This is a genomic window from Streptomyces diastatochromogenes, assembly GCF_002242805.1.
GTDB lineage: Bacteria > Actinomycetota > Actinomycetes > Streptomycetales > Streptomycetaceae > Streptomyces > Streptomyces diastatochromogenes.
In genome coordinates, this window is sequence record NZ_MCGQ01000005.1 from 1 (window position 1) to 111,711 (window position 111,711).

A 111,711-nucleotide genomic window follows, 5' to 3' on the forward strand; every position below is an offset into this window, starting at 1 on the left:
CACCCGTTCGCCACTAATCCACCCCGAAGGGCTTCATCGTTCGACTTGCATGTGTTAAGCACGCCGCCAGCGTTCGTCCTGAGCCAGGATCAAACTCTCCGTGAATGTTTACCGGTAATCCGGTGCACACATCACGAGAGCGGTCCAAGAGGAGGAATGATCCTCTCGGACACAGCGTCCTCGCTGTGTTTTTTCAAAGGAACCTCGTCCCAGCCGTGATGGCCGGAGACGGGGTATCAACATATCTGGCGTTGATTTTTGGCACGCTGTTGAGTTCTCAAGGAACGGTCGCTTCCTTTGTACTCACCCTCTCGGGCTTTCCTCCGGGCGCTTCCCTTCGGTCTTGCGTTTCCGACTCTATCAGATCTTTTCTCGATCCGATTTCCTCGGTGCTTTCCAGGTTTCCGCTCTCGCGTTTCCCTTTCCGGCGGTTCCGACTCTATCAGATCCTTTCGGCGTCCGATTCCCGGTCGGCGGGATTGTCTCGGGCCTTTTGGGCTTTCGCCCGTCGGCCTTTCGACATTCACTACGCTAGCCGATTCCCTCGGCAACTCATAATCGAGTCTCTCGGGTTCGAATTCGGGCACGCGGGCGCGCCAGAATCGACCCCGTCGAGGGGTTGTAACTAGGTAGTGGGTTGGCCGCTCCGGCTGCAGGCGATTGCCGTACCCGGTTCAGCGGCTCGGGCTACATTACGCACCTCGCAAGGGCGCGTCAACTTGAGCGACGCCTTGGCGCATGGGCCCGATAGGGGCTCACCGTCGGGTCGTTGGCCACCCAGAACCGCCAGGGATGGACGTCGCCGTTGCCGCCTTCGCCGGCGACTCCGGTGCGCGGACCGCTGCGCACCTGGTCAGGGGCCACAGGAGTGCCGGTCAGCATCCTCAGCGGTGTCTCACCGGATGCGCACGCGTCCGTGCCGTCCAAGGCGCGGTCGACCTCCAGGGCTGTGGCCAAGCGAGCCGGACCCTTGGCCAGTTCCTTGTCATTTCGGGCCGAAAGTCGACGTTTGCGAGCCAGCTCGGTGCCCTCGATGACCTCACCGGCCCGGAGCAGGACGGCGCTCGCCGTGTCCTCGGGTCCGCAGACCAGGTTCATGCAGTGCCACATGCCGTAGGTGAAGTAGACGTACACATGTCCGGGCGGACCGAACATCACTTCATTGCGGGCGGTGCGGCCACGGTAGGCGTGTGAGCCGGGGTCGTTCGGGCCGTCGTACGCCTCCACCTCCGTGAGGCGCACGGCGATCGGGCCGTCGGGGGTCGTACGGACCAGAATGCGGCCGAGGAGGTCGGGGGCGATATCCAGGACGGGGCGGTCGAAGAACTCTCGGGGCAGTGGCGTACGGTCCGGGGGCGCGATCATGCCGTCCGAGCGTAGTCCAGAGGGTTCCGGGCCAAGGGGTGGTCAAGGATCGCTCCCCTTGCCAGGGTGTGGCTTCGGAACCGGTCGTGACCGGATCGCGTTTGTACGGGTCGAGGGTCCATTCGTAAAGGGAGAGTCATGGCGTTCAAGAAGCTGCTCGCGAGCCTCGGGGCCGGCGGCGCCTCGGTCGAGACGGTGCTGACCGAGGTCAATGCCGTACCGGGAGGCGTGGTCCAGGGCGAGGTGCGGATCCAGGGCGGGTCCGTGAACCAGGACATCGAGGGTCTGTCCGTCGGCCTGCAGGCGCGCGTCGAGGTCGAGAGCGGCGACCAGGAGTACAAGCAGGACATCGAGTTCACCAAGGTGCGGCTCGGTGGTGCCTTCGAGCTGCAGGCGGGGGCCGTGCACGCGGTGCCGTTCGGTCTCGAGATCCCCTGGGAGACGCCGGTCACGATGATCGACGGGCAGTCGCTGCGCGGGATGCACATCGGGGTGACCACCGAGCTGGCGATCGCCCGTGCCGTGGACTCCTCCGACCTGGACCCGATCAACGTGCACCCGCTGCCGGCGCAGAAGGCGATCCTGGACGCCTTCATCCAGCTGGGCTTCCGCTTCAAGAACGCGGACATGGAGCGCGGCCACATCCGGGGTACGCGGCAGCGGCTGCCGTTCTACCAGGAGATCGAGTTCTACCCGCCGTCGCAGTACCGGGGCCTGAACCAGGTCGAGCTGAGCTTCGTGGCCGACGAGCACGCCATGGACGTCATCCTGGAGATGGACAAGAAGCCGGGTCTGTTCAGCGAGGGCTCCGACACCTTCCGCTCCTTCCAGGTGGGTCTGAACGACTTCCACGGGACCGACTGGGCGGCTTACCTCAACCAGTGGCTGTCCGAGGTCGGCAGCAAGCGCAACTGGTTCTAGGCTCTGACCTACTGAACGAGAACGATCAGGAGGTACCGAGGTGACCGAGCTCAAGCGGCGGCCGCTCCCCCACGACTTCCATCCGCCCGTGCCGTCGTTCACGGTGACGAGTGAGGACATCGAGGAGGGCGCGACGCTGGGCAGCGCCCAGGTCTACGCCGAGGGGAACGTCTCTCCGCAGCTGCGGTGGGAGGGCTTCCCGGCGGAGACCAAGAGCTTCGCCGTGTCCTGCTACGACCCCGACGCGCCGACCGGCAGCGGGTTCTGGCACTGGGTCCTGTTCGACATCCCCGCCTCCGTCACGGAGCTGCCGGCGGGTGCGGGCAGCGGCAAGTTCGAGGGCCTGCCCGAGGGTGCGGTGCACGTGCGCAACGACTACGGGTCGAAGGACTTCGGCGGTGCCGCTCCGCCGCCCGGGGACGGCCCGCACCGGTACGTCTTCACGGTGTACGCGGTGGACCAGGAGAAGCTCGGCCCGAACGCGGACGTCTCTCCTGCCGTCGTCGGCTTCAATCTGCGGTTCCACGCGCTCGCGCGTGCCCAGCTCATCGGTGAGTACGAGAACCCCGCTGCAGGCGGCGCACCGCATTGATTCAGCCAAGCGTTCATAGAACGTTTGCCCGCCTCCGGTCTTGGAAGTGATCGGAGGCGGGCATTTTTTATTGCGTTGTCCATCTCGGCGCGCCCGTCCAGAGTTGATCCAAGCCCGCCGGGGAGGCGGGCAGGTGCGCACGGGAGGTGGGCTGGATGCGTGACACGTTGGTCCTGAACGCGAGCTTCGAGCCGCTGTCGACGGTGACTCTGAACCGAGCGGTCGTCCTTGTGCTGCAGGACAAGGCCGTCGTCGAGCAGTCCCATCCCGAACTGCGCATGCGCGGTGCCGATGTGGACATACCCGCGCCCCGGGTGATCAGGCTGTGCAGGTACGTACGGGTGCCGTTCCGAAGACAAGCGCCCTGGTCGCGGCGGGGGGTGCTGGTCCGGGACCGGCACCGGTGCGCGTACTGCGGGCGCAGGGCGACGACCGTGGACCATGTGCTGCCGCGGTCGCAGGGTGGGCAGGACACGTGGCTGAATACGGTCGCCGCGTGTGCGGAGGACAATCACCACAAGGCGAACCGGACTCCGGAGGAGGCGGGGATGGCGCTGTTGCGGCAGCCGTTCGAGCCGACACCGGCGGACGCGATGCTGCTGGCGCTGGGGCGGGACGACCTCGACGCGTTGCCGGAGTGGCTGGCGCAGCCCGCGGCGTAGCCGGTAGGTGAAGTGGGGGCCCGNNCGGGCCCCCACTTCACCTACGGAGGTCAGTCGATGGACGGCTTCTCCCGGCGTTCGCTGCCGTTGTTCTGGGGCGGGACGGAGTTGCCGCCGCCCTGACCGCCGCCCAGCGAGCCGAAGTTGCCCATCGCTCCGGAGAGGCCCTTGAGGGCGTCGCCGATCTCGCTGGGGACGATCCAGAGCTTGTTGGCGTCGCCTTCGGCGATCTTCGGGAGCATCTGGAGGTACTGGTAGCTCAGGAGCTTCTGGTCCGGGTCGCCGGCGTGGATCGCCTCGAAGACCGTACGGACGGCCTGGGCCTCGCCCTCGGCGCGCAGGGCGGCGGCCTTGGCCTCACCTTCGGCACGCAGGATCTGGGACTGCTTCTCACCCTCGGCGGTGAGGATGGCCGCCTGCCGCGTACCTTCCGCGGTGAGGATCGCCGCGCGCTTGTCACGGTCGGCGCGCATCTGCTTCTCCATCGAGTCCTGGATGGAGGTGGGCGGCTCGATGGCCTTCAGCTCGACGCGGTTGACGCGGATGCCCCACTTGCCGGTGGCTTCGTCGAGGACGCCGCGCAGGGCCGCGTTGATCTCCTCGCGGGAGGTCAGGGTGCGTTCGAGGTCCATGCCGCCGATGATGTTGCGGAGCGTGGTGACGGTCAGCTGCTCGATGGCCTGGATGTAGCTGGCGACCTCGTAGGTGGCCGCCCGGGCGTCCGTCACCTGGTAGTAGATGACCGTGTCGATGTTCACGACCAGGTTGTCCTGGGTGATCACCGGCTGGGGCGGGAACGGTACGACCTGTTCGCGCAGGTCGATGCGGTTGCGGATGGTGTCGATGAACGGGACCACGATGTTGAGGCCCGCGTTGAGTGTCCGCGTGTAGCGGCCGAAGCGCTCCACGATGGCGGCGCTGGCCTGTGGGATGACCTGGATGGTCTTGATCAGGGCGATGAAGACCAACACCACCAGAATGATCAGGACGATGATGACCGGTTCCATCGTGTTCCCCGCACCCCTCTCCGCCCCGGCACCTCGGCACCTCGGCAGATCTTATGGTTGTTGAAGATCTTGCTGGTCGAGTCTGACAGACCGTCGCCCAACTCGTGGGCCGGATGGCTCAGATGACGATCGCGGTGGCCCCTTCGATGTCCACGACATCCACCTCCTGGCCCACTTCGTAGGCGCGGCCGGTGTCGAGGGCGCGGGCCGACCAGATCTCTCCGGCGAGCTTGATCCGGCCGCCGGAGCCGTCGACGCGTTCCAGGACGACTGCCTGCTTGCCCTTCAAGGCGTCGACACCGGTGGCGAGTTGGGGCCGTTGTCTGCCGTGCCGGGTCGCGATGGGACGGACGACGGCGATGAGGGCGACCGAGACGACGACGAAGGCGAGTACCTGGATCACGGCGTCGAAGCCCAGTCCGGCGACGACCGCGGCGGCGACGGCTCCCACCGCGAGCATGCCGAACTCCGGCATCGCGGTGACCACGAGCGGGATTCCGAGCGCCGCCGCGCCGACGAGCCACCACACCCATGCGGAGATGTCGTTCACAGGGTCATGGTAGGACCGCGGTCGGGCGGCGGACAGGGCGCGAACGGGGAGTGGCGCGGCGTCAGGACAGGGGCAGGCCCTGGGCGGTCCAGCGGTCGCCGACCTGCTCGACGACGAGCGGCAGGCCGAAGCAGAGAGAGAGGTTGCGGGAGGAGAGTTCCAGTTCGATCGGGCCTGCGGCGAGGACCTTGCCCTGGCGGATCATGAGGACGTGGGTGAAGCCGGGGGCGATCTCCTCGACATGGTGGGTGACCATGATCATGGAGGGGGCGATGGGGTCGCGGGCGAGCCGGCCGAGGCGGCGGACCAGGTCCTCGCGGCCGCCGAGGTCGAGGCCGGCGGCGGGCTCGTCGAGCAGGAGCAGCTCGGGGTCGGTCATCAGGGCGCGGGCGATCAGGGTGCGCTTGCGCTCGCCCTCGGAGAGGGTGCCGAAGCGGCGCTCGACGTAGTCGCTCATGCCGAGGCGGTCGAGGAAGGCGCGGGCGCGCTGCTCGTCGACCTCGTCGTACTCCTCCTGCCAGTGGGCCGTCATGCCGTACGCGGCCGTCAGCACAGTCTCGAGGACGGTCTGGCGCTTGGGGAGCTTGTCGGCCATGGCGATGCCGGCCACGCCGATGCGCGGGCGCAGGTCGAAGACGTCGACCTTGCCGAGGGTGTCGCCGAGGATGGTGGCGGTGCCCTTGCTGGGGAAGAGGTAGCTCGAGGCGACGTTCAGGAGGGTGGTCTTGCCGGCGCCGTTGGGGCCGAGGATGACCCAGCGCTCGCCCTCCTTGACCGACCAGGAGACCTGGTCCACCAGAGCCCGGCCCTCGCGGACCACGGATACGTCCTGAAGCTCCAGAACATCGCTCATGAGCGCGTTGTCTCCCCTTGCAGTGTGCCGGTCTCGGCTGTCGCGTACGCCTGTGGGCTCGGTCCGCCGCGCCGGTGGGCGCAGCCCCTCATGAAATCTACGCCACGAGTGCGCCGCTCCATTCCATCGGTCCGGTCCTTAGGGTGGGGGCATGCTCTCGGAACCGCGTTCAGGACGCCTTGCCGCTTGGGGAAATGCCCTTTTGGCCGGACTTGTCTCTCCGGATGACGCCGTACTCGCCATCGTGGGCGAGGACGCGGTGCACCGGGTGGAGGGGCTGCCGGGTGAGTCCGCGCCGGTCGGGCTCACGCTCGCGCTCGGGCGGCTGCGGGCACTGGGGGTGACCGGCCTGAGACTCGCGCTGCCCGCGCCCGGTCATCCGCTGGGGCTGAGCGGGCCGCCTGAGTTCAATGCGCGGGCGCTGGAGGCCGAGGAGGCGGTGGTCTGCTTCGGTGCCGCGTTCGGGCTGGTTCCGGAGGTGTACGCGGCCGGGCCCGAGGGTGATGTGCATGTCGAGGTGGTTTGGCATGTGCTGCCGGTGCGGGAGGCGCCGCCCGCCGATGTGCCGTCGCTGGGCGAGGCGGAGCGGGAGCTGGCGGAGGCCCTGCGGGACGCGACCGAGGTGCTGTCGAAGCTGGATGTCGCCGGGTCGGGTCCGGTGGCCGAGGCGGCGATCGACGCGTACCGGGCACGGGCCGAGCGGGGGCGGGAGGTGCTGGCGCCGGGGTATCCGCCGCGTGCGGTGCGGGTGTTGGAGCTGGCACAGCGGGTGGGGCTGCTGGTGTCCCTGGCCTACGACAACGGGCACGGGGGTGCGGTCAGCTCCGCCGAGATGGGGGCGCGGTCCGCGGCGCTGCGGCCGGTCGAGCGGACGGCCCGGCGGGCGCAGGTGGCGGCGTACAACTCCATCGTGGAGGAGCGGGAGCGGGGGGTTCGCTGAGTCGGCAGGGGCTCCCCGAGTCGGTCGCCCGAGGAGCCCTCTCGGCCGCCTGGCGCCTCAGTCGTTGACCGACGCGTTGCCGAAGGCCGGGTTCAGCAAGCCGATCACGTTGACGCTCAGGCCGGTGGCGTTGACCGGGACGTGGACCGGGACCTGGACGACGTTGCCCGAGCCGACGCCCGGGTTCTTCGCGGCCGCGCCGTTCGCGCTCGTGTCGGCGACGGCGGCTCCGGCGGAGGCGCCTGCGGCGATACCGGCGACGGTGACGGCGAGGGCGGCCTTCTTGGCGATGTTCATGGGACGGGTTCCTCCTGCGTGTGCGTGTCCGACCCGGCCGTGGGTCGTGCGCTGATCAACGCCGGAGTCTTCGCCGGGGTGCGGGAGCCGCTCGTCGAGCCCCCGTTCAGGCCACTCGGATGACAACCTGACAGGCCTCCCGGTGGGCCCGGGAGGCCTGAGATCGTGGTCGGCCCTGGCTCAGCCGTTCAGGCCGAGGTTGCCGAAGGCCGGGTTCAGCACGCCGATGACGTTCACGCTATTGCCGGACACGTTGACCGGGACGTGCACCGGGGCCTGGACTACGTTGCCCGAGCCGACACCCGGAGAGCCGTGGGCCGCGCCGCCGGCCCAGGCGCCGTCCGTGGCGGAGGCCATCCCCGCACCGGCGGCCAGCAGGCCACCGGCCACCATCGTCACGGCCGCTGCCTTCTTCAGGTTCTTCACTGTCTAAGCCCTCCTTGGCGTTCGCCGCGGCGGTTGACCGCAGCACGCACTGGAGAACGGCGGAGATCGCCGGAGGATGCGCCATCCGGGTGACATTCCCACGACGGTATGAATCTCAGTCCGGAACGGAACCTTCCGAGTTGCCGTCCGTGAGGTGTTGGGGAGGGCGTTTCAGCCGGTCACGCCATGGCGTACGGCCCACAGGGCGGCCTGGGTGCGGTCGGCGAGGTCCAGTTTCATGAGGATGTTGGAGACGTGCGTCTTGACGGTCTTCTCGGACAGCACGAGGGCACGGGCGATCTCCCGGTTGGAGCGGCCGTCGGCGATCAGGCCGAGCACCTCGCGCTCCCGTTCGGTGAGCGAACCCCCTCTTCCCTGACCCGAGTTGGCTTCCTCCTGGGAGAGCAGGGCGCCGGCCACCTCGGGCTGGAGCAGGATGTGCCCGGCGTGCACCGAGCGGATGGCGCCGGCCAGCGCGTCGGGGTCCACGTCCTTGTAGACGTACCCGGCGGCGCCCGCGCGCAGGGCCGGGACGACCGTGCGCTGCTCGGTGAAGCTGGTGACGATCAGCACGCGCGCGGGGTTGTCCAGTTCACGGAGCCTGCGCAGGGCGTCGATGCCGTCCATACCCGGCATCTTGACGTCCATGAGGACGACGTCGGGCCGCAGCTCCTCGGCACGGGCGACCCCCTCGGCACCATCGGCGGCCTCCCCGACGACCTCGATGTCGTCCTGCACCTCCAGGAAGGTGCGCAGGCCCCGGCGGACGACCTGGTGGTCGTCGACGAGCAGCACCTTGATTGCGTCAGCCACCGGGGACCTCCATCTCGATCGTGGTGCCCTTGCCGGGCGCCGATTCCACGGCCAGCGTGCCGCCGACACCGCTCGCCCGGTCCCGTATCGAGACCAGGCCCAGGTGGCGTCCGGCGCGGCGGACCGACTGCGGGTCGAAGCCGCTGCCGTCGTCGCTGACGCGCAGGACGGCTCCGCTGCCGCGCCGGTCCACGGTCACGTCGACGTGCTCGGCGCCGGAGTGGCGCAGGGCGTTGTGCAGGGCCTCCTGGGCGACCCTGAGCAGGGCCTCCTCCTGGGCGGCGGGCAGGGCGCGGAAGCCGTTGCTGGCGAAGGTGACGCGCGCGGTGTGGGCGCGGTCGAGGACCTGTATCTGGGTGCGCAGGGGGGCGATCAGGCCGTCCTCGTCCAGGGCGGCGGGGCGCAACTCCACCACGGCGGCGCGCAGTTCGTCGGCCGCCTCGGCGGCGAGCGCGGCGACCTGGTGCAGCTCGCCCTTGGCGCGGGCGGGGTCGCGGTCGATCAGCGCGGCCGCGGCCTGGGCGGTCAGGCGCAGGGAGAAGAGCTTCTGGCTGACCGCGTCGTGCAGTTCGTGGGCGAGGCGGGAGCGCTCCTCGGCGATGGTCAGCTCGCGGCTGCGCTCGTAGAGGCGGGCGTTGGTGAGAGCGATGGCGGCGTGCTGGGCGAGGATCGAGAGCAGTTCCTCGTCCTCCTCGGTGAAGCCGCAGCTGCCTTCGGGTTTGGGACAGTTCTTGTTGGCCAGGAACAGGGCGCCGATGACCTCGTCGCCGTCGCGGATCGGCAGGCCCAGGAAGTCGGACATGTCGGGGTGGGCGGACGGCCAGCCCTCGAAGCGCGGGTCCTTGCGCACGTCGGCGAGGCGCTCGGGCCGGGCCTCCCGCAGCATCGCGGCGAGGATGCCGTGCTGGCGGGGCAGCGGGCCGATGGCCTTCCACTGGGCGTCGCTGACGCCGTCGACGACGAACTGGGCGAAGCCGCCGTGGTCGTCGGGGACGCCGAGGGCGGCGTACTGCGCGTCGAGCAGCTCGCGGGCGGAGGCGACGATCGTCTTGAGGACGTCGCGCACCTCGAGATGCCTGCTCATGGCCAGCAGCGCGGAGCTGACCGCCGCGAGGCCGGACCGGGGGCCTTGACTCATGTCCTCACGGTACCGGCGGGGTGTGACAGTGCGGATCGGACCTGTGACCGCCGGGTCCGGTCCGCTGGACCTAGGGCCGTCGAGGTAGGTCTCCGGCCCCGGGACGTGCGGCGTACGTCGAAGGACCCCGCCGTATTGCGGCCCGCGTCCGAGGCGCCGCGGGGGGTGCCGTTCCTAGGTTGTGGTCACCGCTCCGACGGGGCGGCAAGCGACGAGGGGACGGTTGTCATGCCGGTAGCGATCATCACGGGGGCCTCCAAGGGGCTGGGGCGGGCGCTCGCCGAGGCGCTGGCCGCGCGGGGCTGGGACCTGGTGCTCGACGCCCGTGGCGCGGGCCCCCTGGAGGAGGCCGCGCAGGCTCTCGCCGGGCACGGTACGCGGGTGGAGGCGCTGCCCGGGGACGTCACGGACGCCGGGCACCGGGCCGAGCTGGTGGCCGCCGCGCGGAAGCTGGGCGGTGTCGACCTGGTGGTGAACAACGCGGGGATCCTGGGCGCCGAGCCCCTGGTCCCGCTGGGCAGCCAACCGCTGGACGGCTTCCGGGCAGCGCTGGAGACCAATGTGGTGGCTCCGCTGGCGCTGCTCCAGGAGGCGCTGCCGCTGCTGCGCGAGGGCCCTGCGGGAGCGGTGATCAACGTGAGTTCCGACGCGGCGGTGGAGGCCTACCGGACCTGGGGCGCGTACGGGGCGACGAAGGCGGCTGTGGACCAGTTGTCCGCCGTGCTCGCGGTGGAGGAACCGGGGCTGCGGGTCTGGTGGGTCGATCCGGGCGGCATGCGGACGGACATGCTGGCCGCCGCCGAGCCCGACGAGGACCTGTCGGGCACGCCGACGCCCGAGGAGATCGCTCCTGCCTTCCTGCGGCTGCTGGACAGGCGCCCGGCGAGCAGCCGGTACACCGCGGCCGCGCTGCGGGAGGCGCTGTGAGCGTCAGGGTGCGGGTTCCGGAGGGGCTGTCCGCGCGCGTGCCGGCCGAGCAGCGGGGTCCCGGTCTCGACCGGGACGACGTACGGCTGCTGGTGTCGCGCGGCACCGAGGTGACGCACCACGTGTTCGCCGAGCTGCCGCGGCTGCTGCGGGCGGGGGACCTGCTGGTGGTGAACACCTCGCCCACGCTGGCGGCCGCGGTGGACGGGCGGATCGGGCACGCGCGCGTGGTGGTGCACTTCTCGACGCGCGGGGACGACGGGCGGTGGGCGGTCGAGCTGCGGGAACCGGACGGGAGGGGTACTACACGCGCGCGTGCAGGCACGCCTGCGGGGACAGAGGTGGGGCTGCCCGGCGGGGCTCGGCTGGTCCTGGAGGAGCCGCTGAGCGGGCGTGGTGAGCGGCTGTGGTGGGCGCGGGTGTCCGGGGCGGAGGTCCTTCGGGTGCTGGGGGAGCACGGGCGGCCCATCCGCTACTCCTACACGGAGCGGGACCAGCCGCTGTCCGTCTATCAGACGGTGTTCGCGCTGCCGTCGCCGGACGGGGCGGGCAGCGCGGAGATGCCGAGTGCGGCGCGGCCCTTCACCGCGCGGCTGGTGGCGGAGCTGGTGAGCCGTGGGGTGCAGTTCGCGCCGATCACTCTGCACACGGGGGTGGCGTCGGCGGAGGCGCACGAGCCGCCGTATCCGGAGCGGTTCGCGGTGCCGGTGGCGTCGGCGCGGCTGATCAACGCCGTGAAGGCGGGTGACGGGCGGGTCATCGCCGTGGGGACGACGGCCGTGCGGGCCGTGGAGTCGGCTACCGGGCCGGACGGGGTGGTGCGGGCGGCCGAGGGGTGGACCGACCTGGTGGTCACACCCGAGCGCGGGGTGCGCGCGGTCGACGGGCTGCTGACCGGGCTGCACGAGCCGGAGGCCTCGCATCTGCTGATGCTGGAGGCGGTCGCGGGGCGGGCCGCGGTCGACCGCGCGTACGAGGAGGCGCTGCGCGGGCTCTATCTGTGGCACGAGTTCGGGGACGTCCACCTCATCCTCCCGGAGGAGGCGCCTCACTCAGAGCGTTGCGACGGCAACTCCTGGTGAGAATTCCACGCCGCCGATGTGAGCCCGCACATAGGGCCCACATCACGTACGAACGGACATAGGAGATATTGCCTCCCGGCACGAACGGGGCAGACGTTCCAGTCTGTCCCGTTTTGCCCTTGCCCGGTCCACTATCGGGGATCGTACGTCACACCTTTGCCACAGGATTTTGCGGCCGCTAAGAATTGCTCTCGTCGCTCAGCGCTGCGGGGTTCCCCCCGCGGCGTTCGTGCAGGAGGAGCTGATTCCTCCGGCGGACGCAGAGCGACCTCCGCGCTATTCGAAGAGGTCCATCAGCCATGCCCAAGAACATCCTCACTCGTGGTCATAGTCGTGCGCTGACCCGGCAGCACAAGGTCGCGATCGCCGGTGTCGGCGTGCTCGGCGCTGCCGCCCTCGCCTTCTCGGCCGTCCCCAGCAGCGCCGAGTCCATCACCACGGGTGCCCCGGCCGTGGCCGCGCAGGTCGCCGCCCAGCCGGCCAAGGACGTCAAGGGCACGCTCACCGGCCAGCTCGCCGCCGAGTCGGTCAAGCTCGACACCTTCGCCGCCAAGCAGAAGGCCGCGGTCGACGCCGCCGCCAAGCAGCAGGCCGAGGCCGCGGCGAAGCAGAAGGCCGCCGCCGAGGCCGCTGCCAAGAAGGCCGCCCAGGAGCGCGCCGCCAAGGAGGCCGCGAGCCGTTCCGCGCAGCGCCCCCAGATGCAGCTGGTCGCCGCGAAGACCTACACGAACAACCTCGACGGCTGGATCCGCCAGGCCCTGGACATCATGAAGTCCAAGGGCATCCCGGGCAGCTACAACGGCCTGCACAAGAACATCATGCGGGAGTCCTCCGGCAACCCCATGGCCATCAACAACTGGGACATCAACGCCATCAACGGCATCCCGTCGAAGGGCCTGCTGCAGGTCATCCCGCCGACCTTCAACGCGTACCACGTCACCGGCACCTCGTGGAACATCTACGACCCGGTCGCCAACATCACCGCCGCCGCCAACTACGCGGCCGACAAGTACGGCTCGATCGACAACGTCAACAGCGCGTACTGAGGCCGGCGCGGGCCTCTGACGACGCGACGCCGAAGGGCGGCACCCCTCCAGGGGGTGCCGCCCTTCGCGTCGTACGGCCGCGGTTACTTCCGCATGACCTCCGGCTCGTGCCGGCGCAGGAAGCGGGCGACGAAGAAGCCGCAGACCACTCCGAGGACGATCAGCGCGAACATGTCCAGGCCCCAGGCCGAGGCCTCGTGGTTCCACAGCGGGTCCGTGCTGCTCGGGTCGTCGGTGTTCGGCGCGATGTTGTTGAAGTCCAGCGTGGCGCCCGCGGCGGCCACCGCCCAGCGCGACGGCATCAGGTACGAGAACTCGTTGACGCCGAGGGTGCCGTGCAGGGTGAAGAGGCAGCCGGTGAAGACGACCTGGATGATCGCGAACATCACCAGCAGCGGCATGGTCTTCTCGGCGGTCTTCACCAGCGAGGAGATCACCAGGCCGAACATCATCGAGCTGAAGCCGAGCGCCATGATCGGCAGGCACAGCTCGAACAGCGTCGAGCTGCCGAGGACGAGCCCCTGGTCGGGGATCTCGCGGCTGGAGAAGCCGATCACGCCGACCATCAGGCCCTGGAGCACGGTGACGGCGCCGAGCACGACCACCTTCGACATCAGGTAGGCCGACCGGGACAGGCCGGTCGCGCGCTCCCGCTCGTAGATGACCCGTTCCTTGATCAGCTCACGCACGGAGTTCGCCGCACCGGCGAAGCACGCGCCGACCGCGAGGATCAGCAGCACCGTGGTGGCCGTGCCGTTCGGGACGTGCGCGCCGGTGCGCGGGTTGACCGCCTCGTTGACCAGCAGGCCCCGGTTGTGGTCGATCAGCAGGCTGACCGCGCCGAGCACCGCCGGCAGGATCACCGTCAGCGCCAGGAATCCCTTGTCGGAGGCGATGACCGCCACGTACCGCCGGATCAGGGTCATCAGCTGCGAGCCCCAGCCCTGCGGCTTGGGCGGCTTCATCGCCTGTGGCGGAGGCATGTGTACGGATTGCGGGGCGACCGCGTCGATGTCCGCGGCGTACATCTGGTAGTGCTGCGAGCCCTTCCAGCGGCCCGCCCAGTCGTAGTCGCGGTAGTTCTCGAAGGCGGAGAAGACGTCGGCCCAGGTGTCGTAGCCGAAGAAGTTCAGCGCCTCCTCCGGCGGGCCGAAGTAGGCAACCGAACCGCCGGGCGCCATCACCAGGAGCTTGTCGCAGATCGCCAGCTCGGCCACGGAGTGGGTGACCACGAGGACCGTGCGGCCGTCGTCGGCCAGGCCCCGCAGCAGCTGCATGACGTCACGGTCCATACCCGGGTCGAGGCCCGAGGTCGGCTCGTCCAGGAAGATCAGCGACGGCTTGGTGAGCAGTTCGAGGGCCACCGAGACACGCTTGCGCTGGCCACCGGAGAGAGAGGTGACCTTCTTGTCCTTGTGGATGTCGAGCTTCAGCTCGCGCAGCACCTCGTCGATGCGGGCGTCGCGCTCGGCGGCCGTGGTGTCGGCGGGGAAGCGCAGCTTGGCCGCGTACTTGAGGGCCTTCTTGACGGTCAGCTCCTTGTGCAGGATGTCGTCCTGCGGGACCAGACCGATGCGCTGGCGCAGCTCGGCAAACTGCTTGTAGAGGTTGCGGTTGTCGTACAACACCTCGCCCTGGTTGGCGGGCCGGTAGCCGGTGAGCGCCTTGAGCAGGGTCGACTTGCCGGAACCGGACGGGCCGATGACCGCGATCAGCGACTTCTCCGGGACGCCGAAGGAGACGTCCTTCAGGATCTGCTTGCCGCCGTCGACCGTGACGGTCAGGTGGCGCGCGGAGAAGGAGACCTCACCGGTGTCGACGAACTCCTCGAGGCGGTCGCCGACGATGCGGAAGGTGGAGTGGCCGACGCCGACGATGTCGTTCGGGCCGAGCTGTATCGAGCCGCCCTTGGGGATCGGCTGGCCGTTGACGTAGGTGCCGTTGTGCGAGCCCAGGTCGCGGATCTCGAAGCGGCCGCCGGGCACCGAGTGGAACTCGGCGTGGTGCCGGGAGACCTGCAGGTCGGAGACGACCAGCTCGTTCTCCAGGGCACGGCCGATGCGCATCACGTTGCCGATGGCGAACTGGTGGAACGTCGTGGGGCTGCGGTCGCCGTAGACCGGCGGCGCCCCCGCGCCGCCACCGGGCACCTTCTGCGCGTACTGCTCGGCCGGAGCGCCCTGCTGCTGCGGAATCGGCGCGGCCTGCTGCGGCTGCTGCCAACCGGCCTGCGGGGCCTGCTGCTGCGGAGCCTGCTGCGCCCAGCCGGCCCCCGCACCCTGGGCGGCGTACGGCGCGGCCTGCTGCTGAGGCTGAGCGGTGGCGGCGGCACCGGAGAGGTTCAGGCGCGGTCCGTCGGTCGCGTTGCCGAGGTGCACCGCCGAGCCGGGGCCGATCTCCGTCTGGCCGATCCGCTGGCCCTGCACGAAGGTGCCGTTGGTGCTGCCGTGGTCCTCGATGACCCAACTGCGGCCGTTGAAGCTGACCGTGGCGTGGCGCCAGGAGACCCTGGCGTCGTCGAAGACGATGTCACCCTGCGGATCGCGTCCGAGGGTATAGGGCCTGGACGGGTCGAGCGTCCAGGTCCTTCCGTTTGTTTCCAGTACGAGTTCCGGCACTCCATGCCCCACTGAGTAGTCCCCCGAGTTACCCCCATCACAGGGAGTCTAGGGATGTCGAACATCGTCGGGAACTATTTCAGGCGGGGCCCCATGACCGAAAGTCGGGCCTTGTGAAGGGCGCCCGTACGCGCTTCAACTCGCCCCGTTGACGGGGTTGAAACCGGGCCGGAGAGTGGTAATCCCCCGCGAGGGGGACAAGCGCGGCTGTGGTGCCGCGCCGCGGATCGGGGGGTCTGCCATGAGCGCTGCCAAGGGCGTCGAGACCGCACGGCACGGCACCTCGCTGCCGTGGACGGACATCCTGCTGTCCGCGATCGCCGCCGTCAGCTGGGCGTTGATAGGGATGGCGGGCACGGCCGCGCTCGGTCTGCATCTGCTGCAGGCGGACGCGGCGGGCTCACTGGGCCCGATGACGGCGGCTGTTGTGGCGCTCGGGGCGGGTGGTTCGGTCTCGCCGTCGGGCGATGTGTCCGCTTTCGGGCTGAAGGGCGCCGAGGCCCACACGGCCGTCGAGATCACGCCACTGGGGGTGAGCCTGGTCGGCGCCCTGCTGCTGTCGTGGTTCTTCCTACGGTCCCTGCGCACGGCCGGAGTTGTGATCGCCCCGTCCGAACTCCTGGCGCGCGCGGGCGCGGTGGTCGTCCTCTTCGTGGCGACGCTGGGCGGGCTGGCGTGGGCCGGGCACGACGTCATCACGATCGACGGCGGCTCGCTGGGTCTGGACAAGCTGCCCGGCGGGGGCGGCAAGGGGGGCGGTCTGAACATCCCCGGTCTGGGGGACGTCGGCGGGCTGCTGCCGGACCGGATCGGCGATCTGATCCACGCGAAGGCCGCGGTCGGTTTCACCGTGGACACCGCGCCCACCCTGCTCGGTGGCCTGTGCTGGTCCGCCGGAATCCTGCTGATCGCCCTGTTCGCCTCCCGGCGCACTCCCCTGCCGCCCGGCTGGGACGCCGTGCACCGGGTGGTGCGGCCGGCGGTCTCGGCGCTCGTCACCGTGCTGCTGGTGGCCGTGGCCGCCGGGCTCGCGGCGGCGGCGTACGCGGCGATCGGCGACGACCACCCGCGCCGGATCGCGGGCGCGGCCCTGCTGGGCGCCCCGAACGGGGTGTGGCTCGGTATCCCGATCGGCCTGTTCGTCCCCTGGGACGGCAAGGCCACCGGCGCCCTGGGCACCGTGCTGCCCCACCCTCTCGACCAGCTGCTGAGCGCGCACTCCGACCAGCCCGTCACGGTGGGCCGGCTGGCCGAGCTGGACGGGCGGGTGTGGCTGCTCGCGGTGGCGGCGGCGCTGATGATGCTGCTGGCCGGGGTGCTGACGGCGGTACGGACACCGCTGCCCGGCGCGGGTGGTGCGGCGGGGTTCGCCGGTCGCTGCGCCCTGCGCCTCGGGGTCGCGACCGCGCTCGCCCTGCCCTTCCTCGCCTGGTTGGCGGACGTCTCGGTGGACGCCTCGCTGTCCGTACTGGGCTTCGACGCCTTCGGCGCGGGCATCGAGCTGCACGGCCACCTGGGCATGGCGCTGCTCCTGGGCGCCCTGTGGGGTGCGGGTGCCGGGGCGGCGGGGGCCGGGCTCGCGTGGGTGGCGGGGGCGGCTGGGGCTCGGGTGGTGGGGCCGGGGCGGGGCGGCGCGGTCGTCGGGGACAGCCGTGGCAGGGGCGTGGACCACGGGTACGGCAGCGTGGGCTCCGGGCGATCCGGGTCCGGCGACGGGGCCGGACCGTACGCGCCGAGCAGGCCGTACCGGCCGCCGAACCCGGGCACGAACCCCTACCTCCAGGTGCCGGAGCAGTTGCGGGCGCAGCCGGAGGACGTGCGGCCGTCCTCGACCGGGGACGACGTGTACGGCGCCCCGACCGTGGCCCGGCCCTTCGGCCCGCCTCCCCCCGCACCCCGGAACCGTCCTGGAGCACGCCCGCGTGATCGCGCACCGGACGCACCGGACGAGGGGCCACCGCCGCCTCCGCCACCACCACCGGCTCCGCCCCGCAGACCCAGGAGGTGAGCGTGGCAGTGGCCCGCGTGGCACAGTCGGGGTAGACGCGGAGCCGTACCGGTGGGATCGGACCGTACCGGCAGGAACCGGACCGTACCGGCGGGATCGGGCCGGGGCCGGGTCGTCGTCGTGAGGCAAGATCCTCTACATTGGCCCGACACCCATTGTTCCGTGTCCGTCAGGCGGACCTCACGGGCGGAAGGCACTGGGTGCCGGATACGGTGGTGACACCATGAGCGCTTCGCAGACCTCCGAGGTCCCCACTCTCCTCGTCAAGATCTTCGGCAAGGACAGGCCGGGCATCACGGCCGGCCTCTTCGACACCCTCGCCGCCTACCTCGTCGACGTGGTCGACATCGAGCAGGTCGTCACCCGGGGCCGCCTGGTGCTGTGCGTGCTGGTCACCCAGCCGCCGGCGAGCCTGGAGGGCGACCTGAGGGCCACCGTGCACAGCTGGGCCGAGTCGATGAAGATGCAGGCGGAGATCATCTCGGGGCACGGCGACAACCGTCCCCGTGGTCTCGGGCGCTCCCTGGTGACCGTCCTCGGTCACCCCCTCACCGCCGAGTCGACGGCCGCCATCGCCGCCCGGATCGCCAAGGCCGGCGGCAACATCGACCGTATCTTCCGCCTCGCCAAGTACCCGGTGACCGCGGTGGAGTTCGCCGTCTCCGGTGTGGAGACCGAGCCGCTGCGCACGGCCCTGGCCTCCGACGCGGCGGCACTGGGTGTCGACATCGCCGTCGTCTCGGCGGGCCTGCACCGGCGTGCCCAGCGGCTGGTGGTCATGGACGTGGACTCCACCCTCATCCAGGACGAGGTCATCGAGCTGTTCGCCGCGCACGCCGGCTGCGAGGACCAGGTCGCCGAGGTGACGGCCGCGGCGATGCGCGGGGAGCTGGACTTCGAGCAGTCGCTGCACGCGCGCGTCGCCCTGCTGAAGGGGCTGGACGCCTCGGTGGTGGAGAAGGTGCGCAACGAGGTACGGCTGACGCCGGGCGCGCGCACGCTCATCCGCACCCTGAAGCGCCTCGGCTACCAAGTCGGTGTGGTCTCCGGTGGGTTCACCCAGGTCACGGACGATCTGAAGGAGCGGCTGGGGCTGGACTTCGCGCAGGCCAACACGCTGGAGATCGTCGACGGGAAGCTGACCGGGCGGGTCACCGGCGAGATCGTGGACCGCGCGGGCAAGGCGCGGCTGCTGCGCCGGTTCGCCGCGGAGGCCGGGGTGCCGCTGTCGCAGACGGTGGCGATCGGTGACGGCGCCAACGACCTGGACATGCTGAACGCGGCCGGTCTCGGTGTCGCCTTCAACGCCAAGCCGGTGGTCCGCGAGGCCGCGCACACGGCGGTGAACTTCCCCTTCCTGGACACCGTCCTGTATCTGCTGGGCGTCACCCGCGAAGAGGTCGAGGCGGCTGACACCCACGACGAGGGCTGAGCCGCCCCGGACGGGGCGTGCACCGGAGCTGAGGAGGGCCCGGCACCGCTGTGGTGCCGGGCCCTCCTGCCATGGGTGTCGTCACTCGGCGGGTGCCCAGTAGTCCGTCAGTGTGGCCACGGCCGGCTCCAGGCTCTTCCAGGCGCCGTCGTAGGACAGCAGTGCGAAGCCCGCGGCGGGGAAGCCTCGGCGGTTCATCCGCTCGCGGGCGTCGCCCTCGGACTCGCCCGCGAGGATGTCGGCCAGGCCGTGCACGCCCGGGTTGTGGCCGATCAGGATCACGTTCTGCACGTCGTCCGGGATCTCGTTGAGCACGGCGATCAGCTCGCCGGGCGAGGCCTCGTAGACCCGCTCCTCATAGGTGGTTTTCGGCCGGTGCGCGAGCTCGTGGACGGCGAGCTTCCAGGTCTCGCGGGTCCGGACCGCGGTGGAGCACAGGGCCAGGTCGAAGGTGATGCCGGTGTCGGCCAGCCTGCGCCCGGCGACTGCGGCGTCCTTGCGGCCCCGCTCAGCGAGCGGGCGGTCATGGTCGGACACCTGGGGCCAGTCGGCTTTCGCATGCCGGAAGAGGGCGATCCTGCGGGGTTCTGCGACGCTCATGGGACCCAGCTTCGCATGAAACAGGCCATGCGGCGCAGGGAGTTGACATGCGGATTCACCGCGTGCGGGGGCCCTGCTCAGCGCGCGAGAAGCTGCTGCACGCGCTCGAAGAGCTGCGTGATCGCCGGGTCGCCGCTCGCCGCGTGGGCGTCCGACGGGTTCAGTATCAGCGCGAGCAGCGCGATGAAGGCGAGCGCGGGCAGGGCGAGCGCCCACCAGGGCAGCCGGATGTCGACGCCGCCCGTGGTCGCCGGGTGGGGCCGGGTGTGCGTGCGGGCCGGCATGGTCGCCTCCGTGGGTCCTCGAGTGGTCCTGGCCGCCTGCTGCGGTCACCTCTCGAAGCTACGGAATCCGGGGCCCTCAACCCATCCGGAGATCCACCCACTTGACCCTGACCCTGACCCCCTAGGGGATGGGGGGCCAGCCCCACCATCAGGGCGTGTCGCGGGTCGGGCCGGGTGGCCGGATCAGGGCGAGGCGATCGTCGCGATGATGGCGATGATCACGAAGATGGCGAAGAACGAGCCGAAGACGACCAGCATCTTCTTCTGGCCGTTCTGGGGGTTCGGGTCGAGCACTGGCATGCCGCCAGTCTCGCACCCGCCGCGCGCGCCCCTGGCGCCGGGGTCGTCGGCCCTGCGCCGGAGTCGTCAGCGCGCCGTCGCCTCGTCCTCCACGATGCGGTCGCGGCCCGCCAGGAAGCCCACCGCCATCTGGGGGAGCATCAGGCCCGCCATGAGGGCGATCGGCAGCCCCCAGCCGCCGCTCTGCTGGTAGAGCACACCGACCAGCAGCGGGCCGGGGATGGAGATCAGATAGCCGGTGCTCTGGGCGAACGCGGACAGCTGGGCCACGCCCGGGCCGGTCCTGGCCCGCATGCCGACCATGGTCAACGCCAGCGGGAAGGCGCAGTTGGAGACGCCGAGCAGCACCGCCCAGGCCCAGGCGCCGCCGGCCGGCGCGAAGTACAGGCCGGCGTATCCGGCGAGTCCGCACACACCCAGGACGAGCACGATCGGCCCCTGGTGGGGCAGCCGGGTGGCGACCCGCGGGATGACGAAGGCCAGCGGCACGCCCATCACCATGGTGACGGCGAGGAGCAGGCCCGCCGTGCCCGCGGGAACACCGGAGTCGCGGAAGATCTGGGCCATCCAGCCCATCGTGATGTACGCGGCGGTGGCCTGGAGTCCGAAGAAGACGGCGAGCGCCCAGGCGGTACGGCTGCGGGTGATGCGCAGCGGGGCCTTCCGCGGCTGCTCCCCCGCCGCGGCCATCGGCACCCGGGCGGCGGCGCCCCGCTCCCGTACCAGCGGCAGCCAGGGCAGTACGGCGGCGGCGGCGAGCACCGCCCACACGGCGAGTCCGGACTGCCACCTGCCGCCCAGGGCGGCGGTCATGGGCACGGTGACCGCGGCGGCGAGGGAGGTGCCGAGGGCGAGGGCCATGGAGTACAGGCCGGTCATGGAGCCGACGCGGTCGGGGAACCAGCGCTTGACGATGACCGGCATCAGCACGTTGCTGACGGCGATGCCCATGAGGGTGAGCGCGCTGGCGGCCAGGAAGCCGGCCGTGCCGCCGGCGTAGGGCCGTATCAGCAGGCCCGCGGTGATGGCGGCCATGCCCGCGCACACCACCGCGGACGCTCCGAAGCGGCGGGCCAGCCGGGGTGCGGTGACGCCGAAGACGGCGAAGCAGAGCGGAGGAACGGAGGTGAGCAGCCCGGCCACGCTGCCGCTCATGCCGAGGCCGTCGCGGACCTCCTCCAGGAGCGCGCCGAGGCTCGTGATGGCCGGCCGGAGGTTCAGCGCGGACAGCACGATGCCGACGACGACCAGCCGTGTCGCCCACGCGCGCGTGGGGGCCGTTTCCCGCGCGTTCGCCGCAGTGCTCGTAGCGCGTTCGGTGTTCGACTGCTCCGTACGGGTTTCCGTGGTCCGGGTTTCCTCACTAGCCATGTCACCCATCATAGAATCATGGGATGATTGGTTGTCCATCCCCGGGACGTATCCGCCCCGGCCTCGCGTGCGAAGGTGGGCCATGCCCCTGAGCCACCCGCGCCGTTCGGCGCTGTCCGAGCAGGTCATCGCCGAGCTGCGCAATCAGATCGCCTCCGGCGAGTGGCCGGTCGGCTCCCGCATCCCGACCGAGCCGGAGCTGGTCGAGCAGCTCGGGGTCGCCCGCAACACCGTCCGCGAGGCGGTCCGCGCGCTGGCGCACAACGGTCTGCTGGACATCCGCCAGGGCTCGGGCACGTACGTCGCGGCGACGAGCGAGCTGGCCGGCGTGATGCACCGCCGGTTCGCGGACGCCGACCCCCGGCACATCGCCGAGCTGCGCTCCACGCTGGAGTCGGCGGCGGCCAAGCTGGCCGCCGAGCGGCGCACCGAGAAGGACCTCAAACAGCTGGACGGGCTGCTGACGCGGCGCGAGGAGGCCTGGGAGACCGGCGAGGCCGAGGCGTTCGTGACCGCGGACGCCACCTTCCACCTGGCCGTGGTGGCCGCCTCCCACAACGACGTCATGACGGCCATGTACGCCGACCTGGGAGAGGTGCTGCGGGACTGGCTGCGCGCGGACGTCGGCGCCGAGCTGACGCCCGAGACGTACATGGATCACACCCGGCTGGTGGACGCGATCCGCGCGGGGGACGCGGAGGCCGCCGCCACGGAGGCCGCGAGCTATCCGTTCCTGTGCCGTCCGGGCAGGTTCAGCGCGCCTTCTGGTGGCTGATCCACACCGAGCGGACTTCCTTCCAGCACCGGCCGGTCAGCCGTACGGTCATGGCGGGCGCGGTGTCCACCGGGGCGCTGTCGGTGTCGATGTCCCACCAGCGGGCGCATTCGATGTGCAGCCGTACCCGGTCGGTGTCGACGTAGGGGTTGTGGCAGTACGCCACCACGTGGGAGCCGGTGACGGTCGTACGGCACTCGGCGCCGAACAGGTCCGGCGCGGGCTTGCCGTGGCCCACGCGCGCATGGGACAGCGCGTCGTACGGCAGGGAGAGCACGAGGGCTACGGCCACGGTCACCGGGGCCAGGCTGCGGGACAGGCGCACAAGGGGACCTCCTCGGCCGGGCTGCGGAGGGATGCGCGGGGTGAACCCGTGATCCAGAGTGCGCCGTTGCCCCCGGTCGCGCCCGGCCGGGTAGGCCGAACGAGTGACGCCCCGTTCCCCGCGGACCGCGGGGAACGGGGAACGGGGCGTCGACGTCAGGCGAGGGTCACGCGCCGATGGCGTGCAGACCGCCGTCCACGTGGATGATCTCGCCGGTGGTCTTCGGGAACCAGTCGCTCAGCAGCGCGACGACACCCTTGCCGGCCGGCTCCGGGTCCTTGAGGTCCCACTCCAGCGGGGAGCGGGTGTCCCACACGGAGGCCAGATCGCTGAAGCCCGGGATGGACTTGGCGGCCATCGAGCCGAGCGGGCCGGCGGAGATGAGGTTGCAGCGGATGTTCTGCTTGCCCAGGTCGCGGGCGATGTAGCGGCTGGTGGCCTCCAGGGCGGCCTTGGCCGGGCCCATCCAGTCGTACTGCGGCCAGGCGAAGGACGCGTCGAAGGTGAGGCCGACGACCGAGCCGCCGTTCTGCATCAGCGGCAGGCAGGCCATGGTCAGCGACTTCAGGGAGAACGCCGAGACGTGCATGGCGGTGGCGACCGACTCGAACGGCGTGTTGAGGAAGTTGCCGCCGAGCGCGTCCTGCGGGGCGAAGCCGATGGAGTGGACGATGCCGTCGAGGCCGCCCAGCTCCTCGCCGACCACGTCGGCCAGGCGGGCGAGGTGCTCGTCGTTGGTGACGTCCAGCTCGATGACCTTGGTCGGCTTCGGCAGCTTCTTGGCGATGCGCTCGGTCAGCGTGGGCCGCGGGAAGGCGGTCAGGATGATCTCGGCGCCCTGCTCCTGGGCGAGCTTGGCGACGTGGAAGGCGATGGACGACTCCATCAGCACACCCGTGATCAGGATGCGCTTGCCCTCGAGGATTCCGCTCATGGTGATCAGTGACCCATTCCCAGTCCGCCGTCAACGGGGATGACGGCTCCAGTGATGTACGAGGCGTCGTCCGAGGCGAGGAACCGCACCGTCGCGGCGATCTCCTCCGGCTGCGCGTAACGGCCGAGCGGCACCTGCGACACGATGCTCTCGCGCTGCTGCTCGGTGAGCGCCTTGGTCATGTCGGTGTCGACGAAGCCGGGCGCGACGACGTTGAAGGTGATGTTGCGCGACCCCAGCTCACGGGCGAGGGAACGCGCGAAGCCGACCATGGCGGCCTTGGAGGCGGCGTAGTTCGCCTGCCCCGCCTGACCGAGCAGGCCGACCACGGAGGAGATCAGGACGACGCGGCCCTTCTTGGCCCGCAGCATGCCGCGGTTGGCACGCTTGACCACGCGGAAGGTGCCCGTGAGGTTGGTGTCGATGACCGAGGTGAAGTCCTCCTCGGACATGCGCATCAGGAGCTGGTCCTTGGTGACACCGGCGTTGGCGACGAGGACCTCGACCGGACCGTGCTGGTCCTCGATCTCCTTGTAGGCCTGCTCCACCTGCTCGGCGTCGGTGATGTCGCACTTGACGGCGAGGAAGCCGGCCGGCGGCTCACCCGAGCGGTACGTGATCGCGACCTTGTCGCCGGCGTCGGCGAAAGCGCGGGCGATGGCGAGGCCGATGCCCCGGTTGCCTCCGGTGACGAGAACCGAGCGGCTCAACGGATCACCCTTTCGTTAGCGGTCTGATGCGGTCGGGCAGCCCGCCCGAACAGCTGGATGGCAGGCGGCTTCATCGAAAACCTATCGGTAGCGCCGCTTCCGCGGGCAAGCGGGCACCGACAGTGGCGCGAGTGCGACGCTGTGGGGTCCCTACAGAATGGACCGGTATCGGACCGAAACATGTGGTCCGCCGGGCCACTCCCACGACATGATCGGAACCGACAGGCCACGACAGCAGGGAGACCTCCGTGCCTCATTCCATCGACGAAGCCTTCACGGCGCTTCCGCTAAGGGCTCTGGCCGACGCCGCGCTCGCACGCGCGCGTGCGCTGGGGGCCGAGCATGCGGACTTCCGGTTCGAGCGGGTGCGCAGCGCCTCCTGGCGGCTCAGGGACGCCAAGCCCGCGGGAACGTCGGACACCACCGACCTCGGGTACGCGGTCCGGGTCGTGCACGGCGGTACGTGGGGCTTCGCGTCCGGGGTGGACCTGACCCTGGACGCGGCCGCCAAGGTCGCCTCGCAGGCGGTGGCGATGGCGAAGCTCTCGGCGCAGGTGATCAAGGCCGCCGGGTCGGACGAGCGGGTGGAGCTGGCCGGCGAGCCGGTGCACGCCGAGCGGACGTGGGTGTCGTCGTACGAGATCGACCCGTTCTCGGTGCCCGACGAGGAGAAGGCCGCGCTGCTCGCGGAGTGGAGCAACCGGCTGCTGGCCGCGAGCGGCGTGAACCACGTGGACGCCTCGCTGCTCACCGTGCACGAGAACAAGTTCTACGCCGACACCGCGGGCACCGTGACCACCCAGCAGCGGGTCCGGCTGCATCCGCAGCTGACGGCCGTGTCGGTCGACGAGTCGAGCGGTGAGTTCGACTCGATGCGCACCCTCGCGCCGCCCGTCGGGCGTGGCTGGGAGTACCTGACCGGGACCGGCTGGGACTGGGACACCGAACTGGAGCAGATCCCCGAGCTGCTGGCCGAGAAGATGCGGGCGCCGAGCGTGGAGGCGGGCCTGTACGACCTGGTGGTCGACCCGTCCAACCTGTGGCTGACCATCCACGAGTCCATCGGACACGCCACCGAGCTGGACCGCGCGCTCGGCTACGAGGCCGCCTACGCCGGCACCTCCTTCGCCACCTTCGACCAGCTCGGCAAGCTGAGGTACGGCTCCGAGCTGATGAACGTCACCGGTGACCGCACCGCCGAGCACGGCCTCGCGACCGTCGGCTACGACGACGAGGGCGTCGAGGCGCAGTCCTGGGACCTGGTGAAGGACGGCACGCTCGTCGGCTACCAGCTGGACCGCAGGATCGCGAGGCTGACCGGGTTCGACCGGTCCAACGGGTGCGCGTTCGCCGACTCCCCCGGGCACGTGCCGGTGCAGCGCATGGCCAACGTGTCCCTGCAGCCGGATCCCGCCGGGCTGTCCACCGAGGACCTGATCGGGGGCGTCGACCGGGGCATCTACGTCGTCGGCGACCGGTCCTGGTCGATCGACATGCAGCGGTACAACTTCCAGTTCACCGGGCAGCGCTTCTTCAAGATCGAGAACGGGCGGATCACCGGGCAGCTGAAGGACGTCGCCTACCAGGCCACGACCACCGACTTCTGGGGGTCGATGGCGGCCGTGGGCGGCCCGCAGACCTACGTCCTGGGCGGCGCCTTCAACTGCGGCAAGGCCCAGCCGGGCCAGGTCGCAGCCGTGTCCCACGGGTGCCCCTCCGCCCTCTTCAAGGGCGTCAACATTCTGAACACCACGCAGGAGGCCGGTCGATGAGCGCCCGTACCACCAAGCCGCACGAGGTCGTCGAGCAGGCCCTCGCGCTGTCCCGGGCCGACGGCTGCGTCGTCATCGCCGACGAGGAGTCGACCGCCAACCTGCGCTGGGCCGGCAACGCGCTCACCACCAACGGGGTGACCCGCGGTCGTACCCTCACGGTGATCGCGACCGTGGACGGCAAGGAGGGCACCGCCTCCGGTGTCGTCTCGCGGTCCGCGGTGACCGCCGATGAGCTGGAACCGCTGGTGCGGGCCGCCGAGGCGGCCGCGCGGGGGGCCGGGCCGGCCGAGGACGCCCAGCCGCTGGTCACCGGTGTCCCGCAGTCCCCGGACTTCACGGACGCGCCCGCCGAGACCTCCTCGGCCGTCTTCGCGGACTTCGCCCCCGCGCTCGGCGAGGCCTTCGCACGCGCGCGTACCGGCGGCCGCGAGCTGTACGGCTTCGCCAACCACGAGATGGTGTCCACGTACATGGGCACGTCCACGGGGCTGCGCCTCAGGCACGACCAGCCGACCGGCACGCTGGAGCTGAACGCCAAGTCCCCGGACCGCGCCCGCTCGGCGTGGGCGGGCCGCTCCACCCGGGACTTCAAGGACGTCGACCCGGGCGCCCTGGACGCCGAACTGGCGGTACGTCTCGGCTGGGCCGAGCGGCGCGTGGAGCTGCCCGCGGGCCGGTACGAGACGCTGCTGCCGCCGACCGCGGTCGCGGACCTGCTGATCTACCAGCTCTGGTCGGCCTCGGGCCGGGACGCGGCCGAGGGCCGGACGGTGTTCTCCAAGCCGGGCGGCGGCACCCGCGTCGACGAAAAGCTGAGCGAGCTGCCGCTGACCCTGCGCAGCGACCCGAACGAGCCGGGCCTGGAGTGCTCGCCCTTCGTGGTCGCCCACTCCTCGGGCGGCGACCAGTCCGTGTTCGACAACGGACTGCCGGCGCATCCCACCGAGTGGATCGGCGAGGGCGTGCTCAAGCACCTGATCACCACCCGGCACAGCGCGGGCCTGACCGGGCTGCCGGTCGCCCCGGCGATCGGGAACCTGATCCTGGACGGCGGGCAGGACCGCTCCCTCGAGGAGATGGTCGCGCACACCGAGCGCGGGCTGCTGCTGACCTGCCTGTGGTACATCCGCGAGGTCGACCCGGCGACGCTGCTGCTCACCGGCCTGACCCGGGACGGCGTCTACCTCGTGGAGAACGGCGAGGTGACCGGGCAGGTGAACAACTTCCGGTTCAACGAGTCGCCGGTGGACCTGCTCGGCCGGGCCGCGGAGGCGGGGCGCACGGAGAAGACGCTGCCGCGGGAGTGGAGCGACTACTTCACCCGGGCCGCGATGCCCGCGCTGCGGATCCCCGATTTCAACATGAGCTCTGTCAGTCAGGGCGTATAACCTCGTAGTCGGCTGTCACCCGACTGCCCACCGGATCACCGAGGAGACACGAGAACCGTGACGGACATCGTCGACGAGCTGAAGTGGCGTGGGCTGTTCGCCCTGTCCACCGACGAGGACGCTTTGCGCAAGGCTCTCGCGGACGGTCCCGTCACGTTCTATTGCGGTTTCGACCCGACCGCGCCGTCGCTGCACGTGGGGCATCTGGTGCAGGTGCTCACCGTGCGCCGGCTCCAGCAGGCCGGGCACCGGCCGCTGGCGCTGGTCGGCGGCGCGACGGGCCTGATCGGTGACCCGCGCCCCACCGCGGAGCGCACGCTGAACGACCCGGAGACGGTGGCCGGCTGGGTGGGCAGGCTGCGCGCCCAGATCGAGCCGTTCCTGTCCTTCGAGGGCGAGAACGCGGCGGTCATGGTGAACAACCTCGACTGGACCGCGAACCTCTCCGCGATCGAGTTCCTGCGGGACATCGGCAAGCACTTCCGCGTCAACAAGATGCTGACGAAGGACTCCGTGGCCCGCCGCCTGGAGTCCGACCAGGGCATCAGCTACACCGAGTTCAGCTACCAGCTGCTGCAGGGCATGGACTTCCTGCAGCTGTACCGGCGGTACGGCTGCACGCTCCAGCAGGGCGGCAGCGACCAGTGGGGCAACCTCACGGCCGGTCTCGACCTGATCCACCGGCTGGAGCCGGCCGCCGAGGCGCACGCCCTGGCCACCCCGCTGATGACCAAGGCGGACGGCACCAAGTTCGGCAAGACCGAGGGCGGCGCCGTCTGGCTCGACCCGGAGATGACGACGCCGTACGCGTTCTACCAGTTCTGGCTGAACGTGGACGACCGTGACATCTCGAAGTACATGCGCATCCTGTCCTTCAAGTCCCGCGAGGAACTGGAGGAGCTGGAGCAGCAGACCCAGGAGCGACCGCAAGCCCGTGCCGCACAGCGCGCGCTCGCCGAGGAGCTGACGACGCTGGTGCACGGCGCCGACCAGACGGCCGCCGTGATCGCCGCGTCCAAGGCCCTGTTCGGCCAGGGCGACCTGGCGGAGCTGGACGAGCGGACGCTGGCGGCGGCGCTGTCCGAGGTGCCGCACATCCAGGTCGCCGAGCTGGGTCAGGTGGTCGACCTGTTCGCCGAGGTCGGCCTGGTGGCCAGCAAGTCCGCCGCGCGGCGGACCGTGAAGGAGGGCGGGGCCTACGTGAACAACGCGAAGGTCACCGCCGAGGACGCGGTGCCGTCCAAGGAGGAACTGCTGCACGGGCGGTGGCTGGTGCTGCGGCGGGGCAAGAAGAACCTGGCCGCGGTAGAGGTCACCGGCGCTTAGGACAGACCGAAGGGCGGCCCCCGAAGCGGGGCCGCCCTTCGCCGTGTCCGCCGTCAGGCCTGCTGCTTCTTCTTGCCCAGCGTCGCCATGTAGAGCATGTCCACGGCGAAGACGATGATGATCGCGGCGATGAGCTGGAAGGCGTGCCGGCTCCAGTCGATGCCGCGGGTCTCCGCGACGCCGAGCGCGGCGGCGATCGCGTTGCCGGCGATGGCGCCCAGGATGCCGCAGATGGTGGTCAGCCACAGGGGGCTGTGCTGCTTGCCCGGGATGATCGCCTTCGCGATGAGGCCCAGCACGAATCCCACGATGATCGCCCACAACCAGCCCATGGCTGCCTCCTCGTACGGCTCGACGTGAGCATTACGGTCAGTCTGGGTCCGTCCGCTGTACGGCGCATGTCGGGTACCCCCGTAGGCGGCACGCCCCAGGACGTTCACGCAGGCAGGAGACGACCCGGTCTCGTCGGCCGTACGACCGCGGCGTAACGTGGAGATGTCCTGGTCCGGTTCCCCGCCGGGCGTGGACGACGGTGCGGGCCGGGGAGAGTCCGATGCGGGCGGATGGTGGAGTGTGATGCGCAAGCAGCACGGTGGCAGCGCCCAGGTGTTCCGGATCACCGGTGCCCGGACCGGGCTGGCCGAGGACGTACGGGGCCGGCAGCGGCGGTACGTCATCTCGATGACGATCCGCACCGCCTCCGTGATCCTCGCGGCCACGCTGTGGAACGTCGAACGGTACGTCGCCGTCGTGGCGCTGGTGTTCGGTGCGCTCCTCCCCTATGTCGCCGTGGTGATCGCGAACGCCGGCCGGGAGCGGCCGCCCTCTCTTCCGTCGACCTTCATCGCCGCGCCGACACGGCCGATGATCACGCCGCCGCGCGCGGAGGAGGAGGCCGTTCCGGAGGACAAGCCGGGCGGAAACTGACAGCGCTCCAACGTCAAGCTCAAGAAAAGCTCAGATCAATCGTGCACTTCCAGTGCCGGGCGACGGGTGACCCGTGACATACTGCGTACGCGCTCCGCATCCCCCGTCGGAGCGACAGACCGACGCCGGGCAGCTCCCCCCGTGGCTGCTCGGCGTCGCCTTGTTTGCGGGGGCTCTGTGAGACGGAACCAGTGACGAACCCGTGAGTGACGAGACCCCCATCTGCTCCGCCAAGGGCTGCCGTGCCGATGCCGTTTGGGTGCTGGCGTGGAACAACCCGAAGATCCACACGCCGGAGCGGCGCAAGACATGGCTCGCCTGCGAGGAGCACCGCGAGCATCTTTCGCAGTTCCTCGGGATCCGGGGGTTCCTGAAGGACGTGGTGAGGTTCGAGGACTGGGAAGGGTCCGAGGAGTCCTAGCCGCCGATCGCCGACATCGGTCGGTCCGGCTGCACGAACGACGGGTCGTCCAGGCCCGCTCCCGCCTTCTTCCCCCACATCGCCAGGCGCCAGATCCGGGCGATCTCCTCGTCGGGGGCGTCGGAGCGCAGGGCCGCGCGGAGGTCGGTCTCCTCGGTGGCGAACAGACAGGTGCGTATCTGGCCGTCGGCGGTGAGGCGGGTGCGGTCGCAGGCCGCGCAGAACGGGCGGGTGACCGAGGCGATCACGCCGACCCGCTGTGGGCCGCCGTTGACCAGCCAGCGCTCCGCCGGTGCCGAGCCGCGCTCGTCCGCGCCCTCGGGGGTGAGGTCGAAGCGGGTGCGCAGGGACGCCAGGATGTCCCCGGCGGTGACCATGCCCTCGCGCTTCCAGCCGTGCTGGGCGTCGAGCGGCATCTGCTCGATGAAACGCAGCTCGTACTCGTGCTCCAGCGCCCAGGCCAGCAGGTCCGGGGCCTCGTCCTCGTTCAGGCCCGGCATCAGGACCGTGTTCACCTTGACCGGGGTGAGGCCCGCCTCGCGGGCGGCTTCGAGGCCCGCGATGACGTCCTTGTGGCGGTCGCGGCGGGTGAGGGCCTTGAAGACGTCGGGGCGCAGGGTGTCCAGGGAGACGTTGACCCGGTCCAGGCCCACGGCCTTCAGGGCTGAAGCGGTGCGCCTCAGGCCGATGCCATTCGTCGTGAGGGACATCTGGGGGCGGGGGTCGAGGGCCGCCACGCGCTCGACGATGCCGACCAGGCCGGGGCGGAGCAGGGGCTCGCCCCCGGTGAAGCGGACCTCCTCGATGCCGAGCAGGCGAACCGCGATGTCGATGAGGCGGACGATCTCGTCGTCCGTGAGCAGATCGGGCTTGGCGAGCCACTGCAGGCCTTCCTCGGGCATGCAGTAGGTACAGCGCAGATTGCACCGGTCTGTGAGCGAGACCCTCAGGTCGGTGGCCACTCGGCCGTAGGTGTCGATGAGCACGTGGGCCCCCTCCCTCGATCCGACGCAATCATTTTCCGTCACCTGTGAGCCTACGTGAGACCACCGACATCGACAGCGGCCCGATCTTACGAGGTGAGACGCGGCCGCGTCGTAGGACCGTACAGTCCTGAACGACGCGGCCGTCCGTACGATGCTCAGTGCGCTCCGGTCCCGGTCAGGGACCGCACCTCCAGCTCCGCGTACTTGCCGGCGTCCGGGACCTCCTTCGACAGCAGGGTGCCCAGGGCCCCCAGCAGGAAGCCGACGGGGATCGAGATGATGCCGGGGTTCTCCAGCGGGAACCAGTGGAAGTCCACGTCGGGGAACATCGACGTCGGCTTGCCGGACACCACCGGCGAGAACAGCACCAGACCGACCGCGGTGACCAGGCCGCCGTAGATCGACCACAGGGCGCCCGAGGTGGTGAACCGCTTCCAGAACAGGCTGTAGAGGATGGTCGGCAGGTTGGCGGAGGCGGCGACCGCGAAGGCGAGGGCGACCAGGCCGGCGACGTTCAGGTCGCGGGAGAGGGCGCCCAGGACGATCGAGACGGCGCCGATGCCGACGGTCGCGTAGCGGGCCGCGTTGATCTCCTGCTTCTCGGTGGCCTGCCCCTTCTTGATGACGTTGGCGTAGATGTCGTGGGCGAAGGAGGAGGACGAGGCCAGGGTCAGGCCGGCGACGACCGCGAGGATCGTGGCGAAGGCGACCGCGGAGATGGTGGCCAGCAGGATCGCACCCCAGTTGGAGTCCACTCCGCCGAGGTGGAGGGCGAGCAGGGGTGCCGCGGTGTTGCCGGCCTTGTTGGAGGCGATGATCTCGTCCGGTTTGATCAGCGCGGCCGCGCCGAAGCCGAGGGCGAGGGTCATCAGATAGAAGGCGCCGATCAGGCCGATCGCCCAGATCACGGACTTACGGGCGGCCTTGGCCGTCGGGACCGTGTAGAAGCGGATCAGGATGTGCGGCAGGCCCGCGGTGCCGAGGACCAGGGCGATGCCGAGCGAGATGAAGTCCAGCTTGGTGGTGCCGGTGGCGCCGTACTTCAGGCCGGGTTCGAGGAACGCGGAGCCCTTGGCGCTGTTGTCGGCGGCCTTGCCGAGCAGGTCCGAGATGTTGAAGTGAAACTTCAGCAGGACCAGGAAGGTCAGCAGCAGGGCGCCCGCGATGAGCAGCACCGCCTTGACCATCTGGACCCAGGTGGTGCCCTTCATGCCGCCGATGGTGACGTACACGATCATCAGGACGCCGACCAGGGCGACGATGCCGATCTTGCCGCCGTCGCTGGTGATGCCCAGGAGCAGCGAGACCAGGACGCCCGCGCCGGCCATCTGGGCGAGCAGGTAGAAGATCGAGACGACGATCGTGGAGGTGCCGGCGGCGGTGCGGACGGGCCGCTGGCGCATCCGGTAGGCCAGCACGTCGCCCATCGTGTAGCGGCCGGAGTTGCGCAGCGGTTCGGCGACCAGGAGCAGGGCGACGAGCCAGGCGACGAGGAAGCCGATGGAGTAGAGGAAGCCGTCGTAGCCGAAGAGGGCGATGGCGCCGGCGATGCCGAGGAAGGACGCGGCGGACATGTAGTCGCCGGAGACGGCGAGGCCGTTCTGGAATCCGGTGAACTGGCGGCCGCCGGCGTAGAAGTCGGCGGCGTCCTTGGTCTGCCGGCCCGCCCAGACGGTGATGACGAGGGTCGCGGCGACGAACACCGCGAACAGGGTGATGATCAGCGTGCGGTGCTCGCTCGCCTCGCCGGCGGCCAGCAGGGTGTGTGCGGGGCTCATGCTCCGCCCTCCATCCGGGACTTGATGGCCTCGGCCTTGGGGTCGAGCTCGGCCGCGGCGTGCCGCGCGTACCACCAGGCGATGAGGAACGTGGTGAGGAACTGGGCGAGGCCCAGGACCAGGGCCACGTTGACGTTGCCGGCCACCTTGGTGCCCATGAAGCCGTCCGCGTAGTTGGAGAGCAGGACGTACAGCAGGTACCAGGTGATGAAGGCGATGGTCAGGGGGAAGGCGAAGGAGCGGTGGGAGCGGCGCAGTTCACCGAACTCCGCGCTCTGCTGCACCTCGGCGAACTCCTCGGTGGAGGGAAGGTGGACTTGGGGTTTCGCAGGGGGCGGTGTCTCGGTAGCCACGGAGTCTCCTCGCGTCACGGACATGCGCTATCCGGCCTTACAGGGACGGGGATCACACTACAGGGAGTCACCGACAGACAACCTGGAGTGATACCGGCGGGGCCACGATCCTGCTGGGCCCTCCGTCCACGGTCACGGCGCCACGCGCGGAGCGGTTCAAGTCCGCCTGGCTCTTTCGTAGATCAGTCCCGGGAGATAGCTTCGCCCTGCACCACCCGTCATGTACCTGCCCGAGCACCACCTGTGTCTCGGGCGGTTTTGTATCCGGATGATGTGGAGATCCCATGGCTCATCTGCGCTCCAGACGCCGGCTCGCGCTCGCCGTGCCGGTCGTGCTGTCGCTGACCGTCTCGCTCGGATTCCTGCCGACGGCGGCCTCGGCGGCGGCCCCGGCTCCCACGGCGGCGCGGGCGGCGGACGGCCCCGGCCTCGCGTACGTGGTCAACACCCGCACGGACCGCCACACGATCGAGTCGGTGCAGCAGGCCATCACCCGCAACGGCGGCACCATCGTGGAGAGTTACGACCGGATCGGTGTGATCGTCGCCCACTCCGCGAACCCCGACTTCGGCGCGCAGATGCGTGCCGTGCGGGGAGTGCAGTCGGCGGGCGCCACGCGCACCGCTCCGCTGACCGCGGCGGGGACGACGGACGAGGGCGCGGTGCAGGTCCTGTCGAAGGCGGAGGCCGCGAAGCTCGCCGACGGCGCGGCGGCCGGCCAGGAGCCTCTCGAGGCCGACCAGTGGGATCTGCGGGCGATCGGTGCCGACAAGGCCGCGACGATCAACCCGGGCAGCAGGAACGTGACCGTCGGCGTGATTGACACCGGCGTCGACGACACCCACCCGGACATCGCCCCGAACTTCTCCGCGTCCCAGTCGGCGAACTGTGTGAGCGGCAAGGCGGACACGACGTACGGCGCCTGGCGGCCGGTGGACGCTGACCACTACCACGGCACGCATGTGGCGGGCGAGATAGCCGCGGCCCGCAACGGCATAGGCGTGGCGGGTGTGGCGCCCGGGGTGAAGGTCGCGAGCATCACCGTGGCCCAGCCGGACGCGACCTCGCTGTTCTACCCCGAAAGCGTGGTCTGCGCCTTCGTGTTCGCCGCGGACCACGGCATCGAGATCACCAACAACAGCTACTACGTTGATCCGTGGCTGTACAACTGCATGGACGACCCCGATCAACGTGCCATCGTTGACGCGGTCAACAGGGCCCAGCTGTACGCACAACACAAGGGCACGCTCAATGTGGCCTCGGCCGGCAACTCCAACCACGACCTCGACGCGGACGCGATCGTGGACAGTTCCAGCCCCGACGACTCCACGGCCACGACGCGGACGATCGACCCGCACGAGTGCTTCGACGTGCCGACCCAGCTGCCCGGTGTGGTCACCGTGAGCGCGGTGGGCGTCAAGGGCACCAAGTCGTACTACTCCAGCTACGGCCAGGGCGTCGTCGACGTGGCGGGGCCGGGCGGCGACAAGTACCAGATCCCGGACACGCCGTCGAAGAACGGCCGCATCCTGTCCACGCTGCCGAACAACCAGTACGGCTTCCTCCAGGGCACGTCGATGGCGTCCCCGCACGTGGCCGCCGTGGCCGCGCTGCTGAAGTCGGCCCACCCGCACGCCACCCCGGCCCAGCTGCAGGCCCTTCTGAAGGCCCAGGCGGACAACCCGGGCTGCCCGAGCGACCCGTACGACGGGAACGGCGACGGCGTCGTGGACGCGACCTGCGTCGGCGGCAAGCGCGTCAACGGCTTCTACGGCTTCGGAGTCGTCAACGCACTGCGCGCGGTCGAGTAGCACACCTAGTTCTGACGGACAGGTCCTGCCGGAGCCTCTTCGGCAGGACCTGCCCGCATCCGCATCCCCTCGGGCAATCATTGATTCAATCAATGATGCATAGTGAAGTAATGATTGCTTTCAATACTGCCTGGCATGCAGTGGGCGGCGATCCCGCTCTCGCATCGCGCGCGTCGAGCATCATCCGTCGGGGAGCGCTCGAAGCGAGGCTGCCCGTACGGGAGTTGGCGCGTGCCTGTGTGGGGGCGTGTGCGCTGGCCGCCGCCGAGCTGGGGGCGCGGCGGGCGGGGCTCGCCGAGGTGCCGGCGGTCGGGGTGGACGACGGGTCGGTCGCCGCCGCCTTCCACAGTGAGCGGCTGCTGCAGGTCGACGGGCGGACGCCGGTCGCCTTCGCGCCGCTGTCGCGGTTCTGGCGGACGGCCGACGGCTGGGTGCGCACCCACGCCAACTACCCGCACCACCGGGCCCGGTTGCTCGGCGCGCTGGGCCTGCCGGCGGACGCCTCGGCGGACGAGGTGGCCCGCCGGCTCGCCGAACGCTCCGCCCTGGAGGTGGAGGAGGCGGTGTACCGCGCCGACGGTCTCGCCGTGGCGCTGCGCACCCCGAAGGAGTGGGCGGCGCACGAGCAGGCCGCCGAGGTGACCGCCCGGCCCCTGGTCGAGCGGGAGCGGCTGGACTCGGCGCACGCGCGCGTGCTCCCCCCGCTCGATCCGGCCGCCGCTCCCCTGCTGCCCGCGGCCGGGCTCCGCGTCCTCGACCTGACCCGGGTGCTGGCCGGGCCGGTCGCCACCCGGACGCTGGCCCTGCTCGGCGCCGACGTACTGCGCGTGGACGCCCCGCAGCTGCCCGAACTCGCCGACCAGCACGCCGACACGGGCTTCGGGAAACGGTCGGCGACCCTCGACCTCACCACCGACCGGGACACCTTCGAGGAGCTGCTGGCCTCCGCTGACGTCGTCGTCACCGGCTACCGGCCGGGCGCCCTGGACCGGTTCGGGCTCTCCCCCGAGGCGCTGGCCGGGCGGCGCCCGGGGCTGGTCGTCGCGCAGGTGTCGGCGTGGGGCGCGTACGGGCCCTGGGGCGGGCGGCGCGGCTTCGACAGCCTGGTGCAGGTCGCGTCCGGCATCGCGGTGACCGAGGGCTCGGCGGACCAGCCCGGCGCACTGCCCGCGCAGGCCCTGGACCACGGCACCGGCTATCTGCTGGCGGCGGCCGTGCTGCGGGCGGTGACCGAGCAGTCGTACGACGCGGGCAGCCGGCTCGTCCGGCTGGCGCTCGCCCGGACCGCGCGCTGGCTGACGGACGAGATCCCGACCGACCCGGCCACGGGTGGCGCCGCCTACGAGGGACCGGACGCCTGGCTGGCCGAGACGGACAGCCCGCTCGGCCGGCTGCGGCACCCGCTGCCGCCGGTGTCCTTCGCGGGCGGCCCCGCCGACTGGGCGCGGCCTCCGGTGCCGTGGGGTTCGGACCCGGCCCGCTGGGCGTGAGCGGGCGGGCGGCCGGAAACGTACGTATGAGGGGAATGCCGTAGCCCCAGTTGTTTTCCGGGACTTGCCCGGTTCTGTGACGGCTGGCGAAGATCACGGGGTGACCTTGATACGACCGAGTGCCGACGCCGCCGACGCGAACGGACCGGCGCGCCGGTCCGGCACCGGCCGGTCCGTCGCCGTCCTGGTCCTGGTGGCCCTGGCCGCCTTGATCCCGCTGTTGGGGCCGTCGGCCGCGCTGCACGGCACCGGGGAGGCCGCCGCTCCCGGCGTCGGTGGCATCGCGCTGCTGCGGGGGGTGTTGTTCGCCGCCCTGTGCGTCCCGCTGGGCGAGCTGCTCGTGGGCCGGCTCGCCCGGCGCCTGCCCGATGCCCCGCCCGAACGGCCGCGCAGCTGGGCCCCGTCGGCGACCGGCGCGGGCTTCCTGGCCGCGCTGGCCCTCGCCTCGGTGGTCTCCACCGGCAACCTGGTCCCGCACAGCCTCGGCCAGATCGACGTCGGCGGCCTGTACGACTCCCGCGACGGCAAGCTGGCGTTGCTGGAGGTCAACGCCTTCCTGCTGGCGGCGCTGTGCGCGCGCTCGCGCCGCCCGGCGGCCCAGGCGTGGCCGCTGGCCGCGGTGGTCGTCGCGGAGGCGCTGCGCGCGCACCCCACGACCGAGCACAGCCCGCTGGTCGGCTCGGGTCTGACGCTGGTGCACCTGACCTGCGCGGCGCTGTGGGCGGGCGGCCTGCTGCACGCGCTGCGGACGCTCAGGCGGTGGCACGGCCACGCGGCCGGGGCCGCGCTGCTGGGGATCTACGCGCGCGTGGCCGCCGTTCTGCTCGCGGCCCTCACCGCGACGGGCGTGTGCAGTGCGCTGCGGCGCATGCCGGCGGCCACGGTCCTGGACCAGCTGACGACGACGGCGTACGGACGCACCCTGCTGGCCAAGGTGATCCTGGTCGCCGTCGTCGCCGCGCTCGCCCTGTGGGCGCGGATCCGGCTGCGCCGGGCGGCCGACCCGCTGACCGCGTACACCCCCGCGCGGGCCGAGGTGGTCGCCCTGGGCGCGGTGGTCGCGGTCTCGGGCCTGCTCACGGCGCTGCCATGGCCGATCCGCTGGTCCTAGCGGGTGCCTAACCGTTGGTGACGAGCACCTTGAGGGCGGTGCGCTCGTCCATCGCCTTGTAACCGTCCGGCACGCCCTCGATGCCGACGGTCATGTCGAAGACCGGCGAGGGGTCGATCGTGCCGTCGAGGACGTCGGGCAGCAGGTCGGGGATGTAAGCGCGGACCGGCGCGACACCGCCGCGCAGCGCGATGTTCCGGTCGAACATGACGCCGAGGTCCAGACCGGTGCCGCTGCCGTGCGGCACGCCGACGAAGCCGATCGCGCCGCCGTCGCGGGTGATGTTGACGGCCGTACGCATGGACTGTTCCGTGCCGACGGCCTCGACGACGGCGTGTGCGCCCTGGCCGCGGGTCAGCTCGCGGACGGCCTCGACGGCCGCGTCCCCGCGCTCGGCGACCACATCGGTGGCGCCGAAGCGGCGCGCGATGTCGGTACGGACCTCATGGCGGCCGAGCGCGATGATCCGCTCGGCGCCCAGCCGCTTGGCGGCCAGCACCGCGCACAGGCCCACCGCGCCGTCGCCGACCACGGCGACGGTGGCGCCCGGGCGGGAGCCCGCGCCGAGGGCGGCGTGGTGGCCGGTGCCGAGGACGTCGGAGAGGGTCAGCAGGGCGGACAGCAGGTGGTCGTCGGAAGCCGCCTCCTTGGGCAGCTGGACGAGGGTGCCGTCGGCGAAGGGCACGCGCACGGCCTCGCCCTGGCCGCCGTCGTAGCCGACGGAGCCCCAGAAGCCGCCGTGCTCGCAGGACGTCGTCAGGCCCTCGCGGCAGTAGTCGCAGACGCCGTCGGACCACATGAAGGGGGCGACCACGAGGTCCCCGCGCCTCACCGTGCCCACCTCGGAGCCGGTCTCCTCGACGACACCGAGAAACTCGTGCCCGATGCGCTGTCCCGGCTGCCGGGCCGCCTCGCCCCGGTAGGCCCACAGGTCGCTGCCGCAGATGCAGGCGCGCAGCACCCGTACGACGGCGTCGGTGGGCAGCTGCACCATGGGTTCGGGGACGTTCTCCACGCGCATGTCGTACGGGGCGTGGATGGTGGTGGCGCGCATGGCGAGGGTCCTTCTCGTGCGGGGTGTGGTGCGATGCGCTCGGGGGGTGGTCGAGCGCACTTCACGGTACGTCGTCCCCGTCGCCGGCCGCGCGGCCAGGGTGCGGTCCGCTACACCCCCGCCGCGCCCAGCAGCGTCCCCGCCGCGTACGTCACCCCCATGGCGAGCGCCCCGCCCACCACGTTCCGCAGCACCGCGGGCCTCGGGTCGGCCGCTCCCAGCCGGGCGCTGCTCCAGCCGGTGAGGACGAGCGCGGCCAGCACGCAGACCACGGTCACCGGGAGCCGCCGGTCGGCCGGCGGGAGGACGATCGCCAGGAGCGGCAGCAGCGCGCCCACCGTGAAGGACAGGAAGCTCGCCCAGGCCGCGTGCCAGGGGTTGGTCAGCTCGTCCGGGTCGATGCCCAGCTCCACGCGCGCGTGTGCTTTCAGCGCGTCCCGCGCGGTGAGCTGCTCGGCGGCCTCCCGGGCCACCTCCCGGGACAGGCCGCGCTGCCGGAGCAGTTCGGTCAGCTCCTCCAGTTCGGCCTCGGGCTGCTCCTTCAGCTCGCGTTTCTCCACGGCCAGCGCGGCCATCTCGGAGTCGCGCTGGGTGGAGACGGAGACGTACTCCCCCGCCGCCATGGACATCGATCCGGCGAGCAGCCCGGCCAGGCCGGCGGTGAGCAGGGCGGCCCGGTCCTGGGTCGCGCCGGCCACGCCCACGACGAGTCCCGCGGTGGAGACGATGCCGTCGTTCGCGCCCAGCACGGCCGCGCGCAGCCAGTTCAGCCGGGAGCCGAGCGCGCCTCCGTGGGGCTCGTCGTGGGTCGGTTCCGTCACATGACGGAGGATCGCACCCCGGGCGGCAGGGGACACGGACCGACGCTCGCCCTCGGGGCACCGGACACACACCCACGCCCGCCCCGGAGCCACCAGGCACGCCCCCCGCGCCTCACCAGACCCGCACCCTCGCCCCCCGCGCGAACACCGGGCTCGTCGCGTCCGCCGGCGGCTCCTCCAGTGGCTCCGCCAGTTCGGCCACCGTCGGGCCCACCTTCGCCGCGATCGGGTCCAGGAGGTCCAGGTCGAAGCCGTAGACGCGGGCCGCGTTGCCGCCGAGCATGGCTGCCAGCTCCGCGCGCGGGACGCCCGCGTAGGCGAACCGCAGGCCCTCGCGGGTGTACGGGTAGGTGCCCTCGTCGTGGGGGTAGTCGCTGCCCCACATGATCTTGTCGACGCCGATGCGGTCGCGGAGCGGGACCTCGTGCGGGCGCATGAAGCTGGCGCCGACGAAGCAGTGGTCGCGCCACACCCGGGACGGCGCCTCGCCCATGGACTCGGCCAGACCGGCGCCGAACTTGGCCTCGGCGGTGTCGGCCTTCGAGGCGGCCGCGACCAGGCGGCCGTGGTAGTAGTCCAGCATGTCGAGGACCCCCGGGATCCAGCCGGAGCCCTGTTCGGTCAGGACCAGTTTCAGCCCGGGGTGGCGGCGGAAGGCGCCGCCGAAGACCAGGTGCCAGAGCGCGCGGTGGGAGAACCAGGTCGTCTCGACCATGAAGACCGCGCGGGCGGCCGGTTCGTCGCCGAGCGGCGGGGAGGCGGAGCCCGCGTGGTGGTTGACGGGGACGCCGAGTTCCGCGCAGACGGCCCAGATCGGGTCGTACGCGCGCGAGTACAGCTCGGGCAGACCCGAGCCAGGCGGCGTTCCGGGCAGCATCAGGCCGCCCTTGAGGCCTGCCGAGGCGGCCCAGCGGATCTCCTTGACCGCCTCCTCGACGTCGGCCAGGAGGATCTGGAAGACACCGGCCCGGCGGCCCGGCGCGGCCGCGCAGAAGTCCGCCAGCCAGCGGTTGTGGGCGCGCAGACCGGCCCAGCGCCGCTCGAAGTCCTCGGCGGTCGGGGGCGGGGCCATCAGGGAGCCGGACGGGAAGAACGGCGGGATGGTGTTCGGGAAGATCACCTCCGCGACGATCCCGTCCGCCTCCAGCTCCGTGAGGCGCCGCTCGGAGTTCCAGTTCCGGTCGGCCGAGTCGGCGAGCAGGTCCTCGTAGGGGTTGACGTAGGTGGCCGCCCAGACGTCGAAGTCGTCGTGGTAGCGCTTGTCCAGGTACGGCTTGTAGTCCAGCAGGTCGGCTCCCGCGTGGCAGTCGGCGGAGATCACCGTGTACCGGTCGTTCACTGCGTCACCCCCAGGGTCGGGAAGTCGTGGTCGGTCAGCCAGTGCCGGCCCACCTCGCGCGAGCGCGCCCAGGAGGCCTCCACGGCCGCCTGGTCGGCCTGCTGGCCGAGGTCGGCGGGGGTGGGGCCGATGCGCTCGGCCAGGGGCGTCAGGCGGCGTACGTCGAAGCCGAAGACCTCCGCCGCCGCCAGGCCCAGCATCCGGCGCGTCTCGCTCACCGGGATGTCGTGGAAGGTGCGTCGCAGCCACGCGCGCGTGTCGGGCCAGGTGCCCTCGGGATGCGGGAAGTCGCTGCCCCAGAGGATGTTGTCGACGCCGATCTCGTAGCGCTGGGCGAGTTCGCGGCGCTTGGTGTTCGTCGCACAGACGAAGAGCTGGCGGTCGAGGTACTCGTGCGGGGGGCGTTTCAGCTCCTCGAACGGGGAGAGCTTCTTGCCGCCGTGCGCGCCGAGGTAGAGGCGGTCCATGAACCACAGCAGGTTCGGCAGCCACCAGCAGCCCGACTCCGCGACCCCGAACCGCAGTCCGGGGTGGCGTTCGAAGACACCGGACCAGAGCAGGAACCACAGCGGCCGGGCCGGCCACCAGGTCACCTCGCTGACGAAGATCCCCAGGTGGTCGCCGTACTCGTGGCGCGGCGCCGATCCGGAGTGCGTCAGCACCGGCATCCCGCACTCGGCCGCCGCCGCCCACACGGGGTCGTACCGGCGGTCGTGGTACGGCTCCTTGTCGCCCCACAGGGCGGGGATCATCAGCGCGCCGAGCCCGGACTCCCTGGCCCGGCGGATCTCGGCGACCACCGTCCGCGCGTCGGCCGTGACCGGCAACAGGGCCACGCCACAGTGCCGTTCGGGGTTCTCGGACACGAACTCCGCGAGCCAGCGGTTGTGCGCCCGTGCGCCCGCCATGCCCAGCTCCGGGTCGTGGTCGCCGGACAGCCCGAGGCCCACCCCGAAGGGCGCGGCGGTCTGGCTGTCCACGGCGTCGGCGTCCGGGAAGACGACTTCCGCGGCCACGCCGTCGCCGTCCAGTTCCTTGAGGCGCTGCGCGGTGTCCCAGCCGCCGCGCAGGCCCTCCTCGTTGTCCTGGAACCACTTGGTCGCGAACGCCTCGTTGCGGATGCCGAGCCGGGTCATCTCCTCGCGGCGCCTCTCGCGGCCCGCGAGGAACTCGTCGAAGTCCCGGTGGAAACGGGACTCCAGGTAGGGCCGGTACCGCTCGGTGGGCAGCCCGGCGTGGCAGTCGGAGGAGATGATCAGATACGGGTCCTGGCTGGTCACAGCAGCCTCCCGGTCAATCGAGTACGAAGCTTTCGAGGTACGTCGGGTTCGCGCGCTCCAGCATCGAGTGCGCCCGCGCCCGGATCTGGGCGTCGCTGTGCTCGCTCTCCGGCAGCAGCCAGAAGCGGTCGGCACGGATGCCGGCCACGACGAGGTCGGCGACCTCCTCGACGGGCGTGAAGGCGACCTCGTTGCCCGCCGCGCGCATCGCGGCCTCCCACTGGTCGAGGCTGCGGTACGGCGTCCTGCGCGGCCGCTGCTTGGCGTATCGCTCGGGCCGGTTGCGGTGCGACTCCCACAGTCCCGTGCGCAGCATGTGCGGCCCCGGGAAGAGCACCGAGGCGCCCACGCGCGCGTGCTCCGCCTTCAGATGGGCGTACAGGGACTCGGTGAGCGTGACCACGGCGGCCTTGGTGACGGCGTACACGGAGGCCGTCGGCAGGGGTGCGATGCCGCCGTCACCGGAGGATGTATTGACCACATGACCGGGTTGACCCGACTTGATCATCCTGGGCAGGAAAGCCTGTACACCGTGGAAGACACCCCACACATTGACCGCGAAGGCCCACTGCCAGTCGTTCGGCTCGTGTTCCCACATGCGCCCCTCGGCGCCCGAGCCGACCCCCGCGTTGTTGCACAGGACGTGCACGGCGCCGTAGGCCTCGTACGCCGACTCGGCCAGCTCCAGGACCTGTTCGCGTACGCCGACGTCGACCACGCGCGCGTGCACGTCGGCACCCCCCGCGCGCAGGTCGGCGGCGGCCTTGTCCAGCGCCGCCGCCTCGACGTCGGCGAGGACGACCTTCAGGCCCTCGGCCGCGAACCGCCGCGCCATCGCCAGCCCGATCCCGCTCGCCGCTCCGGTGACGACGGCGACCTGTCCCGCTCGCAGGTCCATCACCGACTCCCCTCGGGCGGCCCGTCATGGATCTGCAGCGGGTCGTCGTAGCGCTGGTGGACGTACGGCAACAGGGCCTGCGCGTCGACGCGTTCCACCACCCGGCCGCTCTGGTCACTGGTCTTCTCGCCGATGGTGATCTCCCGCAGGCGCAGCACCGGGAGGTCGGCGACGGGGTCGTACGGGGACTCGCGGAGCACGACGTCCCCGGTGATCCGCTCCAGCCGGCGGACCTTCTCGTGCCGTACGCAGTGCACCAGCACGGGGTCCGCGTCGAAGCCCGAACCGTCCACGGCGGGGAGGAACTTGAAGTAGAAGTCGGTCTTCCGTGAGGGCTCCGGGAGGGGCAGTTCGGCGCTCACCGCGCCGCGCACCTCGACGAAGACGATGCCGTGCCGGGCCAGCGAGGCCCGGACGGCGAGGTCCTCGCGCCCGACGGTCACCTCGCCGAGCTTCTTGGGCTCCCCGAAGACCTCGCGGCCGCCGGTGAGGGCGCGCTCGTGGGTCATCGGCATCACCAGCGGGTACCAGCCCTCGACCTCGCCGTGCGCGGCGGCGACCGCGAAGGAGCCCGCGCCGAGCGGGTATCCGGGCAGGTCGACCTTGCTGATGTTCACCCGGACGAGCGGGCTGCCCGTGGGTTTCAGGGGTGGTGGCAGGACCGCCGCGACCGCGTCCGGGTCGGTCTCCCAGACGGCCACCACACCGGTGGACCAGATGTCGGGGAGCCGCGCGCTCGCGGTGCGCGTGGCGGCGATCTCCCGCTCGGTCCGTGCTCCGTACCGTACGCGTGCCATACGCCGTACCGCCCTTCTTCTGACGGGCCGTCATCTGTAACACAGTTACAGCAGACCGGACGCGGGGTAAATACACGTGCACGGGCCGGAGTTGGGAGGATCATGGCGAGAGGGGCGCTCAGCCGGGAGGAGGTCCTGGAGGCGGCCGCGGAGCTGGTGCGGCAACACGGCCCGGACGCCCTGACCATGCGCAAGCTCGCGGCCGAGCTGGGCACCGCCGTCACCTCGATCTACTGGCACGTCGGGGGCCGCGAGGCCCTGCTGGACGCCCTGGTGGAGCGGACCGTGGCCGGTCTCGGTGAGATCCGTCCCGCAGGGCGTACGCCCGAACAGCGGGTCGTCTCCGTGGCGCGCGCCCTGCGCCGGCAGTTGCGCGACCATCCGCACCTGGTGGCCCTGGTGCACGAGCGCGGGCTGACCGAGCGGATGTTCCTGCCCGCCCAGCAGGCCCTGGTGCGCGAGGCGCACGCGGCGGGGCTGCGCGGCGCCCGGGCCGCCGAGTTCGTGCGGGCGGTGCAGTTCCAGGTCGTCGGTCATGTGCTGGTCGAGCGCAACCGCGAGCGTGCCCCGGTGCAGCGGCCCGGTGAGGAGGAGCTGTGGCGCGCCGAGGCCGCCGGTGACGACCCCGCCCTGGCCCGCGCCCTGGCCCGCCCCGTGGACGCGGAGCGGCTGTTCGTCACCGCCGTACGGGCGTTGGTGGGGGCGCTGCTCGCACCGCACGGAAAATGACCGACGGCCGGACTCCGGCTCCCCCTGCTGTTCCTGATCGCGGGGACGGCTCCGCAGGCGTGCTTCCTTCTCTGACGGCCGGGGATCTGGTGGCGGCGCTGGGGTGACGGCCGCTCGGCTGCGCCACGCCGGGATGACGGCCGGCCGCCCACGCCGTGCTGGGGTGACGGCCGCTCGGCCACGCAGCACTGGGGCGACGGCCGGCTACCCACGCCGCACCGGGGTAACGGCCTACCGCGCGCGCAGCGCTGGGGTGACGGCCGACCGCCCACGCCACACCGAGGTAACGGCCTACCGCGCGCGCAGCGCTGGGGCAACGCCCGGCCACCCACGCCACACCGGGGTAACGGCCTACCGCGCGCGCAGCGCTGGGGAGACGGTCACTCGGCCACGCAACGCTGGATGACGGCCGACCGCACGCTCAGCGCTGGGGCAACGCCCGACCGCCCACGCAGCGCTGAGGCAACGCCCGACCGCGCGCCGAACCGAGGCAACGGCCGACTGCCCGCGCCACGCTGACGCCCGGCCACCCACGCCACACCGGGGCAACGGCCGACGGCGCGCCGCACTGCGTGACCGCCGGCCGCCCGGCTCAAACTGTCCCGCGGGTCCGCCGCATTGCGGCCGCCGCACGCACGTGCGTGCGGCGGCCGAGTGGGAGGGCGAGCGTGGCGGCCGGGTTCGGCCCCTGCGGGGCAGCGCTGTCGGTCGTGGCCCGTATCCTCAATGACCATGCTCGAAGACCGTGCGACCGCAGTGTCCTCCCCCACCCAGTGGCCGGCCGCGTATCCGAAGGGATACGCGGTCGTTGACGTGGAGACCACCGGCCTGGCCCGGGACGACCGGATCATCTCCGCCGCCGTCTACCGGCTGGACGAGCGCGGCGAGGTCGAGGACCACTGGTACACGCTGGTCAACCCGGAGCGCGATCCGGGCCCTGTGTGGATACACGGTCTGACGAGCGAGGTGCTCGAAGGGGCGCCACTGTTCGCGGACGTCGCCGAGGAGTTCGCGGCCCGCCTCGACGGCCGGGTGCTGGTCGCGCACAACGCGGTCTTCGACTGGCAGATGATCGCGCGCGAGTACGCGCGCGCGGAGCGCGAGGCGCCGGTGCGGCAGCGGCTGTGCACCATCGCGCTGTCCAAGGAGCTGGGGCTGCCGCTGCCCAACTTCAAGCTGGAGTCGCTGGCGGCGCACTTCGGGGTCGTACAGCAGCGGGCGCACCACGCGCTGGACGACGCGCGCGTGCTCGCCGAGGCGTTCCGACCCAGTCTGCGGGCGGCCGCGGCGGGCGATGTACGGCTGCCGCTGCTGGAGTGCCGGCCGCTGACGGAGTGGTCGGACGCGCCCCGGATCGGTCGGCAGGCGAGCGGGGGGTACGGCAACTACCGGCCGTCCAGTTGGCGCCCGTCCCGGAAGCGGCCCGCCTGTCCTTACCCCAACCCGGGCCGCTACGAAGACGGCAAACATCTCAAACAGGGCATGCGGGTGGCGTTCTCCGGGGACACCTCCACCGAACGGGAGCTGCTGGAGGACCGGGCGACCGAGGCCGGGCTGCACGTGGCGACGAGCCTGTCCCGGCTCACCAGTCTGCTGGTCACGAACGACCCCGACTCGGGCACCTCGAAGGTGGTCAAGGCGCGGCAGTTCGGCACGCCGGTCGTCGACGAGGCCGCGTTCGGGCAGCTGCTGAGGGATGTCGAGCCCGCCGACGAGTGAGCGAACAAAGGACTCGCAGTGACCGGACACGGCACCCGTACGGATGGGTGATTCGCCGCGACTCGCCCACCGCCCGGCACCCCGCGACGAGGGCGACGGCTCACCCTGTGGCGCATGGCGAATTGCGAAGTTTGCGGCAATGACTACGGGATGACCTTCGAGGTCCACGCACAGGGTGCTGTGCACGTGTTCGACTGCTTCTCCTGTGCGATCCACCGCATGGCCCCGATCTGCGAGCACTGCAAGGTCTCGATCATCGGCCAGGGCGTGGAGGCCGACGGCAACTGGTTCTGCGGCGCCCACTGCGCCCGCGCCGAGGGGAAGGAGGGGATCGTCGACCGCGTGTGACCCGGCACCCGCCCGATCGCACCCCACGACCGAGTTGTACCGTCGTGGGGTGCGCCGCTACCGCTTCCTGCTGACCTCCCAGTGGGTGATCCTCACCCTCGTCTCGATCGCGCTGATCCCGACGATGATCAGGCTCGGCTTCTGGCAGCAGCACCGGTACGAGGAGCGCACCGCCCGGAACAACCTGGTCTCCCAGGCGCTGCACGCCAAGCCGGTCCCGGTGGAGCGGCTCACCTCCCCCGGGCACACCGTGACCCGCACCCAGAAGTACCGCATGGTCACCGCGACCGGCGCCTTCGACCCCTCCCGGGAGGTCGTGGTCCGGCGCCGTACCAACTCCGACGACGAGGTCGGCTTCCACGTCCTGACCCCGTTCGTCCTGACGGACGGCAAGGTGCTGCTGGTCAACCGGGGCTGGATCCCCGCGAACGGCGTACAGACCGCCTTCCCCGAGATCCCCGCCCCGCCCGCCGGCCGGACCACCATCACCGGCCGGCTGAAGGCCGACGAGACCACCGCGGCGAGCGGTATCAAGAACGTCAAGGGCCTGCCGGACCGGCAGATCATGCTGATCAACAGCGCGGAGGAGGCGCGGCGGCTCGGTGCGCAGGTGCTCGGCGGCTACGTCGAGCAGACGGCGCCCGAGCCCAAGGACGGCTCCCCGGAGCAGATCTCCGACCCGGGCAGCGAGGACGCCCCGCTGAACTACGCGTACATGATCCAGTGGTGGCTGTTCGCCGCGGGTGTCCCGGTGGGCTGGTGGTTCCTGGTCCGGCGCGAGATCCGCGACCGCGAGGAGGCCGCGGCCGAGGAACAGCCCGAGGCGACGGAACCCGCCACCGTGTGATCCCCGGCGCCCCGGGGGGGGGACCGAGGAGCCCCCGGGGACCCGTCACTCCCCCGGCGCACCGCCGGATTGGCCCCCAGGCCCTTCGGGAACCCGCATCCCGTGAACGCGCGCATCGAGGACTACGCCCTCATCGGCGACGAGCAGACCGCGGCGCTGGTCGGCAGGGACGGCTCGATCGACTGGCTGTGCCTGCCGCGCTTCGACTCCGCCGCCTGTTTCGCCCGGCTCCTGGGCAACGAGGACAACGGCCACTGGCGGATCGCGCCGAAGGGCGCGGACACCTGCACCCGCCGCGCCTACCGGACCGACACCCTCGTCCTCGACACCGAGTGGGACACCCCCGAGGGGACGGTGCGCGTCACCGACCTGATGCCGCAGCGGGACCGCGCCCCCGACGTCGTACGCATCGTGGAGGGCGTCAGCGGGCGCGTCACCGTGCACAGCACGCTCCGCCTGCGCTTCGACTACGGGTCCATCGTCCCGTGGATGCGCCGCTCCGACGGCCATCGGGTGGCCGTCGCCGGACCGGACTCGGTGTGGCTGCGCACCGAGCCCCATGTGCACATCTGGGGCGAGGACTTCGGCACCCACGCGGAGTTCACCCTCGCCGCGGGCGAACGGGTCGCGTTCGTGCTCACCTGGCACCCCTCGCACGAGCCGCGCCCCCCGCTCGTCGACCCCTGTCAGGCACTGAGCGCCAGCGTCCGGGACTGGCGGCGCTGGACGTCCCGCTGCCGCTACGAGGGGCCGTACCGGGACGCCGTCGTACGGTCCCTGATCACGCTCAAGGCCCTCACCTACATCCCGACGGGCGGGATCGTCGCCGCGGCCACCACCTCGCTGCCCGAGGAGATGGGCGGGGTGCGCAACTGGGACTACCGCTTCTGCTGGCTGCGCGACTCCACCCTCACCCTCGGCGCCCTGCTGTCGGCGGGCTACCACAAGGAGGCCGAGGCCTGGCGCGACTGGCTGGTCCGCGCGGTCGCGGGCGACCCGGCCGACCTGCAGATCATGTACGGCGTGGCGGGCGAACGACGGCTGCCGGAGTTCGAGCTGCCCTGGCTGTCCGGCTTCGCCGACTCCGCGCCCGTACGCGTCGGCAACGGCGCGGTCGACCAGCTCCAGCTGGACGTGTACGGCGAGGTCATGGACTCGCTGGCGCTGGCCCGCAGCGCGGGCCTGCCCAGCAAGCCGCACATGTGGTCGATCCAGTGCGCGCTGATGACGTTCCTGCAGTCGGCGTGGCGGCAGCCCGACGAGGGCCTGTGGGAGGTGCGCGGCGGCCGACGGCAGTTCGTGCACTCGAAGGTGATGGTGTGGGTGGCCGCCGACCGTGCCGTACGGATGCTGGAGCAGAACCCTGAACTGAAGGGCGACCTCGCGGGCTGGCGGGCGATGCGCGACGAGGTGCACCGGGAGGTGTGCGAGCAGGGCTTCGACGCCCGGCGCAACACCTTCACCCAGTACTACGGCTCGCGCGAGCTGGACGCCGCGGCGCTGCTGATCCCCCGCGTCGGCTTCCTGCCGCCCGACGACCCGCGTGTGATCGGCACGGTCGAGGCGATCCGCGACGACCTCGGCCGCGGCGGCTTCGTACGGCGTTACGACACCGACGCCATCGGCGTCGACGGGATGCCCGGCGGTGAGGGCGCCTTCCTCGCCTGCTCGTTCTGGCTGGCGGACGCCCTGCATCTGATCGGCCGCACCGACGAGGCCCGGGAGCTGTTCGAGCAGCTGGTGGGCCTCACCAACGACGTGGGGCTGCTGTCCGAGGAGTACGACCCGGGACTCGGCTGCCAGGCCGGCAACTTCCCGCAGGCGTTCAGTCACATCGCCCTGGTGAACACCGCGCTCACGCTGTTCGGGGACAAGGGGGCAGGATAGGGGCCATGGATCTTGGACTGAAGGACCGGGTGTACATCGTCACCGGCGCCACGCGCGGGCTGGGCAACGCCGCCGCGCGGGAGCTGATCGCCGACGGGGCGAAGGTGGTCATCACCGGCCGCGACGAGAAGCGGGTGGCCGACGCGGCCGCCGAACTGGGCGAGAACGCGGTCGGCGTGGCCGTCGACAACTCCGACGCGGGGGCGCCCGAGCGGCTGATCGCGGCCGCCCGCGAGCACTTCGGCGGCTTCCACGGTGTCCTCGTGAGCGTCGGCGGGCCGCCGCCCGGGTTCGTCGCCGACAACACGGACGAGCAGTGGCGGGACGCGTTCGAGTCGGTGTTCCTCGGCGCGGTCCGGCTGGCCCGCGCGGCGGCGGCCGGGCTGGAGCCGGGCGGGGTCATCGGGTTCGTGCTGTCCGGGTCGGTGTACGAACCGATTCCGGCGCTGACGATCTCCAACGGGCTGCGGCCCGGGCTCGCGGGGTTCGCCAAGTCGATCGCCGACGAGCTGGGGCCGCGCGGGATCCGGGTCGTGGGGCTGCTGCCGGGGCGCATCGCGACGGATCGCATGAAGCAGCTGGACGGGTTGTCCGCGGATCCCGAGGCTACTCGGGCGGCCAATGAGTCGCGGATTCCGATGCGCCGGTACGGGACGCCTGATGAGTTCGGGCGGGTTGCGGCGTTCTTGCTGTCTCCGGCCGCGTCCTATGTGACGGGGGTCATGGTGCCTGTGGACGGGGGGACGCGGCACGGGTTCTGAGGGGTCGGACCTTCGGCGTCAAGTCACCCTTTCCGCACGGTGTTTGACTGCTCCCAGTCGTACCTCCGCCGGAAGTGACGCCAAGCCCGCCGACTCTCGTGCGTGCGTCAGAGACTGGTCGGTGAAGTCCCTCAAGGCTGTCCCGGGATCCACATCCGGCTCCAGTCGCAGCCACGCGCGCACCGCAGGCGTCGTACGGCGGCCCGTCAGCAGGGTCTCGGTGTGGGAGACGCCCTGCTGGAGGGCCGTGTCCCCGGCCAGGGCGGTCTCCAGGGCCTTGCCGCGCAGCAGGGCGCCCTCGCCGTCGCCGGTGTCGACCAGGACCTCGGTCAGGCGGCGTCGGCGCAGGATCGCGGTGAGCCACCACAGGGCGAGCAGCACGAGAAGGGCCAGGGCGGCGATGACCGTCGGCCACCACCAGCCGGCGTCCCGCCAGCGGGTGCGCTCGGCGGTGCTGAGCAGGACGTCGTGCGGGCCGGTGTGCAACCACCAGCGCGGCGGCGGTGCACCCAGGCCCACGGCCAGCACCGCGCCGCCCACGGCGAGCAGCAGCAGGCCCACGAGTCCGAGCAGGACGCGGTTGACGGTACCCCTGCGCATCCGCCTCACCCCTTCCGTCCGGGGCGTCGGACGTGCACCGACAGCGCGGGCGGCCGGGACAGCCCGAGTCCCCGGACCGCCTCGGTGAGCACGGCGTCCAGGTCGGCCTGTACGTCGTCCAGGCCGCGGAAGTGCGAGACCGCGCGGACGTCGGCCCTCCTCCGCCGCATCCGCACCCGTACCGCGCGCACGCCCGAGACCTCCATGGCCCGGTCGCGCAGCACCTGAGCGGCCGCCTCGCGCCGGAGTCCGGCGCGGACGTCGGGGTGCGGGCGCCGCATGGGCAGCAGGTCCCGCAGGCCGGGCGTGACGGCGAGCACGATCAGCCACAGGCCGAGGGCGGCGGCGACACCCGCCCCGGCCAGCACCCAGGTGTCGTCCAGGGGCCGCTCGGCGAGCTGTCGGGCGAGGGAGCGACGCCAGTGCATCACCGGACGGTGGGCGCGTACGGCGGCGATGTCGTACAGGAAGAGGGCCGCGCCGGCCAGCAGGCACAGGGCGACGACGCCCGCCGGGACGCGGCGCGCCGACCAGAAGCGGCCGCTGCCTTCGGGGAGCAGGGCGGGTGGGGCTTCGGAGGTCTTGTCGAGGACGGGCAGTCGCTGGGTGGGGCTCTCGGGTGTCCGGGGCTCGCTCATGGCGTCCTCCCGTGGGGTGCGCCGGGTGCCGGTGTCCGGTGCAGCCGCTCGACCTGGACGGCGACCTCCGACACCTCCATGCTCACCAACGCGCCTACCCGCTCCACGACTTGCCGACGCACGGCGGCGCAGCGGGCGCCGATGTCGCAGGGGTAGCCGAGTTCGAGCACGACGCGGACGCGGGCCGTGTCGATGGGGGTCCCCCCGCTCGAGCGAAGCCGAGAGTGGGGGTGTACGACGACGGTGGCGTGCGGGGGCGCGGCGCCCGCGGGCAGCGGGGCGAGCGCCTCGCGTGCGGCCTGGGCGGCGATCTTCGCGACGACCCGGTCGGCGATCCGGGTGGCGCCCCGCTCGCCGGGCGGCACGAGGTCCAGCGGCCCGCGTGCCGCGCCGGTCTCCGCGCTCACGGCGGTCACCGGCCGCGGTCGCGCCGGTCGCCGCGGGTGCGGAAGAAGTCACCGGGCTCCAGGTCACCCTCCAGGAACCGGCCGGCGATGAACCCGACGGCGCCCAGCGCCGCCACCAGCAGGAAGGCCCCGAACCCGCCGAAGTACCCGGCGAACCCCAGCGCCATTCCGGCGATCATGCCGACCACGGCCATGCTCATGCAGCACTCCTCAGCTCGTCAGGTGTGCGGGGGCCCGGCGCGTCACTGGATCCGGGGCGCCTCGGGCTCCTCTTCCTCTTCTTCGGGCAGCTTGACGTCGCTCACCGCGATGTTGACCTCGACGACCTCGAGTCCGGTCATGCGTTCCACGCCGGCGATCACGTTCTCCCGCACCGCGCGGGCGACCTCGGTGATGGACACGCCGTAGTCCACGACGATCTCCAGGTCGAGCGCCGTCTGCACCTCGCCGACCTCGGCTTTCACGCCCCGGGTCACCGACTTGGCGCCGCCCGGCACCCGGTCGCGCACCGCTCCGAAGGTGCGGGCCAGGCCGCTGCCCATGGCATGGACGCCGACCACGTCCCGGGCGGCCAGTCCGGCGATCTTCTCCACGACGCCGTCGGCGATGGTGGTGCGCCCCCGGGTCGCCGGGTCCCCGCCGCCGCGTCTGGTCGCCTTACGGGTCGACACCTGCGGTTCGTTGTCACCCTCTGGGGTCGTCGTCATCTCGGTCATCGCCGTACGTCCCTTTCGGTCGACGTCCCTTTCGGTTGTCGTACTGCGACCACCGTAAGCAAGGATGCTCGGTTGTGCGCCAGGGATGCGGCAGGCTGGAGGAATGACGGCGGACCCATGGACTCAGGCAGTCAGGCATCAGCTGGGGCTGGGCAGGCTGCTGCCGCTCGGCGGCCCGCGTGACGGGGCGTGGGTCGCGGAGGGGGCGGCCGCTGCGGTGCTGGCGCGCGCGGCAGCGACCGAGGTACCGCAGGTGCGCCTCGGCACGCTGCGGATCACGCTCGCCGATCCGGAGGACGTCCACGAACCCGTCGTACCGCCTCCGCCGAGCGCTCTGCCCCCGGGCGCACTCCGGGTGACGGCGGACTTCGCGGCCATGGCCACGGATCCCCTGCCGACGACGGCGTCCCGCCTGCGGCTGACCCTGGCGACGGCCGCGACGGACCGCCTGGGCCTCACGGTGGCGGAGGTCGACCTCCGGGTGACGGACCTGCTGGAGGCAGCGGCAGCGGACGGCCAGCCCACGGCGGTACGGGCACCGCAGCCACCGCCCGCCCGCGCGACCACCGACCCCGACGAGTCCCTCGCGGCCACAGCCGCGCTCTCCGTCCCCGGCGTGACCCGTCTGACGGGCTCGCTGGGCGGCTTGGGCCGCGCGGTGCACATCGGGCAACGCACGACCGACACCTCACTGCCCCACCGTCACGTCCGGGTGGAGGCGGCGGTGGGGAGGGACTACCGGGCCGTGGACGTGGCCAGGCAGGTACGCGCGGCGGTACGGACCGCGCTGGAGGACCACCCGACGGTGGCGGTCCTGGTCACAGCGGTCGACTGACTCCGCTGCCCCGCTGCGCCCGGCGCAGGGTTCATTCGCCGACGCCGGCCAGGTCCCGCAGCCGCCGACCCTGCGCAGCCCGCTCAGCCGCACGCTGCTCGTCGTACGTACGATCCACCGCACCCCGCAGCAACGCCTTGGTCTCCACCACGGCGTCCCGCGGCGCAGCCACCATCGCCGCGGCCAAGTCCCCGACGGCACCGTCCAGTTCACCGACGGGCACCGCAAGGTTGGCCAGCCCCGACTGCACCGCTTCCGCCGCCCCGACGAACCGCCCGGTCACGCAGATCTCGAGCGCGCGGGCGTACCCGACCAGCCCGACCAGCGGATGCGTGCCGGTCAGGTCGGGAACGATGCCGAGGGCGGTCTCGCGCATGGCGAACTGCACGTCGTCCGCGACGACCCGCAGATCGCACGCGAGCGCGAGCTGGAACCCGGCACCAATGGCATGCCCCTGGACGGCGGCGATGGACACGATGTCGTTCCGCCGCCACCAGGTGAACGCCTCCTGGAACTCGGCGATGGTCGCGTCGAGCCCGGCGTCGTCACGGCGCGCGATATCGGTGAAGGTCGGCTCGCCCGGGATCCCCTCCGGGGTGAACATCTGTCGGTCCAGCCCGGCGGAGAAGGACTTGCCCTCGCCTCGCAGCACGACGACGCGGACGGAGCCCGGCAGCAGCCGACCGGCCTCGGTGAGCGCCCGCCACAGGGCGGGGCTCTGCGCGTTGCGCTTGGCCGGGTTGTTCAGCGTCACCGTGGCGAGCGTGTCGTCGACGGTGAGCCGTACGCCGTCCTTGTCGAGTACAGGAGCGAGGTCCTGGTCGGGCGAAGCCATGGGGCGCCTCCGATGAGTGCGGTCATCACGCATTGCCGTACGGCATGCTAAGTGACTGCACAGTAACCACCCGGCCGATCACTCAACCGACCGGGTGGCCACCATCGAAGGCCGATGGGCCGCCCGGAGTCAGGACGATGCGGCCTTCTTGCCCCGCGTCGCTCCGCCACGCCCACGGAGCGTGACGCCCGACTCACTGAGCATCCGGTGTACGAAGCCATACGAGCGGCCGGTCTCCTCGGCCAGCGCTCGGATGCTCGCACCGGAGTCGTACTTCTTCTTCAGGTCTGCCGCGAGCTTGTCGCGCGCGGCGCCGGTCACCCGGCTGCCCTTCTTCAGAGTCTCGGCCACCCGTGCCTCCTCATGGGAAGTGCGCTCTGGTCTCCTCATGATCACCCCTCCAGGGCGTGATGGCCACCCATTCGGCAAGGTCCGTGAGACATCGTTGTGACGACAGGAGCACATCCCCACATGCGGAATCTCCGATTCCAGGGTGGAGCGTCCACGGGGCCGAACGGGTGGATTCGCGAAGTACCAGGTCAGGGACGCGAAGCGGCCGATCCCTTGGTGGCCAAGGGATCGGCCGCGAAATCGATGTACGACACACCTCGATACGAGGAGATCTCACACAGATGATGGATCACGGATCGGCCGAATGATCCATACACAGTGGATCAGTCTTTCGATCAAGCCAGGGCGACGAGATCCGCGTAGTCGGAGCCCCACAGGTCCTCGACGCCGTCCGGCAGCAGGATGATCCGCTCCGGCTGGAGCGCCTCGACGGCGCCCTCGTCGTGGGTGACGAGGACGACCGCGCCCTTGTAGGTGCGCAGGGCGCCGAGGATCTCCTCGCGGCTCGCGGGGTCGAGGTTGTTGGTCGGCTCGTCCAGGAGCAGGACGTTCGCGGAGGAGACGACCAGGGTGGCGAGGGCGAGACGGGTCTTCTCGCCGCCGGAGAGGACGCCGGCGGGCTTGTCGACGTCGTCGCCGGAGAACAGGAACGAGCCCAGCACCTTGCGGACCTCCACGAGGTCCATGTCGGGGGCGGCCGAGCGCATGTTCTCCAGGACCGTGCGGTCGGGGTCCAGGGTCTCGTGCTCCTGGGCGTAGTAGCCGAGCTTGAGTCCGTGGCCGGGGCGGACCTCGCCGGTGTCGGGCTGCTCCACCCCGCCGAGCAGGCGCAGCAGGGTGGTCTTGCCGGCGCCGTTGAGGCCGAGGATGACGACGCGGGAACCCTTGTCGATGGCCAGGTCGACGTCGGTGAAGATCTCCAGGGAGCCGTACGACTTCGACAGGCCCTCGGCCATCAGCGGGGTCTTGCCGCAGGACGCGGGCTCCGGGAAGCGGAGCTTGGCGACCTTGTCGGACATCCGGACGTCTTCGAGGCCGGAGAGCAGCTTCTCGGCGCGGCGGGCCATGTTCTGCGCGGCGACCGTCTTGGTGGCCTTGGCGCGCATCTTGTCGGCCTGGGCGTTGAGCGCGGCGGCCTTCTTCTCGGCGTTCTGCCGCTCGCGCCTGCGGCGCTTCTCGTCGGCCTCGCGCTGCTGCTGGTAGAGCTTCCAGCCCATGTTGTAGACGTCGATCGTCGAACGGTTCGCGTCCAGGTAGAAGACCTTGTTGACGACCGTCTCGACCAGGTCGACGTCGTGGGAGATCACGATGAAGCCGCCGCGGTAGGTCTTGAGGTAGTCGCGCAGCCAGATGATCGAGTCGGCGTCGAGGTGGTTGGTGGGCTCGTCGAGCAGCAGCGTGTCGGCGTCGGAGAAGAGGATCCGGGCCAGCTCGACACGGCGGCGCTGACCGCCGGAGAGCGTGTGCAGGGGCTGGCCGAGCACGCGGTCGGGCAGGTTGAGCGCGGCGGCGATGGTGGCGGCCTCGGCCTCGGCGGAGTACCCGCCCTTGGTGAGGAACTCGGTCTCCTGGCGCTCGTACTGCTTGAGGGCCTTCTCGCGGGTGCCGCCCTTGCCGTTGGCGATGCGCTCCTCGTTCTCGCGCATCTTGCGGATCAGCACGTCGAGGCCGCGGGCGGACAGGACACGGTCGCGGGCGAGGACGTCGAGGTCGCCGGTGCGGGGGTCCTGCGGGAGGTAGCCGACCTCGCCGGAACGGGCGACGTTGCCGGCGGCCGGGATGCCCTCGCCGGCGAGGACCTTGGTGAGCGTGGTCTTGCCTGCGCCGTTGCGGCCGACGAGGCCGATGCGGTCGCCCTTGGCAACACGGAAGGTGGCGTTCTCGATGAGGATGCGCGCACCGGCGCGCAGCTCGATACCGGAGGCGGAGATCACGGACAGACTCCAGGGCGTACAGGAATTGACGGGTGGGCGGCTGAGGACGTTCCCGCCGTCTAATGCGCGAGGAGAATGGCCATGGGCCAAGTCTAACGGGGCCGTGCAAGCGGTTTTTCTACGTCTGTACGTTCGGGCCACTGTCCGAAGGGGCGTTGAGCAGGGGAACACCGTCCGCTGTGATACGCCCCACGTCGTCCACTGAGGCGTTGTCAGTGGTGGCTGCAAGACTCGATGCGAGGACCCGACCGACGCACGAAGGAGTGATCGGTATGGCAGGCACAGGCGGACGGCCGAGCATCTTTCCGACGATGCTGTACGCGGACGCGAAGGCGGCGATCAGGCAGCTCACGGAGGCCTTCGGCTTCACCGAGCTGTCGGTGTACGAGACGGCGGACGGCTCGGTGATGCACGCCGAGCTGGTGCAGGGCAACGGCGCGGTGATGGTCGGCTCCAAGGGCCGCGGCGGCCTCTTCGACACGGCGATGAAGGACGCCGGGCCCGCGGGGGTGTACGTGGTCGTGGACGATGTCGACGCCCACCACGAGCGGGCCGTGGAGCACGGCGTGGAGATCCTGATGCCCCCGACGGACCAGGACTACGGCTCGCGGGACTACATGGCCCGGGACGCCGAGGGCAACATCTGGAGCTTCGGGACGTACTCCCCAGAGATAGGCGGCTGAGCGAGCCGGTCCCGCTCTCCGCTCGGCTATCCGCCGGTGTGCACCTGGAAGGCGGCTCGGCGCACGGCCTTGGCCAGGGCGGGGTCGGGGTGGGCGGCGGCGAGCGCGACCAGGACCTGCACGGTGCGCGGGTGGCCGACGGCGCGGACCTCGTCGAGCAGCGCGGGGACGGTGGGCTGCAGGGCGGCCTCCAGATGCCGTACCAGCATCTCCGTCTCGCCGTGGTCGGCGACGGCGGCGGCGGTGTCGACCCACAGCCAGGTGGCCTCCTCACGGGTGAGGACCTCGTGGGCGTCCTCCGGGTCGATGCCGTCGTGCTCGGCGAGCCACAGCAGGGCGTACGGCCTGAGGGCGGGGTCGTCCAGCACGGCGCGTACGTCGGGCTCGGCGGGGGCGCCGACGACACGCAGCGCCTCGAAGGCGAGGCCGCGCAGCAGGGCGTCCTCGCCCCGGGCGGCGCCGAGCAGTTCGGTGACGGCGCTGCCGACGGGGCGGGCGGCGAGCCAGGCGCGGTACTCGGCGCGGGCCGCGTTGGGGCGGAGCTGGGCGCAGCCCCGGAGCATGGCCTCGGCGGCCTGCTCGATGTTGCCGGCGGGGCTCTGCGCGGCCACGCAGATCTGCTCCAGCTTGACCCAGACCGCCCAGCTGCCCAGCGGGGTGAGCGTGGCCTGGGCGTCGCCGTAGGTCAGGGCGCCGACGGAGGCGAGGGCCTGGAGGGCCCAGTCGAGGAGGGGGGCGAGCGGGGTGTCCTCGACCGGTGCGGGTTCCGCCGGGCCGGGGGTGCCGGCGGGCTCCGCGGAGCCGGGCCCGTAGGGGATCTCGCAGCGCTCGGTGCGCAGTTCGGTGACCCGCTGCTGAAGCAGGTCGAGAAGCTGCTCGACCGGGACGGGACCGGCGGACAGCTGGAGGAAGGAGAGCACCTGGGGCATGGCCGAGACGACCTCGGCGACGGCGGCCGGCTCGTGGTCCGCGGGTTCCGGACTGGCGAGCGACCAGGCGTCGAAGAGGGCGACCCAGCCGCGCAGCACGGCGCTGTCGTCGCGGTCCCAGGCGCGCAGACGCCAGCCGGGGCGCGCGCTGTCCCCGTGCACCTCGACCAGTCCTGAGAGGCGGGCGGTGTCCCAGTCCGCGCGGATCTGAGCGACGCTCAGGACGAGGTCGTCGGCGGCGCGTTCGGCAGTCACTTCGGAGAGGGTGGCCTTGCCGTCGGCGGTGGCGCCGTCGCGGCCGGGTCCGAGGGCGGCGTCGGCCCAGCGGGCGACGCGGACCGCGCCGGCCAGTCCGGTGCGCGCCATTCTGGCCAGTTCAGCGGGGGCGGGGGTGCCCTCCGGCGGCCGGGGTGCGGGGCGGCGTGGGCGCCGCTGGTTCACAGCTCTGGGGGCGGCGGCCAGGGGTCGCGGTCGGACGAGTCGAAGCCTGGAGTCGCGCGGGATACGGGACGTCACGGGTGCAGTCTTCCGGTTGACGGTCCGAAAACCCAAACGGAATGTCACGGGGGGCGACGGGGCTGGCCAACGCACTGGGGCCGGTGGCGGGTGAGGAGACGTGATCAGGCCAGTCGTTCGGCCTTAAACGGAACGGCTGGAACCGGGGCTTCCGACTCGTACCGGAGGAATCGGCGGGCCTCACATCAGCGGGGTCAGGAACCGGCGCAGGCGTTCCTCGTACTCCGGCGGGTCGGCGTTCCACATCGCCGCGTGCGGAGCCTGCGGCACGGTGTGCAGGGCGACACGGTCGGGGCGGCGTGCGGCCAGGCGCCGGGAGTACTCCCACGGGGCGACCGTGTCGTCCGGGCCGTGGATGATCAGGGTGGGCACGTCGAGCAGCTCGGGGTCGGTGCTCTCCGCGGCCCGGTCGGCTTCGAGACCGGCCCGGCCCTGCGCGGCCCGCACGGCGAGCGGCAGCAGGGGTTCGGGGGTGTGGCGGGCCTGGGCGAGGGCGCGCAGGGTGGCCTGCCAGCTGAGGACGGGCGAGTCGAGGACCAGCCCGGCGATGCGCTCGCGCACGACGGAGTGCTCGGCGGCGCGCAGAGCCATGGTGGCGCCGGTGGACCAGCCGAGGAGGATGACCCGGCGGGCGCCGTAGCGGACGGCGTAGCGGATCGCGGCGTCCACATCGCGCCACTCGGACTCGCCGAGGTGGTTCAGGCCGTCCGGCGGGCGCGGGGCGCCGAGGTCGCCGCGGTAGGCGAGCGCGAGGACCGGCAGGCGGCGGCCGTGCAGGAACTCCATGACGTTCAGGGCGTGCTCGCGGGTGGTGCCGAGGCCGTGCACGGCGATCACCCAGGTGTCCCGGTAGCCGGGCACGAACCAGGCGGGCAGGGACCCGAGTTCGCCGGGCACGTCGATGTCGGCGTGGTCGAGGCCGAGGGCGGCGTCCGGGTTGCCGACGTGCACGTTCGGGGTGAGCCACACAGAGTCGCCCGGGGCGAGGGTGCCGTGCGTGACGCGCACCAGGCGGCGGACGACGGTGTCCGGGGTGTGCCCGGCCGTCGCCAGGACGGGGCCGACGACCGCGTGGGAGCCGTCGCCGGCCAGACCGTAGGTGCCGGGGCGCAGTGAGGCCAGGTCGCGGGTGAGGGTGATCCGGCCCGCGGCCGTGCCGTGCACGGTGAGCCGGGGTTCGGTGGGCAGCGGGCGGCCGGGGGGTGCCTTCAGCGCGGCGTCACTGGCGAGACGGCCGGCGGCCACGGATGCCGCGCCGGCGGCCAGGACCGCGGTGAGTGCGGCGGCGGTCGCTCTGACGGTGCCCACGGGTCCAGTGTCGTGGCGGTCCGCGCCGAGGGCCAGTGGAGGGGGGACCGAGGAGCAGGGGTCAGCCGCGTTGTCCGTAGCCCTTCAGACGTGCGCCGGCCTCCTCCAGCTGCGCCTCCGTCAACAGGGAGGGCGTCAGGCCCGGCACCGAGGACGCCGTCAGCCACAGGCGGCACATCCACTCCAGCTGGGCGGTGCGGTCGTAGGCCTGGTCGAGGGTGGCGCCGTAGGTGATCGTGCCGTGGTTCCGCAGGAGGCAGCCGGAGCGGTCGGCGAGGGCGTCGAGCATGTGGGCGGCCAGTTCGTCGGTGCCGTAGGTCGCGTAGGCGGCGACGCGGACGCGGCCGCCGAGGGCGCCGGCCATGTAGTGGATCGGGGGCAGTTCGGTCACGAGGGTGGAGACGGCCGTGGCGTGCACGGCGTGGGTGTGGACGACGGCGCGGGCGTCGGTGGTGCGGTAGACGGCGAGGTGCATGGGCAGTTCGCTGGTCGGCCCGAGCGTGCCGAGCACCTGCCGCCCGTCGAGGTCGACGCCGGTGATGTCGTCCGGGGCCAGCCGGTCGTAGGGCACGCCCGACGGGGTGACCAGCACGAGGTCCCCGACCCGTGCCGAGACATTGCCCGAGGTGCCGACGACCAGCCCGTCGGTTACCGTTCGGCGCGCCGTGGCGACCAGCGCCGCCCACACGCGCGCCGCTTCCGCTTCCTCTTCCGCTTTCCGCCGCTGTTCAGCCATGCCGCGATCCTGCCAGCCGGCCCGTCACGGAGCGGTGCGTCGGCGTGCTTCGGGCCGGAACCCGTACGGCCGAACGGGTGAAGATGCCCCCGAAACACCCGAAATCATCATGCTTCAAGTGATCATCAGGCATTCAATGATCGTTCTTACTCACTGGACGACGTTCCACCGCCACTCCAGGGGGACACATGCCTCGTGCTCGCCTCGCTTCCCGCGCCCGTCGCCGCGCGGGCGTCCTCGCGGCCGCCACCGCGGCGCTCGCCCTCACGGGCACCCAGGCCGCGGCCGCCGGGTCACCGGCGTCCGCCGTGGGCCCGCTCAGAGGCCACGACGTGTCGTCCCACCAGAAGCACGTCGACTTCCCCGCCGCCCGGTCGGACGGCGCACGGTTCACCTACATCAAGGCGACCGAGTCCACGACCTACCGCAACCCCTACTTCGACCGGCAGTACGACGGCGCCCGCCGGGCGGGCCTGATCCGTGGCGCGTACCACTTCGCACGGCCGGACAGGTCCTCGGGCGCCGAGCAGGCCGCGTACTTCGTGCAGCACGGCGGGGACTGGCGGGCGGACGGCTGGACGCTGCCGCCCGCGCTCGACATCGAGTACAACCCGTACGACGACGAGCACAAGTGCTACGGGCTGGGCTGGAAGCGGATGGTCGACTGGATCCGGTCCTTCAGTGACGAGGTCGAGTCGGAGACCGGCCGGCGCCCGGTCATCTACACCACCGCCCACTGGTGGCAGGCCTGCACCGGCGACAGCCGCGCCTTCGCCGCGGACCACCCGCTGTGGATCGCCCGGCACGGCGCCTCGGACCCGGGTGCACTGCCGGGCGGCTGGGCGCGCTGGACCTTCTGGCAGTTCGGCGCCCAGGGCGGTCTGCCGGGTGACCAGAATCTCTTCAACGGGCCGCCGAACCGGCTGCGGGCCTTCGCGCGGGGCTGGTAGCCAAGGGGCGCCTGGGGTGTGGATCCGAACAGCGTTCCAGCCTTCCCTTGATGACACCCTGACGCCTGCCCCAGTTCACCTTCCGTTCACCCAGGTTGCCTACGGTCCAACAGCCAATGACCTCGAACGATTGCCTGGGTAAATGGAAAGCTTCTCGCTGATCCTCGCGATTGTGGTGGTAACCGCACTCGCGTTTGATTTCACGAACGGTTTCCACGACACCGCCAACGCGATGGCCACGACCATCTCGACCGGTGCGCTCAAGCCCAAGGTCGCGGTGGCCATGTCCGCCGCCCTCAACCTTGTAGGCGCTTTCCTCTCCGTGGAGGTCGCCAACACGATCTCCAAGGGTCTCGTCGATGAGAACGGCATCCGCCCCGAGGTCATCTTCGCCGCCCTCACCGGCGCGATCCTCTGGAACCTGCTGACCTGGCTCGTCGGACTGCCGTCCAGCTCCTCCCACGCCCTGATGGGCGGTCTGGTCGGCGCCACCGTCGCCTCCGCCGGCTTCGGCGCCGTCCACGGAGACATGCTGGTCACCAAGGTGCTGCTCCCGGCGGTGGCCGCCCCGATCGTGGCCGGCCTCGCGGCGATGCTCGCCACCCGGTTCTCCTACGGCATCGGCGGCAAGGCCGACGGCGAGGCCACCCGCAAGGGTTACCGCGCCGGGCAGATCGCCTCCGCCGGTCTGGTCTCGCTCGCCCACGGCACCAACGACGCGCAGAAGACGATGGGCATCATCACCCTCGCCCTCGTCGCGGGCGGCGCCATCGCCCCCGGCTCCAACCCTCCCACCTGGGTCATCCTCTCCGCGGGTCTGGCCATCGCGCTCGGCACCTACATCGGCGGCTGGCGCATCATCCGCACCATGGGCAAGGGCCTGACCGACCTCGAGCCGCGACAGGGCTTCGCCGCCCAGACCAGCGCGGCCACGGCCATCCTGGCCTCCTCGCACCTCGGCTTCTCCCTCTCCACCACCCACGTCGTCTCCGGCTCGGTGATGGGTGCGGGCCTCGGCCGCAAGGGCGGTGTGGTCCGCTGGTCCACCGCGACCCGCATGTTCATCGCCTGGGCGTTGACCCTGCCGGCCGCCGCGCTGGTCGGCGCGGGCGCCGAGTCCGTCACGGACCTGGGTGACTGGGGCACCGCGGTCGTCGCCGTCTTCCTGGTCGGCGCCAGCGCCACGATCTGGAAGATCTCCCGTCGCGAGGTCGTCGACCACACCAACGTGGTCGCCGACACGGCGGAGCCGGCCGGCGTGGTGACCACCGCCATCGCCGCGGTGACCCCGCCGCCCGCGGGCACCGTCGCCGAGGACCTGTCGGCCACGATCCCGGCTCCGGCCGTGACCGCCGCCACCGCCACCGACCCGGCTCCGGCGGCTCCGCCGGCCGCCGCGGTCTGACCGCCCAGTACCGAAGGAAGCATCCCCATGAAGATCGACTGGGCGGCCCTCGGCTCCGTCTTCGGCGTCAGCCTCGCGTTCACGGTGGGCCTGGTGGCCCTGTTCACCCTGGGCGTCAACGGCCTGTCGCGCCGCGAGAAGGCCGCGGCGCAGGGTGGGTCCGCGGCGCTGGCGGTGACTGGTGCGTACGTGTGCTTCGCGGCTTGTGCGGCTGCGGTGGCTTACGGGATCTACTTGATCGTGGCCAAGCCCTGAGGTTTCGGTTCCTGGTCCGCCCTGTCGGGGCCGCCTACGGGTGGTTTCGGCAGGGCGGACGCGTGTCCGCCGCGGCCGGGACCGGCTCGTCGGACCTGAGCAGATGTCCGACGCCCCCGGCGACCGGGTAGTCCGCCCGTACTCCACAGAGTGAGCCGGGGCCGTGTCGCGGCGGCTCCAGGGAAAGGGTGACCCGGCCCAGCTGGGATTCCGCGGAGACGGTGCCCGCGCCCACCCGCAACCTCCTCCAGGGGGACCAGAGATGCAGCGGGGCGACGAGTTCCCCATATCCGGGATTCGGCGCGGTCCGCAGCTGCCACCAGTTGCCCCATACCACCACGTGGTGGCCGTCGTTGCTGGCGACAATCTTCGGAAAGGGGGTCGTCGCCGACTCGTCGGTGCCCAGCGTCCCCTCCCACGCCCGTTGCATCCCGTATGAGACGTACGCGCCATTGCAGGCGATCACCGTCCGTGAGGACAAGCGGGATTCCCGAATGCCGCCCGACGGAGCGGAATTCACCGCAACCCGGTCCCCCCTCACCACCCGCCGTGCTGGCGATGTGGGCCTCAGCACAGTCCGGCGTCCCAGGTCAAAGGCAAGTTGACGGCCCTTCCGGGCGCGTGGTGGACTGCCCAGGCCATGTACGGCGGCAGGAGAGGAAGCCGGTGCGAATCCGGCGCGGTCCCGCCACTGTCACCGGGGAAGAAAACCCCGGGAGCCAGGAACTCTCACCGCCGGTCTCGTCGAACCAGGGCGCGGACACCCTGAGTGAGGACATATCGCCATGCGCGGCTGCCGATTGAGGTTCAGTAACCGGGCCCTGCCTGCCCCCACGGCCGGCTGAGCCGATGGGTGCCGATCGCTGCTACGCGTACGGCGCCGCCGCCGGCCTCGTCGGCGACCTGCTCCTCGGCGATCCGCGCCGTGGGCATCCGGTCGCCGCGTTCGGGCGGGCTGCCGCGGCCGTGGAGCGGGTGTTGTGGCGCGACCACCGTGGCTGGGGGGCGCTGCACACCGTCGTGTGCGCCGGAGGTGCCGTCGCGCTGGGGGTCGTGGCCGAGCGGGCCGTGCGCCGTTCTCCCGTCGCTTCCGTGGCGTTGGCCGGTGCCGCCACCTGGGCTGTCGTGGGGGGTACTTCGCTTGCCCGGGAGGCGCGGACCATCGGGCGCGCCCTGGAGGCCGGGGATGTCGAGGCGGCCCGGGCGCGGCTGCCGCATCTGTGCGGGCGGGATCCGCAGGCGCTGGATGCCGACGGGATCGCGCGGGCCGTCGTGGAGTCCGTCGCCGAGAACACCTCCGACGCTGTCGTGGGGGCCCTGGTGTGGGGTGCCGTGGGCGGGGTGCCGGGGCTGCTCGGGTTCCGGGCCGTCAACACCCTGGACGCGATGGTGGGGCACAAGTCGGCCCGCTACCGGCGCTACGGCTGGGCCTCCGCCCGGCTGGACGACGTCGCCGGGTGGCCGGGGGCGCGGCTGACCGCCGTACTCGCCGCCGCGGCCGGGCCCGACCCGCGGGGAGCCCTGCGCGCCTGGAAGGCGGACGCCGACAAGCACCCGAGCCCCAACGCCGGGCCTGTCGAGGCCTCGTTCGCGGGTGCCCTCGGTGTGCGGCTGGGCGGGACGCTCGCGTACGGCGGGCGGGTCGAACACCGGCCCGTGCTGGGCGGGGACACCGGGCGGGCCGTCCGGGTCACCGACATCGACCGGGCCGTACGGCTCTCCCGCCGGGTCGGCCTGCTCGCGCTCGGCGTCACCGTCGCCGCGCGCCGACTCGTGAAGGGACGTGCGAAGTGAGCGGTGGTCTCCTCGTCGCCGGCACCACCTCCGACGCCGGCAAGAGCGTCGTGACGGCCGGGATCTGCCGGTGGCTGGTGCGCCAGGGCGTCAAGGTCGCGCCCTTCAAGGCGCAGAACATGTCCCTCAACTCGTTCGTGACCCGGGAGGGTGCCGAGATCGGGCGGGCTCAGGCGATGCAGGCCCAGGCCTGTCGCGTCGAGCCGACCGCGCTGATGAACCCCGTGCTGCTCAAGCCCGGTGGTGAGCAGAGCAGCCAGGTGGTGCTGCTCGGGAAGCCGGTCGGTGAGCTGAGCGCGCGCGGGTACCACGGAGGGCGGCAGCAGAAGCTGCTCGGGACCGTGCTCGACTGTCTCGCCGAGTTGCGGGGCACGTATGACGCGGTGATCTGTGAGGGGGCGGGCAGTCCGGCCGAGATCAATCTGCGCCGGACCGACATCGTGAACATGGGGATCGCGCGCAACGCGCGGCTCCCCGTGCTGGTGGTGGGCGATATCGACCGCGGGGGCGTGTTCGCGTCGTTCTTCGGGACCGTCGCGCTGCTCTCGCCGGAGGACCAGGAACTTGTCGCAGGGTTCCTCGTCAACAAGTTCCGGGGGGACGTCTCCCTGCTGCAGCCCGGCCTCGACATGCTGCACGGGCTGACAGGGCGACAGACGTACGGCGTCCTCCCCTTCCGGCACGGCCTCGGCATCGACGAGGAGGACGGGCTCCGGGTCTCCCTGCGCGGGACCGTCCGTGAGTCGAACACCGCCCCGCCCGTCGGCGAGGACGTGCTGCGGGTCGCCGTGTGCGCCATCCCGCTGATGTCCAACTTCACGGACGTGGACGCGCTGGCCGCCGAACCCGGTGTCGTGGTGCGGTTCGTGGACCGGCCGGAGGAACTGGCCGACGCCGATCTCGTGGTGATCCCGGGGACCCGGGGGACGGTCCGGGCCCTGGAGTGGCTGCGGGAGCGCGGCCTCGCGGACGCGCTGCGGCGCAGGGCCGCCGAGCAGCGGCCGGTCCTCGGCATCTGCGGTGGCTTCCAGATCCTCGGCGAGCACATCGAGGACGAGGTCGAGAGCCGGCGGGGGCAGGTGGACGGGCTGGGGATCCTGCCCGTACGCGTCCGGTTCGCCCGCGAGAAGACGCTCACCCGGCCCGTCGGGGAGGCCCTCGGCGAGCGGGTCGAGGGGTACGAGATCCACCACGGGGTCGCCGAAGTCACCGGCGGGGAGCCCTTCTTGGACGGCTGCCGGGTCGGCCAGACCTGGGGCACGCACTGGCACGGCTCCCTGGAGTCGGACGGTTTCCGGCGGGCCTTCCTGCGCGAGGTGGCGGCCGCCGCGGGGCGCCGCTTCGTGCCGGCCCCCGACACCTCGTTCGCCGCGCTGCGCGAGGAGCAGCTCGACCGGCTCGGCGACCTGATCGAACAGCACGCGGACACGGACGCGCTCTGGCGGCTCATCGAGTCGGGCGCGCCGCAAGGACTGCCTTTCATTCCACCGGGAGCGCCCGCATGAGCACAGTGTTGTTGTTGTCGACCGCCGACACCGATCTGCTGGCGGCCCGGGCCTCCGGCGCCTCCTACCGGATCGGCAACCCGACCCGCGTGGAGGTCGAGAGCGAGCTGCCCGCGCTGCTCGATGGCGCGGACATCGCCGTCGTACGCCTGCTCGGTGGCAAGCGGGCCTGGGAGGACGGGCTGGCCGCGCTGAGGGCGTCCGGCATTCCGACCGTGCTGCTGGGCGGCGAGGCCGTGCCGGACGCCGAGCTGATGGCCGAGTCGTCCGTACCGGCGGGTGTGGTGGCGGAGGCCCTGAAGTACCTGGTCGAGGGCGGGTCCGCGAACCTGACCGAGCTGGCCCGGTTCCTGTCCGACACCGTGCTGCTGACCGGTGAGGGCTTCGAAGAGCCGCAGAAGATGCCCGAGTACGGCGTGCACGGCTCGTACGAGATCCGCGCCGGCCGGCCGACCGTGGGCGTGCTCTTCTACCGGGCGCACGAGCTGAGCGGCAACACCGGCTTCGTGGACACGCTGTGCGAGGCGATCGAGGCGCGGGGTGCCAACGCGCTTCCCGTGTACTGCGGTTCGCTGCGCGGCGCGGACGCCGGGCTGTACGAGCTGCTGGGGCAGGCCGACGCCCTGGTCGCCACCGTCCTTGCCGCGGGCGGTACGCATGCCTCGCAGGCCTCGGCGGGCGGCGACGAGGAGTCCTGGGACATCGGGGCGCTCGCCGACCTGAACATCCCGGTGCTGCAGGGCCTCTGCCTCACCTCCTCGCGGGCCGCCTGGGAGGAGTCGGACGCCGCCCTCTCCCCCATGGACGCGGCGATGCAGGTCGCGATCCCGGAGTTCGACGGGCGGATCGTCACGGTGCCGTTCTCCTTCAAGGAGCAGGGACCGGACGACGTCCCGGTGTACGTCGCCGACCCCGAGCGTGCGTCGCGCGTCGCCGGAATCGCCGTACGGCACGCGCGGTTGAAGCACAAGCCGAACGCGGACAAGAAGGTCGCGCTGGTCTTCACCGCCTACCCGACCAAGCACTCGCGGGTCGGGAACGCCGTCGGTCTTGACACGCCCGCTTCGGCGGTGCGGGTGCTGGACGCGCTCCGGGATGCCGGGTACTCCCTCACCGAATACCCCGACAACGGGGACGAGTTGATCCACCGGCTCATCGAGGCCGGCGGGCACGATGTCGAGTGGCTCACCGAGGATCAGCTGGCCGCCGCGCCCGCGCGGGTGCCGCTCGCCGACTACCGGGCCTGGTTCGACCAGCTCGACCCCGAGCTGCGGGACGGCATGCTGGAGGCGTGGGGCGAGCCGCCGGGCAGCCTGTACGTGGACGGCGACGAGATCGTGCTCGCCTCCCTGCAGTTCGGGAACGTCGTCGTGATGATCCAGCCGCCGCGCGGCTTCGGCGAGAACCCGATCGCGATCTACCACGACCCCGACATGCCGCCGTCGCACCACTACATGGCCGCGTACCGGTGGCTGGAGAACAGTTTCGGTGTCGACGCGATCGTGCACATGGGCAAGCACGGCACGATGGAGTGGCTGCCGGGCAAGGGCCTCGGGCTGAGCAAGGGGTGCGCGCCGGACGCCGTCCTCGGCGACCTCCCGCTCATCTACCCGTTCATCGTCAACGACCCCGGCGAGGGCACGCAGGCCAAGCGGCGCGGGCACGCCACCGTCGTCGACCACCTGGTGCCGCCGATGGCGCGGGCCGACACGTACGGCGACCTGGCCAAGCTGGAGCAGCTGCTGGACGAGTACGCGCTCGTCTCCGACCTGGACCCGACGAAGGCACCGGCCGTGCGGGCGCAGATCTGGACGCTGGTCAAGGCGGCCGAGCTCCACCACGACCTGCATGTGGACGAGCAGCCGGACGACGACGACTTCGACTCGTTCGTCATGCACATCGACGGCTATCTGTGCGAGATCAAGGACGTGCAGATCCGGGACGGGCTGCACATCCTGGGTGGCGGCCCGGTCGCCGAGCCGCGGGTGAACCTGGTCCTCGCCGTGCTGCGCGCCTCGCAGGTGTGGGGCGGGCAGGCGAACGCGCTGCCGGGGCTGCGGGCCTCGCTGGCCGAGCACTTCGGGCTCGTGGAGAAGGAGTTGCTCGCCGAGCCGGGTGCGCCGGTGAAGGTTCCGGTCGAGCTGACGGATCTGGTCGACGGGCCGTCCCGTACCGCCGCCGACGCGATCGACCTGCTGGAGCAGCTGTGCCGGCGGATGGCGGAGGGCATGGAGGCCCGGGCGTGGGACCGTACGGCCGTACGCGCCCTCCTGAGTGACGTGCTGGGCACCGAACTCCCGGACGCGGTCGCCGTGCTGGAGTTCGCCTGCACCGAGGTCGTACCGCGGCTCGCCCGTACGACCGACGAGATCGGGCACATTCTGCGGGCGCTGGACGGTGGTTACGTCCCGGCGGGCCCCTCGGGTTCGCCGACCCGGGGTCTGGTCAACGTGCTGCCGACCGGCCGCAACTTCTACTCCGTCGACCCCAAGGCCATTCCCTCCCGGCTCAGCTGGGAGGTCGGCCAGTCGCTCGCCGACTCGCTGGTGCAGCGGTATCTGCAGGACACCGGGGAGTACCCGAAGTCGGTCGGGCTGACGGTGTGGGGCACGTCGGCGATGCGCACCCAGGGCGACGACATCGCCGAGATCCTGGCGCTGCTGGGCTGCCGCCCGGTGTGGGACGAGGCCTCGCGGCGGGTGACGGGGTTCGAGGTGATTCCCCTGGCGGAGCTGGGCCGGCCGCGTATCGACGTCACGGTCCGGATCTCCGGCTTCTTCCGGGACGCGTTCCCGCATGTGGTCGGGCTGATCGACGACGCGGTGCGCGCGGTGGCGGAGCTGGACGAGCCGGCCGAGTCCAATTACGTGCGGGCCCATGTGGACGAGGACGCGGCGCAGCACGGCGACCGCCGGCGTGCGACGGCCCGTATCTTCGGCTCGAAGCCGGGCGCGTACGGCGCCGGTCTGCTGCCGCTGATCGACGCCCGCAACTGGCGCTCCGACGCCGACCTCGCCGAGGTGTACGCGGTGTGGGGCGGCTACGCGTACGGGCGCGGGCTCGACGGGCGGGCGGCGCGCGGGGACATGGAGACGGCGTTCAAGCGGATCGCGGTCGCCGCGAAGAACGTCGACACCCGTGAGCACGACCTGGTCGACGCGGACGACTACTTCCAGTACCACGGTGGCATGGTGGCGATGGTCCGGCATCTGACCGGCGCCAACCCCGAGGCGTACGTGGGTGACAGCGCCGTACCGGATCAGGTGAAGACGCGCACGCTGGGCGAGGAGACGCACCGGGTCTTCCGGGCCCGGGTGGTCAACCCGCGCTGGATGGCGGCGATGCGCCGGCACGGCTACAAGGGCGCCTTCGAGATGGCGGCGACCGTGGACTACCTGTTCGGCTACGACGCCACAGCGGGCGTGGTCGACGACTGGATGTACGAGAAGCTCAGCGCGGAGTACGTCTTCGACCCGGAGAACCGGGACTTCATGAAGAAGTCCAACCCGTGGGCGCTGCGCGGGATCACCGAGCGGCTGCTCGAGGCGGCGGACCGCGGGCTGTGGGCCGAGCCGGACGCGGACACGCTGGAGCGGCTGCGCGCCACCTACCTGGAGCTGGAAGGCGACTTGGAGGGCGACCAGTGACCACCCCCTTCCCCTTTACGGCCGTCGTCGGCCAGGACGACCTGCGGCTCGCGCTGCTGCTGAACGCCGTGTCACCGGCGGTCGGCGGAGTGCTGGTGCGCGGCGAGAAGGGCACCGCCAAGTCGACGGCCGTGCGGGCCCTTTCGGCGCTGATGCCCGAGCTGGACGTGGTGGCCGGGTGCCGGTTCTCCTGCGACCCCGGCTCCCCCGACCCCGCCTGCCCGGACGGACCGCACGAGCCGGGGGCGTTCGAGACCCGGCCGGCCCGCATGGTCGAGCTGCCCGTCGGCGCCTCCGAGGACCGGCTGGTGGGCGCGCTGGACATCGAGCGGGCGCTCGCCGAGGGCGTGAAGGCGTTCGAGCCGGGCCTGCTGGCCGACGCGCACCGCGGGATCCTCTACGTCGACGAGGTCAACCTGCTCCACGACCACCTGGTCGACCTGCTGCTGGACGCGGCGGCCATGGGTGCCTCGTACGTGGAGCGCGAGGGTGTGTCCGTGCGGCACGCGGCGCGCTTCCTGCTCGTCGGCACCATGAACCCCGAGGAGGGCGAGCTGCGGCCGCAGCTGCTCGACCGGTTCGGGCTGACCGTGGAGGTCGCGGCCTCGCGGGAGCCGGACCAGCGGGTGGAGGTCGTACGGCGGCGGCTCGCCTACGACGACGACCCGGCGGGCTTCGCCGATCGCTGGGCCGGCGAGGAGGCTGCCGTACGGCAACGGATCGTCGCGGCACGGGAGTTGCTGCCGCAGGTGCGGCTGGGCGACGGTGCGCTCAGGCAGATCGCGGCGACCTGCGCGGCCTTCGAGGTGGACGGCATGCGCGCCGACATCGTGATGGCGCGGACGGCGACCGCGCTGGCCGCGTGGGCCGGGCGGACCGACGTGCTCGCCGAGGACGTGCGGCAGGCCGCGCTGCTCGCGCTGCCGCACCGGCGGCGGAGGAACCCCTTCGACGCGCCGGGCCTGGACGAGGACAAGCTGGACGAGACGCTGGAGCAGTACTCCGGGGAGGACCGGGAGGACGGGGACGACGATCCCGACCCCGACGGGCCCGGTGGCGGCGGTGGACAGCCGGCGCCCGACAGCGGTCCGCAGGGCGACGGCGGCAGCGCCGCACAGCCCGAGGCCGGTGAGGGCGGGCAGCCGCAGGCCTCCGGCGGGCAGGAGCAGTCGGCCGTACGGGCCGCGGAGCCGTTCCGTACGAAGGTGCTCAGCGTGCCGGGCCTCGGTGAGGGTGCCGCCGGGCGGCGCTCGCGCGCGCGGACCGAGCACGGGCGGACGACCGGGGCCCGGCGGCCGCGCGGGGCGCTCACCAAGCTGCACCTGGCGGCGACCGTGCTGGCCGCGGCCCCGCACCAGCGGGCGCGCGGGCGGTCCGGTCCTGGGCTGGTGCTGCGCCGGGACGATCTGCGGCAGGCGACGCGGGAGGGACGCGAGGGGAACCTCGTGCTGTTCGTGGTCGACGCGTCCGGGTCGATGGCGGCGCGGCAGCGCATGAGCGCGGTGAAGGGTGCCGTGCTGTCCCTGCTGCTGGACGCCTACCAGCGCCGGGACAAGGTGGGGCTGGTGACCTTCCGGGGCGCCGCGGCCGATGTCGCGCTGCCGCCGACCTCGTCGGTGGATGCCGCGGCGACCCGCCTGGAGTCGCTGCCGACGGGCGGTCGTACGCCGCTCGCGGCCGGGCTGCTCAAGGCGCACGAGGTGCTGCGGGTGGAGCGGCTGCGGGATCCGGCGCGGCGGGCGCTGGTCGTGGTGGTGACGGACGGGCGGGCCACCGGCGGCCCGGAGCCGGTCGCGCTGGCGGGGCGGGCGGCCCGGCTGTTCGCGGCCGAGGGCGTCGCCTCGGTGGTCGTGGACTGCGAGTCGGGGCCGGTGCGGCTCGGGCTGGCCGGGCAGCTCGCGGGTGAGCTGGGCGGTACGGCCGTCACGCTGGACGAGCTGCGGGCCGACTCGATCGCCGGTCTGGTCAGGGACGTGCAGGGAACTTCGAGGAGGGCCGCGTAATGCCGCAGGGACAGCCGAGTGTGGTTCCGGACGACGGGCTGACGACCCGGCAGCGGCGCAACCGGCCGCTGGTCGTCGTGCACACCGGGATCGGCAAGGGCAAGTCGACGGCCGCGTTCGGGCTCGCGCTGCGCGCCTGGAACCAGGGGTGGCCGATCGGGGTGTTCCAGTTCGTCAAGTCGGCGAAGTGGAAGGTCGGCGAGGAGAACGCGCTGCGGGTGCTCGGCGCCTCCGGCGAGGGCGGGACCGTCGACTGGCACAAGATGGGTGAGGGCTGGTCCTGGGTCCAGCGGGACATCCAGGGTGACAACGCAACCAACGAGGAGAAGGCCCGGGAGGGCTGGGAGCAGGTCAAGCGGGACCTGGCCGCCGAGACGTACCGGCTGTACGTGCTGGACGAGTTCGCCTACCCGATGCACTGGGGGTGGGTGGACACGGACGAGGTCGTCGATGTGCTGCGCAACCGGCCCGGGACTCAGCATGTGGTGATCACCGGACGTAACGCGCCGGAGAAGCTCGTCGACTTCGCGGATCTCGTGACCGACATGTCCAAGGTGAAGCACCCCATGGACGCGGGGCAGAAGGGCCAGAAGGGCATCGAGTGGTGAGTTCCGTTCCCCGGCTGGTCATCGCCGCGCCGTCGTCCGGCAGCGGCAAGACCACCGTCGCCACGGGGCTGATGGCCGCGTTCGCCGCGCGGGGGCTCGCCGTGTCTCCGCACAAGGTCGGGCCGGACTACATCGACCCCGGGTATCACGCGCTCGCGACCGGGCGGGTGGGGCGGAACCTGGACGCGTATCTGTGCGGGCCGGAGCTGGTCGCTCCGCTGTTCCTGCACGGGGCGCGGGGGTGTGACCTCGCCGTCGTCGAGGGTGTGATGGGGCTGTACGACGGGGCCGCGGGCGAGGGGGAACTCGCGTCCACGGCCCATGTCGCCAAGCTGTTGCGGGCGCCGGTGGTGCTGGTCGTGGACGCGTCGTCGCAGTCGCGGTCGGTGGCGGCGCTGGTGCACGGGTTCGCTTCCTGGGATCCGGAGGTTCGGGTCGGGGGCGTGATCCTCAACAAGGTCGGGTCCGATCGGCACGAAGCTCTTTTGCGGGAGGCGTTGGATGCCTCCGGGGTGCCTGTGCTCGGTGTGTTGCGGCGGGTTCCTCAGGTGGATACGCCGTCGCGGCATCTGGGGTTGGTGCCGGTTGCCGAGCGGGGCGCTGCCGCGGTCGACTCCGTCGGGGCTATGGCAGCGCAGGTGGCTCGTGGTTGTGACTTGGCGGCGTTGGAGGCACTTGCTCGTGCTGCTGGGGACCTACCAGGGGGCTCCGCCCCCTGGACCCCCGAGTCGCCCACCCACGACCACCCGACTCGGTTGGCCGAGAAGCGGAGGCCCGTGGTTGCCGTTGCCGGTGGGGAGGCGTTCACCTTCTCCTATGCCGAGCATGCGGAACTGCTTGCCGCCGCGGGTGCCCACGTCGTCACCTTTGATCCGCTTCGGGACGAGGAACTGCCCGAAGGGACAGCAGGTCTGGTCATCGGGGGCGGTTTCCCCGAGGTGTACGCCAGTGAGCTGTCCGCCAATGAACCGCTCCGCAAGGCCATCGCCGAACTGGCGCTGAGCGGCGCGCCCGTCGCCGCCGAATGTGCCGGGCTGCTCTACCTCTGCCGTGAGCTGGACGGCCGGCCCATGTGCGGGGTCCTGGACGCCACCGCGCGGATGACGGAACGGCTCACCCTCGGCTACCGGGACGCCGTCGCCGTCGGCGACAGTGTGCTGGCGCCGGCCGGCACGCGGATGCGGGGGCACGAGTTCCATCGCACCGTCGTCGAGCCCGGCGCCGGTGCCGCTCCCGCCTGGGGCATGCGCGCCCCCGTCCGGCGGGTCGAAGGTTTCGTACAGCAGGGCGTGCACGCGAGTTATCTGCACACGCACTGGGCAGCCGAGCCCGGTGTGGCCCGTCGGTTCGTGGAAAGGTGCCGGACGTCATGAGCAGCAGGCTGGTCGGTGTCGGGGTCGGTCCCGGTGACCCGGAACTGGTGACCGTCAAGGGGGTCAACGCACTGCGCGCGGCCGAGGTCGTCGTCGTACCCGTGATGGACACCGGCGAGCGGGGGCGGGCCGAGGCGACCGTGCTGCACTACGTGCCCGAGGAGAAGGTCCTCCGGGTGGTGTTCGCGCTGAACGAGCGGACCGACCGGGCGCGCCGGGAGGCGGCCTGGGACGCGGCGGGCGAGCGGGTCACCGAGTTGCTGAAGCGGCATGCGTCCGTCGCCTTCGCCACCATCGGCGATCCCAACGTGTACTCGACGTTCACGTATCTCGCGCAGACGATCGTGGAGCTGGTGCCGGGTGTCGTGGTGGAGACCGTGCCCGGGATCACCGCCATGCAGGATCTGGCGGCCAGGTCCGGGGCCGTCCTGACCGAGGGCACCGAGCCGCTGACGCTGGTGCCGGTGACGGCGGGCTCGGCGGTGCTCAAGGAGGCGCTGGCCGGGCCGGGCACCGTGGTGGCGTACAAGTTCGGCCGGCAGGCCGCCGAGGTCGCCGAGGCCCTGCGGGAGACCGGGCGGATCGAGGACGCGGTGTGGGGCTCGGCCCTCGGGCTGCCGGAGGAGTCGGTACGACCGGCCGCAGAGCTGGACGGGGAGCCGCTGCCGTATCTCTCGACGCTGATCGCGCCCCCGCGACGGGACAGCGGACGGGGCGGGAAGCTGTGAAGTCTGTCGGGCCCGGCCCTCGGGCTACCCGGGGAGTCAGTGCGGCCGACCGCCGAGCTGGGCAGGGAGCGCCTGCCGTACCTGTCCACGCTGATCGCGCCCCCTTGGCGGGACAGCCGGCGGGGCGGTCAGCCGCCCGAGATGCCGACCACCAGCCAGATGAAGGCCGCGCCGGCCACCGTGCACAGGACGGTGGAGCGGGCCGGGTGTTCGTGGTGGGCCTCCGGGAGGATCTCGGCGGCGGCGAGATAGAGCAGGACGCCGCCGAAGAGGCCGAGATAGCCGCCGAGCACCGGTTCCGGGATGTGGAAGAACGCGGTCGACAGCGCGCCCACCAGGGGTGCGCAGGCGTCGGCCACGAGCATGCCTATCGCCCGGCGGCGCGCGTTGCCGTACAGGTTGGTGAGGGTGAAGGTGTTGAAGCCGTCGGCGAAGTCGTGCGCGATCACGGCGAGCGCGACGGACGTGCCCATGCCGCCGCCCACCTGGAAGGCCGCGCCGATCGCCACCCCGTCCATCGCGCTGTGGCCGACCATCGCGGCAGCCGCCGTCAGGCCCACCTCGGGCGCCCGGTGGTCGTGCTCGCCGGCGCCGTGAGCGGCCCGGCGGGCGGCCAGGAGACGTTCCACCAGATGGGCCAGCAGGAAACCGGCCACGAACAGCAGCAGGGCCGCGGGTACGCCGAAGACCTCGCGGTCGGCCGCGTGCAGCGCCTCCGGCAGCAGGTCCAGGCCGACCACGCCCAGCATCAGGCCGCCGGCCAGACCCAGGACCAGGTGGCGACGGTCGGTCACGCGCTGTGCCGTCCAGCCGCCGGCCAGCGTCATCAGGAACGCGCCGAGCGCGACAAAGACCGCCATGGGCCCTTGGTATCCGATGGACCCCCCATCGCGCACATCCGGCCACTTTCCTACCCCGACACACCGTGACATTTCGTACGAGAGGACCCCTCCCCATGGCCGATGCCCCCACCGGCAAGGTGACCTTCGTCGGTGCCGGCCCCGGCGCCGCCGACCTGCTGACGTTCCGCGCCGCGCGCGCGATTGCCGAGGCCGACGTGGTGATCTGGGCGGCCAGCCTGGTCCAGGCGGAGGTCCTGGAGCACGCGCGCGAGGACGCGGAGATCCTCGACTCGGCGACCATGTCCCTGGAGGACGTCGTCGCCGTCTACCGTCGGGCCCTGGCCGAAGGCCTGCACGTCGCCCGCATCCACTCCGGAGACCCGGCGCTCTGGGGCGGTACCCAGGAGCAGCTGGACCGGTGTGCCGAGATCGGGATCGCGACGGAGATCGTGCCGGGTGTCTCGTCCTTCTCCGCCGTCGCCGCCCTCGCGCAGCGCGAGCTGACCATCCCGGAGGTCGCCCAGTCCGTGGTGCTGACCCGGCTGGGCGGCGGCAAGACGCCGATGCCGCCCGGCGAGGAGGTGCGCGAGTTCGCCCGGCACGGCACCACCATGGCGATCTTCCTGTCGGCGGCGCGCAGCGGCCAGCTGGTGCGGGAGCTGCTGGAGGGCGGCTACCCGACGGACACCCCCATGGTCGTCGCCTATCAGGCGACCTGGCCGGAGGAGCTGGTCGTGCGGTGCACGATCGGCACGCTGGAGGAGACGGTCAAGGAGCACAAGCTCTGGAAGCACACGCTCTTCCTGGTCGGCCCGGCGCTCGACGCCCACGGGACCCGCTCGCACCTGTACCACCCGGGTCACTTCCACGGCTTCCGCAAGGCCGACCCGGAGGCGCGGCGGGCGCTGCGCGAGCGGGGGGCGAGCACTTGATCACGGTCGTGGGTACGGGGACGGGCGCGCCGGTGCCCGCTGACGTCCTCGCCGGGGCCGCTCTGGTCGTCGGCGGGCGGCGCCATCTGGACGCCGTACGGCTGCCCGAGGGTGCGGAGCGGATCGTGCTCGGACCGCTGGCGCCCGCCCTGGAGACGGTCGCGGAGTACGTCGGCAAGGAGCTGCCGGTGGTCGTGCTGGCCTCCGGGGATCCCGGGTTCTTCGGGATCGTGCGGGCGCTGGCCGAGCGGTTCGGCGCCGGGCGGCTGGATGTGCGGCCCGGGGTGTCGTCGGTGGCGACCGCGTTCGCGCGGGTCGGGCTGCCGTGGGACGACGCGGTGGTGGTGAGTGCGCACGGGCGGGATCTGCGGACTGCCGTCAACGTGTGCCGGGCGCACCCGAAGGCGGCCGTGCTCACCGGACCCGGCGCCGGGCCCGCTGAGCTGGGTGCCGCGCTCGGGGGTGACCGCCGGGTCCTCGTGGTGGCGAGCGCGCTCGGCGATCCGGAGCGCGAGCGCGTGGAGCGGGTGACGCCCGCCGAGGCCGCGGCGCGGGACTGGGGTGGGGCGGTGAGCGTGGTGCTGTGCCTGGACGAGACCCGGGCGCTGGGCGGGCTGCGCACGGTGGCCGGGGTGCCCGCGCAGCCGGACCGGTGGGCGCTGGACGAGAGCGAGTTCGCCCACCGGGACTCGATGATCACCAAGTTCGAGGTGCGGGCGCTGGCGCTGGCCCGGCTCGGGCCGCGCCTGGGCGACCTGGTGTGGGACGTCGGCGCGGGTTCGGGTTCGGTGGCCGTGGAGTGCGCGCGGCTCGGCGCGGCCGTCGTCGCGGTCGAGAAGGCCCCGGACGGGGTCGAGCGGATCCACGCGAATGCGCGGGCACACGGTGTCGACGTGCGCGTGGTGCACGGCTCGGCGCCGGACGTGCTCGGCGAACTCGACGATCCCGACGCCGTGTTCATCGGCGGCGGGGGGCGGGAGCTGCCCGCCGTCGTCGGCGCGTGCGCGCGGCGGGCACGGCGGACCGTCGTCGTCGCCATGGCCGCCCTCGACCGGGTGCCGGCGGCGCGCGCGGCGCTGACGAGTGCCGGGTTCACCTGCGACGGCGTGCTGTTGCAGTCGTCGCGGCTGGCGCCGCTGCCGGGTGACGTGACCCGGCTGGCGGCGACCAACCCCGTTTTCCTGCTGTGGGGCGTCAGAACCCCCGCGTCTAGTGAAGGAGTTGCACAGTGATCGGCCTCATTTCCGCCACCGCGGCGGGGGCGGCGGCGCGCGACCGGCTGGCCGCGGCCTGGCCGGACCGTGCGCGGGTGTACGACGGCCTGGTCGGGGAGGCCGTCCGGGCCGCGTTCGCCGAGTGCGAGCAGCTGGTGTGCTTCCTGGCGACGGGCGCGACGGTACGACTGCTCGCGCCGCTGCTCGGCGACAAGGCGGCGGACCCGGGCGTGGTGTGCGTGGACGAGGGCGGCCGGTTCGCGGTGTCGCTGGTCGGCGGGCACGGCGGCGGCGCCAACGAACTCGCCCGTGAGGTGGGCGCGTTGCTGGGGGCCGAACCGGTCGTGACGACTGCGACGGACGCCGTGGGCCTGCCGGGTCTCGACACCCTCGGGTTCCCGTTCGAGGGGTCGGTCGCCACGGTGTCCCGGGCTCTGTTGGACGGCGAAGGCGTCGTCCTGGAGGCCGAGGTGCCGTGGCCGCTGCCTCCGCTGCCGACCGCGCCGCAGGGGTCGTACACCGTCCGGCTCACGGATCGCGCCGTCGCACCGGGCGAACGGGAGGTGCTGCTCAGGCCGCCGTCCCTGGTGGTCGGGGTCGGCGCCTCCAAGGGTGCGCCGGTCGAGGAGGTGCTCGGGCTGGTCGTGGACGCGCTGCGGGAGGCGGGCCTCTCACCGAAGTCGTTGGCCGAACTCGCCACCGTGGACGCCAAGTCGGAGGAGCCCGGCATCGTCGCGGCCGCCGAGCGTCTCGGGGTGCCGCTGGTGACGTACCCGGCCGAGGAGCTGGCGGCCGTGGAGGTGCCCAACCCGTCGGACGCGCCGCTCTCGGCCGTCGGCACCCCCTCCGTCGCCGAGGCGGCCGCGCTGGTGCGCGGCGGTGAACTCCTCGTCCCCAAGCGGAAGTCCGAGCGCGCCGACGGCCAGCCGGCCATGGCGACCTGTGCCGTCGTACGGCGTCCGGGGCGCGGACGGCTCGCGGTGGTCGGGCTCGGCCCCGGCGCCCGGGACCTGCTCACCCCGCGCGCGGCCGCCGAGCTGCGGCGGGCCTCCGTGCTGGTGGGGCTCGACCAGTACGTCGACCAGATCCGCGACCTGCTGCGGCCCGGCACCCGGGTGCTGGAGTCGGGGCTCGGCGCCGAGGAGGAGCGGGCCCGCACGGCGGTCGCCGAGGCCCGCAAGGGGCAGGCGGTGGCGCTGATCGGCAGCGGGGACGCGGGCGTGTACGCCATGGCCTCCCCCGCGCTCGCCGAGGCGTCCGACGACATCGACGTGGTCGGCGTGCCCGGTGTGACGGCCGCGCTGGCCGCCGGGGCGATCCTCGGTGCGCCGCTGGGCCACGACCATGTGTCGATCAGCCTGTCCGACCTGCACACGCCGTGGGAGGTCATCGAGCGGCGGGTGCGGGCGGCGGCCGAGGCGGACATCGTGGTCACCTTCTACAACCCGCGCTCCCGGGGCCGCGACTGGCAGCTGCCCAAGGCGCTGGCGATCCTCGCCGGGCACAGGGAGCCGACGACGCCCGTCGGTGTCGTACGCAACGCCTCGCGGCCGGACGAGTCCAGCCGGCTGACGACGCTGGCCGCGCTCGACCCGGCGTCGGTCGACATGATGACGGTCGTGACCGTGGGCAACACCGCCACCCGGGACATCGCCGGGCGCATGGTGACCCCGCGCGGCTACCGCTGGCAGGCTGCATCGAAGAGCGGCTCCGCCGCGGGGCAGGAGGGCGCCAAGTGAACCGTGTGGTCCACCCGATCGAGCAGGAGTCCTTCCGGCGGCTGCGCGCCCGCCTGGACACCTCGCACTTCCCGCCGCTGACCCGGGCGGTGGTGGAGCGGGTCATCCACTCCGCCGCCGACCTGGAGTACGCGGCCGACCTCGTCACGGACGAGGGCGACCTGGTCAAGGCGCATGCCGCGCTGCACGCCGGGGCGCCCGTCGTCGTGGACGTGGAGATGGTCGCGGCCGGCATCACCCGGCGGGAGACCGTGTGCCGGCTGAAGGACGCCGAGGCCGGGCCGGGGCTGACCCGTTCGGCGCACGCGATCCGGCTGGCGTACGAGGAGGTCGGGCCCGGCGCCCTGTGGGTGATCGGCTGTGCGCCGACCGCCCTGGAGGAGCTGCTGACCCTGGACGCCTCCCCGGCGCTCGTCATCGGCCTGCCCGTCGGCTTCGTCGGCGCGGCCGAGTCCAAGGAGGCGTTGCGGGCGAGCGGGCTGCCCGCCGTGAGCAACGTGTCCGAGAAGGGCGGGTCGGCCGTGGCCGCGGCCGCGCTCAACGCCCTGCTGTACCACCCGATTTCGCATTCCGAGGAGACATCGTGACCACCCCGCCGCCCGCCCTGCTCATCGCCGGTCACGGCACCCGGGACGAGGCCGGAGCCGAGGCGTTCCGCGACTTCGTACGGGAGCTGGGCCGCCGCCACCCCGAACTGCCCGTCGCGGGCGGATTCATCGAGCTGTCCCCGCCGCCGCTGGGCGAGGCCGTCGCCGAGCTGGTCGAGCGGGGCGTACGGCGGTTCGCGGCCGTACCGCTGATGCTGGTGTCCGCCGGGCACGCCAAGGGTGACATCCCGGCCGCGCTGACCCGTGAGAAGGAGCGGCACCCGGGGATCTCGTACACCTACGGCCGTCCGCTGGGCCCGCACCCCTCGCTGCTGTCGGTCCTGGAGCGGCGGTTGGACGAGGCCCTCGGGGACTCCGTGCGCACGCCCGAGGACCGGGCCGACGTGACCGTGCTGCTGGTGGGCCGGGGTTCGACGGACCCGGACGCCAACGCCGAGGTGTACAAGGCGGCCCGGCTGCTGTGGGAGGGGCGCGGGTACGCCGGTGTGGAGACGGCGTTCGTGTCGCTGGCGGCGCCGGACGTGCCGAGCGGTCTCGACCGCTGCGTGCGGCTGGGGGCGCGGCGGATCGTCGTCCTGCCCTACTTCCTGTTCACCGGCATCCTGCCGGACCGGGTACGGCAGCAGACCGAGGGCTGGGCGGCCGCGCACCCGGAGGTCGAGGTGCGCTCGGCGGACGTCATCGGGCCCGAGCCGGAGCTGCTGGACCTGGTCATGGAGCGGTACGAGGAGGCCGTCAAGGGCGACCTCCGGATGAACTGCGACTCCTGCGTGTACCGGATCGCGCTGCCGGGCTTCGAGGACAAGGTGGGGCTGCCGCAGCAGCCGCACTTCCACCCGGACGACGACGGCCACCACCACGGTCACGGGCACCACCATCACGGGGGGCACTCGCACAGCCATGCACACTGACGACACCGGGCACGATCTGCGTCATCACGGGGACGCCGAAGTCCGTGACGACGGGGCCGCGCTGGTCGACCTCGCGGTCAACGTGCGTGCGGACACGCCCCCGGCGTGGCTGCGGGAGGAGATCGCCCGGTCCCTGTCGTCGCTCGCGGCCTATCCGGACGGGCGGGCCGCGCGGGCGGCCGTGGCGGTGCGGCACGGGCTGCCGGTGGAGCGGGTGCTGCTGACGGCGGGGGCGGCGGAGGCGTTCGTGCTGCTGGCGCGGGCGCTGAAGGTACGCCGGCCGGTCGTCGTGCACCCGCAGTTCACGGAGCCGGAGGCGGCGCTGCGGGATGCGGGGCACACCGTGGACCGGGTACTGCTGCGGGAGACGGACGGCTTCCGGCTGGATCCGGCGGCCGTCCCGGAGGACGCCGACCTGGTGGTGATCGGGAACCCGACCAATCCGACGTCGGTCCTGCACCCGGCCGCCACGATCGCCGGACTCGCCCGGCCGGGGCGGACGTTGGTGGTCGACGAGGCGTTCATGGACGCGGTGCCGGGTGAGCGGGAGGCGCTCGCGGGGCGGACCGATGTGCCCGGTCTGGTCGTGCTGCGCAGCCTCACCAAAACGTGGGGGCTGGCCGGGCTGCGGATCGGCTATGTGCTGGCCGACCCGGAGACCATCGCGTCGCTGGAGCGGGCGCAACCGCTGTGGCCGGTGTCCACACCCGCCCTGGCCGCGGCCGAGGCGTGTGTGGCACCAAGGGCGTTGGCGGAGGCGGCGCACGCGGCCCACCGGATCGCGGCGGACCGGGCGCACCTGGTGGCGGGGCTGGCCGCGTTCGCCGACCGGGGTGTGCGGGTGGCCGGTCCCGCCGAAGGGCCGTTCGTGCTGGTCCGTATGCCGGGCGCCGCCGCGGTACGACGGCGACTGCGTGAGCTGGGCTACGCGGTACGGCGTGGGGACACGTTTCCCGGGCTGCACGACGACTGGATACGGATGGCCGTACGGGACAGGGCCACGGCGAACGGATTCCTGGCGGGGCTGGACCAAGCTCTGGGCTGACCCCGCCAGGAGTGGCGTCAGCCCTTCCGGCGTCGGGCCACCGTCACCGCTCCCCCGCCCAGCAGCACCAACGCCAGCGCGCCGCCCGCGATGTACGGCGTCGCCGAGCTGCCGCCCGTCTCCGCCAGGTCGGCGCGACCGCCCTGGGCCTTGACCTCGGACGCCGGGTCGTGGCTCGGGACCGGGTGTCCGGTGGGTGCGTGCATCGGCGACTCGCAGGTGGCCTTGGCCAGGGTGATCGTTCCTTCGACCTCGGCCACGTTGAGCTTCAGCGGGTTGACGGAGACCTTGAGTTCGAGGGCCGTCGCGGCCGCCGTGCGCGTCGTGGTGCTGTGCTGGGAGAGGTCGAGGCGGACCTCGCCGACGCCGGGCACCTTCACCTCGGTCGGGCCGCCCGCGGTGAGCGTGACGCGCTTGCCGAGGACCGTGACGGCACCGAGGACGTTCGCGGAGGCGACGGGTCTCTTGCCGACCTCGCAGGTCGCCTTCGCGGTGACCGTGCCGACCTCCACGAGGGAGAGCAGGGGCAGGCCCGGGACGTGCAGCTTGGCGTGGGCGAGGCGGACGGAGCCCTCGGCGAGCTTCTTGTCCACCGTGGCCCTGGCCGATGCGACCTCCGCGCCGAGGACGGTGAACGGCCTGCCGCCGTTCACGCCGTCGAGCCGGGCGGACAGCGCGGTCCTGTCGGCGCTCTCGGGCGCCTGGACCTCGTTCAGGGTGACCGCGAGCGGGACGTTCACGGTCTTGTTGAGCAGGGACACGTCGAGCCCGGTGCGGAGCACGACGGCGGAGGCGCGACCGTGGTCCGTGGTCGCGTGCGCGGCGCCCGCGCCCAGGACCGCGGGACCCGCGGCGAGGGCGGTGACCGTCGCGACCGTGGCGAGACGGCGTGCGGGCATGCGGAAGTTGTTGCTGTTCAAGGCGGTGGGACCCCCAGACGGAACTTGCTTGGGACCCGTCAACCTTGTACGCACTGTGGGTGAACGGTCAGCGATCCTGGGTCACTTCACTCAAACGTGGATATCCCGCACGCCCCTTCGAATCACCGGGCACACGCGTTCCCTTAGTCGATCACGACCCCGTTGAGCACCACCCGGCGCGGTGCCGCCAGCACGCGTACGTCGGCGCGCGGGTCGGCCTCGTACACCACCAGGTCCGCCGGAGCCCCTTCGTCCAGCCCGGGGCGGCCGAGCCACCGCCGGGCTCCCCAGGTCGTCGCCGACAGGGCCTCGACCGGCGGGATGCCTGCGGTGACCAGCTCCGCCACCTCACCCGCGACCAGGCCGTGCGGGAGATGGCCCCCGGCGTCCGTGCCGACGTACACCGGGATCCCGGCGTCGTAGGCGCCGCGCACCGTGTCGTAGCGGCGCTCGTGCAGCCGGCGCATGTGCGCCGACCAGCGCGGGTACCTGGACTCGCCGCCGTCGGCGAGCTGGGGGAACGTGGCGATGTTGACGAGGGTGGGGACGATCGCGACCCCGCGCTCGGCGAAGAGGGGGATCAGGTCCTCGGTGAGGCCGGTGGCGTGTTCGATGCAGTCGATGCCGGCCTCGACCAGGTCCTGGAGGGAGTCCTCCGAGAAGCAGTGGGCGGTGACGCGGGCGCCCAGCCGGTGGGCCTCCGTGATGGCCGCCTCGACCGCCTCGCGCGGCCAGCACGCCGACAGGTCGCCGAGGTCGCGGTCGATCCAGTCGCCGACCAGCTTCACCCAGCCGTCGCCGCGCCGGGCCTCCCGGGCCACGTACGTGACCAGGTCGTCCGGCTCGATCTCGTGGGCGTAGCCGCGCATGTAGCGGCGGGTGCGGGCGATGTGCCGGCCGGCCCGGACGATCTCCGGGAGGTCCGCACGGTCGTCGACCCAGCGGGTGTCGGCGGGCGAGCCCGCGTCGCGGATCAGCAGGGTCCCCGCGTCCCGGTCGGTCAGCGCCTGCTTCTCGGCCTCGGCGTCGTCGACCGCGCCGTGCGGCCCCAGGCCCACGTGGCAGTGCGCGTCGACGAGGCCGGGCAGCGCCCAGCCCTCGACGGTCCGGATGTCCTGGGCGCCGGCGGGACGGTCGAAGGAGATGCGGCCCCCGACCACCCACAGCTCGTCACGGACGTCCTCGGGCCCGACCAGGACCCGGCCCTTCACGTGCAGCACCGCGTGATCGCTCATACCCGGCACCTTAATGAGCGACGGCTCGGTCCCGTTAGTGAGCTAGGACTCGCTCTTCCCCACCTGGTCCGAGGTCTCCTCCTCCACCTCGGCCATCGCCGGGTCGAGCAGGCGGGAGAGGAAGTGGCGGGTGCGCTCGTGGCGGGGGCTGCCGATGACCTGGTCGGGGCTGCCCTCCTCGACGATCACACCGCCGTCCATGAAGACGACCCGGTCGGCGACCTCGCGGGCGAAGGTCATCTCATGGGTGACGACCATCATCGTCATGCCCTCGGTGGCGAGCCTGCGCATGACGGCGAGGACGTCGCCGACCAGTTCCGGGTCGAGCGCCGAGGTCGGCTCGTCGAACAGCATCACCTCGGGGCCCATCGCCAGCGCGCGGGCGATGGCCACGCGCTGCTGCTGGCCGCCGGAGAGGGAGGACGGGTAGGCGTCCGCCTTCTCGGACAGGCCGACCCGGGCGAGGTTCTCGGCGGCGATCTTCGCTGCCTCGGCCTTGTCCCGCCTGAGGACCCGTCGCTGCGGGAGCGTGAGGTTCTCGGTCACGTTCAGGTGCGGGAAGAGGTTGAACTGCTGGAAGACCATGCCGATACGGCGGCGCACGGCGTCGATGTCGACGTCCGGGTCGGTGATCTCGGTGCCGCCGACGAAGACCTGGCCCTTGGTGGGCTCCTCCAGCAGGTTGACGCAGCGCAGCAGGGTCGACTTGCCGGAGCCGGACGGGCCGATGACGCAGACGACCTCGCCCTGACCGATCTCCAGGTCGATGCCGCGCAGGACGTGGTTGTCGCCGAAGGACTTGTGCAGGTCCTGGACGCGGATCTCCGGGCGGCTCAACGGATCGCCTCCTTGGAATCGGACTCCATGCGGCGGACGACGAAGCCGAGCGGAACGGTGATGAGCAGGTAGCACAGGCCGGCCACCAGGATCGGCGTGGAGTTCGCGGTCGTACTGGCCAGGTCGTTGCCGAACTTGGACAGCTCGCGCTCCTCCAGGGTGACGCCGAGGAACAGCACCAGCGAGGAGTCCTTGAACAGCAGGACCAGCTCGTTGGTCAGCGGCGGCAGGATGATGCGGAAGGCCTGCGGGATGATGATGGAGACCATGGCCCGGGTGGGCGAGAAGCCCAGCGAACGGGCCGCCTCCATCTGCCCCTTGGGCACCGCCTGGATGCCCGCGCGGATGGTCTCCGCCATGTAGGCGGCGGAGACCAGGCCGAGCGCGACCGCGACCTTGCCGTAGGTGCCGCCGGGGTACTGGATGTCCGGGAAGGCCAGCGGCACGCCGACGCCGACGAAGATGAAGATCAGCAGGGCGGGCAGGCCACGGAAGATCTCGATGTAGATGCCGGCGACCCAGCGGTACGGCCCCACGGAGGACAGCCGCATCAGGGCGATGAGCATGCCGAGGGCGAGGCCCACGACGAAGCCGGACACGGTGTACAGCACGGTGTTCTTGAGCGCCACCGTGATGACGTCCGGGAACATCTGCTCGGCGATGTGGGCCTGCGCGAACTGGTTCTTCAGCCGTCCCCAGTCCGCCGAGGCCGCGAAGGCGGCCACGGCGGCGACGAAGACGGCGTACTGCGCCCCGCGCGACAGCCTGCGCTTCTGGCGGCGCGTCAGGCCTGTTTTCCTCGGCTGGATCTGTGTGTCCGTCTCGGTCATGGGGTCAGGAGGCGGACGGCGAGGCGGCGGAGGCGTTGTACGGGCCGATCCACTGCTCGTAGATCTTCTTGTAGGTCCCGTCGGCCTTGGCGTTCGTGAGGGCCTTGTTGATGGCGGCGAGCAGCGCGGTGTTGCCCTTCTTCACCGTGAAGCCGTACTGCTCACCGGTGTTGAGGTTGTCGACGACCTTGAAGGCGTCGGCGTTGGCCTTGTCCTTCAGCCAGCCCTGGACGACCGGGTAGTCGATGATGACGGCTTGGACCTGGCCGGTGCGCAGGCCGTTGAGGACCGCGTCGGAGGAGTGGAAGGAGACCGGGTCGAAGCCCTTGCTCTTGGCGTAGTCCTCACCGGTGGTCTGCGCCTGGGCACCCAGCTTCTTGCCCTTGGCCTTGACGTCGGCGAGCGAGGTGACGCCGGCCTTCTTGTCGACCAGCACGGCCTGGGTGGCCTCGAAGTACGGGTCGGAGAAGTCGACGTTCTTCTTGCGCTCGGCGGTGATGGTCATGCCGGCCGCGGCCAGGTCGCACTGGCCGGAGTTGAGGAAGGCGCCGGTCTTGAAGTTCTCGAACGGCGTGTCGAGGACCTGCTGCTTGACGCCCAGGTCCTTGGCGACGAGGTCGATGAGGGAGACGTCGAAGCCCTGCACCTTGCCGTTGATCTCCGACTGGAACGGCGGGTACGGCAGGTGGGTGCAGGTGGTCAGCTGACCGGCCTTGACGAGGTGGACCCCCTTGACGGTGGTCTTGCCCCCCGAGTTGCCGGAGGAGCAGCCGGCCACGAGCACGAGCCCGGCCGTCGCGGTGGTGGCGGCCAGGAGGCGGGTCCGGCGCCCGAGGAGCGTTTTCATGGGGGATCTCCCTGTGGGGGAACTGTGGGTTCCGATTATAAGGAAAGGTTTGAGTCTCTCAAATCAAACCGATGGTCAGGGAACCCTTCGACTTAAGATCGATGGAGTCACCCCCCTGAACGACCCCCGAACGACTCCTGAACGCCCCCGACCGAAGAGAGCAGCGCCGTGACCCACCCCTTCCTCGATCTGCCCCCGCTGAGCGCCGAGCGGTTCGCCGCCATCGAGGACCGGGTGGCCCGGCTGCTGGACACCCGGCAGGACGTCGTGATCACCCAGGGCGAAGCGCTGCTGCCGCTGGAGGGGGCGATCCGCGCGACCGCCGGTCCCGGTACGACGGCGCTGAACGTGATCACGGGCCCGTACGGCCAGACGTTCGGCAATTGGCTGCGGGACGCCGGCGCGACGGTGTACGACCTCTCGGTGCCCTTCCACACCGCGGTGACGGCCGAGCTGGTCCGGGAGGCCTTCGCCGACCGTCCGGAGATCGACTTCGTCTCCCTCGTCCACGCGGAGGCGGCGACCGGCAACACCAATCCGGTCGCGGAGATCGGCGAGGTGGTGCGGAAGCACGGCGCGCTGTTCTATCTGGACGCGGTCGCCTCGGTCGGGGCGGAGCCGGTGCTGCCGGACGCGTGGGGTGTGGACCTGTGCGTGATCGGCGCGCAGAAGGCGATGGGCGGCCCGGCGGGTGTGTCGGCGATCTCGGTGAGCGAGCGGGCGTGGGCCCGGATGGCGGCCAACCCGAACGCGCCGCGCCGCTCCTACCTCTCCCTCCTCGACTGGAAGGAGCGCTGGATCGACGGCGGCCGCACGGCACTGCTGCACGCTCCCGCCCAGCTGGAGATGCTGGCCCTGGAGGCGTGCCTGGAGCGGATCGAGTCGACGGGCCTGGAGACGGTGATGGCCCGGCACCGGGGCGCGGCGCTGGCGGTGCGCGCCGGCGCGGTGGCCCTGGGCGGGGGCCTGGAGCCGTACGTGTACGAGGCGAAGGACGCGGCACCGGTGGCGACGACCCTCCGGGTGCCGTCGGGGGTGACCGCCGCCGAGCTGGTGGCCCGGGCCCTGGAGAGCGACCCCGCCCTCCCACTGGCGGCGGGCGGCGGCGCCCTGGCCAAGGAGATGATCCGGGTCAACCACTACGGCCCCGACGCGACGCCGGGCGCGGTGCGCAGCTGCCTCGCGGCGCTGGGTGCGACGCTGGCCGAGCGGGGGCTGGACGTGGATGTGCCGGGCGCGCTGCGGGCGGCCGAGCGGGCCGAGCCTGCCGCGTAAACGCCTTCCCCCGAAATTCACGCGACCCCCATTAATTCTGGCCGCTATTTCCAGAATTCAAATCGAGCACAGCTTCCCGTATTCTTCTGCCCGCTTTTCGCGAGGCTAAACAACAAGGTTTCGTAGTGATTTCCAGGCTGTGACACACCCCACAATAGGGGTGGTTTGTCATGGTTTGATGTGGGACAAATCAGGCATTTCGCCGTTCCTGGCTCTCACCCCGGTCGACCCTCCCGTGCATTTCTGAATTCACCTCGCTAAATTCGTGCCGCATGACTGCCCGACCAGCGGACCTGCTCATCGACCGACCGGCGGTGACCGACGGAGCCTCGCTCTGGCGTCTCGCCAAGGACTCGAAAACCCTCGACCTGAACTCCTCGTACAGCTATCTGCTGTGGTGCCGGGACTTCGCCGGCACCTCCGCGGTGGCGCGCGGCGCGGACGGTGAGCCCGTCGGTTTCGTCACCGGGTACGTGCGGCCCGACCGCCCGGGCACCCTGCTCGTCTGGCAGGTCGCCGTCGACTCGGCCCACCGGGGGCTCGGCATCGCCGCCGCCCTGCTGGACGGGCTGACCGCCCGGCTCACCGCCGAGCGGGGCATCACCCGCGTCGAGACCACCATCACCCCCGGGAACACCGCCTCCGAGCGGCTGTTCACCTCGTTCGCCGCCCGCCACGGCGCGGATCTCGCCCGCGAGGTGCTGTTCCCCGCCGACCTGTTCCCGGACGGTCCGCACGACCCCGAAGTCCTGTACCGCATCGGCCCGTTGACCCCCACCAACGCGCACTGAGGAGCGATTCACCGTGACCATCACCCAGCCCGACCTCAGCGTCTTCGAGACACTCGAGTCCGAGGTACGCAGCTACTGCCGCGGCTGGCCCACCGTGTTCGACCGTGCGCAGGGCAGCCGTATGTACGACGAGGACGGCCACGCGTACCTCGACTTCTTCGCCGGGGCCGGCTCACTCAACTACGGGCACAACAACCCGGTCCTGAAACGGGCGTTGATCGACTATCTGTCCCGGGACGGCGTCACCCACGGCCTGGACATGTCGACCACCGCCAAGCGGGCCTTCCTGCAGACCTTCCAGGACCTGGTGCTGCGCCCGCGCGACCTGCCGTACAAGGTCATGTTCCCGGGCCCGACCGGCACCAACGCCGTGGAGTCCGCGCTGAAGCTCGCCCGGAAGGTGAAGGGGCGGGAGGCGATCGTGTCGTTCACCAACGCCTTCCACGGCATGTCGCTGGGCTCCCTCGCCGTCACCGGCAACGCCTTCAAGCGGGCCGGCGCCGGCATCCCGCTGGTGCACGGCACGCCCATGCCGTTCGACAACTACTTCGACGGCACGGTCCCGGACTTCCTGTGGTTCGAGCGGCTCCTGGAGGACCAGGGGTCCGGCCTCAACAAGCCCGCCGCCGTGATCGTGGAGACCGTGCAGGGCGAGGGCGGCATCAACGTGGCGCGCCCGGAGTGGCTACGGGCGCTCGCCGAGCTGTGCGCGCGGCAGGACATGCTGCTCATCGTCGACGACATCCAGATGGGCTGCGGCCGTACGGGTGCCTTCTTCTCCTTCGAGGAGGCGGGCATCACCCCCGACATCGTCACGGTCTCCAAGTCGATCAGCGGGTACGGCCTCCCGATGTCGCTGTGCCTGTTCAAACCCGAACTCGACGTCTGGGAGCCGGGCGAGCACAACGGCACGTTCCGCGGCAACAACCCCGCCTTCGTCACCGCCACCGCGGCCCTGGAGACGTACTGGAGCGACGGCTCCGCCATGGAGAAGCAGACCCGCGCGCGCGGCGAGCAGATCGAGCAGGCGCTGATCTCGATCACCGAGGAGAACCTCGCCGACGTGAAGGAGTACCGCGGGCGCGGCCTGGTGTGGGGCCTGGAGTTCCACGACAAGAGCCGTGCCGAGCGGATCGCCCGGCGGGCCTTCGAGCTCGGGCTGCTCATCGAGACGTCCGGCCCGGAGGGCGAGGTCGTCAAGCTGCTGCCCGCGCTCACCGTCACGCCCGACGAGCTGGACGAGGGCCTGAGCGTCCTCGCCCGGTCCGTCCGCGAGACCGCCTAGCACCATCCACCGAGGAGGAAGCACCGCACCGTGATCGTCCGATCGTTCAAGGACATCGAAGGCACCGACCGGCATGTGAGGGCGAAGTCCGGCACCTGGGAGAGCAAGCGGATCGTGCTCGCCAAGGAGCGGGTCGGCTTCTCCCTGCACGAGACCGTCCTGTACGCCGGGACCGAGACGTCGATGTGGTACGCCAACCACATCGAGGCCGTCGTCTGCGTCGAGGGCGAGGCCGAACTCACCGACCACGAGGCCGGGAAGACGTACACGATCACCCCCGGCACCATGTACCTCCTCGACGGGCACGAGCGGCACACGCTGCGCGTCAAGGAGGACTTCCGCTGCATCTGCGTGTTCAACCCGCCCGTGACCGGACGGGAGGACCACGACGAGAACGGCGTCTACCCGCTGCTGACCGAGCCCGAGGAGGTGTGAGAACCGTGACCGTCACCGATCTCTACCCCAGCCGCGGCGCCGCCGAGGTGTCCGTCCCCCGCCAGGACCCCGTCGTCTGGGGCTCCCCCGGCACCCCCGGCCCGATCCCGACCGCCGATCTCCAGGCGTTCGAGCGCGACGGCTTCCTCGCGATCGACCAGCTGATCACCGACGACGAGGTCGCCGTCTACCGGCGGGAGCTGGAGCGGCTCGTCGACGACCCGGGGATCCGCGCCGACGAACGGTCGATCGTCGAACCGAAGTCGAAGGAGATCCGTTCCGTCTTCGAGGTGCACCGGATCAGTGAGGTGTTCGCGAGGCTGGTGCGCGACGAGCGGGTCGTCGGACGGGCCCGGCAGATCCTGGGCTCGGACGTCTACGTCCACCAGTCCCGGATCAACGTCAAGCCGGGCTTCGGCGCGAGCGGCTTCTACTGGCACTCGGACTTCGAGACCTGGCACGCCGAGGACGGCCTGCCGCACATGCGCACGGTGTCCGTCTCGATCGCGCTGACCGAGAACTACGACACCAACGGCGGCCTGATGATCATGCCGGGCTCGCACCGGACGTTCCTGGGCTGCGCCGGGGCCACGCCCGCGGACAACTACAAGAAGTCGCTGCAGATGCAGGACGCGGGCACGCCCTCGGACGAGGCGCTGACCGCGATGGCGGGCGAGTACGGCATCCGGCTGTTCACGGGCAGGGCCGGTTCGGCGACCTGGTTCGACTGCAACTGCATGCACGGGTCCGGCGACAACATCACGCCGTTCCCGCGCAGCAACGTCTTCATCGTGTTCAACAGCGTGGAGAACGCGGCGGTCGAGCCCTTCGCGGCGCCGGTACGCCGGCCTGAGTTCATCGGCGCGAGGGACTTCACCCCGGTGAAGTAACCCTCCCCCAGACACCGGGCCGGGGCCTCCTCGTGTGGGACGGGAGGTCCCGGTCCGGTCGTGTCAGCCGGACAGCGCGTCCAGCAGACGGTCCACGTCGGCGGTGGTGTTGAACAGGTGGAAGGCCGCGCGCAGGTTGCCCGCGCGGTCGGAGACCTCGATGCCGGCGCGGCTCAGCCCGGGCTGGCGGCCGCCGAGCCCGGGGACCGAGACGATCGCCGAGCCGGGTGCGGGCACGGGCTCGTGGCCGAGGGTCGCGAGCCCGGCCCGGAACCGGTCGGCGAGGGCCACGTCGTGGGCGTGGACGGCGGCCAGGCCGAGTTCCTCGATCAGGTCGAGCGAGCGGCGCAGGCCCGCGAACGTGAACAGGGCGTGCGTGAGGTCGAACCGCCGTGCCGAGTGGGCGAGTTCGGCGACCGGGCCGTAACAGCTGTCCCACGGCTGCTCGCCCGCGACCCAGCCCGAGAGCACCGGGGTCAGTCCGCCGAAGTCCTCGGGGACCACGAGGAAGGCGGCCCCGTGCGGGCCGAGCAGCCACTTGAAGGAGACCGAGGCGGTGAAGTCGTAGGCGTCCGCGTCCATCGGGAGCCAGCCTGCAGCCTGGGAGAAGTCGACGTAGGTGCGCGCCCCGTGCGCGCGGGCGGCCTCCCGCAGGGCGGGCAGGTCGGCGATGCGGCCGTCGGCCGACTGGACGGCGCTGACCGCGACCAGCGCGGTGTCCGGACGGACGGACTCGGCGATCCGCTCCAGCGGCACCGTGCGGACCTTGAGGTCGCCGCGGACGTGGAAGGGGTTCAGCACGGAGGTGAAGTCGTCCTCGGCGGTGAGGACTTCGGCGCCGGCGGGCAGCGAGGCGGCGATCACGCCGGTGTGCGCGGCGACCGAGGCGCCCGCCGCGACCCGGGTGGCCGGGACTCCGGCGAGCCGGGCGTAGGCGGCACGGCAGGCCTCCACGTCCTCGTACAGCGAGGTCAGCGGCCGGCCCTCGGCCCGCAGCAGCGCCGCCTCGTGCAGGGCGGCGACGGTGCGGGCGGGCAGCAGGCTGTTGCTGGCGGTGTTGAGGTAGGTGCTCTTCGGGGTGAACTCGGCGCGGACGAGGCTCTCGAACGTCTCCGTGGTCTCCATGGGTCCACTCTGCGGCCCGATGAAGTCGTAGTCCATTGCGGATTTTTACGTGGATCCGCTTAGGAGCGCTTATACGTCCGCGCCGACCTGCGGTTTCTCAGTGCTGCGGCACCGCGCACCCGTCCGGCCCGCACGCTTCGGCGTCACCCTGGTCGACCAGCTTCAGCGGGGACCGCTCGCCCCAGGCCTGGGTGAGCGCCTGGGTGAAGACCTCGGCGGGCTGGGCGCCGGAGACGCCGTACGTGCGGTCCAGGACGAAGAAGGGCACACCGTTCGCGCCGAGCTGGGCGGCCTCGCGCTCGTCGGCGCGGACCTCGTCGGCGTACGCGGCCGGGTCGGCCAGCACCGTGCGGGCGGCCTCGGCGTCCAGGCCGGCCTCGGCGGCCAGCTCCACCAGGCGTTCGTCACCCTCGGTGAAGACGGACCGCTCCTCGGCGAAGTTGGCCCGGTACAGGATCTGGATCAGCTCGTCCTGCCTGCCCTGCTCCTTGGCGAAGTGCAGCAGGCGGTGCATGTCGAAGGTGTTGCCGTGGTCGCGGTCCCGGGTGCGGTAGTCCAGGCCCTCGGCGGCGGCCTGGGCGCCCAGGTTCTCCTCGCCGGCCTGGGCCTGCGCCTCGCTCATGCCGTACTTCTTGGTGAGCATGGTGATCACCGGCTGGACGTCGCCCTTGGCGCGGCCCGGGTCCAGCTCGAAGGAGCGGTGCACCACCTCGACGTCGTCGCGGTGCGGGAAGGCAGCCAGCGCCTTCTCGAAGCGGGCCTTGCCCACGTAGCACCAGGGGCAGGCGATGTCGCTCCAGATCTCGACGCGCATGTCTTCGGCTCTCTCCAGGTCGTACGGGCGCGGAGGCTCTCTCCGCCCAGTACGTGAACGTTCAATCAGCGATGTTCATTCCCGGGCACGGAGAAGCGCAGGAAGAGGTGGTGGTCGTCCTCGGCCGGCGGGTTCTCCGGGTCGGGGATCCAGCCCTGGCGGGCGTAGAAGGCCTGGGCTCGCGCGTTGTCCGTATGGACGTCGAGTACGGCCGTCCGCTTGCCGTCGGCCTGCCACTCCTCTACACAGGCCGTGTGCAGAGCCGCACCGATGCCGGCGCGCCAGTGGCCGGGGTCGACGTGGAACTGGAACAGCTTGACCGTTTCCGCCGGTGCGCCGTCCGGGGTACGGAAGGAGGCGATGCCGACGATCCGGCCCTGCTCCACGGCGCACAGCACATGTGCCTCGGGGCGCTCGATGGAACCGCGCCAGGCCTCGACCCAGTCGAAGTCGGCCGGCGGGAGCCCGTCCGGGTAGTAGGTCGAGCGCGCCCGGACATGCAGATCGGCGATGACCTCGGCTTCGGCGGGCAGGGCGGTGCGGAGCACCAGGGCACCGTTCACGCGTTCACTGATCATGCCACGGAGGACGTACGAGCACCGGCCCCGGTTCCGTACCCCGCCCTGCCCCTCGGCTCAGCTGCCGTCTCTCAGGTCGTCCGGCCAGGCGGGCCGGAACTCGATGTGGTCGTAGGTCACCACGCACCCCTCGCCCATCGGCGACTGGGTCATGAAGCCGACCAGGGCCGCGTCGGTCTCCTTCTCCTCGCCGAGGGTGAAGAGCCGGACGAAGGTCCAGCGCTCGCCGTCCCGGGAGGCGTGGAAGGCGAAGGCCCGTCCGGTGCGGCTGACCCGCAGCCACACCGAACTGCCCTCCACGGCGAAGGAGTTCGCGTCGTCGGAGTGCCCCCGGGTGACCACCGTGCAGACGGTGGGTACGTCCGGGGAGTACTCCAGACAGAGCTTGGCCCAGGCGCGTTCGCCGACGTGGACGTAGAGCACTCCGGCGTCGAAGGCCGCGCCGAACCCGACGGTGACCCGGGCTATCAGCTGGAAGTCATCGTCGGGCGCCCCGAGCAGCCGGGGCGCGTCGGAGGCGGGCTCCAGAGCCTCTCCGGTAGGCGTGACGAACCGATCCTGCCGGGGTCCGGCCCACCCGGTGAGCACACCCCCCTCATAGGACCAGTTGCCGTCGGGTCCGTAGGTGCGCAGGGGGAAGGGAAGTTCGGGAAGTTCTACGTCCATTGCGCGAGTGTCCCAGGTTGTCTGTCTTGCGTCCCGCGAACGCGTTCAGCGCTCGAGGCTCCCGTTGAACCGCCGGGGAAGGCCCAGGGGGTTGTCGTCCCGAAGCTCCGGCGGCAGCAGGGCCTCCGGGGCGTTCTGGTAGGTGACGGGCCGCAGCCACCGCTCGATGGCCGTACCGCCCACGGAGGTGGACGTGGAGGTGGTCGCCGGGTACGGACCGCCGTGGTGCTGGGCCGCGGCCACGGCCACACCCGTCGGCCATCCGTTCACCAGCACACGGCCGGCCAGCGGGGTCAGCTCGGCAAGGATCTCGGCGCCCCTGCCCTCGCCGGCGGCCTCCTCGGCGGACAGCTGGACGGTCGCCGTGAGGTTGCCCGGCAGCCGCGAGAGCACCGCCGTCGCCTCAGCCTGGTCCTCGTACCGGACCACCACGGTCACCGGCCCGAAGCACTCCTCCAGCAGCAGGTCGTACGCCCCTTCCTCGGCCAGCCGGCTCGCCGGCACCGTGAGGAAGCCCGCGCTGACCGTGTGCTCGCCGCCCGCACCCGGCGTGACCGGCGAGTCCACCTCGGGCAGCTGCGCGCGCTCGGCGACGCCCGCGACGAAGTTGTCCCGCATGCGGTGGTCGAGGAGGACACCGGCGTCGGTGTCGCTGACGGCGTCCGTGAGCGCCTTGACCAGGCCGTCGCCCGCCGAGCCGGACGGCACCAGCACCAGGCCCGGCTTGACGCAGAACTGGCCGACGCCCAGCGTCATGGATCCGGCGAGACCGGAGCCGATGGCCTCGGCCCGCTCGGCCGCCGCCGCCTCGGTCACCACGACCGGGTTCAGCGAGCCCAGCTCACCGTGGAACGGGATCGGCACCGGGCGTGCGGCGGCCGCGTCGAAGAGGGCGCGCCCACCGCGTACGGAGCCGGTGAAGCCGGCGGCGGCGACCAGCGGGTGCTTGATCAGCTCGACGCCCGCCTCGAAGCCGTGCACGAGGCCGACGACACCCTCGGGGATGCCGTGCTCGGCGGCGGCCCGACGCAGCACCTTGGCGACCAGCTCGGACAGGGCCGGGTGGTCGGGGTGGGCCTTGACGACCACCGGGGAGCCCGCGGCCAGCGCGCTCGCGGTGTCACCGCCCGCCACGGAGAAGGCGAAGGGGAAGTTGGAGGCGGAGTAGACGGCCACGACACCCAGCGGGACCTTGTAGCGGCGCAGGTCCGGGATGGGCGGGGTGGCGGTGTCGTCGGGGTGGTTGATGATGACGTCCAGGAAGGCGCCCTCGTCGACGATGTCGGCGAAGGCCCGCAACTGGTACGCCGTACGGGCGAGTTCGCCGGTCAGCCGGACCGGGCCGAGGGCGGTCTCGGCGTCGGCGGTCTCGATCAGGCCGTCCTTGGCCGCGTCCAGGCCCGCGGCGGCCGAGCGGAGGAAGGCGGAGCGGACGGTCCGGTCGGCGAGGGCACCGCGCACGGCGTGTGCCGCCCTGACGGCCGCGTCCACCTCCTGGGCTGTGGCCTCCACCGCAACCTGTTCACGCTGCTTCCCGGTGCGCGGGTCGACACTCCAGACTGGTGCTGCTGCCACCGCGGGTCCCTCCAAGTAAGGCCGCAATTCCTGGGTCAACCATCAGCCGCGTTCGATATACTGAACACTGTCTCTGATGCTGAACTTGCTGCTCGGAGACTATATATCTAGGTCCTCGTCGAACGAAGGGGTCAGGGGCGATATGTCGGCAGGCGAGACAGGCGGCGGGGCGCAGGTCAAGTCCGCGGTGCGGACCGTTGAATTGCTCGAGTACTTCGCCGGCAAGCCCGGTATGCACTCCCTCGCGGCCGTCCAGGAGGCCGTGGGCTACCCCAAGTCCAGCCTGTACATGCTGCTCCGCACACTCGTGGAGCTGGGCTGGGTGGAGACGGACGCGACGGGGACGCGGTACGGCATCGGGGTGCGGGCGCTGCTGGTCGGCACGTCGTACATCGACGGCGACGAGGTGGTGGCGGCGGCCCGCCCGACGCTGGACCGACTGTCGGACGACACCACGGAGACGATCCACCTGGCCCGCCTAGACGGCACGAACGTCGTCTACCTGGCCACCCGCCAGTCCCAGCACTACCTCCGCCCCTTCACCCGTGTCGGCCGCCGGCTGCCCGCGCACTCCACGTCCCTCGGCAAGGCGCTGCTCGCCACCCATACCGACGAGCAGGTCCGCAAGCTCCTCCCGGAGACCCTCCCGGCCCTGACCGAGCACACCATCACCGACCGCGAGAAGCTGATCGAGGAACTCCACCAGGTCCGCGAGCAGGGCTTCGCCGTGGACCGCGAGGAGAACACGCTGGGCCTGCGCTGCTTCGGCGTGGCGATCCCGTACCGCACCCCCGCCCGCGACGCCATCAGCTGCTCGGTCCCGGTGGCCCGTCTGACCCCCGCCCACGAACAGATGATCAAGGACGCCCTGTTCGACGCGCGGGACCGGCTGACGCTGGCGACGCGACGGCTGTAAGTACCTGGATTCGGCCCGTGGCGGACGCCTAGGCTCTGGCCCATGGAGATCGCCCTGCGTGCCGTCGAGGACAGCGATCTGCCGGTCTTCTTCCGGCAGATGACCGACCCCACGGCCCTCCGGATGGCCGCGTTCGGTCCGAAGGACCCTGCCGACAGGGCTGCCTTCGACGCCCATTGGAGGCGCATCCGGGCCTCCCCCGACGTGCTGCGCACGGTCCTGGCCGACGGCGCCGTGGTGGGCAGCGCGGCGGTCTACGGGGAGCCCGGCGAGCGCGAGGTGACGTACTGGATCGAGCGGGCGTACTGGGGGCGGGGCGTGGCGACGGCGGCCCTGCGCGCCCTGCTCGCGGAGGTGCCCGAACGCCCGCTGTACGCCCGGGCCGCCGCCGACAACGCCGGATCGCTCCGGGTGCTGGAGAAGTGCGGCTTCCGGGTGAGCGCGCGGGCGCGGGGGTTCGCCAACGCGCGCGGTGCGGAGATCGACGAGGTGGTCCTGACGCTGGAGGAGTGAGCCTCCCCCGTCCGGCGGAGCAGGATCGTCTTCGCGCACGAGGTGAACGCGCGGGCCGACGCGGGAGCGTTGAGGCATGACCTCCTCAACCGCTGCCGCCGTCACCGACCTGCGGCGACACCCTGTACTGCGGCTCGTGGCCATCGTGGCCTGTCTGCCGTACCTGTCCCTCAAACTCGCCTGGATCTTTGGGAGTCATCTCGGTATCCCGGACGGGAGTCCGTTGCTGGAGCACCGGGTGGCCATGGTTCTGGCCAACGGGCTCACCGTGCTCATGGACGCCGCCGTCGTCGTGCTGGTGCTGTTGCTGACCCAGGCGTGGGGGCGGCGGGTGCCCGCCTGGGTGCTCGCGGTGCCGATGTGGGTCGCCACGGGGCTGCTCGCGCCGATCATGGTGGGGTTTCCGCTGCAACTGGTCGTGCACGGGGGTACGGACAGCGGCGACGACCGGCCGTTCCTCGACGGGTGGGTGTTCGGGGTCGTGTACGGCGGTTTCATCCTGCAGGGGCTCGCGCTGGGCGCGCTGTTCGTCGGGTACGCCCGCGAGCGGTGGGGGTACCTGTGGCGGGGGCGGGTGGGGGAGCTGCCCGCGCACGGCACGGTGGCCGCGCAGCGGACGACCGCCGTGACGGCGGCCGTACTCGCACTGGTCCCGGGCACGCTCCGGCTGCTGTGGGCCTGTGGGTTCACGGGCGGGCGGAACATGAGCGGCGGCCGGCTGATGGAGGTCGTCTACGTCGGTTTCCTCGTCGCCGCCGTCACCGGCGCCTGGCAGCTCGCCTTCCGCCGCGGCGGCCCGCTGCCGGTCACCGTGCCGCTCGCCCTCACCTGGGTCGGCTCCGGGGCGGTGGCCTGCTGGGGCGGCTGGATGGCGCTCAGCGCGCTGGTGACCTCCCACGACCTCGCCGACCGCCCGACACCGGCGATGAGCCTCACCTACGCTGTCCAGATGATCGTCGGCCTGCTCGTGGCGACCGTCGCCGCCCACCACTTCGCCGACCGTTCGGCCAGGACCCCACGGTGACCCGGGCGTGGGGACTCCTGTTCGGCGGGCGGGCCCGGCGCCGCTGGATCCATCTGATCCTGGGCGGGGCGCTCGCCATGCCGTACGTCCTGGTCGGCTCGGTGGTCGTCGGACCGCTCACCGGCGTGAACGACGTGTTCGGGTCCCTGCCCCTGCAACTCGGCTCGTTCGCGGTCGGGTTGCCGCTCGCCGCCGTCACCTCCCTCTTCCCGCTGACCCGGCCGCTGGAGGCCGGCGCCGCCCGCGCCCTGTGCGGCATCGACGCGGACGCCCTCGCGCACGGCCCGGCCCGGACGCGGTCCGAACGGGGGCGTACGGCCGCCTGGTTCACGCTGCATCTCGGGCTCGGCGGGATCCTCGCGGGGATGTCGCTGGCCCTGCCGCCGTTCGCGGTGACGCTGGTCCTGCTGCCCCTGCTCGTCCAGCCGTCCTTCGGCGGCCTCGAACTTCCCGAAGCCCTCGACCACACCTGGGCGTTGGCCCTCTCCCCGGTCGCGGGCCTGGCCATGCTGGTCGCCCTCGCGGCCTGCGCCGCCGCCTGCGGGGCCCTGCTCGCGCACTGGGCGCCCGCCCTGCTCGGGCCCGGCCCCGCGGACCGGCTCGCCGCGGCCGAGGCCCGCGCCGCCGACCTCGCCGTACGCAACCGGCTCGCCCGCGAGCTGCACGACTCCGTAGGACACGCGCTGAGCGCCGTCACGCTGCAGGCGAGCGCCGCCCGCCGGGTCCTCGACACCGACCCGGAGTTCGTCCGCGAGGCACTGGCCGCCATCGAGGACACCACCCGGCGCACGGTCGGCGAACTGGACGCCGTACTGGGCGTGTTGCGGGACGGCGACACACCGGGCACCGCCCCCGCCCCGACCCTCGCGGCCGACCTGGACGGACTGCTGCGCCGGACCCGGGCAGCCGGGCAGCGGGTGACGGCCACGGTCGACACCGGCCGCACCGCCCTGCCCCCGCTGGTCTCCCGGGAGGCGTACCGGATCGTCCAGGAAGGCCTGAGCAACGCCCTCAAGCACGCCGGCGAACCGGTCACCCTCCACATCGCCACCGCCGACGGCCACCTCGACATCACCGTCGAGAACCCCCTCGGCCCCTGCCCCGCTCCCCGCCCCGGCGGCGGCCACGGCCTGCGCGGCATCGCCGACCGGGTACGGCTGCTCGGCGGCACCTCGCTGGCGGGGGCCGAGCACGGCGCCTGGCGTCTGCACGTCCGACTTCCGCTGAAGGGATCCACGTGACCGACGAAGGGGCGGGCATGGCCCAGCCCGCCATCCGGATCGTCCTCGCCGACGACGAGCGCATGGTCCGCACCGCCCTGCGGGCCATCCTCTCCGCCGAGCCCGGCCTGGAGGTGGTCGGCGAGGCGGCGACCGGGGCCGAGGCGGTGTCCGTCGTACGGGAGCTGCGCCCGGACGTCGTGCTGATGGACGTCCGTATGCCGGAGGTCGACGGCATCCGGGCCACCGAGCAGATCCTCGCCACCCTGGACGAGCCGCCCCGGGTCGTGGTGGTGACCACCTTCGAGAACGACTCCTACGTGTACGACGCGCTGCGCGCCGGAGCCGCCGGGTTCCTGCTGAAGCGGGCGGAGGCCGACGCGCTCGTCCAGGCGGTACGGCTGGTCGCGCGCACCGACAGCCTGCTGTTCCCGTCGGCCGTACGGGCCCTCGCTGCCGAGCACGCCCGCCGGGCGCCCGCACCCCCGGCGTGGGTGAGCAGGCTCACCGGTCGGGAGAGCGAGGTGCTGCGGCACATGGCCGCCGGGCTGACCAACGCGGAGATCGCCCGCCGCATGGACGTCGGCCCCGCCACCGTGAAGTCGCACGTCGCGGCGGTGCTGGCCAAGACGGGTGCCCGGGACCGGACACAGGCGGTGATCGCCGCGTACGAGGCCGGTTTCCTGAACCTACGATGAGAAAAGCGGACGTACGGGAACGGTCATCCCCCTCTCGCTCGTCTTCACAGCGGGATGAACAAGACGATCAGGCGGGCGTCCGTCTTCGCGCTGCTGCTCGTGCTCGCCCTGCTGGTCAGGGCGACCTGGGTGCAGTTCTACGACGGCAAGGCCCTCGCGGACGACAACGACAACCGGCGGAACGTGATCGAGACGTACTCACGGCCGCTCGGGAACATCATCGTGGCCGGGGACGCGATCACCGGCTCGGCGCGGACGAAGGGGAGCGACCTCGCGTACAAGCGGACGTACAAGAACGGCAGGCTGTACGCGGCGGTGACGGGCTACGCCTCGCAGGCCTACGCGCCGACCCAGCTGGAGGGCATCTACAAGGATCTCCTCAACGGCACGGACAATCAGCTCAAGAGCGTGCTGGACACGGTCACCGGTGAGCGCTCAGAGCCGGGCAACGTGCTCACCACGATCGACCCGGCCGTGCAGAAGGCGGCGTACGACGCGCTCGGCGGCAACAAGGGCGCGGCCGTCGCCGTCGACCCCAAGACCGGCCGGATCCTCGCCGTGGTGTCGACGCCGTCGTACGACCCCGGGCAGCTCACCGACGCGAACACGGCCGGGGCGGCCTGGAAGAAGCTCAACGCGGACAAGGACAAGCCGCTCACCAACCGGGCGCTGCGCCAGCCGCTGCCACCTGGCTCGACGTTCAAGCTGGTCGTGGCGGCGGCCGCGCTGGAGGACGGGCTGTACAAGAACGTGGACGAGCACACCGCCAGTCCCGACCCGTACGTCATGCCGGGCACGACACGCCCGCTGGAGAACGAGAACAAGTCGGCCCCCTGCGAGAACGCCTCGATCCGGGTCGCCCTGCGCTACTCCTGCAACAACGTCTTCGGCAAGATGGCCGTCGACCTCGGCCAGGACAAGGTGAAGGCGATGGCCGAGAAGTTCGGCTTCAACGACGACGAGCTGGACGTGCCGGTGCGCGCCTACGCGAGCGTGTACCCCTCGGACATGGACAAGGCGCAGACGGCCCTGTCGGGCATCGGCCAATTCGATGTCACCGCGACCCCGCTCCAGATGGCCATGGTGTCCGCGGCCATAGCCAACGGCGGCAAGCTGGTCTCGCCGCACATGGTGTCGCAGATCACCGACAGTGGCGGTGATGTGGTGAAGGACTACGACGACAGTGCGGACACCAAGGAGATCGTGAGCTCCTCCACCGCCGAGCAGTTGCAGTCGGCGATGGAGACGGTGGTGAAGGACGGTACCGGTACGAACGCGCTGATCGACGGGGTGACCGTCGGCGGCAAGACGGGTACCGCCCAGCACGGCGAGAACAACAGCAAGACGCCGTACGCCTGGTTCACCTCGTACGGCAAGTCCGACAGCAGCGGCAAGGAGGTCGCCGTCGCGGTGATGGTGGAGCAGTCGGACGCGGCGCGGTCGGAGGTCAGCGGTAACGGCCTGGCGGCGCCGGTGGCCAAGGCGATGATGCAGGCGGCACTCAAGTGATCCCGGTGAGGGGGCAGTCCAGGGGGACTGCCCCCTCACTGCTCACTTCACTCCGAGGATCTGCTCCACCGGATCAATCGCGAAGTACACCAGGAACAGCGCCGAAACCCCCCACAGCAGCCAGTTGACCTCCTTCGCCTTCCCCAGCACCGTCTTGATGACGACGTACGCCAGGAACCCCGCCCCGATGCCATCGGTTATCGAGTACGTGAACGGCATCGCGGCAATGGTCAGAAACGCCGGGATGGCGATCTCGTACTTGTCCCAGTCGATGTGCTTGACGTGGGTCATCATCAGGAAGCCCACCGCGATCAGCGCGGGCGCCGCCGCCTGCAGCGGGACGATGGTGAGCAGGGGGGTGAGGAAGAGCGCGAGGCCGAAGAGGCCGCCGGTGATCAGGTTGGCGAAGCCGGTGCGGGCACCCTCGCCGACGCCGGCCGCGGACTCGATGTAGGCGGTGTTGGAGGAGGCGGAGCCGACACCGCCGGCGACGGCGGCGGCGCCGTCGATGAACAGCACGCGGCCGATGCCGGGCACCTGCCCCTTCTCGTCGAGCAGTCCGGCCTCGGCGCTGATGCCGACGATGGTGCCCATGGCGTCGAAGAAGTCGGACAGGATGAGGGTGAAGACCAGCAGGACGGCGGTGAGGACGCCGGCCTTGGCGAAGCCGCCGAACAGGCTGAAGTGACCGACGAGCCCGAAGTCCGGGGCGGCGACGATCTTGTCCGGGACCTTCGGGGTGGTCAGGCCCCAGCTCTTGATGTCGGCGACGGCGTTGATGACGATCGCGACGACGGTCATCGTCACGATGCTGATGAGGATCGCGCCCTTCACCTTGCGGGCGAGCAGCGCGATGGTCAGCAGGACGCCGAGACAGAACACGAGGACGGGCCAGCCGGTGAGGCGGCCGACGGCGCCGAGCTGCACCGGGACGGTGGTGTGCGCGACATCCGGGATGCGGCTGACGAACCCGGCGTCGACGAAGCCGATGAAGGCGATGAACAGGCCGATGCCGACGCCGATGGCCTGCTTCAGCTGTTGCGGGATCGCGTTCATGATCGCTTCCCGGAGTCCGGTGAGGACCAGGAGGCAGATGATCAGGCCTTCGAGGACGACCAGGCCCATCGCGTCGGACCAGCTCATCAGCGGGGCCAACTGGAAGGCGACGACGGCGTTGAGGCCGAGGCCGGCGGCGATGGCGAGCGGGAGGTTGCCGCCGACGCCCATGATGATCGTCATGACACAGGCCACCAGCGCGGTGGCGGTGACGAGTTGGCCGGTGTCGAGGGTGTGGCCGAACTTGTCCTTGGCGCTGCCCAGGATGATTGGATTCAGGACAAGGATGTAGGCCATGGTGAAGAACGTGGCGAAGCCGCCGCGTATCTCCCGGCCGAAGGTCGATCCCCGCTCGGAGATTCTGAAGTACCGGTCGACGCTGTTCGCGGCAGGTGGCGCGGCGCCCGGCCGCTGTTCCACCTTGTGCGTCTCGGACATGGTCGTACTCCTCGTTGCCTGATGAGCGTGTGCGGATGCTGGCTGGATTGTTCCCTCGTTGAACCCGTTTCAGGTTTTCCCCGTGTTACGGAATCGGGTTCGGTCTTTCATACGGCGTTCGAGCCCCCGTACAAACCAGGCTCTTGATCACTGCTACGCTTCCCGATCTCGTTCCGGCCACCCCCGGACGATCACATGTCATTCACATGACACGCACAGAGAGGTCCCCCGTGGGCACTGTCGTCGACGACGCAGCCTCCGTGGAGTTCCATGCCTTCTTCGAACGGCACTACGCCGAACTGGCCCGTTTCGCCCACCTGTTGACCGGCGAGGCGGACGCCGCCGACGATCTGGCGGCGGATGCGCTGCTCGCCCTGTGGCACCGCTGGGACCGGGTGCGCGCGGCCGACCACCCGGTGGCCTATGCCCGTGGAGTCGTCGCCAACCTCGCGCGCACCCGCATCCGCAGCGCCGTACGCGAGCGCCGGCGGATCTCCCTGTTCTGGCCACAGCGTGAGGAGAAGACAGAGAACCCCGACATAGCGGGCGTGGTCGACGTACAGGAGGCGTTGCGCAGGCTGCCGTTCCGCAAACGGGCGTGTGTGGTGCTGCGGCACGCGTTCGACCTGTCGGAGAAGGACACCGCTCTCGCCCTGGGTGTTTCCGTGGGTACGGTTAAGTCCCAGACGTCCAAGGGGATGGCCGAACTGCAGCGGATTCTCGGCTCCCGGGGCGTTCCACAGAAGGTGCACGCGGCGATGGCACGCGGCGGCGAGACCGGAGGACGGAACCGATGAGGCAGCAGGACGTGCACGACGAGCTGCGCGCCCGGCTGCACGAGGCGGCCGAGTCGCACGAGCCGGACCGGGCCCGCATGCTGGCCCGGATCGAGCGGGGCATGAGCGCCGAGCGGGGTCGCTCCGGTCACCGCCAGACCCGTCCGCTCGTGTGGGGCTGGGCCCGGGTGGTGAGCGCCACGGCCGCGGTCGCGGGCATGCTGGCGATCGGCGGTTACGCGGTGGCGTCCGCGGTGAAGGACGACACCCCCGCCCAGCAGACGGTCACGGTCTCGCCGACGCCCACCCCGTCGCCGGACGCGACGAGCAAGGCGCCCGTGCCGCCGGTGCACCGCACGCCGAGCAGGGCCCCGGAGTCCCCCGAGGCAAGCGACTCCCCGTCCCGGCCGGCCTCCCCCTCCCCTTCCGCCTCCGTGCTGCCGCCCGCCGACGGCGAGACGGACGGCCCCCTGTGGTCGGACGGCTCGGTCGACCCGCACAGCAACGACTTCTGGGCGCAGAGCAACGTCACCTTCAAGACGAGCGAGCAACTCACCTCCCTCACCGTGCAGTTGAAGGTCGCGCAGACCGGCGGGGTCAGTTCGGCCGGCGCCTGGCGCTCGCTGCCGGAGCAGGACTTCACCCTCACGGTCGGCGAGCAGGACGGCTTCCTGGTCTACACCTGGGTGCTCAAGGACGGCCGTACGGTCCCCAAGGGCGAGTGGGTGTTCGCCGGGCAGTACAACCACGAGCGCGGCGGCCGGGACGCGAAGGACGACAGCTACTCGATCACGGCCACGGCGGACGGCGAGCAGCGCGCGGTGGGCGGCGACTTCGCGGCGCACACGGACGGCGAGGGCGACTCCTAAAGAATCTTGAAGAGGGCGGCAACCCTTCTCTCAGCGGCGGCAACCAGGAAGCGCACGGCTCCCTCTTCTCCTGCAGCTGAGTGAAAATTCAAGTACGACGGGATCTCGCCCCTTGAGCACGCACAAGAGACACCTCACCCGCAGACGGGTGCTCGGAGCCTCCGCGATCGGCGTCGCCGCCACCGGCGCCGCCGTCGCGGGAGGCGCCGGCCTTCTCTCGTCCGCGTCCGCCGCCACCTTCGGCTACCAGGACGACGGCCGGAACTACATCGTCGACACCGGCTCCTCCCTCGTCTTCAAGGTCTCCAAGACGACCGGCGACATCACGTCCCTGGTCTACAAGGGCAAGGAGTACGAGGGCTACGGCGGCAAGCACTCGCACGTCGAGTCCGGCCTCGGCGCCTCCACCGTCACCCTCAGGCAGACCGGCTCGACGATCCTGATCAAGGTCGTGCACGGGGCGATCACCCAGTGGTACGCGGCCCGCAGCGGCCAGAACAACGTCTACCTGTGGACGAACAAGGCGGACGCCTCCTTCACCGCGACCCGCTACATCGTCCGCATCAAGCCCGGCATGTTCCCCAACACCGGCTCGGACGCCTGGGACTCGACGCGGGACAAGATCATCGAGGCGGGCGACGTCTGGAAGAACCCGGACGGCACCACCCACTCCAAGCACTACTCGGGCAAGCGGACGATCGACTACGACCACGTCGGCTTCACCACCGGCTCGGTCGGCCTCTGGCTGGTCCGCTCCCAGCACGAGAAGGCCTCCGGCGGCCCCTTCTACCGCTCCCTGCTGCGCCACTCGAACGAGGGCGGGGCGGGCCTCTACGAGATCCTGCACTACAACGAGGCCCAGACGGAGGCGGAACGCTTCGGCCTCCAGGGCCCGTACGTCATCGCGTTCACGGATGGCGGCGCGCCCTCGCCCTCGCTCTTCCACGACAAGCTCGACACCTCCTGGGTGGACGGCCTCGGCATCACCGGCTGGGTGGGCAAGGCCGGCCGCGGCAAGGTGGCGGGCGTCGGCCTGAAGGGCATGGACGCCAAGTACGACTACACCGTGGGCTTCGCCAACGCGGACGCGCAGTACTGGGCGAAGGCGGCGGCCGGCACGGGTGCCTTCTCCTGCGCGGGGATGCTCCCGGGGACGTACACCCTCACCGTCCACAAGAACGAACTGGCCGTGCACACGGAGTCGGTGAAGGTCACGGCGGGCGGTACGACCTCCCTGCACACGTTGAGCATCACCGGCGACCCCTCCACCGCCCCGGCCGTCTGGCGGCTCGGCGACTGGGACGGCACGCCCGGCGAGTTCAAGAACGCCAAGCTGATGACGTACGCGCACCCGTCCGACGGCCGCGCCGCGAAGTGGACCGGCAACGTCACGATCGGCAGCGGCAGCGAGGCCGCGTCCTTCCCCGCGTACCTGTGGAAGGACGTCAACGACGGCATCCTCGTCTACTTCAAGCTGACCAAGGCGCAGGCCGCCGCCGCGCACACGCTGCGGGTCGGGGTGACGGACGCGTTCTCCAACGGGCGGCCGCGGGTGACCGTGAACGACTGGGTCTCGGCCATCCCCTCGGCTCCCACCCAGCCCGAGACGCGTTCCCTCACCACGGGTTCGTACCGCGGGAACAACCACACCTTCACGTTCAGCGTCCCTTCCAGTGCGTGGAAGACGGACACCTCGCAGTACAACGTCCTGAAGATCAACATCGTGAGCGGTTCGGGCGGCACGGCCTACCTCAGCGCGGGCACGTCGTTCGACTGCCTGGACCTGCTGGCCTGAGCCCCCCTCGGCCAGCAGAAGGGACGCCCCCGCCGGTGACGACCGGCGGGGGCGTTCGCGCACCACGGTCAGTTCATGGTGGACCCGATCGTCGTGGACCCCGTGGTCAGGAAGGTGGTGGCCGGCAGGGAGCCGTCCGACTTGCGGGCGCCGTACGCGGTAGTGGCGTCCGTCGACTTGAAGGCAGGCGTACCCACCCCGCTGTCCCAGTTGTTGGCAGCGGACACGGTGTGTGAACTCAGCTTGGACAGGCCGCCCTTGTTGCTCACGGCGAGGTTGCGGGCCAGCCGGGCCTTGCCCGTCTCGAAGAAGAAGCCCGCCTGTGCGTTGGCGTACGCGGTGTTGCGGTTCAGCACGATCGCGCCGGTGTTGGAGTTCTCGGTGAAGCCGTTGAGGGTGTTGTCCCAGGCCGCGTCGTTGTTGACGACGTGGGCGACCGAGGCGCCCCCGCCGCCCAGTTTGAAGCCGTTGCCGTTGCCCTCGAAGGCGGAGTCGTTCCAGCGGTTCTTGCCGTTGCCGAAGGCCCAGGAGTGCTCGATGGTGACCGGCGAGGAGAACTGCCACAGGTCGAGGCCGTCATCGGAGTTGTTGTAGAGACGCGCGCCGGTGACCTTGTTGCCGGTGCCGGAGCCGAACTTGATGGCGATGCCGTCGGCGTTCTGGCCGTGCCCGGAGGCGTCGTAGTTGCCGTAACTGTCCAGGTTCTGGACGAGGTTGTTCACGGTGTTGTCGCCGCGCAGGGTGAACCCGGAGTCGCCGTTGTTCGCGGTGACGAGGTTCTTGAAGACGCCTCCGGTGGAGGAGGTGACGACGAAGCCCTGGGCCGGGGACTTCTGGAAGGTGAGGTTCTGCACGGTCCAGTAGCTGCCGTAGATCCCCGTGAGCCAGGAGCCGGCGGGCAGCTTGGAGCCGTCGATCTTCACCGTCTCGCTGCCGTACGCCTGGAGCGTGATGCGGTTCGAACTGGTGCCGCTGGCCGTGGACTTGAGGGTGGCCGTCGGGTAGTAGGTGCCGCCCCGCACCTGGATGACGGTACCGGCGGTGGCGTTCTTGACGGCCGACTCCAACTGGGCGGTGGTGGACACGGTGACCGTGGTCGTGGCGGCCTGGGCGCCGCCGTTCGACAGGCCGAGGTAGACGCCGCCGGCCCCCGCGGCGACGGCCACCGCGGCGGCGATCGAGAGGGTGCGTGTCCTGCGGTGACGTCCGGTGCTCTGCCGCACTGGCCGTTCCTTTCCTAGGAGATTGAGTCGCATGCCAGTCGCCGCCGTGGCCGGAACAGGTTGCCGCGCCCGAACGAAAACAACCGAAACTTTCGACCACCCGAGTCGCCCGCAGATCGATTGACGCGCTGTTCCCCACTGGCCACACTCCGAGAGCGCGCACCGATCAACAGAAATCCCCAAACTCACACAGGACTGCCATGCGCCCCAGAAGCAGAACCCTGCTGGTCCCCCTCCTGGCCGCCCTCTTCCTCACCCTGCTGACCGCCCCACCGGGCTCCGCACAGACCCGGCAGCCCAAGTACGCGGGCTATCTCTTCGCCTACTTCACCGGCGAGGGCACCGCCGACGGCGAGCAGATCCGCTACGCCCTCAGCCAGGGCAACGACCCGCTGCACTGGCGGGAGCTGAACGCGGGCAAGCCGGTGCTGACCTCGACCATCGGCGAGAAGGGGCTGCGCGACCCGTTCGTGATCCGCTCCCCCAAGGGCGACAAGTTCTATCTGATCGCCACCGACCTGCGGATGTACCAGAACAGCAGCGGCAGCTGGGACTACGTCCAGCGGCACGGCAGCAAGTCGATCATGGTCTGGGAGTCCACCGACCTGGTGCACTGGACCGACCAGCGGCTGGTGAAGGTGGCCCCGGACAACGCGGGCAACACCTGGGCCCCGGAGGCCTACTGGGACGACCGGCTCCACGAGTACGTGGTCTTCTGGGCGTCGAAGCTGTACGCCGCCGCCGACCCCGACCACACCGGCTCGACGTACAACCGGATGCTCTACGCGACGACCAGGGACTTCCGCACCTTCAGCGAGCCCAAGGTCTGGGACGACCCGGGCTACTCGGTCATCGACTCGACGGTCATCAAGGACAAGGGAACGTACTACCGCTTTACCAAGGACGAGCGGGACCCCAGCTCCAGCTCGCCCTGCTCGAAGTTCATCACCGCCGAGAAGTCGCGGAACCTGACCGACACGTCGTACGCCTTCGTCGCCGACTGCATCGGCAACGGCTCCATCCAGCGGGGCGAGGGGCCGACGGTGTTCAAGTCGAACACCGAGAAGAAGTGGTACCTGTTCATCGACGAGTACGGCCTGCGCGGCTACGTGCCCTTCGAGACCACCGACCTCGCCTCGGGCAAGTGGACCCTGTCCACGGACTACGCACTGCCCGCCAGCCCCCGCCACGGCACGGTGATGCCGGTGACGAGGGCCGAGTACGAGCGGCTGCTCAGGACCTACGGATGACCGTCAGGAGACGAAGTAGGTCGGGTTCGGCAGCTTGTAGGTGCGGTCGGCGTAGCCGCCGTCCAGGTCCGAGTACTGGTCGCCGAAGTTGGCGATGACCTCGTACCCGAGGTCGTCCTCGATGTGCTTGCGGGTGCCGGACTTGTACTGCACCGTCGTGCAGGTCCAGGTGCCCGGGGTGGCGCAGTCGCCCAGGTAGGCCGGCGGGTTGACCTTGTCCTTGAGGAACATGTGGTCGGCGTCGAGGTTCACATCGGCGCCGATCTTCTTCAGGTTCTCGACGGCGGCGCCGCGCTGCGCCTCGCTGAGACCGGAGTTGTAGAAGACCTCGACACCCTTGGACTCGGCGTACTGGACCAGCTCCGGGCTGCCGAACACGGCCGGACGGCTGGCCTTGTTCACGTAGTCGGCCCAGGTGGTCGAGTTGTACGTGTAGTTGTAGCGCTTCTCGTAGTCGAGGCTGAGCAGCAGCGTGTCGTCGATGTCGAAGACGACGGCCGGCTTCTCGCCGTGGCGGTGCGCCTTGCGGGCCGCCTTGTCGATGTAGCGCTTGGCGTCGGCGTCGATGCGCGCCAGGTCCTGCGCGTACGGGCTGTCCGGGGACGCCTGGTAGACGCCGTTGGCGTCGGCGGTGGTGCCGTAGTAGGTGTCGATGTCCTTCACCAGGAGCCCGATGTTGTAGGGCTCGTGGGTGGAGTTCGCCGTCGACTGACCGGCGGTGGCCGCGCCGGCGCCGTACAGGGCACCACCGGCGAGGGCACAGGCGGCGGTGATCGCCGCGATCCGCAGTGATTTATGCATGACAGGTTTTCTACGCGCGTCACCCAGGGGAAGGCGAGATTCGTTGCCTGATCGATACACACCAATTCGGTTGAAGGCAGGGGCAGTCAGTGGCAGGGCGGGTCGTAGGGCTCGCCGGGGACGTACGCGTTCCATTCGGGCTGGGTGATGACGTCACCGATGCTCTTGCAAAGGAGGTACTTCAGGTCCGGGGTGTTGGTGGCCCAGACGTCGATGTCCGTTCCGGCCGCGGCCAGCAGGGGCTTGCCGTGGGAGCTGTATGACAGGCTTCCGAAGCCCGTGAGGCTTCCTTGACCGAAGGCAAACGCGCCCTTGTACACCGGAGCCTGCCAGTGGCTGACGTCCCACAGCTCAATGTGGTCCTCCGCGTGGACGTCGTTCGGATCGCCCGAGCTTGACCAGGCGAGGGTCCTGCCGTCCGGGCTGAAGGCGATGCCTCCTCCCGAGCCCATCGTGCGCATCACGGAAGGCTCGCCCGTGATGCGGCCGTCCTTGATCCGCCAGAGGCGCGTGGTGTCCTTGGTGTCGGTGGCGGCAAGCAGTCCGCCGTCGGGACGGAAGGCGGCACTCGACACACCGGCGCCCGGGGTCAGCCACTGGGTCGGCTGGGCTACCGGACGGTGTGGGTTCGCCACTGTCCAGGAGAGCAGCCTGTCGGCGGTGTTGGCGACCAGGAGCCGGCCCTTCGGGGAGAAGGTGACGAAGAAGACGTTGCCCTTCATGGCTGCGGTCTGCCGGGGGTGCGAGACGGCGGTGACGTCGAACACCTTCACCGAGGGTGGCTCGGTCCGGACATCGGTGTTGTCGTTGTTGTCGGCCACGGCCAGCAGATGTCCGTCCGCGCTGAAGGAGAGGTCCTCGATACCGTTGGCGATGTCCTTGATGGTGGCGATGACGGGTGCGCCGGACCGGCGGGTGTCCCGCAGCCGGACGACACGCTTGTTTCCGCTCATCTCGCTGAGTGCGAGGATCTTCCCGTCGGGGCTGAAGGCCGCCCCCTCCGCGCCGATCTCGCCACTGCCCGGCAGCCGTGCCAGGCTCTTGTGGAGCGTGGCCGTACCGGTCATGTCCCACAGGGCACCGCCGTTGGCACCGTGAATGACCAACAGCCGCCGGGCACCTCCGCTGAACTTCGTGGTCACCTGGAAGCCGGACGGTGACTGACCGAAGCTGGCTGCAGCGGTGGGCTTTGCCGTGTTCTCCACATACCACAACAGAACTCCGCGGCCCGTGGCGCGCAGCAACCGGTGGCCGTGTGGTGTGAAGAGCGCCGGACCCGTCCCGTTGCCGTTTCCGTCGAGCTGGGCGGACTGTTTCAGGCGGGAACCCGGAGGGACGTCCCAGAGGTAGGTGTTGGTATCACAGCCGGTGGCGAGGACCTTTCCGTCCGGACTGAACGCGGCGGAGGCCAGGTTCGCCGCGCAGTCGGTCACATACTTCTCCTTCGCCGTGCCCGCCGACGTCGGCTCCCCCTGGCCCCGCAGCCGCCACAGACGGACACGGGTCTGGTCCCCGTCCCCCGGCCCGGCCAGCAGTCTGCTGTCCGGGCTGAACGCCACCCGGTGCAGCGGCTTTCCGTTCAGGTCGTAGGTCTGGGAGCCCAGCTTGAGACCGGGGAGGACCGCCGACGCCGAGGTGCGCCGCTGGTCCG

The 111,711-nt window shown here is 71.4% G+C and carries 109 protein-coding genes, 1 rRNA gene, 1 pseudogene and 1 riboswitch (1 of these 112 only partly in view); of the genes and pseudogenes, 57 read left to right on the top strand and 54 right to left on the bottom strand.

Going from position 1 to position 111,711, the window contains the following annotated elements:
- Together BEK98_RS02215 and BEK98_RS02225 are read right to left on the bottom strand one after the other, a co-directional pair.
- Window positions 1–105, bottom strand: a 16S ribosomal RNA gene (locus tag BEK98_RS02215); the annotation flags it as partial.
- 609 nt (window positions 106–714) lie between these two features.
- Window positions 715–1,365, bottom strand: coding sequence for a DNA-3-methyladenine glycosylase (locus BEK98_RS02225; protein WP_094214626.1), 651 nt, complete (start codon window positions 1,363–1,365; stop codon window positions 715–717).
- A gap of 138 nt (window positions 1,366–1,503) precedes the next feature.
- Between BEK98_RS02225 and BEK98_RS02230 the strand changes: the two genes are divergently transcribed.
- From BEK98_RS02230 to BEK98_RS02240, 3 genes are all read left to right on the top strand, one after another.
- The gene (locus tag BEK98_RS02230; protein WP_094214627.1) at window positions 1,504–2,286 is read left to right on the top strand and encodes a sporulation protein; all 783 of its coding nucleotides are present in this window, start codon (window positions 1,504–1,506) and stop codon (window positions 2,284–2,286) included.
- Window positions 2,287–2,326: 40 nt separating this feature from the next.
- On the top strand, window positions 2,327–2,878 hold the full coding sequence (locus tag BEK98_RS02235; RefSeq protein WP_094214628.1) for a YbhB/YbcL family Raf kinase inhibitor-like protein: 552 nt from the start codon (window positions 2,327–2,329) through the stop codon (window positions 2,876–2,878).
- 155 nt (window positions 2,879–3,033) lie between these two features.
- Window positions 3,034–3,540, top strand: a complete 507-nt coding sequence (locus BEK98_RS02240; RefSeq protein ID WP_094214866.1) for an HNH endonuclease — start codon at window positions 3,034–3,036, stop codon at window positions 3,538–3,540.
- Between the two features lie 50 nt (window positions 3,541–3,590).
- On the opposite strand, the gene BEK98_RS02245 is transcribed toward BEK98_RS02240, so the two are convergent.
- The 3 genes from BEK98_RS02245 to BEK98_RS02255 all read right to left on the bottom strand — a co-directional run bounded on the left by BEK98_RS02245 (window position 3,591) and on the right by BEK98_RS02255 (window position 5,950).
- Window positions 3,591–4,547 carry an SPFH domain-containing protein gene (locus tag BEK98_RS02245; protein ID WP_094214629.1) on the bottom strand — a complete coding sequence of 319 codons (957 nt, stop codon included), beginning with the start codon at window positions 4,545–4,547 and terminating at the stop codon, window positions 3,591–3,593.
- Window positions 4,548–4,665: 118 nt separating this feature from the next.
- The gene (locus BEK98_RS02250) at window positions 4,666–5,097 is read right to left on the bottom strand and encodes an NfeD family protein (protein ID WP_094214630.1); all 432 of its coding nucleotides are present in this window, start codon (window positions 5,095–5,097) and stop codon (window positions 4,666–4,668) included.
- Window positions 5,098–5,158: 61 nt separating this feature from the next.
- The gene (locus BEK98_RS02255) at window positions 5,159–5,950 is read right to left on the bottom strand and encodes an ABC transporter ATP-binding protein (protein WP_094214631.1); all 792 of its coding nucleotides are present in this window, start codon (window positions 5,948–5,950) and stop codon (window positions 5,159–5,161) included.
- 151 nt (window positions 5,951–6,101) lie between these two features.
- Here BEK98_RS02255 and BEK98_RS02260 point away from each other — a divergent pair, with 151 nt between their 5' ends.
- On the top strand, window positions 6,102–6,890 hold the full coding sequence (locus tag BEK98_RS02260) for a hypothetical protein (RefSeq protein WP_094214632.1): 789 nt from the start codon (window positions 6,102–6,104) through the stop codon (window positions 6,888–6,890).
- Window positions 6,891–6,947: 57 nt separating this feature from the next.
- Here the strand turns inward: BEK98_RS02260 and BEK98_RS02265 are convergent, their stop codons facing one another.
- From BEK98_RS02265 to BEK98_RS02280, 4 genes are all read right to left on the bottom strand, one after another.
- Window positions 6,948–7,187 carry a chaplin gene (locus tag BEK98_RS02265; protein WP_094214633.1) on the bottom strand — a complete coding sequence of 80 codons (240 nt, stop codon included), beginning with the start codon at window positions 7,185–7,187 and terminating at the stop codon, window positions 6,948–6,950.
- Window positions 7,188–7,367: 180 nt separating this feature from the next.
- On the bottom strand, window positions 7,368–7,613 hold the full coding sequence (locus BEK98_RS02270) for a chaplin (RefSeq protein ID WP_094214634.1): 246 nt from the start codon (window positions 7,611–7,613) through the stop codon (window positions 7,368–7,370).
- Between the two features lie 171 nt (window positions 7,614–7,784).
- Window positions 7,785–8,426 carry a response regulator gene (locus BEK98_RS02275; RefSeq protein ID WP_094214635.1) on the bottom strand — a complete coding sequence of 214 codons (642 nt, stop codon included), beginning with the start codon at window positions 8,424–8,426 and terminating at the stop codon, window positions 7,785–7,787.
- Window positions 8,419–9,564: a GAF domain-containing sensor histidine kinase gene (locus BEK98_RS02280; RefSeq protein WP_094214636.1), complete on the bottom strand. Its 1,146-nt coding sequence runs from the start codon at window positions 9,562–9,564 to the stop codon at window positions 8,419–8,421. Before BEK98_RS02280 ends, BEK98_RS02275 begins: the two co-directional genes overlap by 8 nt.
- Window positions 9,565–9,792: 228 nt before the next feature.
- On the opposite strand from BEK98_RS02280, the gene BEK98_RS02285 reads away from it, so the two are divergent.
- The 3 genes from BEK98_RS02285 to BEK98_RS02295 all read left to right on the top strand — a co-directional run bounded on the left by BEK98_RS02285 (window position 9,793) and on the right by BEK98_RS02295 (window position 12,619).
- Window positions 9,793–10,491, top strand: a complete 699-nt coding sequence (locus BEK98_RS02285; protein ID WP_094214637.1) for an SDR family NAD(P)-dependent oxidoreductase — start codon at window positions 9,793–9,795, stop codon at window positions 10,489–10,491.
- Window positions 10,488–11,573, top strand: coding sequence for an S-adenosylmethionine:tRNA ribosyltransferase-isomerase (locus BEK98_RS02290; protein WP_094214638.1), 1,086 nt, complete (start codon window positions 10,488–10,490; stop codon window positions 11,571–11,573). The genes BEK98_RS02285 and BEK98_RS02290 overlap by 4 nt, the downstream gene beginning before the upstream one ends.
- Window positions 11,574–11,872: 299 nt before the next feature.
- Entirely contained in the window at window positions 11,873–12,619 is a 747-nt protein-coding gene (locus tag BEK98_RS02295) for a transglycosylase SLT domain-containing protein (RefSeq protein WP_094214639.1), read from the top strand.
- Between the two features lie 83 nt (window positions 12,620–12,702).
- On the opposite strand, the gene BEK98_RS02300 is transcribed toward BEK98_RS02295, so the two are convergent.
- Entirely contained in the window at window positions 12,703–15,237 is a 2,535-nt protein-coding gene (locus BEK98_RS02300; protein WP_094214640.1) for an ABC transporter ATP-binding protein/permease, read from the bottom strand.
- 241 nt (window positions 15,238–15,478) lie between these two features.
- On the opposite strand from BEK98_RS02300, the gene BEK98_RS02305 reads away from it, so the two are divergent.
- Complete coding sequence (locus BEK98_RS02305; protein WP_094214641.1) at window positions 15,479–17,245, top strand: streptophobe family protein; 1,767 nt, start codon at window positions 15,479–15,481, stop codon at window positions 17,243–17,245.
- A gap of 223 nt (window positions 17,246–17,468) precedes the next feature.
- Window positions 17,469–18,677, top strand: coding sequence for a phosphoserine phosphatase SerB (gene serB / locus BEK98_RS02310; protein WP_094214642.1), 1,209 nt, complete (start codon window positions 17,469–17,471; stop codon window positions 18,675–18,677).
- An 81-nt stretch (window positions 18,678–18,758) separates the two neighbouring features.
- Here serB and BEK98_RS02315 read toward each other — a convergent pair whose 3' ends face one another.
- From BEK98_RS02315 to BEK98_RS02330, 4 genes are all read right to left on the bottom strand, one after another.
- The gene (locus BEK98_RS02315; protein ID WP_094214643.1) at window positions 18,759–19,277 is read right to left on the bottom strand and encodes a SixA phosphatase family protein; all 519 of its coding nucleotides are present in this window, start codon (window positions 19,275–19,277) and stop codon (window positions 18,759–18,761) included.
- A gap of 77 nt (window positions 19,278–19,354) precedes the next feature.
- A complete protein-coding gene (locus tag BEK98_RS02320; protein WP_094214644.1) occupies window positions 19,355–19,561 on the bottom strand; it encodes a hypothetical protein in 207 nt (68 codons plus the stop codon).
- 183 nt (window positions 19,562–19,744) lie between these two features.
- Window positions 19,745–19,861, bottom strand: coding sequence for an SGM_5486 family transporter-associated protein (locus tag BEK98_RS50790; RefSeq protein ID WP_094214645.1), 117 nt, complete (start codon window positions 19,859–19,861; stop codon window positions 19,745–19,747).
- Window positions 19,862–19,927: 66 nt separating this feature from the next.
- Complete coding sequence (locus tag BEK98_RS02330) at window positions 19,928–21,232, bottom strand: CynX/NimT family MFS transporter (protein WP_425276579.1); 1,305 nt, start codon at window positions 21,230–21,232, stop codon at window positions 19,928–19,930.
- Between the two features lie 82 nt (window positions 21,233–21,314).
- On the opposite strand from BEK98_RS02330, the gene BEK98_RS02335 reads away from it, so the two are divergent.
- On the top strand, window positions 21,315–22,007 hold the full coding sequence (locus BEK98_RS02335; RefSeq protein ID WP_094214647.1) for a FadR/GntR family transcriptional regulator: 693 nt from the start codon (window positions 21,315–21,317) through the stop codon (window positions 22,005–22,007).
- On the opposite strand, the gene BEK98_RS02340 is transcribed toward BEK98_RS02335, so the two are convergent.
- The 3 genes from BEK98_RS02340 to fabG all read right to left on the bottom strand — a co-directional run bounded on the left by BEK98_RS02340 (window position 21,985) and on the right by fabG (window position 23,976).
- Window positions 21,985–22,332, bottom strand: coding sequence for a hypothetical protein (locus BEK98_RS02340; RefSeq protein WP_094214648.1), 348 nt, complete (start codon window positions 22,330–22,332; stop codon window positions 21,985–21,987). The genes BEK98_RS02335 and BEK98_RS02340 overlap by 23 nt on opposite strands.
- Before the next feature lie 166 nt (window positions 22,333–22,498).
- Window positions 22,499–23,266, bottom strand: a complete 768-nt coding sequence (gene fabI / locus BEK98_RS02345; protein ID WP_094214649.1) for an enoyl-ACP reductase FabI — start codon at window positions 23,264–23,266, stop codon at window positions 22,499–22,501.
- A gap of 5 nt (window positions 23,267–23,271) precedes the next feature.
- On the bottom strand, window positions 23,272–23,976 hold the full coding sequence (gene fabG / locus BEK98_RS02350; protein ID WP_094214650.1) for a 3-oxoacyl-[acyl-carrier-protein] reductase: 705 nt from the start codon (window positions 23,974–23,976) through the stop codon (window positions 23,272–23,274).
- 248 nt (window positions 23,977–24,224) lie between these two features.
- Here fabG and BEK98_RS02355 point away from each other — a divergent pair, with 248 nt between their 5' ends.
- From BEK98_RS02355 to tyrS, 3 genes are read left to right on the top strand one after another with little or no spacing between them, the layout of a single operon-like run.
- Window positions 24,225–25,748, top strand: a complete 1,524-nt coding sequence (locus BEK98_RS02355; RefSeq protein WP_094214651.1) for a TldD/PmbA family protein — start codon at window positions 24,225–24,227, stop codon at window positions 25,746–25,748.
- Window positions 25,745–27,139, top strand: coding sequence for a TldD/PmbA family protein (locus tag BEK98_RS02360; RefSeq protein WP_094214652.1), 1,395 nt, complete (start codon window positions 25,745–25,747; stop codon window positions 27,137–27,139). Before BEK98_RS02355 ends, BEK98_RS02360 begins: the two co-directional genes overlap by 4 nt.
- Before the next feature lie 57 nt (window positions 27,140–27,196).
- A complete protein-coding gene (gene tyrS, locus BEK98_RS02365; RefSeq protein ID WP_094214653.1) occupies window positions 27,197–28,465 on the top strand; it encodes a tyrosine--tRNA ligase in 1,269 nt (422 codons plus the stop codon).
- Between the two features lie 53 nt (window positions 28,466–28,518).
- On the opposite strand, the gene BEK98_RS02370 is transcribed toward tyrS, so the two are convergent.
- Window positions 28,519–28,797 carry a GlsB/YeaQ/YmgE family stress response membrane protein gene (locus BEK98_RS02370; protein WP_094214654.1) on the bottom strand — a complete coding sequence of 93 codons (279 nt, stop codon included), beginning with the start codon at window positions 28,795–28,797 and terminating at the stop codon, window positions 28,519–28,521.
- Between the two features lie 244 nt (window positions 28,798–29,041).
- Between BEK98_RS02370 and BEK98_RS02375 the strand changes: the two genes are divergently transcribed.
- Together BEK98_RS02375 and BEK98_RS02380 are read left to right on the top strand one after the other, a co-directional pair.
- The gene (locus BEK98_RS02375; protein ID WP_167444071.1) at window positions 29,042–29,392 is read left to right on the top strand and encodes a DUF3099 domain-containing protein; all 351 of its coding nucleotides are present in this window, start codon (window positions 29,042–29,044) and stop codon (window positions 29,390–29,392) included.
- 202 nt (window positions 29,393–29,594) lie between these two features.
- Window positions 29,595–29,813 carry a hypothetical protein gene (locus tag BEK98_RS02380; protein ID WP_094214656.1) on the top strand — a complete coding sequence of 73 codons (219 nt, stop codon included), beginning with the start codon at window positions 29,595–29,597 and terminating at the stop codon, window positions 29,811–29,813.
- Here BEK98_RS02380 and moaA read toward each other — a convergent pair.
- From moaA to BEK98_RS02395, 3 genes are all read right to left on the bottom strand, one after another.
- Entirely contained in the window at window positions 29,810–30,799 is a 990-nt protein-coding gene (gene moaA / locus BEK98_RS02385) for a GTP 3',8-cyclase MoaA (protein WP_244201717.1), read from the bottom strand. The genes BEK98_RS02380 and moaA overlap by 4 nt on opposite strands.
- A 155-nt stretch (window positions 30,800–30,954) precedes the next feature.
- Window positions 30,955–32,577, bottom strand: a complete 1,623-nt coding sequence (locus BEK98_RS02390; RefSeq protein ID WP_094214658.1) for a solute symporter family protein — start codon at window positions 32,575–32,577, stop codon at window positions 30,955–30,957.
- On the bottom strand, window positions 32,574–32,930 hold the full coding sequence (locus BEK98_RS02395; protein ID WP_094214659.1) for a DUF485 domain-containing protein: 357 nt from the start codon (window positions 32,928–32,930) through the stop codon (window positions 32,574–32,576). Before BEK98_RS02395 ends, BEK98_RS02390 begins: the two co-directional genes overlap by 4 nt.
- A gap of 284 nt (window positions 32,931–33,214) precedes the next feature.
- Between BEK98_RS02395 and BEK98_RS02400 the strand changes: the two genes are divergently transcribed.
- From BEK98_RS02400 to BEK98_RS02410, 3 genes are all read left to right on the top strand, one after another.
- Entirely contained in the window at window positions 33,215–34,741 is a 1,527-nt protein-coding gene (locus BEK98_RS02400) for a S8 family peptidase (RefSeq protein ID WP_094214660.1), read from the top strand.
- Window positions 34,742–34,851: 110 nt separating this feature from the next.
- Window positions 34,852–36,231: a CoA transferase gene (locus BEK98_RS02405; RefSeq protein WP_094214661.1), complete on the top strand. Its 1,380-nt coding sequence runs from the start codon at window positions 34,852–34,854 to the stop codon at window positions 36,229–36,231.
- 100 nt (window positions 36,232–36,331) lie between these two features.
- The gene (locus BEK98_RS02410; RefSeq protein WP_094214662.1) at window positions 36,332–37,342 is read left to right on the top strand and encodes a CopD family protein; all 1,011 of its coding nucleotides are present in this window, start codon (window positions 36,332–36,334) and stop codon (window positions 37,340–37,342) included.
- 7 nt (window positions 37,343–37,349) lie between these two features.
- Here BEK98_RS02410 and BEK98_RS02415 read toward each other — a convergent pair whose 3' ends face one another.
- The 6 genes from BEK98_RS02415 to BEK98_RS02440 form a co-directional block, all read right to left on the bottom strand.
- Window positions 37,350–38,396, bottom strand: coding sequence for a zinc-dependent alcohol dehydrogenase family protein (locus BEK98_RS02415; protein WP_094214663.1), 1,047 nt, complete (start codon window positions 38,394–38,396; stop codon window positions 37,350–37,352).
- A 110-nt stretch (window positions 38,397–38,506) separates the two neighbouring features.
- Entirely contained in the window at window positions 38,507–39,217 is a 711-nt protein-coding gene (locus BEK98_RS02420; protein ID WP_094214664.1) for a VIT1/CCC1 transporter family protein, read from the bottom strand.
- A 112-nt stretch (window positions 39,218–39,329) separates the two neighbouring features.
- Complete coding sequence (locus BEK98_RS02425) at window positions 39,330–40,556, bottom strand: amidohydrolase family protein (RefSeq protein WP_094214665.1); 1,227 nt, start codon at window positions 40,554–40,556, stop codon at window positions 39,330–39,332.
- Entirely contained in the window at window positions 40,553–41,836 is a 1,284-nt protein-coding gene (locus tag BEK98_RS02430) for an amidohydrolase family protein (RefSeq protein WP_094214666.1), read from the bottom strand. The genes BEK98_RS02425 and BEK98_RS02430 overlap by 4 nt, the downstream gene beginning before the upstream one ends.
- 13 nt (window positions 41,837–41,849) lie before the next feature.
- A complete protein-coding gene (locus tag BEK98_RS02435) occupies window positions 41,850–42,734 on the bottom strand; it encodes an SDR family NAD(P)-dependent oxidoreductase (RefSeq protein WP_094214667.1) in 885 nt (294 codons plus the stop codon).
- Window positions 42,734–43,531: an acetoacetate decarboxylase family protein gene (locus tag BEK98_RS02440; protein WP_094214668.1), complete on the bottom strand. Its 798-nt coding sequence runs from the start codon at window positions 43,529–43,531 to the stop codon at window positions 42,734–42,736. The genes BEK98_RS02435 and BEK98_RS02440 overlap by 1 nt, the downstream gene beginning before the upstream one ends.
- Before the next feature lie 102 nt (window positions 43,532–43,633).
- On the opposite strand from BEK98_RS02440, the gene BEK98_RS02445 reads away from it, so the two are divergent.
- From BEK98_RS02445 to BEK98_RS02470, 6 genes are all read left to right on the top strand, one after another.
- Entirely contained in the window at window positions 43,634–44,260 is a 627-nt protein-coding gene (locus BEK98_RS02445; RefSeq protein WP_094214669.1) for a TetR/AcrR family transcriptional regulator, read from the top strand.
- Between the two features lie 732 nt (window positions 44,261–44,992).
- Window positions 44,993–45,979: a DEDDh family exonuclease gene (locus BEK98_RS02450; protein WP_094214670.1), complete on the top strand. Its 987-nt coding sequence runs from the start codon at window positions 44,993–44,995 to the stop codon at window positions 45,977–45,979.
- Window positions 45,980–46,093: 114 nt separating this feature from the next.
- Entirely contained in the window at window positions 46,094–46,327 is a 234-nt protein-coding gene (locus tag BEK98_RS02455) for a hypothetical protein (RefSeq protein ID WP_094214671.1), read from the top strand.
- A gap of 49 nt (window positions 46,328–46,376) precedes the next feature.
- Window positions 46,377–47,174: an SURF1 family cytochrome oxidase biogenesis protein gene (locus tag BEK98_RS02460; protein ID WP_094214672.1), complete on the top strand. Its 798-nt coding sequence runs from the start codon at window positions 46,377–46,379 to the stop codon at window positions 47,172–47,174.
- Window positions 47,175–47,276: 102 nt separating this feature from the next.
- Complete coding sequence (locus tag BEK98_RS02465; RefSeq protein ID WP_094214673.1) at window positions 47,277–49,061, top strand: glycoside hydrolase family 15 protein; 1,785 nt, start codon at window positions 47,277–47,279, stop codon at window positions 49,059–49,061.
- A 5-nt stretch (window positions 49,062–49,066) separates the two neighbouring features.
- Window positions 49,067–49,822, top strand: coding sequence for an SDR family oxidoreductase (locus BEK98_RS02470; protein WP_094214674.1), 756 nt, complete (start codon window positions 49,067–49,069; stop codon window positions 49,820–49,822).
- 18 nt (window positions 49,823–49,840) lie between these two features.
- Here the strand turns inward: BEK98_RS02470 and amaP are convergent, their stop codons facing one another.
- Genes amaP through BEK98_RS02495 form a run of 5 tightly spaced genes read right to left on the bottom strand, consistent with a single transcriptional unit; the run spans window position 49,841 to window position 52,183 of the window.
- Window positions 49,841–50,422, bottom strand: a complete 582-nt coding sequence (gene amaP, locus BEK98_RS02475) for an alkaline shock response membrane anchor protein AmaP (protein WP_094214675.1) — start codon at window positions 50,420–50,422, stop codon at window positions 49,841–49,843.
- Between the two features lie 5 nt (window positions 50,423–50,427).
- Window positions 50,428–51,060, bottom strand: coding sequence for a DUF6286 domain-containing protein (locus BEK98_RS02480; protein WP_094214676.1), 633 nt, complete (start codon window positions 51,058–51,060; stop codon window positions 50,428–50,430).
- Window positions 51,057–51,476 carry a hypothetical protein gene (locus BEK98_RS02485; RefSeq protein ID WP_094214677.1) on the bottom strand — a complete coding sequence of 140 codons (420 nt, stop codon included), beginning with the start codon at window positions 51,474–51,476 and terminating at the stop codon, window positions 51,057–51,059. The genes BEK98_RS02480 and BEK98_RS02485 overlap by 4 nt, the downstream gene beginning before the upstream one ends.
- A complete protein-coding gene (locus BEK98_RS02490; RefSeq protein WP_094214678.1) occupies window positions 51,473–51,667 on the bottom strand; it encodes a hypothetical protein in 195 nt (64 codons plus the stop codon). Before BEK98_RS02490 ends, BEK98_RS02485 begins: the two co-directional genes overlap by 4 nt.
- Before the next feature lie 42 nt (window positions 51,668–51,709).
- Window positions 51,710–52,183: an Asp23/Gls24 family envelope stress response protein gene (locus BEK98_RS02495; RefSeq protein WP_094214679.1), complete on the bottom strand. Its 474-nt coding sequence runs from the start codon at window positions 52,181–52,183 to the stop codon at window positions 51,710–51,712.
- 103 nt (window positions 52,184–52,286) lie between these two features.
- Between BEK98_RS02495 and BEK98_RS02500 the strand changes: the two genes are divergently transcribed.
- Window positions 52,287–53,018 carry an Asp23/Gls24 family envelope stress response protein gene (locus BEK98_RS02500; protein WP_094214680.1) on the top strand — a complete coding sequence of 244 codons (732 nt, stop codon included), beginning with the start codon at window positions 52,287–52,289 and terminating at the stop codon, window positions 53,016–53,018.
- A gap of 31 nt (window positions 53,019–53,049) precedes the next feature.
- On the opposite strand, the gene BEK98_RS02505 is transcribed toward BEK98_RS02500, so the two are convergent.
- From BEK98_RS02505 to BEK98_RS02515, 3 genes are all read right to left on the bottom strand, one after another.
- Window positions 53,050–53,853 carry an enoyl-CoA hydratase/isomerase family protein gene (locus BEK98_RS02505; protein WP_094214681.1) on the bottom strand — a complete coding sequence of 268 codons (804 nt, stop codon included), beginning with the start codon at window positions 53,851–53,853 and terminating at the stop codon, window positions 53,050–53,052.
- 129 nt (window positions 53,854–53,982) lie between these two features.
- On the bottom strand, window positions 53,983–54,204 hold the full coding sequence (locus tag BEK98_RS02510) for a helix-turn-helix domain-containing protein (RefSeq protein WP_004002281.1): 222 nt from the start codon (window positions 54,202–54,204) through the stop codon (window positions 53,983–53,985).
- Between the two features lie 335 nt (window positions 54,205–54,539).
- Window positions 54,540–56,138 (bottom strand): ABC-F family ATP-binding cassette domain-containing protein, encoded by a 1,599-nt coding sequence (locus tag BEK98_RS02515; RefSeq protein WP_094214682.1) that lies wholly within the window; start codon window positions 56,136–56,138, stop codon window positions 54,540–54,542.
- A gap of 272 nt (window positions 56,139–56,410) precedes the next feature.
- Here BEK98_RS02515 and BEK98_RS02520 point away from each other — a divergent pair, with 272 nt between their 5' ends.
- Window positions 56,411–56,821, top strand: coding sequence for a VOC family protein (locus tag BEK98_RS02520; protein ID WP_094214683.1), 411 nt, complete (start codon window positions 56,411–56,413; stop codon window positions 56,819–56,821).
- Between the two features lie 26 nt (window positions 56,822–56,847).
- Here the strand turns inward: BEK98_RS02520 and BEK98_RS02525 are convergent, their stop codons facing one another.
- From BEK98_RS02525 to BEK98_RS02535, 3 genes are all read right to left on the bottom strand, one after another.
- Window positions 56,848–58,266: a hypothetical protein gene (locus tag BEK98_RS02525; RefSeq protein WP_208642986.1), complete on the bottom strand. Its 1,419-nt coding sequence runs from the start codon at window positions 58,264–58,266 to the stop codon at window positions 56,848–56,850.
- 180 nt (window positions 58,267–58,446) lie between these two features.
- A complete protein-coding gene (locus BEK98_RS02530; RefSeq protein ID WP_094214685.1) occupies window positions 58,447–59,574 on the bottom strand; it encodes an alpha/beta hydrolase in 1,128 nt (375 codons plus the stop codon).
- 61 nt (window positions 59,575–59,635) lie between these two features.
- On the bottom strand, window positions 59,636–60,310 hold the full coding sequence (locus BEK98_RS02535) for a class II aldolase/adducin family protein (protein WP_094214686.1): 675 nt from the start codon (window positions 60,308–60,310) through the stop codon (window positions 59,636–59,638).
- Window positions 60,311–60,498: 188 nt separating this feature from the next.
- Here BEK98_RS02535 and BEK98_RS02540 point away from each other — a divergent pair, with 188 nt between their 5' ends.
- The 3 genes from BEK98_RS02540 to BEK98_RS02550 all read left to right on the top strand — a co-directional run bounded on the left by BEK98_RS02540 (window position 60,499) and on the right by BEK98_RS02550 (window position 62,920).
- Window positions 60,499–61,260, top strand: a complete 762-nt coding sequence (locus tag BEK98_RS02540; RefSeq protein ID WP_094214687.1) for a lysozyme — start codon at window positions 60,499–60,501, stop codon at window positions 61,258–61,260.
- Between the two features lie 142 nt (window positions 61,261–61,402).
- The gene (locus BEK98_RS02545) at window positions 61,403–62,665 is read left to right on the top strand and encodes an inorganic phosphate transporter (protein ID WP_094214688.1); all 1,263 of its coding nucleotides are present in this window, start codon (window positions 61,403–61,405) and stop codon (window positions 62,663–62,665) included.
- A 27-nt stretch (window positions 62,666–62,692) separates the two neighbouring features.
- On the top strand, window positions 62,693–62,920 hold the full coding sequence (locus BEK98_RS02550) for a hypothetical protein (RefSeq protein WP_094214689.1): 228 nt from the start codon (window positions 62,693–62,695) through the stop codon (window positions 62,918–62,920).
- Window positions 62,921–62,954: 34 nt separating this feature from the next.
- On the opposite strand, the gene BEK98_RS02555 is transcribed toward BEK98_RS02550, so the two are convergent.
- Window positions 62,955–63,401: a hypothetical protein gene (locus BEK98_RS02555; protein WP_143684067.1), complete on the bottom strand. Its 447-nt coding sequence runs from the start codon at window positions 63,399–63,401 to the stop codon at window positions 62,955–62,957.
- Window positions 63,402–63,527: 126 nt separating this feature from the next.
- Window positions 63,528–63,669: riboswitch (cobalamin riboswitch) on the top strand.
- Window positions 63,670–63,769: 100 nt separating this feature from the next.
- Between BEK98_RS02555 and BEK98_RS02560 the strand changes: the two genes are divergently transcribed.
- Genes BEK98_RS02560 through cobI form a run of 7 tightly spaced genes read left to right on the top strand, consistent with a single transcriptional unit; the run spans window position 63,770 to window position 74,578 of the window.
- Window positions 63,770–64,714, top strand: a complete 945-nt coding sequence (locus BEK98_RS02560) for a cobalamin biosynthesis protein (RefSeq protein WP_094214691.1) — start codon at window positions 63,770–63,772, stop codon at window positions 64,712–64,714.
- Entirely contained in the window at window positions 64,711–66,219 is a 1,509-nt protein-coding gene (locus tag BEK98_RS02565) for a cobyric acid synthase (RefSeq protein WP_094214692.1), read from the top strand. Before BEK98_RS02560 ends, BEK98_RS02565 begins: the two co-directional genes overlap by 4 nt.
- Window positions 66,216–69,866, top strand: coding sequence for a cobaltochelatase subunit CobN (cobN, locus tag BEK98_RS02570; protein WP_094214693.1), 3,651 nt, complete (start codon window positions 66,216–66,218; stop codon window positions 69,864–69,866). Before BEK98_RS02565 ends, cobN begins: the two co-directional genes overlap by 4 nt.
- Window positions 69,863–71,869, top strand: coding sequence for a putative cobaltochelatase (locus BEK98_RS02575; RefSeq protein ID WP_094214694.1), 2,007 nt, complete (start codon window positions 69,863–69,865; stop codon window positions 71,867–71,869). Before cobN ends, BEK98_RS02575 begins: the two co-directional genes overlap by 4 nt.
- Window positions 71,869–72,477 (top strand): cob(I)yrinic acid a,c-diamide adenosyltransferase, encoded by a 609-nt coding sequence (gene cobO / locus BEK98_RS02580; RefSeq protein ID WP_094214695.1) that lies wholly within the window; start codon window positions 71,869–71,871, stop codon window positions 72,475–72,477. The genes BEK98_RS02575 and cobO overlap by 1 nt, the downstream gene beginning before the upstream one ends.
- On the top strand, window positions 72,471–73,850 hold the full coding sequence (locus tag BEK98_RS02585; protein ID WP_094214696.1) for a cobyrinic acid a,c-diamide synthase CobB: 1,380 nt from the start codon (window positions 72,471–72,473) through the stop codon (window positions 73,848–73,850). The genes cobO and BEK98_RS02585 overlap by 7 nt, the downstream gene beginning before the upstream one ends.
- Window positions 73,847–74,578: a precorrin-2 C(20)-methyltransferase gene (cobI, locus tag BEK98_RS02590; protein ID WP_094214867.1), complete on the top strand. Its 732-nt coding sequence runs from the start codon at window positions 73,847–73,849 to the stop codon at window positions 74,576–74,578. Before BEK98_RS02585 ends, cobI begins: the two co-directional genes overlap by 4 nt.
- Before the next feature lie 128 nt (window positions 74,579–74,706).
- Here the strand turns inward: cobI and BEK98_RS02595 are convergent, their stop codons facing one another.
- Window positions 74,707–75,438: a ZIP family metal transporter gene (locus BEK98_RS02595; RefSeq protein ID WP_094214697.1), complete on the bottom strand. Its 732-nt coding sequence runs from the start codon at window positions 75,436–75,438 to the stop codon at window positions 74,707–74,709.
- Window positions 75,439–75,533: 95 nt separating this feature from the next.
- Here BEK98_RS02595 and cobM point away from each other — a divergent pair, with 95 nt between their 5' ends.
- The 6 genes from cobM to cobC are packed head-to-tail and all read left to right on the top strand — an operon-like array spanning window position 75,534 to window position 81,869.
- A complete protein-coding gene (gene cobM / locus BEK98_RS02600; protein WP_094214698.1) occupies window positions 75,534–76,352 on the top strand; it encodes a precorrin-4 C(11)-methyltransferase in 819 nt (272 codons plus the stop codon).
- Window positions 76,349–77,584 (top strand): precorrin-6y C5,15-methyltransferase (decarboxylating) subunit CbiE, encoded by a 1,236-nt coding sequence (gene cbiE, locus BEK98_RS02605; protein WP_094214699.1) that lies wholly within the window; start codon window positions 76,349–76,351, stop codon window positions 77,582–77,584. Before cobM ends, cbiE begins: the two co-directional genes overlap by 4 nt.
- Entirely contained in the window at window positions 77,581–79,305 is a 1,725-nt protein-coding gene (cobJ, locus tag BEK98_RS02610; RefSeq protein ID WP_094214700.1) for a precorrin-3B C(17)-methyltransferase, read from the top strand. The genes cbiE and cobJ overlap by 4 nt, the downstream gene beginning before the upstream one ends.
- Entirely contained in the window at window positions 79,302–79,892 is a 591-nt protein-coding gene (locus BEK98_RS02615; protein WP_094214701.1) for a precorrin-8X methylmutase, read from the top strand. Before cobJ ends, BEK98_RS02615 begins: the two co-directional genes overlap by 4 nt.
- Window positions 79,889–80,824 (top strand): sirohydrochlorin chelatase, encoded by a 936-nt coding sequence (locus BEK98_RS02620; RefSeq protein ID WP_094214702.1) that lies wholly within the window; start codon window positions 79,889–79,891, stop codon window positions 80,822–80,824. The genes BEK98_RS02615 and BEK98_RS02620 overlap by 4 nt, the downstream gene beginning before the upstream one ends.
- Window positions 80,814–81,869 (top strand): Rv2231c family histidinol phosphate aminotransferase CobC, encoded by a 1,056-nt coding sequence (gene cobC, locus BEK98_RS02625; RefSeq protein WP_094214703.1) that lies wholly within the window; start codon window positions 80,814–80,816, stop codon window positions 81,867–81,869. Before BEK98_RS02620 ends, cobC begins: the two co-directional genes overlap by 11 nt.
- Window positions 81,870–81,886: 17 nt before the next feature.
- On the opposite strand, the gene BEK98_RS02630 is transcribed toward cobC, so the two are convergent.
- The 5 genes from BEK98_RS02630 to BEK98_RS02650 all read right to left on the bottom strand — a co-directional run bounded on the left by BEK98_RS02630 (window position 81,887) and on the right by BEK98_RS02650 (window position 86,538).
- Entirely contained in the window at window positions 81,887–82,789 is a 903-nt protein-coding gene (locus tag BEK98_RS02630) for an SCO1860 family LAETG-anchored protein (protein ID WP_094214704.1), read from the bottom strand.
- 143 nt (window positions 82,790–82,932) lie between these two features.
- Window positions 82,933–84,024 (bottom strand): amidohydrolase family protein, encoded by a 1,092-nt coding sequence (locus BEK98_RS02635; protein WP_094214705.1) that lies wholly within the window; start codon window positions 84,022–84,024, stop codon window positions 82,933–82,935.
- Window positions 84,025–84,066: 42 nt separating this feature from the next.
- Entirely contained in the window at window positions 84,067–84,861 is a 795-nt protein-coding gene (locus BEK98_RS02640; protein ID WP_094214706.1) for an amino acid ABC transporter ATP-binding protein, read from the bottom strand.
- Entirely contained in the window at window positions 84,858–85,691 is an 834-nt protein-coding gene (locus BEK98_RS02645) for an amino acid ABC transporter permease (RefSeq protein ID WP_094214707.1), read from the bottom strand. The genes BEK98_RS02640 and BEK98_RS02645 overlap by 4 nt, the downstream gene beginning before the upstream one ends.
- Before the next feature lie 4 nt (window positions 85,692–85,695).
- The gene (locus BEK98_RS02650) at window positions 85,696–86,538 is read right to left on the bottom strand and encodes a transporter substrate-binding domain-containing protein (RefSeq protein WP_094214708.1); all 843 of its coding nucleotides are present in this window, start codon (window positions 86,536–86,538) and stop codon (window positions 85,696–85,698) included.
- A gap of 168 nt (window positions 86,539–86,706) precedes the next feature.
- Here BEK98_RS02650 and BEK98_RS02655 point away from each other — a divergent pair, with 168 nt between their 5' ends.
- From BEK98_RS02655 to thpD, 5 genes are all read left to right on the top strand, one after another.
- Complete coding sequence (locus BEK98_RS02655) at window positions 86,707–87,813, top strand: pyridoxal-phosphate-dependent aminotransferase family protein (protein WP_094214709.1); 1,107 nt, start codon at window positions 86,707–86,709, stop codon at window positions 87,811–87,813.
- A gap of 272 nt (window positions 87,814–88,085) precedes the next feature.
- Complete coding sequence (ectA, locus tag BEK98_RS02660) at window positions 88,086–88,604, top strand: diaminobutyrate acetyltransferase (protein WP_094214710.1); 519 nt, start codon at window positions 88,086–88,088, stop codon at window positions 88,602–88,604.
- Window positions 88,605–88,617: 13 nt separating this feature from the next.
- On the top strand, window positions 88,618–89,889 hold the full coding sequence (gene ectB / locus BEK98_RS02665) for a diaminobutyrate--2-oxoglutarate transaminase (RefSeq protein ID WP_094214711.1): 1,272 nt from the start codon (window positions 88,618–88,620) through the stop codon (window positions 89,887–89,889).
- A gap of 30 nt (window positions 89,890–89,919) precedes the next feature.
- A complete protein-coding gene (locus tag BEK98_RS02670; protein ID WP_094214712.1) occupies window positions 89,920–90,324 on the top strand; it encodes an ectoine synthase in 405 nt (134 codons plus the stop codon).
- Window positions 90,321–91,214 carry an ectoine hydroxylase gene (gene thpD / locus BEK98_RS02675; RefSeq protein ID WP_094214713.1) on the top strand — a complete coding sequence of 298 codons (894 nt, stop codon included), beginning with the start codon at window positions 90,321–90,323 and terminating at the stop codon, window positions 91,212–91,214. Before BEK98_RS02670 ends, thpD begins: the two co-directional genes overlap by 4 nt.
- A gap of 63 nt (window positions 91,215–91,277) precedes the next feature.
- On the opposite strand, the gene BEK98_RS02680 is transcribed toward thpD, so the two are convergent.
- The 5 genes from BEK98_RS02680 to BEK98_RS02700 form a co-directional block, all read right to left on the bottom strand.
- On the bottom strand, window positions 91,278–92,339 hold the full coding sequence (locus BEK98_RS02680) for an aminotransferase class V-fold PLP-dependent enzyme (RefSeq protein WP_094214868.1): 1,062 nt from the start codon (window positions 92,337–92,339) through the stop codon (window positions 91,278–91,280).
- A 97-nt stretch (window positions 92,340–92,436) separates the two neighbouring features.
- A complete protein-coding gene (locus BEK98_RS02685) occupies window positions 92,437–93,153 on the bottom strand; it encodes a DsbA family oxidoreductase (RefSeq protein ID WP_094214714.1) in 717 nt (238 codons plus the stop codon).
- Window positions 93,154–93,218: 65 nt separating this feature from the next.
- Window positions 93,219–93,731 (bottom strand): GNAT family N-acetyltransferase, encoded by a 513-nt coding sequence (locus tag BEK98_RS02690; protein WP_208642987.1) that lies wholly within the window; start codon window positions 93,729–93,731, stop codon window positions 93,219–93,221.
- Between the two features lie 57 nt (window positions 93,732–93,788).
- Window positions 93,789–94,397, bottom strand: a complete 609-nt coding sequence (locus tag BEK98_RS02695) for a DUF1349 domain-containing protein (RefSeq protein WP_094214715.1) — start codon at window positions 94,395–94,397, stop codon at window positions 93,789–93,791.
- Between the two features lie 45 nt (window positions 94,398–94,442).
- Entirely contained in the window at window positions 94,443–95,972 is a 1,530-nt protein-coding gene (locus BEK98_RS02700; protein ID WP_094214716.1) for an aldehyde dehydrogenase (NADP(+)), read from the bottom strand.
- A gap of 142 nt (window positions 95,973–96,114) precedes the next feature.
- Here BEK98_RS02700 and BEK98_RS02705 point away from each other — a divergent pair, with 142 nt between their 5' ends.
- The 6 genes from BEK98_RS02705 (at window position 96,115) to BEK98_RS02730 (ending at window position 101,852) form a co-directional block, all read left to right on the top strand.
- Window positions 96,115–96,888 carry an IclR family transcriptional regulator gene (locus BEK98_RS02705; protein WP_067313156.1) on the top strand — a complete coding sequence of 258 codons (774 nt, stop codon included), beginning with the start codon at window positions 96,115–96,117 and terminating at the stop codon, window positions 96,886–96,888.
- 42 nt (window positions 96,889–96,930) lie between these two features.
- A complete protein-coding gene (locus BEK98_RS02710; RefSeq protein ID WP_094214717.1) occupies window positions 96,931–97,401 on the top strand; it encodes a GNAT family N-acetyltransferase in 471 nt (156 codons plus the stop codon).
- A gap of 76 nt (window positions 97,402–97,477) precedes the next feature.
- A complete protein-coding gene (locus BEK98_RS02715; RefSeq protein WP_094214718.1) occupies window positions 97,478–98,425 on the top strand; it encodes a hypothetical protein in 948 nt (315 codons plus the stop codon).
- Window positions 98,422–99,666 carry a sensor histidine kinase gene (locus tag BEK98_RS02720; protein ID WP_244201718.1) on the top strand — a complete coding sequence of 415 codons (1,245 nt, stop codon included), beginning with the start codon at window positions 98,422–98,424 and terminating at the stop codon, window positions 99,664–99,666. Before BEK98_RS02715 ends, BEK98_RS02720 begins: the two co-directional genes overlap by 4 nt.
- A gap of 17 nt (window positions 99,667–99,683) precedes the next feature.
- Window positions 99,684–100,343, top strand: a complete 660-nt coding sequence (locus BEK98_RS02725) for a response regulator transcription factor (RefSeq protein WP_094214871.1) — start codon at window positions 99,684–99,686, stop codon at window positions 100,341–100,343.
- Window positions 100,344–100,397: 54 nt separating this feature from the next.
- Window positions 100,398–101,852, top strand: coding sequence for a peptidoglycan D,D-transpeptidase FtsI family protein (locus tag BEK98_RS02730; RefSeq protein WP_094214719.1), 1,455 nt, complete (start codon window positions 100,398–100,400; stop codon window positions 101,850–101,852).
- Between the two features lie 42 nt (window positions 101,853–101,894).
- Here the strand turns inward: BEK98_RS02730 and BEK98_RS02735 are convergent, their stop codons facing one another.
- Window positions 101,895–103,346: an NCS2 family permease gene (locus BEK98_RS02735; protein WP_094214720.1), complete on the bottom strand. Its 1,452-nt coding sequence runs from the start codon at window positions 103,344–103,346 to the stop codon at window positions 101,895–101,897.
- 230 nt (window positions 103,347–103,576) lie between these two features.
- On the opposite strand from BEK98_RS02735, the gene BEK98_RS02740 reads away from it, so the two are divergent.
- The 3 genes from BEK98_RS02740 to BEK98_RS02750 all read left to right on the top strand — a co-directional run bounded on the left by BEK98_RS02740 (window position 103,577) and on the right by BEK98_RS02750 (window position 106,786).
- Window positions 103,577–104,143 (top strand): SigE family RNA polymerase sigma factor, encoded by a 567-nt coding sequence (locus BEK98_RS02740; protein ID WP_094214721.1) that lies wholly within the window; start codon window positions 103,577–103,579, stop codon window positions 104,141–104,143.
- Window positions 104,140–104,991: a hypothetical protein gene (locus BEK98_RS02745; RefSeq protein ID WP_094214722.1), complete on the top strand. Its 852-nt coding sequence runs from the start codon at window positions 104,140–104,142 to the stop codon at window positions 104,989–104,991. The genes BEK98_RS02740 and BEK98_RS02745 overlap by 4 nt, the downstream gene beginning before the upstream one ends.
- Window positions 104,992–105,103: 112 nt before the next feature.
- Window positions 105,104–106,786 (top strand): rhamnogalacturonan lyase B N-terminal domain-containing protein, encoded by a 1,683-nt coding sequence (locus tag BEK98_RS02750; RefSeq protein ID WP_094214723.1) that lies wholly within the window; start codon window positions 105,104–105,106, stop codon window positions 106,784–106,786.
- Window positions 106,787–106,854: 68 nt separating this feature from the next.
- On the opposite strand, the gene BEK98_RS02755 is transcribed toward BEK98_RS02750, so the two are convergent.
- A complete protein-coding gene (locus BEK98_RS02755) occupies window positions 106,855–108,009 on the bottom strand; it encodes a right-handed parallel beta-helix repeat-containing protein (RefSeq protein WP_094214724.1) in 1,155 nt (384 codons plus the stop codon).
- Window positions 108,010–108,209: 200 nt separating this feature from the next.
- On the opposite strand from BEK98_RS02755, the pseudogene BEK98_RS02760 reads away from it, so the two are divergent.
- Window positions 108,210–109,253, top strand: a pseudogene (locus BEK98_RS02760) (glycoside hydrolase family 43 protein); the annotation flags it as partial.
- A gap of 9 nt (window positions 109,254–109,262) precedes the next feature.
- Here the strand turns inward: BEK98_RS02760 and BEK98_RS02765 are convergent.
- On the bottom strand, window positions 109,263–110,060 hold the full coding sequence (locus tag BEK98_RS02765; RefSeq protein ID WP_094214726.1) for an HAD family acid phosphatase: 798 nt from the start codon (window positions 110,058–110,060) through the stop codon (window positions 109,263–109,265).
- A gap of 86 nt (window positions 110,061–110,146) precedes the next feature.
- Window positions 110,147–111,711 carry the end of a caspase, EACC1-associated type gene (locus tag BEK98_RS02770; RefSeq protein WP_094214727.1) on the bottom strand. Its footprint extends 2,917 nt past the window's final position, so only the last 1,565 of its 4,482 coding nucleotides appear in the window; its start codon lies beyond the right edge, outside the window; it ends in the stop codon at window positions 110,147–110,149.

Bases quoted from the DNA above. Each gene is read 5' to 3' on its own strand.
- BEK98_RS02225 (WP_094214626.1), bottom strand. From the start codon at position 1,365: ATGATCGCGCCCCCGGACCGTACGCCACTGCCCCGAGAGTTCTTCGAC.
- BEK98_RS02230 (WP_094214627.1), top strand. From the start codon at position 1,504: ATGGCGTTCAAGAAGCTGCTCGCGAGCCTCGGGGCCGGCGGCGCCTCG.
- BEK98_RS02240 (WP_094214866.1), top strand. From the start codon at position 3,034: ATGCGTGACACGTTGGTCCTGAACGCGAGCTTCGAGCCGCTGTCGACG.
- BEK98_RS02245 (WP_094214629.1), bottom strand. From the start codon at position 4,547: ATGGAACCGGTCATCATCGTCCTGATCATTCTGGTGGTGTTGGTCTTC.
- BEK98_RS02255 (WP_094214631.1), bottom strand. From the start codon at position 5,950: ATGAGCGATGTTCTGGAGCTTCAGGACGTATCCGTGGTCCGCGAGGGC.
- BEK98_RS02260 (WP_094214632.1), top strand. From the start codon at position 6,102: ATGCTCTCGGAACCGCGTTCAGGACGCCTTGCCGCTTGGGGAAATGCC.
- BEK98_RS02265 (WP_094214633.1), bottom strand. From the start codon at position 7,187: ATGAACATCGCCAAGAAGGCCGCCCTCGCCGTCACCGTCGCCGGTATC.
- BEK98_RS02280 (WP_094214636.1), bottom strand. From the start codon at position 9,564: ATGAGTCAAGGCCCCCGGTCCGGCCTCGCGGCGGTCAGCTCCGCGCTG.
- BEK98_RS02285 (WP_094214637.1), top strand. From the start codon at position 9,793: ATGCCGGTAGCGATCATCACGGGGGCCTCCAAGGGGCTGGGGCGGGCG.
- BEK98_RS02295 (WP_094214639.1), top strand. From the start codon at position 11,873: ATGCCCAAGAACATCCTCACTCGTGGTCATAGTCGTGCGCTGACCCGG.
- BEK98_RS02305 (WP_094214641.1), top strand. From the start codon at position 15,479: ATGAGCGCTGCCAAGGGCGTCGAGACCGCACGGCACGGCACCTCGCTG.
- serB (WP_094214642.1), top strand. From the start codon at position 17,469: ATGAGCGCTTCGCAGACCTCCGAGGTCCCCACTCTCCTCGTCAAGATC.
- BEK98_RS02315 (WP_094214643.1), bottom strand. From the start codon at position 19,277: ATGAGCGTCGCAGAACCCCGCAGGATCGCCCTCTTCCGGCATGCGAAA.
- BEK98_RS02320 (WP_094214644.1), bottom strand. From the start codon at position 19,561: ATGCCGGCCCGCACGCACACCCGGCCCCACCCGGCGACCACGGGCGGC.
- BEK98_RS50790 (WP_094214645.1), bottom strand. From the start codon at position 19,861: ATGCCAGTGCTCGACCCGAACCCCCAGAACGGCCAGAAGAAGATGCTG.
- BEK98_RS02330 (WP_425276579.1), bottom strand. From the start codon at position 21,232: ATGGCTAGTGAGGAAACCCGGACCACGGAAACCCGTACGGAGCAGTCG.
- BEK98_RS02335 (WP_094214647.1), top strand. From the start codon at position 21,315: ATGCCCCTGAGCCACCCGCGCCGTTCGGCGCTGTCCGAGCAGGTCATC.
- fabI (WP_094214649.1), bottom strand. From the start codon at position 23,266: ATGAGCGGAATCCTCGAGGGCAAGCGCATCCTGATCACGGGTGTGCTG.
- BEK98_RS02360 (WP_094214652.1), top strand. From the start codon at position 25,745: ATGAGCGCCCGTACCACCAAGCCGCACGAGGTCGTCGAGCAGGCCCTC.
- BEK98_RS02370 (WP_094214654.1), bottom strand. From the start codon at position 28,797: ATGGGCTGGTTGTGGGCGATCATCGTGGGATTCGTGCTGGGCCTCATC.
- BEK98_RS02375 (WP_167444071.1), top strand. From the start codon at position 29,042: ATGCGCAAGCAGCACGGTGGCAGCGCCCAGGTGTTCCGGATCACCGGT.
- BEK98_RS02390 (WP_094214658.1), bottom strand. From the start codon at position 32,577: ATGAGCCCCGCACACACCCTGCTGGCCGCCGGCGAGGCGAGCGAGCAC.
- BEK98_RS02400 (WP_094214660.1), top strand. From the start codon at position 33,215: ATGGCTCATCTGCGCTCCAGACGCCGGCTCGCGCTCGCCGTGCCGGTC.
- BEK98_RS02405 (WP_094214661.1), top strand. From the start codon at position 34,852: ATGATTGCTTTCAATACTGCCTGGCATGCAGTGGGCGGCGATCCCGCT.
- BEK98_RS02415 (WP_094214663.1), bottom strand. From the start codon at position 38,396: ATGCGCGCCACCACCATCCACGCCCCGTACGACATGCGCGTGGAGAAC.
- BEK98_RS02435 (WP_094214667.1), bottom strand. From the start codon at position 42,734: ATGGACCTGCGAGCGGGACAGGTCGCCGTCGTCACCGGAGCGGCGAGC.
- BEK98_RS02440 (WP_094214668.1), bottom strand. From the start codon at position 43,531: ATGGCACGCGTACGGTACGGAGCACGGACCGAGCGGGAGATCGCCGCC.
- BEK98_RS02445 (WP_094214669.1), top strand. From the start codon at position 43,634: ATGGCGAGAGGGGCGCTCAGCCGGGAGGAGGTCCTGGAGGCGGCCGCG.
- BEK98_RS02450 (WP_094214670.1), top strand. From the start codon at position 44,993: ATGCTCGAAGACCGTGCGACCGCAGTGTCCTCCCCCACCCAGTGGCCG.
- BEK98_RS02455 (WP_094214671.1), top strand. From the start codon at position 46,094: ATGGCGAATTGCGAAGTTTGCGGCAATGACTACGGGATGACCTTCGAG.
- BEK98_RS02470 (WP_094214674.1), top strand. From the start codon at position 49,067: ATGGATCTTGGACTGAAGGACCGGGTGTACATCGTCACCGGCGCCACG.
- amaP (WP_094214675.1), bottom strand. From the start codon at position 50,422: ATGCGCAGGGGTACCGTCAACCGCGTCCTGCTCGGACTCGTGGGCCTG.
- BEK98_RS02480 (WP_094214676.1), bottom strand. From the start codon at position 51,060: ATGAGCGAGCCCCGGACACCCGAGAGCCCCACCCAGCGACTGCCCGTC.
- BEK98_RS02490 (WP_094214678.1), bottom strand. From the start codon at position 51,667: ATGAGCATGGCCGTGGTCGGCATGATCGCCGGAATGGCGCTGGGGTTC.
- BEK98_RS02495 (WP_094214679.1), bottom strand. From the start codon at position 52,183: ATGACCGAGATGACGACGACCCCAGAGGGTGACAACGAACCGCAGGTG.
- BEK98_RS02500 (WP_094214680.1), top strand. From the start codon at position 52,287: ATGACGGCGGACCCATGGACTCAGGCAGTCAGGCATCAGCTGGGGCTG.
- BEK98_RS02505 (WP_094214681.1), bottom strand. From the start codon at position 53,853: ATGGCTTCGCCCGACCAGGACCTCGCTCCTGTACTCGACAAGGACGGC.
- BEK98_RS02520 (WP_094214683.1), top strand. From the start codon at position 56,411: ATGGCAGGCACAGGCGGACGGCCGAGCATCTTTCCGACGATGCTGTAC.
- BEK98_RS02535 (WP_094214686.1), bottom strand. From the start codon at position 60,310: ATGGCTGAACAGCGGCGGAAAGCGGAAGAGGAAGCGGAAGCGGCGCGC.
- BEK98_RS02540 (WP_094214687.1), top strand. From the start codon at position 60,499: ATGCCTCGTGCTCGCCTCGCTTCCCGCGCCCGTCGCCGCGCGGGCGTC.
- BEK98_RS02545 (WP_094214688.1), top strand. From the start codon at position 61,403: ATGGAAAGCTTCTCGCTGATCCTCGCGATTGTGGTGGTAACCGCACTC.
- BEK98_RS02550 (WP_094214689.1), top strand. From the start codon at position 62,693: ATGAAGATCGACTGGGCGGCCCTCGGCTCCGTCTTCGGCGTCAGCCTC.
- BEK98_RS02560 (WP_094214691.1), top strand. From the start codon at position 63,770: ATGGGTGCCGATCGCTGCTACGCGTACGGCGCCGCCGCCGGCCTCGTC.
- cobN (WP_094214693.1), top strand. From the start codon at position 66,216: ATGAGCACAGTGTTGTTGTTGTCGACCGCCGACACCGATCTGCTGGCG.
- cobO (WP_094214695.1), top strand. From the start codon at position 71,869: ATGCCGCAGGGACAGCCGAGTGTGGTTCCGGACGACGGGCTGACGACC.
- cobI (WP_094214867.1), top strand. From the start codon at position 73,847: ATGAGCAGCAGGCTGGTCGGTGTCGGGGTCGGTCCCGGTGACCCGGAA.
- BEK98_RS02595 (WP_094214697.1), bottom strand. From the start codon at position 75,438: ATGGCGGTCTTTGTCGCGCTCGGCGCGTTCCTGATGACGCTGGCCGGC.
- cobM (WP_094214698.1), top strand. From the start codon at position 75,534: ATGGCCGATGCCCCCACCGGCAAGGTGACCTTCGTCGGTGCCGGCCCC.
- cobC (WP_094214703.1), top strand. From the start codon at position 80,814: ATGCACACTGACGACACCGGGCACGATCTGCGTCATCACGGGGACGCC.
- BEK98_RS02635 (WP_094214705.1), bottom strand. From the start codon at position 84,024: ATGAGCGATCACGCGGTGCTGCACGTGAAGGGCCGGGTCCTGGTCGGG.
- BEK98_RS02645 (WP_094214707.1), bottom strand. From the start codon at position 85,691: ATGACCGAGACGGACACACAGATCCAGCCGAGGAAAACAGGCCTGACG.
- BEK98_RS02650 (WP_094214708.1), bottom strand. From the start codon at position 86,538: ATGAAAACGCTCCTCGGGCGCCGGACCCGCCTCCTGGCCGCCACCACC.
- ectA (WP_094214710.1), top strand. From the start codon at position 88,086: ATGACTGCCCGACCAGCGGACCTGCTCATCGACCGACCGGCGGTGACC.
- BEK98_RS02680 (WP_094214868.1), bottom strand. From the start codon at position 92,339: ATGGAGACCACGGAGACGTTCGAGAGCCTCGTCCGCGCCGAGTTCACC.
- BEK98_RS02685 (WP_094214714.1), bottom strand. From the start codon at position 93,153: ATGCGCGTCGAGATCTGGAGCGACATCGCCTGCCCCTGGTGCTACGTG.
- BEK98_RS02690 (WP_208642987.1), bottom strand. From the start codon at position 93,731: ATGATCAGTGAACGCGTGAACGGTGCCCTGGTGCTCCGCACCGCCCTG.
- BEK98_RS02695 (WP_094214715.1), bottom strand. From the start codon at position 94,397: ATGGACGTAGAACTTCCCGAACTTCCCTTCCCCCTGCGCACCTACGGA.
- BEK98_RS02705 (WP_067313156.1), top strand. From the start codon at position 96,115: ATGTCGGCAGGCGAGACAGGCGGCGGGGCGCAGGTCAAGTCCGCGGTG.
- BEK98_RS02710 (WP_094214717.1), top strand. From the start codon at position 96,931: ATGGAGATCGCCCTGCGTGCCGTCGAGGACAGCGATCTGCCGGTCTTC.
- BEK98_RS02715 (WP_094214718.1), top strand. From the start codon at position 97,478: ATGACCTCCTCAACCGCTGCCGCCGTCACCGACCTGCGGCGACACCCT.
- BEK98_RS02725 (WP_094214871.1), top strand. From the start codon at position 99,684: ATGGCCCAGCCCGCCATCCGGATCGTCCTCGCCGACGACGAGCGCATG.
- BEK98_RS02730 (WP_094214719.1), top strand. From the start codon at position 100,398: ATGAACAAGACGATCAGGCGGGCGTCCGTCTTCGCGCTGCTGCTCGTG.
- BEK98_RS02735 (WP_094214720.1), bottom strand. From the start codon at position 103,346: ATGTCCGAGACGCACAAGGTGGAACAGCGGCCGGGCGCCGCGCCACCT.
- BEK98_RS02745 (WP_094214722.1), top strand. From the start codon at position 104,140: ATGAGGCAGCAGGACGTGCACGACGAGCTGCGCGCCCGGCTGCACGAG.
- BEK98_RS02765 (WP_094214726.1), bottom strand. From the start codon at position 110,060: ATGCATAAATCACTGCGGATCGCGGCGATCACCGCCGCCTGTGCCCTC.